This window comes from Lentzea waywayandensis, from assembly GCF_900115955.1.
Lineage (GTDB): Bacteria > Actinomycetota > Actinomycetes > Mycobacteriales > Pseudonocardiaceae > Lentzea > Lentzea waywayandensis.
On record NZ_FOYL01000015.1, the window covers coordinates 115,344 to 218,185 of the forward strand.

The 102,842-nt window shown below is 69.0% G+C and carries 99 protein-coding genes and 2 rRNA genes (1 of these 101 only partly in view); 52 read left to right on the forward strand and 49 right to left on the reverse strand.

The window, feature by feature from the left end:
- The 3 genes from BM417_RS39580 to secA2 form a co-directional block, all read left to right on the forward strand.
- Window positions 1–1,964 carry the 3' portion of a carboxyl transferase domain-containing protein gene (locus BM417_RS39580; RefSeq protein WP_093605151.1) on the forward strand. 961 nt of this gene lie to the left of the window's left edge, so only the last 1,964 of its 2,925 coding nucleotides appear in the window; its start codon lies beyond the left edge, outside the window; it ends in the stop codon at window positions 1,962–1,964.
- A 9-nt stretch (window positions 1,965–1,973) separates the two neighbouring features.
- Window positions 1,974–3,275 carry an MFS transporter gene (locus BM417_RS39585; RefSeq protein ID WP_245822591.1) on the forward strand — a complete coding sequence of 434 codons (1,302 nt, stop codon included), beginning with the start codon at window positions 1,974–1,976 and terminating at the stop codon, window positions 3,273–3,275.
- Between the two features lie 95 nt (window positions 3,276–3,370).
- Window positions 3,371–5,656: an accessory Sec system translocase SecA2 gene (secA2, locus tag BM417_RS39590; protein ID WP_177320866.1), complete on the forward strand. Its 2,286-nt coding sequence runs from the start codon at window positions 3,371–3,373 to the stop codon at window positions 5,654–5,656.
- A 3-nt stretch (window positions 5,657–5,659) separates the two neighbouring features.
- On the opposite strand, the gene BM417_RS39595 is transcribed toward secA2, so the two are convergent.
- From BM417_RS39595 to BM417_RS39620, 6 genes are all read right to left on the reverse strand, one after another.
- A complete protein-coding gene (locus BM417_RS39595) occupies window positions 5,660–5,920 on the reverse strand; it encodes a hypothetical protein (RefSeq protein WP_093605157.1) in 261 nt (86 codons plus the stop codon).
- Between the two features lie 44 nt (window positions 5,921–5,964).
- Window positions 5,965–7,077, reverse strand: coding sequence for an aromatic ring-hydroxylating oxygenase subunit alpha (locus tag BM417_RS39600; RefSeq protein WP_093605159.1), 1,113 nt, complete (start codon window positions 7,075–7,077; stop codon window positions 5,965–5,967).
- Entirely contained in the window at window positions 7,074–8,171 is a 1,098-nt protein-coding gene (solA, locus tag BM417_RS39605; RefSeq protein WP_281251401.1) for an N-methyl-L-tryptophan oxidase, read from the reverse strand. Before solA ends, BM417_RS39600 begins: the two co-directional genes overlap by 4 nt.
- Complete coding sequence (locus BM417_RS39610; RefSeq protein WP_093605161.1) at window positions 8,168–10,534, reverse strand: GcvT family protein; 2,367 nt, start codon at window positions 10,532–10,534, stop codon at window positions 8,168–8,170. The genes solA and BM417_RS39610 overlap by 4 nt, the downstream gene beginning before the upstream one ends.
- Window positions 10,534–11,343, reverse strand: a complete 810-nt coding sequence (locus BM417_RS47270) for a hypothetical protein (RefSeq protein ID WP_143139002.1) — start codon at window positions 11,341–11,343, stop codon at window positions 10,534–10,536. Before BM417_RS47270 ends, BM417_RS39610 begins: the two co-directional genes overlap by 1 nt.
- A 66-nt stretch (window positions 11,344–11,409) precedes the next feature.
- Complete coding sequence (locus BM417_RS39620) at window positions 11,410–12,180, reverse strand: IclR family transcriptional regulator (protein ID WP_093605165.1); 771 nt, start codon at window positions 12,178–12,180, stop codon at window positions 11,410–11,412.
- 119 nt (window positions 12,181–12,299) lie between these two features.
- Between BM417_RS39620 and BM417_RS39625 the strand changes: the two genes are divergently transcribed.
- The 5 genes from BM417_RS39625 (at window position 12,300) to BM417_RS39645 (ending at window position 18,180) form a co-directional block, all read left to right on the forward strand.
- Window positions 12,300–12,620, forward strand: coding sequence for a bifunctional 3-phenylpropionate/cinnamic acid dioxygenase ferredoxin subunit (locus tag BM417_RS39625; protein ID WP_093605167.1), 321 nt, complete (start codon window positions 12,300–12,302; stop codon window positions 12,618–12,620).
- Window positions 12,617–13,720 (forward strand): NAD(P)/FAD-dependent oxidoreductase, encoded by a 1,104-nt coding sequence (locus BM417_RS39630; RefSeq protein ID WP_093605169.1) that lies wholly within the window; start codon window positions 12,617–12,619, stop codon window positions 13,718–13,720. Before BM417_RS39625 ends, BM417_RS39630 begins: the two co-directional genes overlap by 4 nt.
- An 84-nt stretch (window positions 13,721–13,804) precedes the next feature.
- A complete protein-coding gene (locus BM417_RS39635) occupies window positions 13,805–15,247 on the forward strand; it encodes an aldehyde dehydrogenase family protein (protein ID WP_245822592.1) in 1,443 nt (480 codons plus the stop codon).
- Window positions 15,244–16,713: a GMC family oxidoreductase gene (locus BM417_RS39640; RefSeq protein ID WP_093605173.1), complete on the forward strand. Its 1,470-nt coding sequence runs from the start codon at window positions 15,244–15,246 to the stop codon at window positions 16,711–16,713. Before BM417_RS39635 ends, BM417_RS39640 begins: the two co-directional genes overlap by 4 nt.
- The gene (locus tag BM417_RS39645) at window positions 16,714–18,180 is read left to right on the forward strand and encodes an APC family permease (RefSeq protein ID WP_245822593.1); all 1,467 of its coding nucleotides are present in this window, start codon (window positions 16,714–16,716) and stop codon (window positions 18,178–18,180) included.
- Here BM417_RS39645 and BM417_RS39650 read toward each other — a convergent pair.
- The 11 genes from BM417_RS39650 to BM417_RS39700 all read right to left on the reverse strand — a co-directional run bounded on the left by BM417_RS39650 (window position 18,160) and on the right by BM417_RS39700 (window position 27,873).
- Window positions 18,160–19,707: a helix-turn-helix domain-containing protein gene (locus BM417_RS39650; RefSeq protein ID WP_245822594.1), complete on the reverse strand. Its 1,548-nt coding sequence runs from the start codon at window positions 19,705–19,707 to the stop codon at window positions 18,160–18,162. The two genes, BM417_RS39645 and BM417_RS39650, sit on opposite strands and share 21 nt — an antisense overlap.
- Window positions 19,704–20,996 (reverse strand): MFS transporter, encoded by a 1,293-nt coding sequence (locus BM417_RS39655; protein ID WP_093605175.1) that lies wholly within the window; start codon window positions 20,994–20,996, stop codon window positions 19,704–19,706. Before BM417_RS39655 ends, BM417_RS39650 begins: the two co-directional genes overlap by 4 nt.
- 10 nt (window positions 20,997–21,006) lie before the next feature.
- Window positions 21,007–21,738, reverse strand: coding sequence for an SDR family NAD(P)-dependent oxidoreductase (locus tag BM417_RS39660; RefSeq protein ID WP_093605177.1), 732 nt, complete (start codon window positions 21,736–21,738; stop codon window positions 21,007–21,009).
- Window positions 21,739–22,038: 300 nt separating this feature from the next.
- Window positions 22,039–23,058: an LCP family protein gene (locus tag BM417_RS39665; RefSeq protein ID WP_093605179.1), complete on the reverse strand. Its 1,020-nt coding sequence runs from the start codon at window positions 23,056–23,058 to the stop codon at window positions 22,039–22,041.
- A gap of 76 nt (window positions 23,059–23,134) precedes the next feature.
- Window positions 23,135–23,521 (reverse strand): DUF3037 domain-containing protein, encoded by a 387-nt coding sequence (locus tag BM417_RS39670; RefSeq protein WP_093605181.1) that lies wholly within the window; start codon window positions 23,519–23,521, stop codon window positions 23,135–23,137.
- A complete protein-coding gene (locus tag BM417_RS39675; protein WP_093605183.1) occupies window positions 23,505–24,272 on the reverse strand; it encodes a HipA family kinase in 768 nt (255 codons plus the stop codon). Before BM417_RS39675 ends, BM417_RS39670 begins: the two co-directional genes overlap by 17 nt.
- 10 nt (window positions 24,273–24,282) lie before the next feature.
- A complete protein-coding gene (locus BM417_RS39680) occupies window positions 24,283–24,738 on the reverse strand; it encodes an SRPBCC family protein (protein WP_093605185.1) in 456 nt (151 codons plus the stop codon).
- On the reverse strand, window positions 24,735–25,037 hold the full coding sequence (locus tag BM417_RS39685; protein WP_093605187.1) for an ArsR/SmtB family transcription factor: 303 nt from the start codon (window positions 25,035–25,037) through the stop codon (window positions 24,735–24,737). Before BM417_RS39685 ends, BM417_RS39680 begins: the two co-directional genes overlap by 4 nt.
- A gap of 17 nt (window positions 25,038–25,054) precedes the next feature.
- Window positions 25,055–25,786 (reverse strand): SGNH/GDSL hydrolase family protein, encoded by a 732-nt coding sequence (locus tag BM417_RS39690; protein WP_177320868.1) that lies wholly within the window; start codon window positions 25,784–25,786, stop codon window positions 25,055–25,057.
- 50 nt (window positions 25,787–25,836) lie between these two features.
- Complete coding sequence (locus BM417_RS39695) at window positions 25,837–26,892, reverse strand: lactonase family protein (protein WP_245822595.1); 1,056 nt, start codon at window positions 26,890–26,892, stop codon at window positions 25,837–25,839.
- A 150-nt stretch (window positions 26,893–27,042) separates the two neighbouring features.
- Window positions 27,043–27,873 carry a PPK2 family polyphosphate kinase gene (locus BM417_RS39700; RefSeq protein WP_093605344.1) on the reverse strand — a complete coding sequence of 277 codons (831 nt, stop codon included), beginning with the start codon at window positions 27,871–27,873 and terminating at the stop codon, window positions 27,043–27,045.
- Between the two features lie 140 nt (window positions 27,874–28,013).
- On the opposite strand from BM417_RS39700, the gene rocD reads away from it, so the two are divergent.
- Window positions 28,014–29,243 (forward strand): ornithine--oxo-acid transaminase, encoded by a 1,230-nt coding sequence (gene rocD, locus BM417_RS39705; protein WP_093605193.1) that lies wholly within the window; start codon window positions 28,014–28,016, stop codon window positions 29,241–29,243.
- A gap of 128 nt (window positions 29,244–29,371) precedes the next feature.
- Window positions 29,372–30,715: a DUF2252 domain-containing protein gene (locus BM417_RS39710; RefSeq protein WP_245822596.1), complete on the forward strand. Its 1,344-nt coding sequence runs from the start codon at window positions 29,372–29,374 to the stop codon at window positions 30,713–30,715.
- Here BM417_RS39710 and BM417_RS39715 read toward each other — a convergent pair.
- Window positions 30,681–31,289: a hypothetical protein gene (locus BM417_RS39715; RefSeq protein ID WP_093605195.1), complete on the reverse strand. Its 609-nt coding sequence runs from the start codon at window positions 31,287–31,289 to the stop codon at window positions 30,681–30,683. The genes BM417_RS39710 and BM417_RS39715 overlap by 35 nt on opposite strands.
- Window positions 31,290–31,343: 54 nt before the next feature.
- Between BM417_RS39715 and BM417_RS39720 the strand changes: the two genes are divergently transcribed.
- Window positions 31,344–31,751 (forward strand): GNAT family N-acetyltransferase, encoded by a 408-nt coding sequence (locus BM417_RS39720; RefSeq protein ID WP_093605197.1) that lies wholly within the window; start codon window positions 31,344–31,346, stop codon window positions 31,749–31,751.
- On the opposite strand, the gene BM417_RS39725 is transcribed toward BM417_RS39720, so the two are convergent.
- From BM417_RS39725 to zapE, 3 genes are all read right to left on the reverse strand, one after another.
- The gene (locus BM417_RS39725; protein WP_093605199.1) at window positions 31,748–33,343 is read right to left on the reverse strand and encodes an ABC-F family ATP-binding cassette domain-containing protein; all 1,596 of its coding nucleotides are present in this window, start codon (window positions 33,341–33,343) and stop codon (window positions 31,748–31,750) included. The genes BM417_RS39720 and BM417_RS39725 overlap by 4 nt on opposite strands.
- A 48-nt stretch (window positions 33,344–33,391) precedes the next feature.
- The gene (locus tag BM417_RS39730) at window positions 33,392–33,637 is read right to left on the reverse strand and encodes a DUF3040 domain-containing protein (RefSeq protein WP_177320869.1); all 246 of its coding nucleotides are present in this window, start codon (window positions 33,635–33,637) and stop codon (window positions 33,392–33,394) included.
- A gap of 453 nt (window positions 33,638–34,090) precedes the next feature.
- On the reverse strand, window positions 34,091–35,080 hold the full coding sequence (zapE, locus tag BM417_RS39735) for a cell division protein ZapE (protein WP_093605202.1): 990 nt from the start codon (window positions 35,078–35,080) through the stop codon (window positions 34,091–34,093).
- Between the two features lie 66 nt (window positions 35,081–35,146).
- On the opposite strand from zapE, the gene BM417_RS39740 reads away from it, so the two are divergent.
- Together BM417_RS39740 and BM417_RS39745 are read left to right on the forward strand one after the other, a co-directional pair.
- Window positions 35,147–35,800 carry a dihydrofolate reductase family protein gene (locus BM417_RS39740; protein WP_245822598.1) on the forward strand — a complete coding sequence of 218 codons (654 nt, stop codon included), beginning with the start codon at window positions 35,147–35,149 and terminating at the stop codon, window positions 35,798–35,800.
- 17 nt (window positions 35,801–35,817) lie between these two features.
- Window positions 35,818–36,879: an ATP-dependent DNA ligase gene (locus BM417_RS39745; RefSeq protein ID WP_093605346.1), complete on the forward strand. Its 1,062-nt coding sequence runs from the start codon at window positions 35,818–35,820 to the stop codon at window positions 36,877–36,879.
- On the opposite strand, the gene BM417_RS39750 is transcribed toward BM417_RS39745, so the two are convergent.
- Window positions 36,876–37,745, reverse strand: coding sequence for an EamA family transporter (locus BM417_RS39750; protein ID WP_093605206.1), 870 nt, complete (start codon window positions 37,743–37,745; stop codon window positions 36,876–36,878). The two genes, BM417_RS39745 and BM417_RS39750, sit on opposite strands and share 4 nt — an antisense overlap.
- A 170-nt stretch (window positions 37,746–37,915) precedes the next feature.
- On the opposite strand from BM417_RS39750, the gene BM417_RS39755 reads away from it, so the two are divergent.
- Window positions 37,916–39,418, forward strand: a complete 1,503-nt coding sequence (locus tag BM417_RS39755) for an alpha/beta fold hydrolase (protein WP_245822600.1) — start codon at window positions 37,916–37,918, stop codon at window positions 39,416–39,418.
- A gap of 6 nt (window positions 39,419–39,424) precedes the next feature.
- Here BM417_RS39755 and BM417_RS39760 read toward each other — a convergent pair whose 3' ends face one another.
- The 7 genes from BM417_RS39760 to BM417_RS39790 all read right to left on the reverse strand — a co-directional run bounded on the left by BM417_RS39760 (window position 39,425) and on the right by BM417_RS39790 (window position 44,440).
- The gene (locus BM417_RS39760) at window positions 39,425–39,628 is read right to left on the reverse strand and encodes a hypothetical protein (RefSeq protein ID WP_093605210.1); all 204 of its coding nucleotides are present in this window, start codon (window positions 39,626–39,628) and stop codon (window positions 39,425–39,427) included.
- Between the two features lie 308 nt (window positions 39,629–39,936).
- A complete protein-coding gene (locus tag BM417_RS39765) occupies window positions 39,937–40,626 on the reverse strand; it encodes a DUF6319 family protein (RefSeq protein WP_093605212.1) in 690 nt (229 codons plus the stop codon).
- 89 nt (window positions 40,627–40,715) lie between these two features.
- Entirely contained in the window at window positions 40,716–41,627 is a 912-nt protein-coding gene (locus BM417_RS39770; protein ID WP_093605214.1) for a DUF1996 domain-containing protein, read from the reverse strand.
- 89 nt (window positions 41,628–41,716) lie between these two features.
- Entirely contained in the window at window positions 41,717–41,926 is a 210-nt protein-coding gene (locus tag BM417_RS39775; RefSeq protein ID WP_093605216.1) for a hypothetical protein, read from the reverse strand.
- 77 nt (window positions 41,927–42,003) lie between these two features.
- A complete protein-coding gene (locus tag BM417_RS39780) occupies window positions 42,004–42,819 on the reverse strand; it encodes an aminoglycoside phosphotransferase family protein (RefSeq protein WP_093605218.1) in 816 nt (271 codons plus the stop codon).
- A gap of 10 nt (window positions 42,820–42,829) precedes the next feature.
- Window positions 42,830–43,831 (reverse strand): non-homologous end-joining DNA ligase, encoded by a 1,002-nt coding sequence (ligD, locus tag BM417_RS39785; protein WP_093605220.1) that lies wholly within the window; start codon window positions 43,829–43,831, stop codon window positions 42,830–42,832.
- Between the two features lie 9 nt (window positions 43,832–43,840).
- Window positions 43,841–44,440, reverse strand: a complete 600-nt coding sequence (locus tag BM417_RS39790; RefSeq protein WP_093605222.1) for a TetR/AcrR family transcriptional regulator — start codon at window positions 44,438–44,440, stop codon at window positions 43,841–43,843.
- Between the two features lie 40 nt (window positions 44,441–44,480).
- Here BM417_RS39790 and BM417_RS39795 point away from each other — a divergent pair, with 40 nt between their 5' ends.
- Genes BM417_RS39795 through BM417_RS39810 form a run of 4 tightly spaced genes read left to right on the forward strand, consistent with a single transcriptional unit; the run spans window position 44,481 to window position 48,122 of the window.
- Window positions 44,481–45,626 (forward strand): acyl-CoA dehydrogenase family protein, encoded by a 1,146-nt coding sequence (locus tag BM417_RS39795; protein ID WP_093605224.1) that lies wholly within the window; start codon window positions 44,481–44,483, stop codon window positions 45,624–45,626.
- Window positions 45,627–45,650: 24 nt separating this feature from the next.
- Window positions 45,651–46,820, forward strand: coding sequence for an acyl-CoA dehydrogenase family protein (locus BM417_RS39800; protein ID WP_093605226.1), 1,170 nt, complete (start codon window positions 45,651–45,653; stop codon window positions 46,818–46,820).
- The gene (locus BM417_RS39805) at window positions 46,820–47,542 is read left to right on the forward strand and encodes a MaoC/PaaZ C-terminal domain-containing protein (protein WP_093605228.1); all 723 of its coding nucleotides are present in this window, start codon (window positions 46,820–46,822) and stop codon (window positions 47,540–47,542) included. The genes BM417_RS39800 and BM417_RS39805 overlap by 1 nt, the downstream gene beginning before the upstream one ends.
- A 19-nt stretch (window positions 47,543–47,561) precedes the next feature.
- Window positions 47,562–48,122: a helix-turn-helix transcriptional regulator gene (locus tag BM417_RS39810; RefSeq protein WP_093605230.1), complete on the forward strand. Its 561-nt coding sequence runs from the start codon at window positions 47,562–47,564 to the stop codon at window positions 48,120–48,122.
- Here the strand turns inward: BM417_RS39810 and BM417_RS49555 are convergent.
- Window positions 48,119–49,924: a helix-turn-helix domain-containing protein gene (locus BM417_RS49555; RefSeq protein ID WP_245822602.1), complete on the reverse strand. Its 1,806-nt coding sequence runs from the start codon at window positions 49,922–49,924 to the stop codon at window positions 48,119–48,121. The two genes, BM417_RS39810 and BM417_RS49555, sit on opposite strands and share 4 nt — an antisense overlap.
- Before the next feature lie 369 nt (window positions 49,925–50,293).
- On the opposite strand from BM417_RS49555, the gene BM417_RS39820 reads away from it, so the two are divergent.
- Window positions 50,294–50,677 (forward strand): SsgA family sporulation/cell division regulator, encoded by a 384-nt coding sequence (locus BM417_RS39820; RefSeq protein ID WP_093605232.1) that lies wholly within the window; start codon window positions 50,294–50,296, stop codon window positions 50,675–50,677.
- On the opposite strand, the gene BM417_RS39825 is transcribed toward BM417_RS39820, so the two are convergent.
- From BM417_RS39825 to BM417_RS39835, 3 genes are read right to left on the reverse strand one after another with little or no spacing between them, the layout of a single operon-like run.
- Window positions 50,669–52,978, reverse strand: a complete 2,310-nt coding sequence (locus BM417_RS39825) for an ATP-binding protein (protein ID WP_093605234.1) — start codon at window positions 52,976–52,978, stop codon at window positions 50,669–50,671. The two genes, BM417_RS39820 and BM417_RS39825, sit on opposite strands and share 9 nt — an antisense overlap.
- A gap of 4 nt (window positions 52,979–52,982) precedes the next feature.
- Window positions 52,983–55,238, reverse strand: coding sequence for an XRE family transcriptional regulator (locus BM417_RS39830; protein WP_093605236.1), 2,256 nt, complete (start codon window positions 55,236–55,238; stop codon window positions 52,983–52,985).
- Between the two features lie 10 nt (window positions 55,239–55,248).
- Window positions 55,249–55,902: a GntR family transcriptional regulator gene (locus BM417_RS39835; protein WP_093605238.1), complete on the reverse strand. Its 654-nt coding sequence runs from the start codon at window positions 55,900–55,902 to the stop codon at window positions 55,249–55,251.
- 108 nt (window positions 55,903–56,010) lie between these two features.
- On the opposite strand from BM417_RS39835, the gene BM417_RS39840 reads away from it, so the two are divergent.
- From BM417_RS39840 to BM417_RS39885, 10 genes are all read left to right on the forward strand, one after another.
- The gene (locus tag BM417_RS39840; protein WP_093605240.1) at window positions 56,011–56,964 is read left to right on the forward strand and encodes an asparaginase; all 954 of its coding nucleotides are present in this window, start codon (window positions 56,011–56,013) and stop codon (window positions 56,962–56,964) included.
- A gap of 66 nt (window positions 56,965–57,030) precedes the next feature.
- A complete protein-coding gene (locus tag BM417_RS39845) occupies window positions 57,031–57,321 on the forward strand; it encodes a hypothetical protein (RefSeq protein ID WP_093605242.1) in 291 nt (96 codons plus the stop codon).
- Window positions 57,322–57,433: 112 nt separating this feature from the next.
- Window positions 57,434–57,856, forward strand: a complete 423-nt coding sequence (gene msrB, locus BM417_RS39850; protein WP_093605244.1) for a peptide-methionine (R)-S-oxide reductase MsrB — start codon at window positions 57,434–57,436, stop codon at window positions 57,854–57,856.
- A gap of 257 nt (window positions 57,857–58,113) precedes the next feature.
- The gene (locus BM417_RS39855; protein WP_093605245.1) at window positions 58,114–59,004 is read left to right on the forward strand and encodes a TIGR04222 domain-containing membrane protein; all 891 of its coding nucleotides are present in this window, start codon (window positions 58,114–58,116) and stop codon (window positions 59,002–59,004) included.
- Between the two features lie 89 nt (window positions 59,005–59,093).
- The gene (locus tag BM417_RS50410) at window positions 59,094–59,900 is read left to right on the forward strand and encodes a TIGR04222 domain-containing membrane protein (RefSeq protein WP_143139003.1); all 807 of its coding nucleotides are present in this window, start codon (window positions 59,094–59,096) and stop codon (window positions 59,898–59,900) included.
- A gap of 10 nt (window positions 59,901–59,910) precedes the next feature.
- A complete protein-coding gene (locus tag BM417_RS39865) occupies window positions 59,911–60,663 on the forward strand; it encodes a TIGR04222 domain-containing membrane protein (protein ID WP_177320870.1) in 753 nt (250 codons plus the stop codon).
- A complete protein-coding gene (locus tag BM417_RS39870; RefSeq protein WP_177320871.1) occupies window positions 60,663–61,436 on the forward strand; it encodes a TIGR04222 domain-containing membrane protein in 774 nt (257 codons plus the stop codon). The genes BM417_RS39865 and BM417_RS39870 overlap by 1 nt, the downstream gene beginning before the upstream one ends.
- Window positions 61,436–62,254, forward strand: coding sequence for a DUF692 domain-containing protein (locus BM417_RS39875; protein ID WP_093605251.1), 819 nt, complete (start codon window positions 61,436–61,438; stop codon window positions 62,252–62,254). Before BM417_RS39870 ends, BM417_RS39875 begins: the two co-directional genes overlap by 1 nt.
- A 4-nt stretch (window positions 62,255–62,258) precedes the next feature.
- A complete protein-coding gene (locus BM417_RS39880) occupies window positions 62,259–62,618 on the forward strand; it encodes a hypothetical protein (RefSeq protein WP_093605348.1) in 360 nt (119 codons plus the stop codon).
- Between the two features lie 176 nt (window positions 62,619–62,794).
- On the forward strand, window positions 62,795–65,884 hold the full coding sequence (locus BM417_RS39885; protein WP_177320872.1) for a S8 family peptidase: 3,090 nt from the start codon (window positions 62,795–62,797) through the stop codon (window positions 65,882–65,884).
- Between the two features lie 3 nt (window positions 65,885–65,887).
- On the opposite strand, the gene hemQ is transcribed toward BM417_RS39885, so the two are convergent.
- Genes hemQ through hemE form a run of 3 tightly spaced genes read right to left on the reverse strand, consistent with a single transcriptional unit; the run spans window position 65,888 to window position 69,065 of the window.
- On the reverse strand, window positions 65,888–66,580 hold the full coding sequence (gene hemQ, locus BM417_RS39890) for a hydrogen peroxide-dependent heme synthase (RefSeq protein ID WP_093605255.1): 693 nt from the start codon (window positions 66,578–66,580) through the stop codon (window positions 65,888–65,890).
- 23 nt (window positions 66,581–66,603) lie between these two features.
- Complete coding sequence (gene hemG, locus BM417_RS39895; RefSeq protein ID WP_093605257.1) at window positions 66,604–68,031, reverse strand: protoporphyrinogen oxidase; 1,428 nt, start codon at window positions 68,029–68,031, stop codon at window positions 66,604–66,606.
- On the reverse strand, window positions 68,031–69,065 hold the full coding sequence (gene hemE / locus BM417_RS39900; RefSeq protein WP_093605259.1) for a uroporphyrinogen decarboxylase: 1,035 nt from the start codon (window positions 69,063–69,065) through the stop codon (window positions 68,031–68,033). Before hemE ends, hemG begins: the two co-directional genes overlap by 1 nt.
- Window positions 69,066–69,137: 72 nt before the next feature.
- On the opposite strand from hemE, the gene BM417_RS39905 reads away from it, so the two are divergent.
- The gene (locus tag BM417_RS39905; protein WP_229905701.1) at window positions 69,138–69,686 is read left to right on the forward strand and encodes a DUF3000 domain-containing protein; all 549 of its coding nucleotides are present in this window, start codon (window positions 69,138–69,140) and stop codon (window positions 69,684–69,686) included.
- Here BM417_RS39905 and BM417_RS39910 read toward each other — a convergent pair.
- Window positions 69,683–70,828, reverse strand: coding sequence for a dipeptidase (locus BM417_RS39910; protein WP_093605263.1), 1,146 nt, complete (start codon window positions 70,826–70,828; stop codon window positions 69,683–69,685). The genes BM417_RS39905 and BM417_RS39910 overlap by 4 nt on opposite strands.
- A 255-nt stretch (window positions 70,829–71,083) precedes the next feature.
- On the opposite strand from BM417_RS39910, the gene BM417_RS39915 reads away from it, so the two are divergent.
- Both BM417_RS39915 and BM417_RS39920 read left to right on the forward strand, forming a co-directional pair.
- Complete coding sequence (locus BM417_RS39915) at window positions 71,084–71,800, forward strand: response regulator (RefSeq protein ID WP_015099292.1); 717 nt, start codon at window positions 71,084–71,086, stop codon at window positions 71,798–71,800.
- Between the two features lie 70 nt (window positions 71,801–71,870).
- Window positions 71,871–73,163, forward strand: coding sequence for a ribonuclease D (locus BM417_RS39920; RefSeq protein WP_093605265.1), 1,293 nt, complete (start codon window positions 71,871–71,873; stop codon window positions 73,161–73,163).
- A 33-nt stretch (window positions 73,164–73,196) separates the two neighbouring features.
- On the opposite strand, the gene BM417_RS39925 is transcribed toward BM417_RS39920, so the two are convergent.
- On the reverse strand, window positions 73,197–73,844 hold the full coding sequence (locus tag BM417_RS39925; RefSeq protein WP_093605267.1) for an O-methyltransferase: 648 nt from the start codon (window positions 73,842–73,844) through the stop codon (window positions 73,197–73,199).
- Between the two features lie 70 nt (window positions 73,845–73,914).
- Here BM417_RS39925 and BM417_RS39930 point away from each other — a divergent pair, with 70 nt between their 5' ends.
- The 3 genes from BM417_RS39930 (at window position 73,915) to BM417_RS39940 (ending at window position 78,467) form a co-directional block, all read left to right on the forward strand.
- Complete coding sequence (locus BM417_RS39930; RefSeq protein ID WP_093605269.1) at window positions 73,915–74,517, forward strand: TetR/AcrR family transcriptional regulator; 603 nt, start codon at window positions 73,915–73,917, stop codon at window positions 74,515–74,517.
- Window positions 74,518–74,610: 93 nt separating this feature from the next.
- A complete protein-coding gene (locus BM417_RS39935; protein WP_093605271.1) occupies window positions 74,611–75,105 on the forward strand; it encodes a GNAT family N-acetyltransferase in 495 nt (164 codons plus the stop codon).
- 161 nt (window positions 75,106–75,266) lie between these two features.
- A complete protein-coding gene (locus BM417_RS39940; protein ID WP_143139005.1) occupies window positions 75,267–78,467 on the forward strand; it encodes a S8 family serine peptidase in 3,201 nt (1,066 codons plus the stop codon).
- Window positions 78,468–78,512: 45 nt separating this feature from the next.
- Here BM417_RS39940 and BM417_RS39945 read toward each other — a convergent pair whose 3' ends face one another.
- The 3 genes from BM417_RS39945 to BM417_RS39955 form a co-directional block, all read right to left on the reverse strand.
- The gene (locus BM417_RS39945) at window positions 78,513–79,256 is read right to left on the reverse strand and encodes a hypothetical protein (RefSeq protein ID WP_093605275.1); all 744 of its coding nucleotides are present in this window, start codon (window positions 79,254–79,256) and stop codon (window positions 78,513–78,515) included.
- On the reverse strand, window positions 79,253–79,759 hold the full coding sequence (locus BM417_RS39950; protein ID WP_218164714.1) for an RNA polymerase sigma factor: 507 nt from the start codon (window positions 79,757–79,759) through the stop codon (window positions 79,253–79,255). Before BM417_RS39950 ends, BM417_RS39945 begins: the two co-directional genes overlap by 4 nt.
- Before the next feature lie 165 nt (window positions 79,760–79,924).
- Window positions 79,925–80,572, reverse strand: a complete 648-nt coding sequence (locus BM417_RS39955) for a MerR family transcriptional regulator (protein WP_093605277.1) — start codon at window positions 80,570–80,572, stop codon at window positions 79,925–79,927.
- A 59-nt stretch (window positions 80,573–80,631) separates the two neighbouring features.
- Between BM417_RS39955 and BM417_RS39960 the strand changes: the two genes are divergently transcribed.
- The 4 genes from BM417_RS39960 to BM417_RS39975 are packed head-to-tail and all read left to right on the forward strand — an operon-like array spanning window position 80,632 to window position 85,370.
- Window positions 80,632–81,513 (forward strand): hypothetical protein, encoded by an 882-nt coding sequence (locus BM417_RS39960; RefSeq protein ID WP_093605279.1) that lies wholly within the window; start codon window positions 80,632–80,634, stop codon window positions 81,511–81,513.
- A complete protein-coding gene (locus BM417_RS39965) occupies window positions 81,510–81,959 on the forward strand; it encodes an ABA4-like family protein (RefSeq protein ID WP_093605281.1) in 450 nt (149 codons plus the stop codon). The genes BM417_RS39960 and BM417_RS39965 overlap by 4 nt, the downstream gene beginning before the upstream one ends.
- 34 nt (window positions 81,960–81,993) lie before the next feature.
- Window positions 81,994–83,265, forward strand: a complete 1,272-nt coding sequence (locus tag BM417_RS39970) for a thiolase family protein (RefSeq protein ID WP_407656206.1) — start codon at window positions 81,994–81,996, stop codon at window positions 83,263–83,265.
- Window positions 83,262–85,370 carry a 3-hydroxyacyl-CoA dehydrogenase NAD-binding domain-containing protein gene (locus BM417_RS39975; protein WP_093605285.1) on the forward strand — a complete coding sequence of 703 codons (2,109 nt, stop codon included), beginning with the start codon at window positions 83,262–83,264 and terminating at the stop codon, window positions 85,368–85,370. The genes BM417_RS39970 and BM417_RS39975 overlap by 4 nt, the downstream gene beginning before the upstream one ends.
- Window positions 85,371–85,416: 46 nt before the next feature.
- On the opposite strand, the gene BM417_RS39980 is transcribed toward BM417_RS39975, so the two are convergent.
- Complete coding sequence (locus BM417_RS39980; protein ID WP_093605287.1) at window positions 85,417–85,734, reverse strand: hypothetical protein; 318 nt, start codon at window positions 85,732–85,734, stop codon at window positions 85,417–85,419.
- Window positions 85,735–85,914: 180 nt separating this feature from the next.
- Here BM417_RS39980 and BM417_RS39985 point away from each other — a divergent pair, with 180 nt between their 5' ends.
- Window positions 85,915–86,286 carry an HAD domain-containing protein gene (locus BM417_RS39985; protein WP_093605289.1) on the forward strand — a complete coding sequence of 124 codons (372 nt, stop codon included), beginning with the start codon at window positions 85,915–85,917 and terminating at the stop codon, window positions 86,284–86,286.
- Between the two features lie 21 nt (window positions 86,287–86,307).
- Here the strand turns inward: BM417_RS39985 and BM417_RS39990 are convergent, their stop codons facing one another.
- Both BM417_RS39990 and BM417_RS39995 read right to left on the reverse strand, forming a co-directional pair.
- Entirely contained in the window at window positions 86,308–86,715 is a 408-nt protein-coding gene (locus BM417_RS39990; RefSeq protein WP_245822608.1) for a type II toxin-antitoxin system VapC family toxin, read from the reverse strand.
- Complete coding sequence (locus BM417_RS39995; RefSeq protein ID WP_093605291.1) at window positions 86,703–86,990, reverse strand: type II toxin-antitoxin system Phd/YefM family antitoxin; 288 nt, start codon at window positions 86,988–86,990, stop codon at window positions 86,703–86,705. The genes BM417_RS39990 and BM417_RS39995 overlap by 13 nt, the downstream gene beginning before the upstream one ends.
- Before the next feature lie 141 nt (window positions 86,991–87,131).
- On the opposite strand from BM417_RS39995, the gene BM417_RS40000 reads away from it, so the two are divergent.
- On the forward strand, window positions 87,132–88,850 hold the full coding sequence (locus BM417_RS40000) for a glycoside hydrolase family 5 protein (protein WP_177320874.1): 1,719 nt from the start codon (window positions 87,132–87,134) through the stop codon (window positions 88,848–88,850).
- Here the strand turns inward: BM417_RS40000 and BM417_RS40005 are convergent.
- Window positions 88,805–89,554 carry an arylamine N-acetyltransferase family protein gene (locus tag BM417_RS40005; protein WP_093605295.1) on the reverse strand — a complete coding sequence of 250 codons (750 nt, stop codon included), beginning with the start codon at window positions 89,552–89,554 and terminating at the stop codon, window positions 88,805–88,807. The genes BM417_RS40000 and BM417_RS40005 overlap by 46 nt on opposite strands.
- Before the next feature lie 17 nt (window positions 89,555–89,571).
- Here BM417_RS40005 and BM417_RS40010 point away from each other — a divergent pair, with 17 nt between their 5' ends.
- The 9 genes from BM417_RS40010 (at window position 89,572) to BM417_RS40050 (ending at window position 100,164) form a co-directional block, all read left to right on the forward strand.
- Window positions 89,572–90,393, forward strand: coding sequence for a DUF72 domain-containing protein (locus BM417_RS40010; RefSeq protein WP_093605297.1), 822 nt, complete (start codon window positions 89,572–89,574; stop codon window positions 90,391–90,393).
- A gap of 39 nt (window positions 90,394–90,432) precedes the next feature.
- On the forward strand, window positions 90,433–90,789 hold the full coding sequence (locus BM417_RS40015; protein ID WP_093605299.1) for a peptidase inhibitor family I36 protein: 357 nt from the start codon (window positions 90,433–90,435) through the stop codon (window positions 90,787–90,789).
- 119 nt (window positions 90,790–90,908) lie between these two features.
- The gene (locus BM417_RS40020; protein WP_093605301.1) at window positions 90,909–93,311 is read left to right on the forward strand and encodes an AAA family ATPase; all 2,403 of its coding nucleotides are present in this window, start codon (window positions 90,909–90,911) and stop codon (window positions 93,309–93,311) included.
- Window positions 93,308–93,694 carry a hypothetical protein gene (locus tag BM417_RS40025; protein WP_093605303.1) on the forward strand — a complete coding sequence of 129 codons (387 nt, stop codon included), beginning with the start codon at window positions 93,308–93,310 and terminating at the stop codon, window positions 93,692–93,694. The genes BM417_RS40020 and BM417_RS40025 overlap by 4 nt, the downstream gene beginning before the upstream one ends.
- An 8-nt stretch (window positions 93,695–93,702) precedes the next feature.
- Entirely contained in the window at window positions 93,703–94,539 is an 837-nt protein-coding gene (locus BM417_RS40030; protein WP_093605305.1) for a metallophosphoesterase family protein, read from the forward strand.
- Window positions 94,536–97,166 carry an AAA family ATPase gene (locus BM417_RS40035; RefSeq protein ID WP_093605307.1) on the forward strand — a complete coding sequence of 877 codons (2,631 nt, stop codon included), beginning with the start codon at window positions 94,536–94,538 and terminating at the stop codon, window positions 97,164–97,166. Before BM417_RS40030 ends, BM417_RS40035 begins: the two co-directional genes overlap by 4 nt.
- A 277-nt stretch (window positions 97,167–97,443) precedes the next feature.
- A complete protein-coding gene (locus tag BM417_RS40040) occupies window positions 97,444–98,076 on the forward strand; it encodes a hypothetical protein (RefSeq protein WP_093605309.1) in 633 nt (210 codons plus the stop codon).
- Between the two features lie 145 nt (window positions 98,077–98,221).
- Window positions 98,222–99,121 carry a helix-turn-helix domain-containing protein gene (locus BM417_RS40045; protein WP_177320875.1) on the forward strand — a complete coding sequence of 300 codons (900 nt, stop codon included), beginning with the start codon at window positions 98,222–98,224 and terminating at the stop codon, window positions 99,119–99,121.
- A gap of 125 nt (window positions 99,122–99,246) precedes the next feature.
- Window positions 99,247–100,164: a hypothetical protein gene (locus BM417_RS40050; RefSeq protein ID WP_093605313.1), complete on the forward strand. Its 918-nt coding sequence runs from the start codon at window positions 99,247–99,249 to the stop codon at window positions 100,162–100,164.
- Here the strand turns inward: BM417_RS40050 and BM417_RS40055 are convergent.
- Window positions 100,137–100,952: an NmrA family NAD(P)-binding protein gene (locus BM417_RS40055; RefSeq protein ID WP_093605315.1), complete on the reverse strand. Its 816-nt coding sequence runs from the start codon at window positions 100,950–100,952 to the stop codon at window positions 100,137–100,139. The genes BM417_RS40050 and BM417_RS40055 overlap by 28 nt on opposite strands.
- A gap of 88 nt (window positions 100,953–101,040) precedes the next feature.
- On the opposite strand from BM417_RS40055, the gene BM417_RS40060 reads away from it, so the two are divergent.
- Both BM417_RS40060 and BM417_RS40065 read left to right on the forward strand, forming a co-directional pair.
- On the forward strand, window positions 101,041–101,400 hold the full coding sequence (locus tag BM417_RS40060; RefSeq protein WP_093605317.1) for a nucleotide pyrophosphohydrolase: 360 nt from the start codon (window positions 101,041–101,043) through the stop codon (window positions 101,398–101,400).
- Between the two features lie 11 nt (window positions 101,401–101,411).
- Complete coding sequence (locus tag BM417_RS40065; RefSeq protein ID WP_245822610.1) at window positions 101,412–101,987, forward strand: LURP-one-related/scramblase family protein; 576 nt, start codon at window positions 101,412–101,414, stop codon at window positions 101,985–101,987.
- Here the strand turns inward: BM417_RS40065 and BM417_RS48225 are convergent.
- The 3 genes from BM417_RS48225 to BM417_RS40075 form a co-directional block, all read right to left on the reverse strand.
- A complete protein-coding gene (locus tag BM417_RS48225) occupies window positions 101,984–102,148 on the reverse strand; it encodes a hypothetical protein (protein WP_177230081.1) in 165 nt (54 codons plus the stop codon). The genes BM417_RS40065 and BM417_RS48225 overlap by 4 nt on opposite strands.
- A 175-nt stretch (window positions 102,149–102,323) precedes the next feature.
- A 5S ribosomal RNA gene (gene rrf, locus BM417_RS40070) occupies window positions 102,324–102,440 on the reverse strand.
- Window positions 102,441–102,529: 89 nt separating this feature from the next.
- Window positions 102,530–102,842: ribosomal RNA gene (locus BM417_RS40075) — 23S ribosomal RNA — on the reverse strand; the annotation flags it as partial.

A 102,842-nucleotide genomic window follows, 5' to 3' on the forward strand; every position in this document is an offset into this window, starting at 1 on the left:
CTGCCGGGCCGGGCGTCCGCGTCGACACGCACGGGTACGTCGGCTATCGGGTCGGGACGCGCTACGACGGGTTGCTCGCGAAGCTCGTGGTGCACGGCGAGGACCTGGACGTGGCGCTGAACCGGGCGCGGCGGGCGTTGGGCGAGTTCCAGGTCGAGGGCGTTTCCACGAACCTGGAGTTCCTGCGCTCGTTGCTCGCGCGCGACATCGTCGGGGCGACGACGGACTTCGTGGTCGAGGAACCGGTTTCGGGCATGCGGGCGCCGCTGGCGGGGACGGTGGTCGCTGTCGCCCCCGATTCCGTCGTGCTCGAAGCGATGAAGATGCAGCACGTCGTGCGGGTGTCCGGCGACGTGCTGGTGTCGGTGGGCGACACCGTGTCCGAGGGCCAGGTGCTGGCTTCCGGCGCAGGCGAGTCCACTGAGGACGTTGCCGACGTGGACCCTGCGCACGTCCGGCCGGATCTGGCGGAGGTGCTGGCGCGGCACGACTTCGACCGCCCCGAGGCTGCCGCGAAACGGCATGCCCGAGGTGGGCGGACCGCGCGGGAGAACATCGCGGATCTCTGTTCGGACTTCGTCGAGTACGGCGGACTGGCGATCGCGGCGCAAAGGCAACGTCGTTCTTTGGAAGACCTGATCGAGCGCACGCCCGCCGACGGCATGGTGGCCGGTATCGGTGTGGTCAACGGCTCGCGAGTCGTGGCGATGTCGTACGACTACGCCGTGCTCGCCGGTACTCAGGGCCTGCGCAACCATCAGAAGAAGGACCGGCTGTTCGCCCTGGCACAGCAGGAGAACCTGCCGGTGGTGCTGTTCGCCGAGGGTGGCGGAGGGCGTCCCGGCGACACCGACCACAGCATGGTCAGCGGCCTGGACTGCGGCTCGTTCCACGCGTTCGCGCGGCTCAGCGGCCAGGTGCCGTTGGTCGGGGTGGTGGCGGGCCGGTGCTTCGCGGGCAACGCGGTGCTGCTCGGCACGTGCGACGTGATCATCGCGGTCGAGGGCGCGAACATCGGCATGGGCGGGCCGGCGATGATCGAGGGAGGTGGGCTCGGCACGTTCCGGCCGGAGGACATCGGGCCGCTCGACGTGCAGGTGCCCAACGGCGTCGTGGACATCGCGGTGGGGTCCGAGGAAGAAGCCGTGGCCGTGGCGAGGAAGTACCTCTCGTACTTCCAGGGCACGTCGGCCGAGTGGTCCTGCGAGGATCAGCGCCTCCTCCGCCACGCCGTCCCCGAGAACCGCCTGCGCGCCTACGACATCCGCGCGCTCATCACCACCCTCGCCGACACCGGCTCGGTCCTCGAACTCCGCCAAGGCTTCGGCAAGGCCGTCGTCACCGCCCTGGTCCGCGTCGAAGGCCGTCCCATCGCCCTGATCGCCAACGACCCCGGCGTCCTGGGCGGCGCCATCGACGCCGACGCCGCCGACAAGTGCGCCCGCTTCCTCCAGCTCGCCGACGCGTTCGACCTCCCGGTCGTCTCCCTGTGCGACACCCCGGGGTTCATGGTCGGACCCGACGCCGAACGCACCGCCACCGTCCGCCACCTCACCCGCATGGTCGTGACGGGCGCCAACCTCACCGTCCCCTTTGGACTCGTGATCCTCCGCAAGGCGTACGGTCTCGGCGCCCAGGCCATGGCGGCCGGAAGCCTGAAGGTCCCGCAGTTCGCGATCTCCTGGCCCACCGGCGAGTTCGGCCCGATGGGGCTCGAAGGCGCCATCAAACTCGGCTTCAAGAAAGAACTCGACGCCATCGCGGACCCGGACGAACGCAAGCAGCGCTACGACCAGATGGTCGCGATGGCCTACGAGCACGGCAAAGCCCTCAACGTCGCCTCGGTCTTCGAGATCGACGACGTGATCGACCCGGCCGACACCCGCCGCTGGATCACCACGGCGCTGGCCCCTGCAACTTCCCGTCCCCAAGGGAAGAAACGCCCGTTCATCGACACGTGGTGAGGAGAATCCGTGGTCAGCGTCGCCCCTGCGGAACAGAAGACCTTACGCCGGCTCATGGCAGCCGGGCTCGTCGGTTCAAGTCTTGAGTGGTACGACTTCTTCATCTACGCGACCGCCGCGGCACTGGTGTTCCCCAAGCTGTTCTTCCCGGAGGCGACGCCGATCGTGGCGCTGCTCCTGTCGTTCAGCACGTTCTGGGCGGGCTTCGTCGCCCGCCCGCTCGGCGGCCTGGTCTTCGGCCACGTCGGCGACAAGGCCGGCCGCAAACCGGCCCTCGTCATCTGTCTCGGGCTGATGGCGGCGGCGACGTTCCTCATCGGTCTGCTGCCCACCACGGCGTCCATCGGCGTCGGCGCACCGCTGCTGCTGGTGCTGCTGCGGTTCCTGCAGGGCATCGCGGTCGGCGGTCAGTGGGGCGGCGTGGTCCTGCTGCTGACCGAGACGGCAGGCCCTCGCAAGCGTGGCTTCGCCGGTACGTTCGGCCAGGCCGGCGTTCCGATCGGCGTGCTGCTGGGCAACGTCGCCTTCATCAGCGCCACGACGTCCCTCTCGCCGGAGGCGTTCGCGTCGTGGGGCTGGCGCGTGCCGTTCCTGGCGTCGGCGCTGCTGTTCCCGGTGGTGCTGTTCATCCAGCTGAAGGTCGAGGACAGCCCGGTGTTCCGCGAGCTGAAGGAACGCCGCGCGACCGAGCCCGCCGTCGCCCCGGCCCCGCTGAAGGAGGTCCTGCGGACCCACCGCAAGCCGATCCTGCTCGGCGCGGGCCTGATGTTCGCCTCCAACGCGATCTTCTACGTGTCGATCGCGGGCGTCCTGTCCTACGCCACCACCACGCTCGGCCTCGCCCGCGAGTCCGTGCTGATCGTCAGCCTGCTGTCGTCCATCGTGAGCATCCCGGTCATCCTCTGGGCCGGCCACGCCTCGGACCGCCTCGGGCGCCGTCCGCTGATCATCGCGGGCACCATCGGCATGATCGTGTGGGCGTTCCCGTACTTCCTGCTCGTGGACACCGGCTCGCTGGTGTTGATGTTCGTCGCGTCCACGGTCGGAGGCATCGCGTCCTCTCTCGTGTACGGGCCCATCGCCGCCTACCTGGGTGAACTGTTCGAGCCGCACGTGCGGTACTCGGGTGCCTCTCTCGCGTACCAGCTGGCGTCGATCCTGGTCAGCGGCGGCACGCCGTTCGTGATGACCGCACTGCTGGGCGCGACCGGCACGTCGATGTCGGTGTCGGCGTTCCTGCTGGTCATGGGCCTGTGCACGCTCGTCTCGGTGATCAAGCTGCCGGAGACGCACCAGCCGGAACGGGCCTGATCAGAGGCTGTGAAGGCCCGACCCGAGGGACAAATCGGGCCTTCACAGTCAAGACCTCTGCGGAACATCCGGCCGATGCCGTACGTTGGCGCGTCGTGACCACTCTCATGGCGCGCTTCAAGCAGCGGATGCGCAGGTTCGCGCAGAAACCGGGGTCGATCGACCTCGCCCCGTTCCAGGCCCTGCTCTCGGACGTGGAGAAACACGCCGAGACGTTCAAGGCGTTCAGCGACGAGGAGCTGACGGCACACGCCAAGAAGCTGCGCGAGGAGAGCACGGACACCGAGCTCGTGGCGCTGACCCGGGAGGCCGCCGAGCGCGCCATTGGGCAGCGGCCGTTCGACGTGCAGGTGCTGGGTGCGCTGGGCCTGCTCAGCGGGCTCGTCGTCGAGATGGCCACCGGTGAGGGCAAGACGCTCGCGGGCGCCATGGCCGCAGCCGGGTTCGCGATCAAGGGCAAGCGCGTCCACGTGGTCAGCGTCAACGACTACCTCGCCCAGCGCGACGCGGAGTGGATGGGGCCGCTGTACGCGCTGCTCGGGGTCACCGTGGGCTGGATCAACGGCAGCTCGAAGGCCGAGGAGCGCCGCGAGGCCTACCAGTGCGAGATCACCTACGCGCCGGTCAGCGAGATCGGGTTCGACGTCCTGCGCGACCGGATCGTCACCCGCGAGGAAGACCTGATCGTTCCCGAGCCGGAGGTCGCGCTGATCGACGAGGCCGACTCGGTGCTCGTCGACGAGGCGCGCGTGCCGCTGGTGCTGGCCGGCTCGACCAGTGCGGAGGCGGCCGACCCCGTCATCGCGGACCTGGTGAAGCGGCTGCGGCAGAACCTGCACTACGAGATCGACGACGAGGAGCGCAACGTCTTCCTCACGGGCGCGGGGTCCGAGGCCGTCGAGCGGGCGCTCGGCGAGATCGACCTGTACTCGCAGGAGCACGTCACCTCCACGCTGTCGAAGGTGAACGTCGCGCTGCACGCGCAGGTGCTGCTGCACCGCGACGTCGACTACATCGTGCGTGACGGCAAGGTGCACCTCATCAACGACACGCGTGGCCGTGTCGCGAAGCTCCAGCGGTGGCCGGACGGCCTTCAGGCCGCGGTCGAGGCCAAGGAGAACGTGCAGACGACCGAGTCGGGCGAGATCCTCGACTCGATGACGGTGCAGGCGCTGCTGTCGCGCTACCCGACGCGCTGCGGCATGACCGGTACCGCCGTCGCCGTCGCCGAGACGCTGCGGGAGTTCTACGAGCTCGAGGTGCTCGTGATCCCGCCGAACAAGGAGAACATCCGCGAGGACGAGCACTTCCGCCTCTACGCGACGCTGGAGCAGAAGGAAGACGCGATCGTCGAGGAGATCAAGGAGGCCCACGAGAACGGGCGCCCGATCCTCGTCGGCACGCTCGACGTCGCCGAGTCGGAGCGGATCTCCTCCAAGCTGCGCGCCGCCGGCATCGAGTGCGTGGTGCTCAACGCGAAGAACGACGCCGAGGAGGCGTCGATCATCGCCGACGCCGGTTCGTACCAGCGCATCACGGTCTCCACGCAGATGGCCGGTCGCGGTACGGACATCCGTCTCGGTGGCCACGAGGGCGAGGACCACGACCGGATCGCCGAACTGGGCGGCCTGTACGTGATCGGATCGGGACGCCACTCGTCGTCGCGCCTGGACGACCAGCTGCGCGGCCGCGCCGGACGTCAGGGCGACCCCGGCGGCTCGGTGTTCTTCTCGTCCATGCAGGACGAGCTGATCACCCAGTACGCGCCGGACGCCGAGGATCCGTCCGAAGTGGACAACGACGGCCGGGTGCACGACAAGGGCCTGCTGCACACCTTCGAGCACGCGCAGCGCGTGGCCGAGGGCGTGAACCTGGAGATCCACCGCAACACCTGGCGTTACAACAAGCTGATCGAGCACCAGCGCGACCTGCTGCTCAAGCACCGCGACGTCGTGCTGCGCACGGACGCGGCGTTCGAGAAGGTCGGCGAGAAGGAAGGCGCGCCGGACGAGATCGCCGCCGACGCCGCCCGCAAGATCACGCTGTTCTTCCTCGACGACCTGTGGACGCACCACCTCACGTTCCTGTCGGACCTGCGCGAGGGCATCCACCTGCGCGCGCTGGCCCGGCAGAACCCGCTGGACGAGTTCCACCGCGAGGCCATCCCGGCGTTCAACAAGATCGTGCCGGAGTCGTGGGAGCTCACCAAGGAGAAGTACGAGGCGGCGAAGATCACCGACGACGGCTACGACCTCGCCGACGCCGGGGTCAAGCGCCCGAGCTCGACGTGGACGTACCTGGTGCACGACAACCCGTTCGGCTCCGGGCTCGAGGAGACGATGAAGGGTCTCGTGAAGATGGTGCGCGGCCAGCGCCGCTGACAGTCAGATCTTCCCCGGGACGAGATCGTCCGCGGATCTGGCGGGCCGGGGCAACGCCTCGGCCCGTCTGACTGTTCTGGGCGTGGTCATCTCGTCGGTCAGTTTTCTGATCTCCGCGAGGATGTCCAGGTGTTCCTGCGACGGCGGTGGGCCAACGAGGTTGGACCGGTTGTGCGCCGTCCGTTCCGCGCGCTCGGCCAGAAGCCGGATGCGGCGCAGGTGTTCGTGCTCCCCGTCCGGGAGCAAGAAGTCCGTCTGCTCCATCACCCGTGCCAGCTTTCGCCGTGCACGGGTGAGCAGTCGATCCCCTAGTCGGCTGATTCCAGTTTCTGGACGAGCCACTCGTGGAAACCGCCGATGTGGTGCTCTGAGGGCACCAGCACTCCGCCCTGCGCGTAGGCGCGGGAGGCCATCGCGGGCTGGCATCGCTCGCAGGCTTCGAAGTCCTGTTCGTTCACCCGGTGGAACAGCTCGACCGAGCGAGAGACGTCACGGCCGGTGTCGACCACTTCCTTGGCGTAGAGCCAATCGCACTCGACGATCGTCCGATCCGCCGCCAGCGGGTACATCCGGTGCAGGATCACGTGATCCGGCACGAGGTTGATGAACACCTGCGGTTTGACGGTGATGGCGTAATACTTCCTGTCGCGTTCCTCTTCCAGCGACGAGAGTTTCTCGAATCCCTCACTGCCGTCGACCGTGAAACCCTTGATCTCGTCACCGAACTCGGCGCCGTGCCCGACGTAGTACTGGGCCGCGTAGCCGTCGGCGAACTCGGGCAGCACCTCGGTGAGCTCGGGGTGGATCGTCGCGCAGTGGTAGCACTCCATGAAGTTCTCGATGATGAGCTTCCAGTTGGCCTTGACGTCGTAGACGATTCGTCTGCCCACGGACAACTGGTCGATCTCGTAGCCGTCGATGCCCTCCAACGAGCCCAGGCGTTCGGTCACGGCGCTCAGGACGTCGTCCTCGAAGCTGGGCGGGTCCTCGGCGAGGTTCACCCACACGTAGCCGAGCCATTCGTGCAAGTGCACCTTCGTCAGTCCGTACGCAACGCGGTCGACGTCCGGCATCGAGGTGAGGTTGGGCGCGGCGATCAGGTTGCCGTCCAGCGCGTAGGTCCAGGCGTGGTACGGGCACTGGAACGCCCGTTTGACGCTGCCGGCCTCGTCGACGCAGATGCGCGCGCCGCGGTGGCGGCAGACGTTCAGGAACGCGTTGAGGCCGCCTTTGCGGTCGCGCGCGATGAGCACGCTCTCCCGCCCGACCTGCACCGTGCGGAAGTCGCCGGCGTTGGGCAGGTCGCCCGACTTCACCGCGCAGAACCACATCTTCTCGAAGATGGCCGCCTGTTCCCGCGCGAAGATCGCGGGGTCGGTGTAGTAGCGGCCCTCGAGGGTGGAGATCAGGCTGCCGGTCATACTCTGCCTCTCAAGCGAGCCGGGTCGAAAAGGCCGATCGGGTGCCGCGTGGCCCCGTCGATCACGAGGTCGGCGAGGATCTCGCCGACCACGGGCACGAACTTGAAGCCGTGCCCCGAGAAGCCGCACGCCACCGTCACGTCGTGCTCGCGGGCGATGACGAAGTGCCGGTCGGCGGTGTTGGTGTACATGCAGGTCGCGGCGCGTTGGAACGTGCCGGCGAGGCCGGGCATCGGCGACCTGGTGGCGTTCGCCATCGCCTCGACCTCGTGGGCGTGCACCGTGCGGTCGATGGTCTCGGGCGTGCAGATCTGGCCGCCGCTGTGGAACGCGACCTTGACTGCGCCGTCGTGCGCGGGGAAGCCGTAGAAGTTCGTGCCGTCGGCACGGTCCCAGATGTAGATCGGGTGGTCGCGGAAGTCCTCGTCCGGGGTGAAGTAGAACTGGACCTGACGTTCGATCTCAAACGGGATTCCCAGGTCTCCCAGCAACTCCGGCGCCCACGGGCCGGGGCACACGACGACGTGTTCGGCTTCGTAGGTGGCACGAGCCGTGGTGACCCTGCCGGACTCCCAGTGCGTCACCGGCTCTTCGAAGCGCAGGTCGGCACCCGCCCGCTGGGCGAGCGCAAGATGGGCCCGCACGGCAGTCTCCGGGACCACGAAGCCCGCGCCGGGTTCGTACAGCCCGATCTCGTCGTCCGCCGGACGCATCCCGGGAAAGCGCTCGCGCAGCTGGGACGCGTCGAGCAGTTCGTGTTTCAGACCGAACTGCTCGACGCTCGCCCGGCTACCCGTGATGGCGCCGCGGTCCGGATCGCCGACGATGACTCCGCCGACGCGGTGGAAGACGTGCTCGCCGCTGTCCCGTTCGATCTGGTCCCACATCTCATGAGCCCGCAGCAGCAACGGAACGTACGCGGGGTCCTCGAAGTAGGCCTGCCGCGTGATGCGCGACCCGCCGTGGCTCGACCCGTGCGCGTGCACAGGCGTGAACTTCTCCAGCCCCAGCACCCGTTTCCCGCGCTGGGCGAGCCGGTAGGCGGCAGCACTGCCCATGCCGCCGAGCCCGATGACGATGACGTCGTAGATCACCCCCGGAGCCGCTTCATCTCGGGGTCGTACAACGGCTCCCGCGCCGGGCGCGCGGTGACCTTCCGACCGAAGTACTCGATCTCGACCTCGTCGTCGATCTCGCTGGGCAGCCAGGCGTACGCGATGTTGAGACCTGTCGTGTAGCCGTAGGCGGCGCTGGTGACGTACCCGACCGGTTCTCCCTGGTGGAACACGGGTTCGTTGCCCAGCACGACGCTGCGCGGGTCGTCGATCGTGAGGCAGGTGAGCTTCTTGGTCGAGGTCAGGTTGTGCAGCGAGCCCTTGCCGAGGAACTCCTTGTCCTGGCGCACCGCGAACCCGAGCCCCGCCTCGAACGGGTCGTGCTCGGTCGTCATGTCCGTGCCCCACGACCGGTAGCCCTTCTCCAGGCGCAGGCTGTTGAACGCGCCGCGCCCGGCCGCGATGACCCCGTGCCGCTGCCCCGCCTCCCACAGCGTGTCCCACAGCTTCGGACCCATGTCCGCGGTGGTGTAGAGCTCCCAGCCGAGTTCGCCCACATAGGACAGTCGCAGCGCGGTCACCGGAACGTTCTTGATGAACGCCCACTGCGCGGTGAAGTACCCCTTCCGCGTGTCCAGAGTGTGCGCGATGTCGTTGATCAGATCGCGTGCGAGCGGGCCCCACAGGCCGATGCAGCACGTTCCGGCCGTGATGTCCTTGACGTAGACGTCATCGGGCGCGTGCCGGGTGAGCCAGTCGAGGTCGAGGTTGCCGTTCGCACCGACCTGGAACGTCGTCGCGTCGAGGCGCGCGATCGTGAGGTCACTGCGCACGCCGCCCTGCTCGTCCAGCAGCAGCGTGTAGACGACCGCGCCGGGTTTGCGGTTGAGGTTGTTGGTCGTCATGTGCTGGAGGAACTCCAGCGCTCCCGGCCCGCTGACCTCCAGCCGTTTCAACGGGGTCATGTCGAACAGCGCGACCCGTTTGCGCGTCACCAGCGCCTCGGCCCCGCAGATCGGCGACCAGAACCGGCTCGCCCACTCGCCCCGCGCGGGCACCTCGGCGACCTCGGGCAGGCCGGCGTTGGCCTCGTACCAGTGCGGGCGCTCCCAGCCGGACGCCTCCAGGAAGAACGCGCCGAGCTCCTGCTGCCTGCCGTAGAACGGACTCGTCCGGATCGGCCGCGGGCTCTCCATGGGCTGCAACGGGTGCAGCAGGTCGTAGACCTCGACGAAGTTCTGGCAGCTGCGTTCCAGCACGTAGTCCGGCGCCAGCTGCACCTGCTCGAACCGGTTGAGGTCGCTCGAGTGCAGGTCCAGCTCCGGCTGCCCCTCGACGATCCACTCGGCCATCGACCGCGCCACCCCGGCGGAGTGCGTGATCCACACCGCCTCCGCGACCCAGAACCCCTTGAGGCCAGGATGCTCGCCCAGCAACGGCATCCCGTCGCTGGTGAACGAGAACAGCCCGTTGAAGCCGCTCTCGACCCCCGCCTCGGCCAGCGCGGGAATCAGCTCGACGGCCGACTCCCACGAGGCCTTGAAGTCCTCCTCGGTGAACGGCAGCTCCGAGCCGGTGATGTCCTGGGCGGCGATGGGCATGGGCCGATGCCCGTACGCGCCGATGCCCAGCGCCTGGCCGTGCGAGCGGAAGTACAGGTCGGCTTCCTGGTGCCGCAGGATCGGCTGCCGCGCAAGCGCTTCCGCGTCGGCGTTCACGTTGCCGGTGAACACGTACTGGTGCGCCATCGGCACGAGCGGGACGGTCAGCCCGACCATCTCCCCCAGCACCGGCCCCCACATCCCGGCGCACGACACCACGATGTCCGCGGCGAACACGTCCGTCTCGGTCCGCACGCCGGTGACCCTGTCGCCCGCGGTCTCGACGACGACGACCTTCTGCCCGAACTCGAACCGCGCCCCGCGCTCGATCGCCCGCCGCGCCTGGATCTCGGCGGCCTGAACGGGCCTCGCGAGACCGTCGCTCGGGATCAGGAACCCGCCGAGCAGCTGGTCCCGGTCCAGCAACGGGTGCAGGCGCGCGACCTCGTCCGCGTCGATCAGCCGGCTCTGCACGCCCCACGACGTGGCCCAGCCGTGCCTGCGCGAGAGGTCGGTGAGCCGTTCGGGGCTGGTGGCGATCTCCAGGCCGCCGATCTGGTCGAAGCAGCCCAGAGCGGTGTACTTCTCGACCGTGTAGCGGGCGAAGGCGGTCATGCTGCGGCAGGAGTTCGTCTGAAAGACCAGGCCAGGGGCGTGGCTGCTGGACCCGCCGACCGCGAGGCCGCCGGCCTGGTCGAGGACCGTGACGTTGGTGAAACCCCGATCGGTGAGCTCGTCGGCCAGCGCGCACCCGACGATCCCCGCCCCCACGAGCACCACGCGAGGCACTTCACCAGGCATCAGGACACCCCTTCGCCGCAGTTGCGAGTGACAAAACTCGTTCCGCTATCTGCAACAAGTTGCGGCCAGGGGGTCCGGCTGTCAATACCGCCGTTCGCGCGGTCAAGGAAATCGTGTGCGCGTGAACGGACATCGACCGCACAATCGGGCATGGAGTCCACCACCCTGCACACGATGGCGGGCAGGTACCTGATGAGCCGCAACGAGAAGCTGGACTCCCCTGGCGCCACGTGGCAGACGCGATGCTGAGCGAGGTCGAACGACTCGATCCTGACGCCCTGCCACCCCTCGCCCGGCTCGCCACCGCGGCCACGACCGCGCGGTCGATGTTCACGACGGACCTCGGCCCGCTCGAGGCCGATGCGGAACGCGAGCTGTTCCGCAGGGCGGTCAAGAGCTGGATGACCGCGAGGGACCTCGTGGTCGAGCCACTGCCCTACCGGCGTGTGTTCAGTGACGAGGAGGCACAGGCGTGGCGCCGCCGAATCGAACAGCGGTGGGGCTTTCAGCGGAACACGACCGTGTGGCACCCGATCATCGGCCCCGTGCCCGAGGGCCTGATCGCGGTCCGCGACGACGCGATGTGGGACGGTCCCGGCGTCAGACTGGTCCGCGAGGCGCTGCGGAGCACGGGGCTGCGCCGGGTCGTCGAGATCCGGGAGCACGGCGACCCCGGCTGCCTGCTGGACCTCGACACGTTCGAACCGACCTGCACCGGCGCGGAAGGCATCTGGACCGACGACATGCTCGACTGGATCGCGTACGCCTCGCACGAGTCGTCGGTGGCGTTCGGCGGCGTTCGGCGGCACGCTCGCCGAACGCCTCCGCACCTCCTGGCCGGACGTCGCCGGCTGGAACTGGGTCCCCTGGTGGGATCAGCCCGCGAAGTAGCCCAACTGGGCCGAGAGATCGGCCGCCGCCGACGACATCGTGGACACGATCTGGTCCACCCGTTCCCGCGACAACCGGTACGACGGACCGGAAGCACTCATCGCCGCGACGACCTCGCCACGGTGCCCACGCACCGGGACTGCCACCGCGTGCAACCCCAGTTCCAGCTCCTCGAAGCACGCCGCGTACCCCTGCGACGCGACCTCCTCCAGTTCCGAGAGCAGCCGTGAGGCTTCCACGACCGTGTTCTCGGTGTAGGCGTCGAGCGGCAACGAGGCCAGGCGGCGCCGTTCGTCCGGCGGCAGGTACGCGAGCAGGATCTTGCCGGACGAGGTGGCGTGCAGGGGTGTGCGCTGGCCGATCCAGTTCACGGCCGAGACGGCCGCGGAGCCGCGGGCCTGGGTGATGTTGATGGCGACGCCGGCGTCGTGCACGGCGATGTTGACGGTCTCGCCGAACGAGTCGGCGAGGGTCTGGCAGACGGGCTGGCCGAGCTTGGTCAGGTCCATCCGTCCGGTGGCGGCACCGGCCAGGCGGACGACCCCGAAACCGATGGCGTATTTGCCTCTTTCACCGAGCTGCTCCACAAGGCCACGCGACTCCAGCACGGAGACGAGTCTGGACACCGTGGACTTGTGCACACCGAGCTCACCAGCGATTTCGGTGATGCCGGCCTCACCTTGGGCCAGCAGTTCGAGCACGCTGATGGCTCTGTCCACGGACTGCACCTGAGCTGCCGAGTCGGAGTTGCTCATCGCGCAACAGTAACCGGCAGGCAAAACAACCGGCTGGACTCTTGACTGCGGGTCTCACGAGGCTCACATTGTGTTGCGTCATTCGGAACATGTGCCGCGTCACGCAACGGAGGCCGACGATGATCCGCGCCTGCGCTCTCATGGACCTGCCCCCAGGGGAGGCGGTTCGCATCGTCGGCCCTCATGCGCCGATCGCGGTCTTCAACGCCGACGGCGTCGTCTACGCCATCGACGACACCTGCACCCACCAGGACGCCTCGCTGAGCGAGGGGTGGCTGGACGGGTGCTTCGTGGAGTGCCCTCTGCACGCCGCGAGCTTCGACCTTCGCACCGGCGAGGCGACTTGTCTGCCCGCCAAAAGACCGGTGAAGACCTATTCCGTCTACGTGAAAGATGGAGAGGTCTATGTCGATGTCGAAGTGAACAAGGACGTGGCGTGAAGACGATCGCGATCATCGGCGCCTCACTCGCCGGTTTGAGGTCGGCGCAGGCACTGCGCCAGCAGGGGTTCGACGGGCGGCTCGTCGTCATCGGCGACGAGATCCATCTGCCCTATGACCGGCCTCCTCTCTCGAAGGACTTCCTCCTCGGCAAGGTCGAGGCGGTGCCGCTCGCGGACCAGGAGGACCTCGACGCGCTCAACGCGGAGTGGCGCCTCGGCGTGCGGGCGACGGGGCTGCTCTCCACCCGGGAGATCGCGCTCAGCGACGACACCACCGTCGAGGCCGACGGCATCGTCATCGCGACGGGCGGGCTGCCGCGCACGATCCCCGGCACGCACGTCCTGCGCACGCTGGACGACGCGATCAAGCTCCGCGAGGCGTTCGGCAGCGCGCAGCACATCGGGGTCATCGGCGCCGGGTTCATCGGGGCTGAGATCGCCTCCAGCGCGCGTGCGCTCGGCAAGGACGTCACCGTCGTCGAGGCACTCCCCACGCCGCTCACGCGCGTCCTGGGCGCCGAGATGGGCACCGCGTGCGGACACCTGCACGGTGACCACGGATCAACATTGATCACGGGAGTCAATGTTGACTCGGTCAACGTTGACGGCGGAATCAACCTCGCGGACGGGCGCGTCGTCAACGCCGACGTCGTCGTCGCGGGCATCGGCACGCGGCCGGCGACGGACTGGCTCGCCGGCGGACCGGTCAATCTCGGCAACGGCGTCGTGTGCGACGCGGGCGGCGTGACGAACGTGAAGAACATCGTCGCGGTCGGCGACGTCGCGAACTGCGCCGGGCATCGCGCCGAGCACTGGACGTCGGCGACCGAGCAGGCGCAGATCGCCACCCGGAACCTGCTCGCGGGCGAGACCGTCGCGACGCACACCAACGGCGGTTACGTCTGGTCCGACCAGTACGGCGTGCGGATCCAGTTCATCGGACGGGCGACGGACGACGTTCGAGTAGAAGATGGATCCATCGAGGACAGGAAGTTCGTCGCGACCTATCGAGACGGTGAGCGCCCGGACGACATCGTTGGCATCGTGGCCATGAGCAACGCACGACTTTTCACCCGACTCCGCAGGAATCTCAAGTAGGAGACGGTCGTCACGGTTTACGCCCACCGGCGACCGGCTATACCCCGGTGTCCTTCGTGGACACACGAATCAGGGAGGCAGTCCGTGTCGCCGGTGCGGCAGATCATCAACCCCTTCGACCAGAGCGTCATCACCGAGGTCGAGGAACAGACCCGCGACCAGGCGATCGCAGCGATCGCCAAGGCACGCCACGCCTTCGACGACGGCGACTGGCAGCACTCCAGCCCCGAGCACCGCGCCGCCGTGCTGAACCGCGTCGCGGACCTCCTGGAACGCGACAAGGAGGACATCGCCCGCACCGAGACGCTCGACACCGGCAAGACGCTGGTCGAGAGCCGCATCGACGTGGACGACGTCGCCGCCGTGTTCCGCTACTACGGCAACCTCGCCGGACTGCTGCACCCGAAGATCGTCCAGGGTGCCCCGGCGGACGTCATCAGCCGCATCGACTACGAACCCGTCGGCGTGTGCGGCCTGATCGCGCCGTGGAACTACCCGCTGCTCCAGGTCTCCTGGAAGATCGCGCCCGCCCTGCTGGCGGGCAACACCCTGGTGGCCAAGCCCAGCGAGATCACTCCTCTCACGACGATCAAGTTGTTCGAGCTGCTGGCCGAGGCCGGACTGCCGGACGGGGTCGCGAACCTCGTGCTCGGCACCGGTCCCGAGGTCGGCGCGCCGCTGTCCGAGCACCCCGACGTCGACCTGGTCTCGTTCACCGGCAGCCTCGCGACCGGCCAGCGGATCATGGCGTCGGCCGCGAAGACCGTGAAGAAGGTCGCCCTCGAACTCGGCGGCAAGAACCCGAACATCGTCTTCGCGGACGCCGACATCGACGTCGCCGTCGACTACGCGCTCACGGCGGCGTTCTTCCACGCCGGCCAGGTCTGCTCGTCCGGCACGAGGCTCATCGTGCACAGCAGCGTCTACGACGACTTCGTCGACGAGGTGGCTCGCCGGGCGGACCTCATCAAGCTGGGCAACGGTTTCGACGAGGACACCGAGTCCGGACCGCTCGTGTCGGCCGAGCACCGCGCCAAGGTCGAGAGCTACGTCGAGGTCGCCAGGCAGGAGGGCGCGACCCTCAAGGCGGGTGGCAGGAGGCCGGAGGAAGCCGAGCTGCAGAACGGTTTCTTCTTCCGTCCCACCGTCTACGCGGACTGCACCAGGGACATGAAGCTCGTCCAGGACGAGACGTTCGGCCCGATCATCACCGCGGAACGCTTCGAGACCGAGGAGGACGCGATCCGGCTCGGCAACGACACCGAGTACGGCCTCGCGGGCGGTGTCTGGAGCCAGGACCTCGACAAGGCGCAGCGCGTCGCGAAGAAGCTCCGGCACGGCACGGTCTGGATCAACGAGTTCGGCCCGTACCTGCCGCAGGCCGAGTGGGGCGGCTTCAAGCGCTCCGGCGTCGGCCGCGAGCTCGGCACCGCGGGGCTGCACGAGTACACCGAGCCCAAGCACGTGTATCAGAACCTCAAGCCTGAAGCCCAGAACTGGTTCGCGCGAAAGGACTCTGCCCAGTGACCGCATATGACTACGTGATCGTCGGTGGCGGAACAGCGGGCTGCGTGCTCGCGGCCAGGCTCACCGAGGACGAGAACGTCACGGTCGCGGTCATCGAGGGCGGTCCCTCCGACGTCGGCGACGAGAAGATCCTGAACCTGCGCAACTGGATCAACCTGCTGGAGACCGAGTACGACTACGACTACCCGACGGTCGAGCAACCGCGCGGCAACTCGCACATCCGGCACAGCCGCGCGAAGGTGCTCGGCGGGTGTTCCAGTCACAACACGCTGATCTGCTTCAACCCGCTGCCGCAGGACCTCGACGACTGGGGTCACGGCTGGACGTGGGACGCGGTCGGGCCGTACTACGACAAGGTCCAGCTCAACATCATCCCGGTGGTGGAGAAGGACCGGAACCCGATCGCCAAGGACTTCGTGGCGGCCGCCCAGAAGGCCGTGAACGTCCCGGAGATCGACGACTTCAACGCCGCGCCGTTCGAGGACGGCGTCGGCTTCTTCTCCATCGCCTACCACCCGGAGAAGAACAACCAGCGTTCGTCGGCGTCGACCGCCTACGTGCACCCGATCCTGGACCGCAGGAACCTGACCCTGCTGCTCAACACCTGGGCCGGCCGGATCGAGTTCGACGGCAACCGGGCGATCGGTGTGCACACCGACAAGGGCTACATCGAGGCGAACAAAGAGGTTCTGCTCTGCGCGGGCGCGATCGACACGCCCCGGCTGATGATGCTCTCGGGCATCGGCGACGCGGAGCACCTGAGCAGCATCGGCATCGAGCCGAAGCACGACCTGCCCGGTGTCGGCGAGAACCTGCTCGACCACCCGGAGTCGGTCATCGTCTGGGAGACCACGAAGCCGTTGCCGGAGAACTCGGTGATGGACTCCGACGCCGGGCTGTTCATCCGGCGCGACGAGTCCGATCCACGGCCCGACCTGATGTTCCACTTCTACCAGATCCCGTTCACCACCAACACGGAACGCCTCGGCTACCCGGCGGTGGAGCACGGGGTCTGCATGACGCCGAACATCCCGCGGCCGCACAGCAAGGGCAGGCTGTGGCTGAAGTCCAGTGACCCAATGGAGAAGCCGGCACTCGACTTCGGCTATTTCATGAACCCCGACGGCTACGACGAGCAGACCCTAGTCGACGGCTTCCGGATCGCCCGCAGGATCGCCGAGCAGGAGCCGCTCAAGTCGTGGCTCAAGCGGGAGATCGCACCGGGCCCGGACGTCACGAGCGACGAGGCGCTGTCGGAGTACGGCCGGCGCGCAGCCCACACCGTCTACCACCCGGCGGGGACCTGTGCCATCGGGTCCGTTGTGGACGGTGACCTGAAGGTCATCGGACTCGAAGGACTCCGGGTCGTCGACGCGTCCGTGTTCCCGACCATGCCCACCGTGAACCCCATGGTCACGGTGCTCATGATTGGAGAACGCGCCGCGGACCTGATCAAGGAGGCGTGAGTGACGGCAACAGCGGAAGACAGGCTCAGGGATCTCGGTTACACATCGGAGTTCAAGCGGGACATGAGTCCCTGGGCGAACTTCTCGCTGGGCTTCACCTACCTCTCCCCCGTGGTCAGCACCTACACGTTGTTCGGCGTCGCCCTCGCCCTGGGCGGCCCGCCGATGATCTGGAGCTTCGTCGTCGCGGGCGTCGGCCAGTTCCTGGTCGCGCTCATCTTCGGCGAGCTCGTGGCGCAGTACCCGGTCGCGGGCGGCGTGTACCCCTGGGCACGCCGCCTGTGGGGCAAGCGCTGGGCGTGGATGACCGGCTGGGTCTACATGATCGCCCTGCTGGTCACCATCGCGTCCGTCAGTTACGGCGCCGGCCCATATCTGGCAACGCTTCTCGGCTACACGGCCAACGTCGGCAACACGGTGCTGTGCGCGATCGCGATCATCGTGGTCTCGACGCTCATCAACTACGCCGGCACGAAGGTCTTGAGCTGGGCTGCCATCTTCGGGTTCGCCGCGGAGATCGTCGGCGCGCTCGTGGTCGGCATCTGGCTGCTCGTCGACAACCGCGTCCACGGCCTGGGCGTGCTGTTCGACAGCTTCGGTGCCGGTGGATCAGGTAGCTACCTGCCCGCGTTCTTCGCGGCGGGCATCATCGGCCTCTACCAGTACTACGGCTTCGAGGCGTGCGGTGACACGGCGGAAGAGGTCAAGGACCCCGGCCGCGTCATCCCGAAGGCCATGCGCCGCACCATCTACATCGGCGGCGCGGCGGCCACGTTCGCGTGCCTGTCGCTGCTGCTGGCGGTGCCGGACTTCGGCAAGGTCATCAGCGGCGAGGACGCCGACCCGGTCACGAACATCCTGACCAACGCCTTCGGCCCGGTCGGCTACAAGATCGTGATCGGTGTCGTGCTGATCTCGTTCCTGTCCTGCACGATGTCGTTGCAGGCGGCCGCGTCCCGGCTGACCTACTCCTACGCCCGCGACAAGATGATCTTCGGGCACAAGGCGCTCGCCAAGTTCAACCCGAAGCGCCACATCCCGCCCTACGCCCTCGCGCTGGCCGGGATCATCCCAGTGATCATCGTGTTCGCGTCGATGCTGTCCACGAACGCGCTGGACAAGATCGTGTCGTTCGCGACGCTCGGCATCTACCTGGGCTTCCAGATGGTCGTGTTCGCGGCGCTGCGGGCGAGGCTCAAGGGCTGGACGCCGTCCGGCGAGTTCACGCTCGGCCGGTGGGGCCTGATCGTCAACGTCCTGGCGCTCGCGTACGGCGTCGCGGCGATGGTGAACATGGTCTGGCCGCGCACCCCGGACGGGCCCTGGTACGACAACTACGTCGTGATCCTGAGCGGGGCGCTCGTGGTCGGCATCGGCCTGGTCTACATGCTGATCGCCAAGCCGTTCGGCAACTCCGACGCCGCTGCGGGCGACGCCGTGCCAGCCCTAACCGGTCAGCCGAAGTAGCCGCAGGGCGAGCTGCACCTCCAGCACGCGGTCCGGCGACTGCCAGTCGCCGAGCAGCGACGTGACCCGGTCGAGCCGTTGCGTGACCGTGTTGACGTGGAGGTGCAGCTCGGCCTTGGCACGACTCAGGTTCGCGCCGCAGCGGAAGTAGATCTCCAGCGTGTGCACCAGTTCCGTGCCGCGCTCGGTGTCGTAGTCCAGCACCGGGCCGAGCACCGACCGCACGTAGCCGGACACGTCCGCGCGATCGCCCAGCAGTACGCCGACGAACCCGAGGTCGTCCATCGTCGCGGCGTCCTTCTCACGGCCCAGCTGCCGCAACGCCTTCAGGCACCGCCGCGCCTCCTCGTAGGCCGCCGCGATGGCCACCGGACCCGCGACCGGCCCGCAGGCACCCACCGTCGCGTCCAGCGCCTTCGCCACCTCCCGGGCGACGTCCGTGGACCTCGACGGCAACGCCAGCACGACGTCCCGGTCCCGCGACCCGGCGAGTCCTCTGTGGACCGAGGCGTAATGCGTTGCGCCGGAAAGGTTTCCATCGGCGACCAGCACGACGTGCGGGTCGGACAGCTCGACCCCCACCCGGCGTGCCCGCGCCAGCAGCCCGGCGGCGTCCCTGCCGTCCAGGATGTCGGTGATCAGCTCGCCGCGGACCTTGTTCTCCGCCTCGGCCACGGTTCGGCGCAGCAACAACAACAGCGCCGTCACCACCGCCGACCGCTCGAACAACCGCCGGTCGACGTTCGGCAGGTCCGGGCACCCGGTCAGCGCGATGCCGCCCAGCAGTTCCGAACCCGCCAGCACCGCGCACACCCAGACGTCGTCGAGCAGCACGGCCCGCCCGTTGGCCCGCACCGCCGGCGTCGGCACGGTGTCCAGCACCTCGACCTGCCCGCCGAGCAACTCCCCCACCGCGGCGGCGACCTCGGCGGAGGAACCGCCGCGCAGCACCAGGTCCGTGAGCCGGTCGTGCGCCTCCTCGGCCCGTTTCATGGCCTCGTTGTGCGACTGGATCGTCGCGAACAACGACGCCGTGTCGATCGCGATCGCCGCGTGGTCGGCCAGCGACTGCAACAACGCGACTTCCTCGGCCGGGAACTCCCGCGAGGTCCGGTCGGCCGCGTACAGCACGCCGATGACCTTCGAGTCGAGCTTCAGCGGCACGCCCAGGATCGCCGTCAGGCCCTCGTCACGCACCGCCGAGTCGATCGGCCGGGTGTGGTTGAACCGGGCGTCGGCGAAGTAGTCGGAGGTCGCGTACGGCCGTGCGGTCTGCGCGACCAGCCCGCCCAGGCCCTCTCCGAGCCCGAGCCGGACCTTCTGGAACAACGGGGAGAACGACCCGTCCGTCACCCTCATGTAGGTGCCGGCCGGGTCGTTCATCGACAGGTACGAGACGTCCGTCCCGAGCAGCGTCCGGGCCCTGCGCACGATCGAGCGGAGAACCGCGTCCGGGTCGCGCATGCCCGCGAGCTCGGACGCGGTCTCGAACAACGCCGCCAGTTCGGCCTCACGCCGTCGTGTCACACCCCAACCCTGTCACGATCCTCCAGATCCGCACCACGGGTCTCCCGGGACAACAGGATCGCGACCACCGTGATCACGCACGTGATCACCACGTAGATCGAGATGGGGAACGAGCTTCCGTACGCCTTCAGCAGCGCCGTCGCGATCAACGGTGCGAGCGCGCCCGCCGCGATCGACGCCAGCTGGTAGCCGATCGACGCGCCGGAGTACCGCACCCGCGTCCCGAACAGCTCCGAGAAGAACGCCGCCTGCGGTCCGTACATCGCACCGTGCAGCACGAGTCCGACCGTCGCCGCCACCGTGATCAGCACCGGGTCCTTGGTGTCGAGCATCGGGAAGAACACGAAGATCCACACGCCGATGCCGACCGCGCCGATGAGGTAGATCGACCGCCGCCCGAACTTGTCCGACAGATGGCCCCAGATCGGGATCGCGACCAGGTGCGCCGCCGACGCGATCAGCACGGCGTTGAGCCCCACCGACTTCGACAGCCCGAGCCCGGTCGTCAGGTACACCAGGATGAACGCGGTGATCACGTAGTACGACACGTTCTCGGCGAACCTGGCGCCCATCGCGATCAGCACCTCGCGCCAGTTGTGCTTGAGCAGCACGAGCACCGGCGCCTTCTCCTGCACGGGCTCCTTCGCGCGCTTCTCCTGCGCCGCCAGGAAGATCGGCGACTCGGACACCGTCAGCCGGATCCACAGCCCGATCACCACGAGCACGCCGGAGAGCAGGAACGGGATCCGCCAGCCCCACGCGAGGAAGTCCTCGTCCGACTGCACCGCCGCGAGGATCGCCAGCACGGCCGTCGCCAGCAGGTTTCCGCACGGCACACCGGCCTGCGGCCACGACGCCCAGAACCCGCGCCGTTTCGTGTCACCGTGCTCGGAGACGATCAGCACGGCCCCGCCCCACTCGCCACCGAGCGCGAAGCCCTGCACCAGCCGCAGCAGTGTGAGCAGGATCGGCGCCAGGATGCCCACCGACGCGTAGGTCGGCAGCACACCCATCAGCATCGTCGCGCCGCCCATCAGCAGCAACGACAGCACCAGCAACTTCTTGCGCCCCAACCGGTCCCCGAAGTGGCCGAAGACCACGCCGCCCAACGGCCGCGCGAGGAAACCGATCGCGTACGTCGTGAACGCGAGCAGCGTGCCGTTCAACGGATCCGCGGTCGGGAAGAAGAGCTTGTTGAACACCAGGGCGGCTGCCGAGCCGTAGAGGAAGAAGTCGTACCACTCGACAGTTGTTCCGATGAGCGATGCGCCTACCACTTTTTTGATCATCGACAACTCCTCATTGAGCTGACCAGCCGCCATCGACGGCCAACGACGTACCGGTGACAAAACTGTTGTCGCACAACCACAGCACCGCCGACGCGACCTCGGAAGGCTCCATCATCCGTTTGACTGCGCTGCGCTGGAGGAAAATCTTCTCGGGCACTTCCGACTCGGGAATCCCGTGTGCTCTCGCCTGGTCCGCGATCTGCTTCTCCACCAACGGGGTCCGCACATATCCGGGGGCCACGCAGTTGGACGTCACGCCGTGCGGCGCGCCTTCCAGCGCGGCGACCTTGGAGAACCCCTCCAGGCCGTGTTTCGCCGCGGTGTAGGCGGATTTGAAGGCGGAAGCGCGAATGCCGTGCACGCTGGTGATGTGGACCAACCGGCCCCAGCCGCGCGCGTACATGTGCGGCAGCACGTGCTTGGTGAGCCGGAACGCCGCCCCCAGCATCAGCTCGACCATCGCCGAGAAGCGCTCGGCGGGGAACTCGTGGATGGGCGCGACGTGCTGCACGCCGGCGTTGTTGACGAGGATGTCGATCTCGGCGGGCAAGGCGTCGACCGGGTCCATCAGGTCGAGCACGTGACCGGCACCGCCGAGTTCCTCGGCGAGTACCAGGACCTTCGGATCTCGATCCACCAGATGGACTTCGGCGCCGGCGGTGGCCAGTGCGCGAGCGCAGGCCAGGCCGATGCCGCTCGCGGCTCCGGTGACCAGCGCGCTGTGACCCGTGACACTCGACATGCCTGGAAACGGTAGGCGTCACACGGCGTGATCAACATGTGGCGAGCCCACATAACGCCTGGTCACGAGGTGGCTTTAGCCAACATTTAGCGTCTCGGACGCATATCTGGCCAGAAGATCGGGTATAGAGGCGTAAGCTCCCGTCACCTGAACGGGGGAAGATCCGCAAGAGGGGGCTACACCATGTCAACAACGCCTATTTACGACGACCTCCTGCGCGAGCTCGACGAGATCGCACAGGAGGCCGGTTTGACCAGCTCGGAGCCCACTCCCGAGCCCGTCAAGTCGTAGGGGGAACCACTACTTCGGAGGGGCGATCAGCTCGGCGGGCACCGGCTGGTCCTTGCTGATCAGGTCGAACAGCTCGGACGCCTTCTCCTTGTTCCACTGCACGACCGAACCCGCACCGGGCACCGTCGGCGTGCCGCCGACCGGCACCGTCCCGCTCGTCGCCTCGCTCATGTTGAGCGCGACGCTGGCGAGGTGCCACACGTGGTCGTTCTCGTTGACCGACACCGCTCCGGACGCCGCGTTCATCAGCGGGATGACGCGGAACGGGTTCGCGAGCGTCGCCGGGCTCTTCACCTTCTCGAAGAGCGCCGACAGGAACTTGCGCTGGTTCTGCACGCGCTGCAGGTCGGCGGTCGCGAAGGCACGGGTCCGCACGAACCCGAGCGCCTGCGGTCCGTCGAGCTCCTGGCAGCCCGCGGGCAGGTCGATGCCGGCCAGCGGGTCCTTGATCGGCTCGTCGAGGCAGATGTCGACGCCACCGACCGCGTCGACCATGTCGGAGAACCCGCCGAAGCCGATCTCCATGTAGTGGTCGATCCGCACGCCGGTCGCACCCTCGACGGTCTGCACGAGCATCTGCGGCCCGCCGAACGCGTACGCCGCGTTGACCTTGTTGCGGCCGTTCTCCGGGATCGCGACGTAGGAGTCACGCGGAATCGACAGCAACACCGGCTTGGCGGCGCTGTTGTCCGGCAGGTGCAGCATCATGATGGTGTCGGTCCGCCGTCCGGCGGCGTCACCGGTGGCGAGCGCGTCCTTCTGCTCCTGCGTCAGGCCTTCCCGGGCGTCCGATCCGACGAGCAGCCAGGTGGTGCCCGGCGTCTCGGCAGGACGGCCCTCGTAGTCCGGCAGCGCGTTGATCCGCGTCAGCGTCGAGTCGACGTAGAACCCGAACCCGACGGCACCCAGAACCAGGACGAGCAGCAGCACCAGAATGACGCGTCCTGGACGCCTCTTCTTCTTCATCGGCCGCTGCGGCGGCATGGGACGCCGCGGCTGCTGGTAGCCGTGGTGATACCCAGCGCTCATGTGTCGCCAACCCCGATCGCATCAGTTTCGCTTTGCAACTAGGGACGCCGTTCGTCCCCTTAGGTTGCGAGGAAACCTACCTGGGTGGCAGCACCAACGCCTCGAAAAGGCGGTTCACCTCGGCGGACGGGTCGTCGGTCCAGCCCGTATGCGCTGGTGACGTCTGCACGATCGTGCTGCGGGGCGCGGTGAGCCAGCGGAAGCGCTGCCCGACGGTCGTCTTGCTGACCGGACCGGCCTCGGCGGTGCCGTCGCACGAGTTCGTGAGGTGCTTCAGCGACGACTCGAGCATCTCGACGTCGAGGTGCGGGTCCAGCACCCGCAGCCGCTCACCGTCCACATAGGTCTTCGCACACAGGAATCCCAGCGGCGCGCAGTAGACGATGACGCCGACGTTCATGAACTCGCCCCGCTCCTGCCGCGGCACCGCCCGCAGCAGCGCGTACTCAAACACGTGCGGCACGCGCGGCCTCCAGCGAGTCGACCCAGCCGCGGTTGGCCAAGCGGTAGGTGAAGAAGTCCTTGTAGCGCTGCCGGAGTTCGACCGGATCGCCCTCCATCCACTCGTCGGGAACGAGCGCGAGCACCTCGTCGAGCAGCTCCGGCGTGACCTTCGCGGCCAGCTCGCCGTCCACTTCGGACAGTGAACCGGCGTTCGGCAGCATCGCGTGGTCCGACGAGTCGTACCGGTAGTCCTTGGTGGCCGGTCGTTCCTCGCTCCACGAGTAGTGGAAGTACAACGCGGCGCCGTGGTCGATCAACCACGGTTCGCGGTGCCACAACAGCATGTTCGGGTTGCGCCAGCTGCGGTCCACGTTGAGCACCAGCGCGTCGAACCACAGCAGCCTCGTCGCGAGCTCGGCACCGGGGTCGCGCACGATCGGGTTGAAGTCGAACGAGCCGGGCAGGTAGTCGAGCCCGAGGTTGAGGCCGCCACTGGCCCGCAGCAGTTCCTGGACCTCCTGGTCTGGTTCCGCGCGCGCCAGCTCAGGGTCGAGGTCCACCAGGACGATCTCGGGTATCCGGAAGCCCAGCCGCCGTGCGAGCTCGCCGACGACGATCTCGGCGACCAGGACCTTCACGCCCTGTCCCGCACCTCGGAACTTCACCACGTACATACCCAGGTCGTCGGCCTCGACCAGCCCCGGCATCGATCCGCCCTCGCGGAACGGCGTCACATAGCGGGTGGCCGTGACCTCCCTCAGAAGACTCACCCGCGCATGATCACACGAACGCCTGTCCGAAGCCGAGCAGAATAGCGCCCCAGCCACCTTCCCCGGAGACGCCTTCGCGGACGCGGTCCGGCTTGGTGAAGTGCCGTTCGAACGCGCTGTGCACCAGCTCAACACGGGTACCGGAGCCCTCGGGGGTGAAGGTGATCTCCACCGTGGAGGCCCGCGCCGGGTCCGGGTCGTAATCCCAGTCACCGTCGAGGTGCCAGGCGAGCAGCAGCCGTGACGGCGGCTCCCAGGCCTGGACCGAACCCCACTCGCACTCGGCGCCGTCCATGCCGATCTCGTACCAGCGCCCGCCCTCACGCGGCTCCACGACGACGTCCTTCAAGGCCGCCTCGCCGATGTGGTGCGCGGACGGCCACCACGTCACGAACTTCTCCGTGAACACCTTGAAGGCGTGGTCCGCCGAAGCGTTGACCAGCACGGATCTCCTGACCTCTGTCATGTCTCCTCCACCACCGCAGCGAAGTTCGCGAGTGCCTGACCCCAGACGTCGTCGAGGTAGTCGCGCATCGCGGCCACCCCCACGTGGTCGACGGAGTACCTCCGCCGGGTGCCCTGGGCCTCGACGCGGACCAGCCGTGCCTGCTTGAGCACCTTGAGGTGCTGCGACACGGCCGGCCGCGACACGGGCAGCTCGGCGGCGATCTCCCCCACCGCCCGCGGCCCGGCCACGAGCAGCGTGAAGATCTCGCGGCGGGTCGGGTCGCCGAGCGCCGCGAACGCCGTTTGGTAAGTCTCCACGAACGGTAAGTCTGAACTTACCTACTGCGGGAAGTCAACGCCTTGAAGTAGGCGACCTGACCGGCCCTGTTCGGGTGGTAGGAGTCGGCGGTCGGGTTGACCAGCGCGTTGATCCACGGTTCGCGCGCGCAGACGCCGTGGTCCGCAAACGCTTCCCTCACGTCCACGTACCGCGCTCCCGCCCGCCCGGCGGCCTCGGCGATCACCCCGGACAGTTCGTCGGCGGCGTCGTTGAGATCCCCCCGCTTCGTCGTGGACAACGTGCGGCACCCGTCGACCTGCGTGAACAGCCGCGGATAGCCGAGCACCACGAGCTCGGCGTTCGGTGCGGCGGCCTTGATCGCGGAGTAGGTGGCGTCGAGCCGCGCGGGCAGTTGGTCTCGGGCGAACTGCCGGGCCTTCTCCACCCGCCGGTGACACGAGGCGTCGCCCTGGAGGGTGCAGGTCGTCAGCACGTCGACGAACCCGAGGTCGTTGCCGCCGATGGTGATCGTGACCAGCGTCGTGGCCGGGGTCGGCGCCCGCAGCTGCGACTTGAGCGACTTCGTGGTCGCGCCGCTGCACGCCACGAACTTGAACGACGGGAACTCCTTGCCCTGCAACGCCGGGTAGGCGTTCGAGCTGCGCCGGCACGAGCCGTCCACATAGGAACCGGCGCCCGCCCCGGACGCGTAGGAGTCGCCGAGTGCGACGTACTCCGGCGCGAACGGCGCGGGCGCCAGCAGAGCGACAGCGAGGACTCCAGCCATAAGACCCATGAGAGCCGGAGTACCACTGTGGACGATCGACTAGAAGGGCATTAACCCAGTCGTGTGGGCAGCGCGCAGACCGGGATCGCGGTCTGCAGCGCCGTGCCGGACGAGGTGATCTTGCCGGTTGCCTTGTCCACCGTGAACGACGTGACGTTGTTCGAGTTCTGGTTGGCCGCGAACAGCAGCGACCCGGTCGGGTCGAACGTGATGTGCCGCGGGTACTTGCCGCCGACCGCGGTGGTGCCGAGCATCGTCAGCCCGGAACCGCCGACCGAGAAGTGCGCGATGCTGTCATGCCCGCGGTTCGACAGGTAGACGTTCTTGCCGTCCGCGGAGACCAGCACCTCGGCCGGGTAGTTCGTCGGGCTTCCGGACGGCACGGTCTTGAGCACCTGGCCCGGCGTGAGCACCCCGTTCGCGTAGGCGCAGGTCACGATCGTCGAGTCCAGCTCGTTCGCCACGTAGGCCGTCTTGCCGTCCGGGTGGAACGCGATGTGGCGCGGTCCGGCTCCCGGCTTGACCTTCGCCTGCGAGACCTGGGTCAGCTTCCCGCCGGTGAACGAGTAGACGAACACCGAGTCCGCGCCGAGGTCGACCGCCGCCGCGTACTTGCCGGCGGTGTCGAACACGATGTGGTGCGCGTGCGGGCCTTCCTGGCGTTCCTTGTTCGGCCCGGACCCCTTGTGCTGCACCTTCTGCGTGCGCGCACCGAGGCTGCCGTCCGCGTTGACCGGGAAGACGCTCAAGGACCCCGACGAGTAGTCGGCCGTGATCAGGAACTTCCCGGACGGGTCGAGCGTCAGGTGGCACGGGTCGGCGCCACCGGTCGCCTGCTTGTTGATCACCTTGAGCGTGGCCGCGTTGATCGCGGTGACCTCGCCCTTGGTGTTCTCGTTGACGGCGTAGAGGAACCTGCCGTCCCGCGACTCGATCACGAAGGACGGGTTGACCACGCCCGTGATCACGCCGGTCGTCTTCAACTGCCCGGTCACGGTGTCGTAGGTGCCGATGCCGATGCCCTTGGCGCCACCGCTCCACGTCGTGTAGGCGCCGAAGAACACTCTCCGGGTGGCGGGGGCCGCCTGCGCGGTTCCTCCGGTCATCAGCAGTCCAGCTCCTACACCCATGGCTCCGAGAAAACGTCGCCGATCAACACCCACGTCCGCACCTCCGGGATGAACTTTGCGGCGGCGGCGCAGCCCACACTGGCCTAGACCACTACGGCCAGGCAATAGGTGCAATCAAGATTGCGTCTAGCGCAACGGGTCGACGGAGATCAGCCGGGCCTTCTCGGCCTCGATGTCGTAGGCGGGCGGCGGGAACTTCGGGTCCATCTCGCGCATGGTCTCCAGCAGCAACTGGCTGATCGCCCAGTTCCGGTACCACTTCCGGTCCGAGGGAACGGCGTGCCAGGGCGTGGCCGAGCAGTTCTTCAACGCCTGGGCGTAGGCGTCCTGGTACCTGGACCACTTCGACCGCGAGTCGATGTCCGCCGGGTTGTACTTCCAGTGCTTCTGCGGGTCGTCCAGGCGCGCGAGCAACCGTTCCTTCTGCACCTCGGGCGAGATGTTCAGGAAGCACTTGACGACCGTGACGCCGCCGTCCGCGAGTTCCTTCTCGAACGCGTTGATCTCCTTGTAACGCCCGCGAATCTCCGCGGCCGTCAGCAGGCGTTCTACTTTGGGCACCAGGACGTCCTCGTAGTGGGAGCGGTCGAACGCCCCGATGCGGCCCTTCTCGGGCAGGACCTTCCTGATGCGCGTCAGGAAGTGCTGGCGCCGTTCGGCGGGAGTCGGTTTCTTGAACGACGCGATGCGCACGCCCTGCGGGTTCACCAGACCGACGACGTGGCGGACGACGCCACCCTTGCCGGCGGTGTCCATGCCCTGCAGGACGAGGAGGACCGCGCGAGAATTCTCCGCGTAGAGCGCCTCCTGCAGACCGTCCAGTTCGGCCCCCGTGGCGACCAGGTCCTCGGCCGCCTCCTTCTTGTTCCTGGGACCGACCGGGCGCCCCGCCGGGTCGAGGGTGGAGAGATCCACCTGATCGAGCCGCAGGGCTTCACGAACCGACTTCTTCGCCATCACCAGACCGTAGCGATTCACCGCTGATTCCGCCCGCTGTGCAAAGTTCCGCCACTGATTGATGAATCTACGCAACGAACTGAGGCAGTGCGCAACGCTTCACGGTCGAATTCGCTTGTCCAGGACCCTAGCCTTGGAGGATGACCGCCATCGCTGAGCACAACACCACCACCAGCGCTGATTACGTCGCCCTCGACGAGGAGTGGAGCACGCACAACTACCACCCGCTGCCGGTGGTCATCTCGCACGGCGAGGGTTCGTGGGTCACCGACGTCGAGGGCCGCCGTTACCTGGACTTCCTGTCCGGCTACTCGTCGCTGAACTTCGGGCACCGCCACCCCGCCCTGGTGGCCGCCGCCGTCGAGCAGCTCGGCCGCGTCACGCTGACCAGCCGCGCGTTCCACCACGACCAGTTCGGCCCGTTCTGCCGCGAGCTCGCGGCACTGACCGGTACCGAGATGGTGCTCGCGATGAACTCCGGCGCGGAGGCCGTCGAGTCCGCGATCAAGGTCGCGCGCAAGTGGGCCTACCAGGTCAAGCACGTGCCGGAGGGCACGGCCGAGATCATCGTCGCCGGGTCCAACTTCCACGGCCGCACCACGACGATCGTGTCGTTCTCGACCGACGAGACCGCGCGCAACGACTTCGGGCCGTTCACGCCCGGCTTCAAGGTCGTGAAGTACGGCAACCTGGACGAGATCGAGTCCGCGATCTCCCCGCGCACGGCCGCCGTGCTGCTGGAGCCGATCCAGGGCGAGGCCGGCGTCGTCGTGCCTCCCGCCGGCTACCTGGCCGGGATCCGCCGGCTGTGCGACGAGAACAACGTCCTGATGATCGCCGACGAGATCCAGTCCGGGCTCGGCCGCACCGGTGAGCTGTTCGCGCTGGACCACGAGGGTGTGCGCGCCGACCTCTACACGCTCGGCAAGGCGCTGGGCGGCGGCATCCTGCCCGTGTCCGCCGTGGTCGGTTCACGGGCCGTGCTGGGCGTGCTGAAGCCCGGTGAGCACGGGTCGACGTTCGGTGGCAACCCGCTCGCCTGCGCCGTGGGCCGCGCGGTCGTGGGACTGCTCGCGACCGGCGAGTTCCAGCAGCGCTCGCGGGAGATGGGCGCGTACCTGCACGCGGAACTGAACAAGCTGGTCGGGCACGGCGTGGCCGAGGTGCGCGGGCGCGGGCTGTGGGCCGGTGTCGAGATCGCGCCGGGCGGTCCGGTCGGCCGGGCCGCGTCCGAGGCGCTCGCCACGCGTGGGGTGCTGTGCAAGGAGACGCACGCGTCGACGTTGCGCGTCGCGCCGCCGTTGGTGATCACGCGTGCCGAGGTCGACCTGGGCGTGCAAGCGATCGCCGAGGTCGTTCGTCCCGTTTAGGGTGATTTTCGCTCGTAGCTAGGTCACAAATGCGGCGGACGGGCCACCTGGTTCGTCCGCCGCAGGCATGATGACTCGTATGGGTGAACCCATTGACTAAGCAGAGTCGTGCTGAGGCCGCTGCCGCTTTGGGCAGATGGGTTGAGCCGGAAGAGGTCTACGCCGAGGGACGCGCGTTGCGGTCCTCAGTGGACTTCAAGGCGCACCGCTCGATGTCGTTGGCCTCTTCACGCCCGTCCGTGCTGGAGTTCATGCGCGCCAGCAACAAGGGCCGATTGGAAAACCTGATCCCACTGAGGGTCGGCCGGATGCTGGAGAACCCGTTCGCGTTCTTCCGCGGTTCGGCCGGGTTGCAGGCAGGCGATCTCGCCGCCGGCTGCTCGACGGGCCTTCACGCTCAGCTGTGCGGTGATGCACACGCAGCGAACTTCGGCCTCTACGGCACGCCCGAGGGCCAGATCGTCATGGACATCAACGACTTCGACGAGACGCTGCCCGGGCCGTGGGAATGGGACCTCAAGCGGCTCGTCGCCTCGCTGGTGCTGGCGGGCCGCGTCGGCGGCGTGTCGGACAAGGGCTGCCGCGATGCCGCCGAGGACGCCGTGAGCGCGTACCGGGGCACGATCCGGCACCTCGCGGAGATCCCGTTCCTGGACTCCTGGACCGCGCTGGGCGACGAGTCGACGCTGTCGAAGGTCAAGGCGGACGACCTGCTCAACGACTTCTCCAAGGCCGCCGAGAAGTCCCGTAAGAACACCAGCGCCCGGTTCGCCGCGAAGTGGACCGCGCACGACGGCGAGAAGTGGCGGTTCATCACGAACCCGCCGACGTTCACCGAGGCCACTCCCCCGACCGCCGAGGCCGTGATCGCCTCGCTGCCGTCCTACGTGGACACCCTGCGCGAGTCGCGGACCAACCTGATCATGCGGTACGGCGTGTCGGACGTGGCGTTCCGCGTCGTCGGCACCGGCAGCGTCGGCCTGCGCAACTACCTGATCCTGTTGCACGGCAACGGCTCCGAGGCTCTGGTGTTGCAGGCCAAGGAAGCGCGCCCGTCCGCTTTGCAGCCGTTCCTGGACGTCGAGCCCGCCAAGCACGAGGGCAAGCGGATCGTGCACGGCGCGCGGCTCGTCCAGGCGGAGTCGGACATCCTGCTGGGCTGGACGACGATCGAGGGCCGGCACTTCATCGTGCGGCAGTTCCGCAACCGCAAGGGCGAGATCGACGCGACCACGTTGAAGCGCGACGACCTCGACGACTACGGCCGCTTCGCCGGCGCCCTGCTGGCCCGCGCGCACACGCGGTCACTCGACCCGCGGCTGCTGGCCGGGTACTTCCAGAACGGCGGCGGCGACGACCTCGACCAGGCGTTCGCGAAGTACGCGTTCGACTACGCCGACCAGACCGAGGCGGACCACGCCGAGCTGGCCAAGCTCGTCAGGAGCGGGAAGCTGTCCGCGCACGTCGAATGACCGCCTCGGACACGAGCCACAGCGTCACGGCGTTGAGGACGTGCCAGAGGAAGTGCGTGCCGCTCGGGACGCTTCCGCACAACGGTTCATCGAGCGTGCGCAGCGTCAGTGACACCGCGAACACCGCGGCCGCTCCCCCGAACCACTTCCAGTCGCGGCCGGACAGCGGGGCGAGGACCAGCAGGGCGAGCAGCGCGGGCAGGTAGATGCCGGGACCGACGCGCACGAGCAGGCCGATGACGACGGCGGACGCGATGAACACCGGCGCCGCGAGCCAGGCCCGTGACCAGCGGATCTGCCGGTAGTGGTGGGCGAACACGACCACGTGGTACAGGACGAACACAGCGATGAACGCGCTGTCCAGGGCACCGGTCAGCCGGGTCGCGAGGGTGTGGAAGCCCAGGCTCGCGAGGCCGACGAGAGCGAGCAGGACCGGGAGCGCTCTCAGGCTCGGCGGGGCCTGTTTCCGCAGCAGCAGAAGCGCCGCGATCAGGAACGCGAGGTTCGTCAGCGCGTTGAGCGGCTCGGCCCAGATTCCCGGACCGAGGCGTTCGCAGTAGGCGTCGACCGACACGCCAGCGGTTCTATCGCACGGAGACGAACGGAAAGGTTGACCTAGCCTGGCGGTATGAAGATCCGCCGCGCCGCCTCCCCCGACGACGTGTTCGCCGCCGCGCACCTGTTCGACGCGCCGCCGCGGCCGGACGCGACCGCTCGGTTCCTGGCGCAGGATCACAGTCATCTGCTGATCGCCTACGTCGGCGACCAGCCCGCCGGGTTCGTGTCCGGGGTGGAGACGACGCACCCGGACAAGGGCACCGAGATGTTCCTCTACGAGCTGGGCGTGGACGACGCGTTCCTGCGCCGCGGCATCGGCACAGCGCTCGTCGAGGCGTTGAAAGCCCTTGCGCAGGAACGGGGTTGCTACGCGATGTGGACCGGCACCGCCGCGGGTGACACGGCGGCGCAGGCCACGTACAAGAAGGCGGGCGGGTCGATCGACGACGGCGCCTTCGTCAGCTGGGACCTGAACTAGGTCCAGACCGGTTCGTCCACTTCGGACACCCTGCCGTCCGCCCGGAAGTGCAGGAACCGGTCGAACGACTTGGCGAACCACCTGTCGTGCGTGACGGCGACGACCGTGCCCTCGAAGTCGTTCAGCGCGTTCTGCAACGCCTCCGCCGACGCGAGGTCGAGGTTGTCCGTCGGCTCGTCGAGCAGCAGCAGCGTCGCCCCGGACAGTTCCAGCAGCAGGATCTGGAACCGCGCCTGCTGCCCGCCCGACAGGTTCTCGAACCGCTGGTCGCCCGCCTGGTGCAGGCCGTAGCGCTGCAACACCGACATCGCGGCACCCCGGTCCTTGCCAGTGCGCTGGCCCTCGCCGTGCCAGAGGATGTCCACGAGCGTGCGGCCCAGCCACTCCGGGTGCTCGTGCGTCTGCGCGAACAGGCCCGCGACGACCCGTGCGCCGAGCTTCCACTTGCCGGTCGTGTTGACCTGGTCACCGCCGAGCAGCCGCAGGAAGTGGCTCTTGCCGGAGCCGTTCGAGCCCAGCACCGCCACCCGGTCGCCGAAGAAGATCTCCTGCGAGAACGGCTTCATGAGCCCGGTCAGCTCCAACGCCTCGCACGTGATCGCGCGCACGCCCGTGCGACCGCCCTTGAGCCTCGGGGTGACCTTCTCGTCCTGAGGGATCTCCGGCGGCGGGCCCGCCTGCTCGTACCGTTCGAGGCGCGCGGCCATGACCCGGTACTTCTGAGCCATCACCTCGGAGGACTTGGCCAGCTGCTGGAGCGTGCGGACGAGGTCCTTGAGCCGCTCGTGCTCCTCGTTCCAGCGCCGGTGATCTTCCAGCAGCCTGTCGATGCGTTTTGCACGGGCGCCGTGCCACGTCGCGAACGAGCCTGCGTGCGTCCACGCGGAATGCGCCTCGACCGTGACGACGTGCGTCGCGGCGGTGGACAGCAGCTCGCGGTCGTGACTGACGACGAGAACGGCCTTGTCGGTGGCCTTGAGCCGGTCTTCGAGCCAGCGCTTGCCGGGGACGTCGAGGTAGTTGTCGGGCTCGTCGAGCAGCAGGACCTGCTCGTGGCCGCGCAACAGCGTTTCGAGGACCAGCCGCTTCTGCTCGCCGCCGGACAGCGTGCGCACCTCGCGGAAGCGGGCCCGGTCGTAGGGCAGGCCGAGCGCGGCGACGGTGACGGTGTCCCAGAGGACCTCGATGTCGTACCCGCCGGCCTCGCCGTAGTTGGTGAGGGCGTTCGCGTACCTCATCTGGGCGGCTTCGTCGTCGGTGTCCATCAACGCGAGCTCGGCGTCGTCGAGCTCCTTCGCCGCACGTTGCAGTGCCACGGGTGCGACGGAGAGCAGCAGGTCACGCACCAGGCTGTCGTCGCGGACCGAGCCGATGAACTGCGGCATCACCGCGAGCCCGCCCTGCACGTGCACGCTGCCCTGCTTCGGGGTGAGCTCCCCCGACAGGATGCGTTGCAGCGTCGTCTTGCCGGCACCGTTGGCGCCGACGAGCGCGACCACGGTCCCGCCGCTCACCTTGAACGAGACGTCGCGGAACAGCTCCCTGCCGTCAGGCAAGGCGTACGCGAGGCCGTTCGCTTCCAGATAACCCACGTGGAGATGGTCCGGGTTGTGCTGTTCCCGGCGCCAGCGAGTTTTCCGCTACCGGAGGCGAAGCGGGTACTTGCGAAGCACCAGGACACCGGCTGTGACCAGCAGGCACTGGAACGCGGGGCCGAACGCGCTGATCACCGTCAGCAACACCGTGAGGCCGCCGAAGACGAACAGGAGGGAGTAGAACAGCCAGGGCCGGACCTGGCGGTTCATGGTGCGGGCGAGTCTGGGCTCGTCCGCGAGCAACCGCTGCTCGATCTCCTCGAGCGAGCGGCGTTCGGCTTCACTCAGCATGGGTGCCTCCGGAAGACGTCGGGACGTCATCATTCCCGCTCGCCTCCCAGTGGATACTCGAACTTCTCCGGAGTCAAACTCGCTGTTCGCGTTCAGTCATGCTCGCGCGCACACCTGGGGGACATCCGAAGAAGCTCGCGCGTGGCAGGAACTGCGCCGCGACGACGCGCCCGCCTTGGTTCGCGCTGCTCGACCGCGTCGCGTCGGCCGCGGGAACGCGACTTCCGGACCGAATCGCGGTGGACGCCGACTTCAACGCCTCGGCGGGAACTCACGGCCTGGTGCGGCCGTCCGAGTCGTTCGTCAGCGACAACCTGTGGGCCGGCTCGCCGAGCGGGTATGAGGTCGTGGCCGCACACCGATCCTCCGGTCGTGCTCAGCGAGGCCGACTCGGCGCGGATCGACGCCGAACCGCACCGCCTCTACGCCCGCGCGGGCCGCGACATGGCCTGATCAGCGGCTCAGCGCGACCAACCGGCTGACCGCCCGCAGGTACTTCTTGCGGTAGCCGCCGCGCAGCATCTCGTCGGTGAACAGCTCCGACAGCGGCTGCCCCGACACCGCGACCGGGATGTCGCGGTCGTAGAGCCTGTCGCCGAACGCCACGAGCCGCAGCCCGACGTTCTGGTCGGGCGCCGGCTTGACGTCCCTGAGGTGCACGGCGGAGACGCCGTCGAGAAGCCTGCCGTACTTCGACGGGTGGATGCGGGCGAGCGCCTTGCACAGGTCGTCGAAGTCGTCGATGGTCGAGCCCTGCCTGGCCGCGGCCTTGGCCTCCAGTTCGGAGGCCGCCATCGGCGGCGGGGCGTCGGGCAGGCCGCGGTGGCGGTAGTCCGGGCCGTCGACGCGGACGACGTCGAACTTCGAGGACATCGACTGGATCTCGCGCAGGAAGTCCGCGGCGGCGAAGCGGCCCTCGCCGAGCTTGTCCGGCAGGGTGTTCGAGGTGGCGGCGACGTGCACGCCGGCCGCGATCAGTTCCTTGATCAGGCGCGTGACCAGCATGGTGTCGCCGGGGTCGTCGAGCTCGAACTCGTCGATCGCGAGCAGCTTGTGGCCGCTCAGGCGCCTGACCGCCTCGGGGAAGGTCAGGACGCCGACCATGTTGGTCAGCTCGACGAACGTGCCGTACGCCTTCGGGCCCGGCACGGCGTGCCAGAGCGAGGCGAGCAGGTGGGTCTTGCCGACGCCGAAGCCGCCGTCGAGGTAGAGGCCGAGCTTGCCCGCCTCGTCCTCGCGGGAACCGAACAGCGACCACTTCTTGCGGCGGACGCTGACCCGCGCGGCGAACACGCGGCCGGCCTCGACCGCGGCGGCCTGCGAGGGCTCGTCCGGGTTGGGGATGTACGTGTCGAAGCTGACCGAGTTGAACCTCGGTGGCGGCACCAGGTTCTCGATCAGTTCGTCGGGACTGATCCGGGGATCCCGGTCGGACAAGCGCATGCCCGCAGCTTATCGGCGTGATGGGATGGCCCGGTGGAGATGTTGTGGCCCTCACCGGGCGTTGAGATGACCGACACAGCCCTCGAGTCGTTGTACGCCTATCCGGCCGATCGGACGTGGGTCACCGCGAACTTCGTGTCCAGCGTGGACGGTGCGGTGTCGGTCGACGGGCGCTCCGCGGGGCTCGGGTCGCCCGCGGACCGGAAGATCTACCTGCTCGGGCGCGAGCTCGCCGACGTCGTGATGGTGGGTGCGGCGACCGTGCTGATCGAGGGGTACCGGGGTGCGAAGCGCGCCAGGCCGTTGCCGATCGCCGTGGTGACGACGCGCGGCTCGCTCACCCCGGACCTGCCGCTGTTCACCGACACGGCCGTGCCGCCGATCGTGATCACCTGCGAGGCCGCGCGGATGCCGGCGTTGCCCGCCGAGGTGATCATCGCCGGGGACACCGAGGTCGACCTGAAGGTCGCGGTCGCCGAGCTCGCGGCGCGGAGGCTGCACCGGATCAACCTCGAAGGCGGGCCGCGGCTGTTCGGGTCGATGGTGGCCGAGGGGCTGGTGGACGCGCTGAACCTCACGGTGGCGCCGGTGCTCGCGGTGGGTGACTCGTCGCGGATCGCGCACGGTTCGGTGATCCCGCCCGTGGATCTCGCGCTGGCGTCGGTGCTGCGCGCGGACGACGTCCTGTTGCTGCGGTATCAGCGGCGAGATTCCAGCTGAAGAGGCAGGATGTGCGCGTGGACCTACCGCTGACGCCACCTCTGCAGCCGATGCTCGCCACCGCCGTGGACGGGATCCCGGACGACGCGAACCTGTTCTTCGAACCGAAGTGGGACGGGTTCCGCTGCGTGGTGTTCCGCTCCGGCGACGAGGTGCTGTTGCAGTCGCGCAGCGGAAAGCCGCTCAACCGCTACTTCCCCGAGGTCGTCGCCTCGATGCTCGACGTGCTGCCCGACAAGGTGGTCGTCGACGGCGAACTGGTGGTGGCGAAGAACGACGAGCTGGACTTCGACGCGTTGTCCGAGCGCATCCACCCGGCGGCCTCGCGGGTGGCGATGCTGTCGGAGGCGACGCCGGCCACGTTCGTCGCGTTCGACCTGCTGGCGCTGGGGTCCGAGGTGCTGCTGGAGTCGCCGACGATCGCGCGGCGCGAGGCGTTGCTGAAGCTGCCGGGGCTGAACGTGACGCCCGCGACCACGTCCGTAGAGACGGCCCGGCAGTGGTTCACGCTGTTCGAGGGCGCGGGGCTGGACGGCGTGATGGGCAAGCCGTCGGACGGCCCGTACACGCCGGGCAAGCGTTCGATGATCAAGGTGAAGCACGCGCGCACCGCCGACGTCGTGCTCGCGGGCCTGCGCTGGCACAAGGACACCGAGCCCGGCACGGCGGTCGGCTCGTTGCTGCTCGGCGTCTACGACTCGAACGACCTGCTGCACCACATCGGCGTCTGCGGTTCGTTCAAGGCGGCCGAACGCCGTGAGCTGGCCGTCGAGCTGGCGCCGTTGATCACCTCGGGTGACCACCCGTGGGCGAATCCCGTTCCGGGCCAGCGGATTCCCGGCGAGATCAACCGGTGGCGCGGCAAGCAGGCCGAGTACGTGGCGTTGCGGCCCGAGCGGGTGCTGGAGATCCACTACACCCAGACCGAGGGCGAGCAGCCCGTGCGGCTGCGGCACAACGGCCAGTTCGCGCGGTGGCGCCCGGACCGCGAACCGCTGTCGTGCCGCTACGACCAGCTGGAGATCCCGGCCCGCTACGACGTGGCGTCGGTGCTGAAAGGCGAGCTTCGGGCCCGTTAGACGTCGGGCTTGGCCGATCTCGTCGCCCCGACCGACGCGATCACGACGCAGCAGACGGCGACCCACTGCGCCGGCGCGAGGTGTTCCCCGAGCAGCACCAGGCCCGCGACCGCGGCCACCGCCGGTTCCATCGACATCAGGATCCCGAACACGCGCGGCGGCATGCGGCGCAACGCCTCCAGCTCCAGCGAGTACGGGATGACCGACGACATCAGCGCGACCGCGAACCCCGCCGCGAGCACCACCGGGTCGAGCATCGCGGTGCCGGCCGAGCCGATGCCGAACGGCAGCGCGATCGCCGAACCGACCACCATCGCGAGCGCGAGGCCCTTGCCGTCGGTCGTCTGGCTGCCGAGCTTGGCCGTCACCAGGATGTACGCCGCCCAGCACGCACCCGCGGCCAGCGCGAACAGCACGCCCGTCCACAACAGACCGCCCTGCACGCGCGTGAGCAGCACGACGCCCGTGCCCGCCAGCAACACCCACACGCCGTCGAGCCAGCGCCGCGAGCCCGCGACGGCCACCGCGAGCGGCCCGAGGAACTCGATCGTGACGGCCGCGCCGAGCGGGATGCGGGCCAGCGCCGCGTAGAAGCAGAGGTTCATCGCGGCGAGCACCGCGCCGTAGGTGGCGACCGTGACGAGCGTCCTGCGGTCGAGCCGCAGGGACGGACGCCAGATCACGACCAGCACCAGTGCGGCCATGAGCAGGCGCAACGTCACCGTGCCCGCCGCGCCCGCGACCGTGAACAGCTGCTTCGCGAACGCCGCGCCGACCTGCACGCTCACGATGCCCGCCAGCACGAGCGCCGTGGGCGGGATGCCGCCTGCGAGGCGAGCGACGGGGAGCCGGTCGGCGTGATCCATGTCCCCATCCTGACTCACAGCGTGCGTCCACGAACGGGACTTGCCTCGAAGGTGAGTCAGGACGCGCCCTGACTCACCTTGCATTTACCTTGCCCGTGCGACGCTCAGCTTCCGGAGTGTGAACGAGAGTGAGGAAATCTGTGCGTCGCGCTGCCTTGGCCCTACTGGCAGTGAGCGTGCTGACGGCGTGCAGCGCGGGTCCCTCGAACCGGCCGGTGATCGCGGTCAAGGGCGAGGAGAACCAGCCCGTCGACCAGAGCGCGCTCGCTGGGCCGCAGCCTGTGCCCCCGCTGGGCGAGTACAAGAAGGACTCGCTGCCGTGGGCGCCGTGCAACGAGCAGATGAAGGACCGCTTCGGCGCGGACGCTCCCCAAGGCGAGCAGACGTACGAGTGCGCACGCATGACCGTCGTGCTCGACCCGCCGGGACGTCCCGGCCGCGGCACGCTCGGCATCGCACTGACGCGTGTCGGCACGGGCAAGAGCGCGCTGGTCGTGGTCAACGACCCCGGCGGCGAGCCCGGCACGCTGAAGGCCGCGCGGCTCGCGGCGGCGTTGCCCAAGGACATCCTCAGCACGTACACGATCATCGGCGTGGACCGGCGGGGCACGGGCCGTTCGGACGGCATGTCGTGCGTACCGCAGGCGACGCGCGCCCAGCTCGTCGAATACGACCCGGCCGAGGCCGAGCAGTCGAACCTCGTGGTCGCCGCGGGCGAGGCCTCGCAGGAGTGCGTCCTGGACCTGGAGGGCAGGCTGACCGCGTTCGACTCGTGGCGCGCGGCCGCCGACCTGGAACGCCTCCGCGACTACCTGGGCGTCGACCGCCTCAACGCCATCGGCCTCGGCGAGGGCTCCCGCGTCATCACGACCTACGCCCAGCGCTACCCGAACCGCATCGGCCGCACCGTCCTCGACGGAGCCCCGGACCCGACACTCGACCAGGTGGGCGTCCTCGAGTCCCGTGCCGTCGCGGCCGAGGCGACGTTCGACGCGTTCGCCCGCGACTGCAAGACCCGCGGCTGCGCTCTCGCGAACCCGCGCGAGGACGTGCAGGCGCTCCTGACCCAGTTGCGTTCCGGACGCGTGCGCGGCGAGTACGTCGACCTGACCCCCGGCTCGGCGCTGAACGCGATCGTGGCGGGCCTCGCGAACCGCTCCCGCTGGCCCGCGCTGACCGACGCGCTGGTGAAGGCCCGCGCCGGTGACAACACGGGCCTGTTCGCCCTGATCGACCCGCTGGTGAACGACCTGGACGAGAACCCGCCGCGCTTCGACGCGGGCCTGATCATCGGCTGCAACGACACGGCCACCCGCATCCCGCCGGACCGCGTGAAGGCCCTCACGGCCGACTGGCAGTCGAAGCACGCGATGTTCGGTGCCCTGTACGCCCGCCAGCTGCTGCACTGCAACCCGTTCCCGCCGCCCAAGGCCGAGAAGGTCGACGCCCTGAAGAGCGCGCCGCCGATCGTGGTCCTGAGCACGGCCAACGACCTCTCCACGCCCGCGCCGGGTACCGAGCACGCGGCGCAGCGGTTGCCGGGGTCGTCGTTGATCGGGTGGCAGGGCAGCGGACATGGCGCTCTGACCCTGTCGGGGTGCGCGACCACGGCCGTCCGGGACTACCTGATCGATGCGAAGGTGCCGTCGAACGGCACCGTCTGCCCGCCCTGATCGGGTTCAGTCGTCGTCCACGACGAGCGTGATGAGCACTCCGGGGCCCCAGTACTGGATGGCGTGAGATGTCACCCTGCCTCGCCCGATCGCCCGCGCGATGGCCGGGTGGGTTCTCGCGAGTGACGCTGGATCGAGGTCGATGACACCCGGAGCTTCGGGCGTTCCCCTGAAGTCGTGGCTGTTCCAGTGAACGATCTTCTGAGCCATGCGGTCCACGTCGCCGGAAGCCTGCCGGCAGTTACTCCGGACATGGCGCGGGGAGCCTTTCGCGTGACCACGACGCGATGAAGGCTCCCCGCCCGAATCTTGTGTCAGCAGCTCGAACAGCAGCCGCAGCCGGGACCCGTGCACCCGGAACAGCACCCACACGTACCCATCAGGGCCTCCCCGTCCTCCAAGCCGGACCTGCGCGGGACCTCCGCGCATCCCACGGTCCGCCCCGGTACAAGCCCTGGGAACCCCCCTCACCCGAACGCGTGGGGACAACCACCGGGGAGTCGCAGCCCGTGATGGCGCTATGCGCCCAGGTCGTCCAGGGCCTTCTGGGCTGCCTCCAGTTCGGCGCGCAGTTGCTCCACGCGGGCGAGCTGCTGGGCACGCGCCGCGTTCAGGACGCCCTCGACGATCTCGGCGACCTCGGGGGTGAGCAGCTTGGCGGCCTGGGCCACGGAGCCGGGCGGCACCGGCGTCGGCCGGACCGTCTTGCGGGTGCCCTGCAGCACCTCCACGGTCCACTCGCCCTCGCCCACCGACACCAGCGTGACGGTGACCTCGGGGACGGCGTTCTTCGCGGACGGCTTGCGCGCGGCAGGCTTCGCGGGCGCCTGCTCGACGGGAGCGGGTGCGGGTTTCGGCTTGGGGGCCGCGGGTTTCACCGGCGCCTCCGGGACGTAGGGATGAATGATCTCAGTCTGGCGCGGCGGCTCCGGAGGCGCAGGAGGCGGGGTCGCCGGCTTCTTGCGCGGCGGGGGCTTCTCCAGGGTCAGCTCGGCCGGGGAGAACGACATCTCGTCCTTCGAACCCGTGGGCCGGACCTGGATGAAGTCGCCTTCGGGAGGATCGGTGACGGCCAGCAGCTTGGCCGACCTGCCCTCCTCCATGCCCACCGCGGCCGCCGTGAACCACACCATCGGTGTGGTGCCTTCGTTCAACTGCGAGCGCAGGCTGTCGACGTCCTCCGCCGACAGCCCGCTCTTCTTCGCCATCGCGCTGCCTCCCCAACCGTTCGAACACCTGTGCCCAAAGCATGCCCTACAGCCCTGACATTTCTGAGAACGGGTCGGCAGCAAGATCGTTACGGGTTTCCGCCGACTCCGCAGATGTAACCGGCGTTGATGCAGTTGGAGACGCGCCGTTGCAGCTCAACGGGATCCCACGCGTTCATGAAGTCGCCGTGGAACGTGTAACCCGGTGCGCTCGTGACGTTCGCACCGTTGAGCGTGCCTCCCAACGACAACCCGGCGCCGTTCACCGGATAGGTGAGCAGGAACTCCAGCCGCGGCACCACCACCGGGTGCGACGACGGGCAGACCAGCCCGACCGCGAACGCCATGTGGTCGCGATGGTTCGCCGAGTCGAGGTCGCGGCCGTTCCAGCACGTCGGGAAGTCCAGGTAGGTCTCCACCTTCGTGCCGGGCGGGCAGTTCAGGAAGTCGCGGTTCGACGGCGACTGCGTGGTGCAGGACCACCGCGCCGCCGGGTTCTCGGCGGGCGAGGCGGCCTTCGCGTTGCCCACCACGTACCGCAGCCCCTGCGGAGGCGCGACTGCCCGCGTGTGGTCGTGAATGCCCTGGTAGTAGATGGTCACGCTCTCCGGCGCGACCGGCTGACCGTTCTTGTAGAGCGTCGGCACCCAATACGCCGACTTGTCCGAGATCGGGTTGCAGTTCGTCGTCCCCGCACGCAACGACGTCAGCGTCGAGAACGCGTCCGTCGTCCGGTTGCCGAAGAACTCGTGCATGTGTGAGACACCGGACTGGTTCTGGAACACGATCGGGTCATCTTGACGACGATGGCTCGACGCACAGGTCACCCGGAACTCGGACCCCGCGACCGCCTGCTGCTCCACCATCGCCCGCGCCTGTTCGGCGCTGTACAGGTAGCCGTGCCCCGCGTGGGAGACCGGTTGTCCCACCACGAAGCCCGCCGCCACGACCGCCATCGCCACCGCCGCGACGCCGATCGCTCCTCGAATCCGCACGTGCATGGAATCTCCTCTCGCACCACAGTGTGTGAGAGCGCTCTCATGACAAGACGGTAAACCCAGTTGCCTCCACGTGTCCACGTGAGGCTTGCTCAGGCTTCGTCGCCTTCACCGGCACGCAGCCGGTACTCGCACCCGTACTCGACCGCGTACTCGAGGTCGTAGACGTGCACGATCTTGGGCCCGCCGTGCAGGTGCACGTACGTCACGGTCTGCTTCGGGTCCTCGGGCGTGGACGGCAGCGAGTCGACCCTGCCGTCGAGGGGACCGCCGACGTACCGCACGACATAAGGCTGGGACATCACGACCTCCTCTCGCGTTCAGACCATTCTACGAGGTCGCGGACTAGATCCGTTCCCGATACAGCCGGTTGGCGCACTCACGCCCCGAACCACCGCGCAGCGAGTTCGTCGAACGAATCGCCCTCAGGCATCTCACGCAGGTACCAGGGCATGTTGGAGTAGACGTGCAACAGCGCGTAAGCCATCACGCGCCGAGGCTCCGGCACACGCCCGTACGCGTCCACCAACGCCTTCCAACACTCGCGGTCGCCCCTTGTCACGAAGATGCCAACGCTGGCGAACTCGTACTCGAACGCGCCGCGCATCGCCGGCTCGAAGTCGAACAGCCCGGACAGCTTCCCGTTCCGCCGCAACAGGTGCGCGCTCATCACCTCGGTGTGCAGCAACACTGCGGCATCGGAGCCGAGATCGACCCCGTCGAGAAACGCCGGGATCCGCTCCAGCCAACGCTCACTGAGCCCATGCTTCCGTTGCTGCTCAACACAACCCTTGCGCTGGCCGGCCACGAACGCCGCCCAGTCCGCCGGTCCCAGCGCTGCGGGCAGCTCGATGGCGTGCAACGCCTTGAGCATCTCCCCGACCTGCGTGCTGACTTCGACGTCCGGTACTTCGGGTTCGTCGCCGTGCAGCCGCGACATCAACACGTACGCCCAGTTGTCGAGCAACCCCGTGGCGTGCAGTCGCGGCGTCGGCACGGGCAGCTTGCCGTGCAACGCCTCCATCACCGCGACCTCGGCCGGCACCTCGCCGTGGTACTCCGGCGGGAACAGCTTCAGCACCAGCTCGTCGCCGATGGCGAAGACGGGCAGCGAGCCCTCCTCGAACCGCACCACGTCGCCGCGCAGGCCGAGGCGGTCGCGATACGACTCGGCGTCCTGACCGGAAGGATCCATACCGAGATCGTCACTCCTGCTTGCGGGCGCGGGAGGGCTGCACGCGCATCGGCTCGCCCGGCATCTTCGGGTAGTCCGGCGGATACGGCATCTCACCGCGCGGATCAGCCGCGTACCACTCCAGCAGCGTCTCGATCCCGAACGCCTCGGAGTCCAGCGAAGCGTGCGGATCGCCCCGCTCCTCCAGGTACTTCGGCACGGTCAGCACGTCGAAGTCGTCGGGGTCCACAGTGGACAGTTCGTCCCACAGCACGGGCGTGGAAACGGTCGCGCGAGAAGTGCCGCGCACCGACCAGGCCGAGGCGATCGTGCGGTCCCGGGCGGCCTGGTTGAAGTCGATGAAGACGCGCTCGCCGCGTTCTTCCTTCCACCAGGCCGAAGTCGCCAGCGTTGGGGCACGCTTCTCCACCTCGCGCGCCAGGGCGATCACGGCGTGCCGGACGTCGATGAAGTCCCACTCCGGCCGGATCCGCACGGCCACGTGGATGCCGCGGCCGCCGGAGGTCTTCGGGTAGCCGGTCAGGCCGGCGTCGGCGAGCACCTCGCGCAGCACCAGGGCGACGCGGGCGGCGTCGGAGAAGTCGGTGCCCGGTTGCGGGTCCAGGTCGATGCGCAGTTCGTCCGGGTGGTCGACGTCGGAACGGCGGACCGGCCACGGGTGGAAGTCGAACGTGCCGAGGTTCGCGGCCCAGACGATCACGGCTTCCGAGGTCGGGCAGATCTCGTCGGCCGGGCGGCCGGACGGGAACTTCACCTGCACGGTCTCCACGTACGAAGGTGCGCCCTTGGGCACGCGCTTCTGGTAGAACGCCTCGCCTTCGACGCCGTCCACGTAGCGCTTCAGGACCACCGGGCGGTCGCGCAGCACCGAGAGCAGCACGGGCGCGACGGTGCGGTAGTACTCGACCACCTGCCGCTTGGTGATGCCCCGCGCGGGGAAGTACGGCTTGTCCGGGTTGGACACCCGCACCAGCTGGTCACCGACCTCGAGCTCGATCGCCTTGGAAGCCACGCCAGAACACTAAAGGCCGCGCACGAACGCCGCGAGCGCCAGCTCGAAGCTGTCGCGGTCCAGTTCCCGCGCCACGCCCGGCAGCAGGTGGGCGCGGTCGAGGTGGGGGTAGCGGTCGGTGTAGTCGGCGGGGTCGGCGGAGAAGCCGCTGGAGAACGAGCTCAGCGCGGAGCCGAACACGATGTACATCAGGCCCGCGGCGATCATCGTGGCCTCGCGGCGGGACCAGCCGGCGTCGACCAGGGCGCCGTGCAGCAGGTCGAGGCGTTGGAGCGACTCCTCGCGGCCCGCCGGGCCGTACGCCAAGAACGGCACGATGTTCGGGTGCGACGACAAAGCCGCACGGTACGAGCGCGCGCATCGGATCAGGCCCTCGCGCCAGTCGACCTCGAAACCGGAGACGTCGACCGTCGACAGGATCGACGACGCGATGTCGTTCAGCAGCTGGTCCTTCGTGCGGACGTGGCCATAGAGCGACGCGGCCTGCACGCCCAGCTCGGCGGCGAGCTTGCGCATGGACAGGCCGTCGAGGCCGTCGCGGTCGATGATGGCCAGAGCCACCGACCTGATGCGGTCTGGGCTCAGCAGAGGGGTGCTCGGCCGGGGCATGTGGGTTAACCTAACACTGTTCGGTTAGTCGGGAGGGCCCGTGGATCTAACGCTTTCGGACGAACACCGGCAGCTCAGGGAGCTGGCCCGGCGGTTCACCGACGAACGCATCGTCCCGCACGCCATGCGCTGGGACCGGGACGAGGCGATCGACAGGGACCTGGTCCCCGCGCTGGGCGAGGTCGGGTTCCTCGGGCTGGGGATCGACGAGCGCTACGGCGGAAGTGGCGGCGACAACCTCGCCTATTGCCTGGTGCTCGAAGAGATCGCGCGCGGCGACAGCGCGGTCAGGGGCATCATCTCCGTCTCGCTCGGACTGGTCGCGAAGTCGATCGCGAAACACGGCACCGAAGAGCAGAAACAACGCTGGTTGCCAGGCCTCACCGCGGGTACGCAGCTGGGTTGCTTCGCCCTCACCGAACCCGGCACCGGCAGCGACGCGGGCAACCTGACGACCAAGGCCACGAAGACGGGCAACGGCTACCGGATCAGCGGCCGCAAGGTCTTCATCACCAACGGCACGTGGGCCGACGTCGCGCTCGTGTTCGCCCGCACCGGTGGACCAGGCCCGAAGGGCATCTCGGCGTTCCTCGTGCCCACGGACACCGAAGGCTTCGAAGCCACCGAGATCAAGGGCAAGCTCGGCATGCGCGGCCAGGCCACCGCCGAGATCACCCTCGACGACGTCGAGGTGCCGGAGGACGCCCTGCTCAGCGACGAGGGCTTCAAACTCGCGATGGGCTCGCTCGACAAGGGCCGCATGTCCGTCGCGGCGGGATGTGTCGGCGCCGCGAGGGGCGCTGTCGAAGCCGCGTTGAAGTACGCGAAGGAACGCGAGCAGTTCGGCAAGCCCATCGCGGGCTTCCAGCTCGTCCAGGAACTGCTCGCGGACATGGCCGTGGAGACCGACGCCGCCAGGCTCCTGACGTGGCGCGTCGCCGACCTGGCCGACCGAGGGCAACCGTTTCGCACCGAGGCGAGCATGGCGAAGCTCTTCGCCAGCGAGGCCGCGGTCAGGGTCGCCAACAACGCCATCCAGGTCTTCGGGGGTTACGGCTACATCGACGAGTACCCGGTGGGCAAGTACCTGCGGGACACCCGTGTCACCACCCTCTACGAGGGCACCAGCCAGATCCAGAAACTGCTCATCGGCCGGGCGCTGACCGGCATCAATGCCTTTGTCTAGGGCGTTCGTTCAAAGGGAGAAGAAATGGACTTCACGCTCGACGAGGAGCAGAAGGAGATCCGCGACTGGGTGCGGACCTTCGTGCGCAAGGAGATCATCCCGCTGGAGCCCGAGGTGCTGCGCCGCGAACGCGCGGGCCAGCCGGGTCTGCCGAAGGAGGAGCTGAAGGCGCTGCAGGACAAGGCCAAGCAGGCCGGGTTCTTCGGCGTCCTCACGCCGCAGGAGTACGGCGGCATGGGCCTCGGCGCCGTGATGACCGCGCTCCTCGAAGCCGAGCTCGGCAGGTCGTTCGTGCCGTTCCGCTTCGGTGGCTACGCGGACAACATCCTGTTCCACGGCAACGAGGAGCAGAAGCAGCGCTACCTGCTGCCGACGATCTCCGGCGAACGCGTCTCGTGCTTCGCGATCACCGAGCCCGGCGCCGGCAGTGACGCCAAGGCCATCCGCACGACCGCCGTCAGGGACGGCGACGAGTGGGTCATCAACGGCGAGAAGACCTTCATCACGCAGGGCAACGAGGCCGACTTCGTGATGGTGTTCGCGGTGACGGACAAGGAGAAGGGCGCCGACGGCGGCGTCACGTGCTTCCTGGTCGACCGCGACATGGGCTGGAAGTCCGAGCCCATCCCGACCATGGGCCAGTGGGGCCCGGCGGCGCTGGTGTTCGACAACGTCCGCGTGCCGCACGAGAACATCCTCGGCGAGGAGGGCAAGGGCTTCCACCTCGCGATGCAGTGGATCGGCCAGGGCCGCTACCTGCTGCCCGCCCGCGCGCTCGGCAGCGTCGAGCGGCTGGTCGAGATGTCGATCGAGCAGGCCAAGAACCGCGTCACGTTCGGCCAGCCCATCGCCGAGTACCAGGCCATCCAGTGGATGATCGCCGACTCCGCGGTCGAGATCGAGGCGCTGCGCTGGCTCGTGCTGCACGCCGCGTGGCTCGTCGACCAGAAGCAGGACTCGCGGCAGGCGCAGTCGATCGCGAAGCTCTACGGCGGCATCAAGGCCAACGAGATCGTCGACCGCGTGCTCCAGATCCACGGCGGCATGGGCTACACCCGCGAACTGCCGATCGAGCGCTGGTACCGCGAACTGCGGCTGCTGCGCATCTACGAGGGCACCGACGAGATCCAGCGCCGCACGATCGCCCGCAACCTGCTCAAGGGCCACGCGAACATCCGGGGCACACTGGGATAGTGCTTCACCACGACATCCTCGGCGTCGTCGAACGACAGGTCCGCACCTGGTCGGCCGGCGACGCCGAGGTGTACGCGGCGGCGACCGGCGGCTACTCCCCCGCGTTCGCCATCCCGTTGCTGCAACACGGCGGCCCGCAGCTCGGGCTGACCGGCGCCGACATGACCCAGGTTCTGCACGCCGAACAGTCGTTGTGGCTGCACGGCAAGCTGCCGGAGCACGGCTCGACGGTCGTCACCAAGACCGTCACGGACATCTACGACAAGGGATCCGGCGCACTGGTCGTCAGCACGTGGGAGTCGGAGTACGCGACCACGCGCTCGTCGTGCTTCATCAAGGGCGAAGGCGGTTTCGGCGGCGAACGTGGTGAGACGCGAGAGTTCACCGTCCCCGGAAAGCGCCACGAGATCAGCTTCTTCCAGACCACGGAAGACCAGGCGCTGCGCTACCGCGAGACCGGCGACACGAATCCGATGCACCACGACCCCGAGTTCGCGCGGCGGGCCGGGTTCGCGAAGCCCATCCTGCACGGCCTGTGCACGCTCGGGATCACCGTGGGCGGCCTGGACTTCACCGAGCTGCACGCCCGGTTCACCGCGCCCGTGACGCCCGGCGACGAGCTCCGGATCGAGCGCTGGCCGACCGGCGAGTTCCGCACGTTCGCCGGCGATCAGCAGGTTCTCGTCGGATCGGTTCGGTTTTCCGAAGTGGACGGCCGCTGAAAGTTCGCACGATCGTGGCATGAGTAGTGCCCTGGCAACCGTGGACTCCGGAATCGAACCTGTGCGCGTGGCGGTGGAGTCCCGTGACCTGATCAGCGCGGCCGGCGTGACACACCTGTTGAAGAACTCGCCGCGGGTGCGGGTGGTGCAGGACCGCTCGGACGCGCAGGTGCTGCTGGCCCTGGTGAACGAGCTGTGCGCGCAGCAGGCCGCACGGCTGCGGGCCTGCGGTTCCGCCAGGATCGTGGTGATCGCGGCCCGCGTGCACGACCTAACACCGTCGATCGCGGCCCAGGCCGGACTGGCGCTTCCGTTGCGGCGAGCCGATGTCAACGCCGAACGCTTGATCAAACTGCTCGTCGGCGGCCAGGCCGTGCGGGACCGCTCCCCGGTGCTGAACGACCGCGACCTGCAGCTGCTGAAGCTGCTGGCGGACGGCGCGACGATCGCGGAGGTCGCCGCGCGGCTGTTCTGCTCGGAGCGGACCGTGAAGTACGCGCTGCACCAGCTGCTCGAACGGTTCGGGCTGCGCAACCGGGTGCACGCGGTGGCGTGGGCGCTGCGCTCCGGCCTCCTCTAGGCCGGGAAGACGGCGGAGAGCTGCACTCGCCTGCTGATCCCGACCTTGCGGTAGACGCGGGTCAGGTGCAGCTCGACTGCCCGTTGCGTGACGCCGAACCGCGCGGCGATCGCCCGATTCGTCTCCCCTTCCAACGCCAGCAGGACGATTCGGGACTCGTGTGGTGTCAGTTTGTCCCACGCCGCCCCGCGCACCGGCCGGTGCCGTGGTTCCGCCAGCGCCGCCCGCGCCCGGTCCGCCAGCTCGGCGGCTCCCGCCCGTTCGGCATCGGCCAGCGCGGACCGAGCGGCACCGAGAGCGAGATGCATGCGGGCGCGCTCGCGCAGCAGCAAGACGCATGCCCAGGCCGGTGGCAACGCTCCCGTGTAACCGAGCCGTACCAAAATCTCCCGCGCCTCGCACGGACGCCCAACGTCCACACAGGACGCCACGAACGCCGCCGCGCCCAACGCCACACAACCGCGCAACGGTGACGCCTGGGCGAGTTCGCGCATCAGCCGGGAGACTTCGGCGTGATCGCCGTTGGCTCGGTGCGCCCACATCTCCAGCGCCGTCAGCCAGTCCCGCTCCGCGCCGACGAGCCGGACCCGCAGCTGGGGCGCGAGATCCAGCACCACCTGTTCGGAACCCCGTCGCAGCAAACCGAGTCCGGCGAGTGCGAGCGACGGGACCACGAACGGCCCGCTCTCCGGAAGATCACGCAGCACCCGTTCGGGATCTTCCGGAACGACTGGGTCGCCAGCAGAGCCGAGCAGATCCTCGTCGCACTGCCAGTCGAGCACCACCGCGTCGAACCAGTCCCCGGCGGCGGCGCGCTGACGGACGAGCTCGCCGGCCCGCGGCGCGATCCCGCAACGCAGGTGGAGATCCGCCATCGCCACGGCCACCTCCGCCGCGATCTGATCGGTCAACGGTTCGCGCAGAGCCGCGCGCAGACACCTGGCCGCCTGCTCGGGCCGTCCCGCCGCCCGATGCAGTCGCGCGGCTCCGTGCAGCACCGGCGCCGTCCACCCCGCCCCGACGGGTTCCGCGCACGCCACGACGTGGTCGGCGACGGTGGCCGGTGAATCGCACCTCCGATGCAGGACCTCAGCGGCCAGGCCGTGCAGGCGTTCGCGCTCCTGAGGCGCCATCTCGTGCCGGAACGCGTGGCTCAGAGCCGGCGTCTGGACGCGCATCGGTCCGTCGACGGCGAGGCGCGCGTCGACGAGCCGTTCGAACGCGGCGAGCGCGCGGAACGATCCCATGCCGGCGACCTCGCACAGCACGTCCAGCGACGCGCTCCCCAGCACCGCAAGCGTTCGCGCGACCGCCACCGCGTCGGCGTCCAGCACCTGCCGGCTCCGGCGCACGGCTCGCAACAGCCGAGGCAGTCGCAAAACAGGGAACATGACGCGCAACGCAGAGACTGAAACGTCCGTTACAACCTCTAACACATCGCTCAGCACCCCCGGCGCGCCGCCGCTGTACTCCAGGCAGAGCGCGGCCAGTTCCGGCGAGACCTCGACGTCGCACCGCCGCCGGATCAGCTCCGCCACCGCCTCGGCGCCGATCGGCCGCAACGGCACCCGCACGGCGTCGAAAACCGCCAGATCGTCCGGATCGCAGTCGCCCGCGAGCAGCACCGCGCCCCGGAAACGCGCCAGCCGATCGGCCTCTTCCGCATTGAGCCGCTCGACGTCGTCCACCACCAGCACCGTGTGGCTGTCGACCCCGCTCAACGCACGCAAACCGCGAACCGGCCGCAACCCGCTGCGCACCGCGATTGAAGACGCAACGGACAACAATGCACTTTTGCCCATACCAGTTGCACCATGCACAACGCACGACCGAGCGCCACCGCTCAGCGCGTCCGTCAACAGGGCGATCTCCCGCTCACGGCCCATGAGCAGGCCACCTGCCTGGCGCACGGCGGTGCCGACGAGGCCGGGGCGAAGTGGGGCAACCATGTCAGCCAGCAAATCGTGGGCGTTCCCGCAGGACCATGCAGAAGCACCGGCAGAAGTGCCGCAGGTCTGCCCCTTCGCACAGCATCCCGGCCGGCGCGACGGCGGAGAACGCGAAAACCATTCGACCAATCAATTGGTAATGGCAACAGGACGCGATGAACCAATTCGATGCCCATTACGTGATGTCTTAGGTACCCATGGCGAACACTTCAAGGAGTCCCGATGCGGGTCGCGTCACGCACCGTCTTCGACTTCGTCCGGCCGAACGGTTCCACCGCGCCGGTCGAGACCGAGCTGCTGTACCAGTCGGAAGACCCGTTCGCGGTCACGATGAAGTTCCGCTCCGGCGGCTCGGTCGCCATCTGGGTCATGGGCAGGGACCTGCTCGCCGAGGGCATGAGCAGGAGAGCGGGCGACGGCGACGTGCGGTTGCGTCCGCACTCGAGCCGGGTGCTCGTGCTGGAGCTGGTCTCGGATCGGCACATGACGGTGTTCCGCGTGCCCGCGGGCACGCTGCGGAAGTTCCTCGACGCCACCTGGCGGCTCGTGCCGGCGGGCTCCGAGCGGTTCGACGCCGACGCGTTCCTGAGCACCGTCCTACGCTGACCGGATCCCGAGCGCTTCCGCCACGTCGTGCTGGAGCCTGGTCATGCCGGGCGACTCGTAGCCCTCGCACTCGACCAGGGCGCGCACCCGATGCCTGATCGCCGCGTCGCGGTCGCCCATGCGGTCGCAGAGCCCGCCGAGCTCCATCAGCACCGACACCCTGAGCTCCGGGTCGGACAGCGACTCCACGGCCCCGGCCAGCTGTTCTCGCGCCTCGGCGAGCCGTCCGGTGGCGGCCAGCGCACGGCCGCGGGTGTGCCGGGTCATCGAGAGCAGGTTCGCCGCTCCCCTCCCGGTCAGTTCCTCGGCCCGCGCCACCACCCGCAGCGCCTCCGCGTGATCGCCCGCCGCGACCAGCGCGTCCGCCAGGCGCAGGACCAGCTGGGCGGCGTTCTCCAGGGCCACGCCGCGCTGGTCGCCCCGCAGCGCGCGCTCTTCCTCGACGCACGAACGGTGCGTCTCGACCGCCTCGGCGAAGCGGCCGAGCCGTTGCAGCAGAACACCGGAGTACGACAACGCGAGCACCACGTTCATCGGCTGACCGGTCTCCCGGAACAGCTCCGCGGCACGCCTGGCATGCGCCACCCCGGCCTCGTGGTCGCCGAGGCGGGTCTCGATGGCCGACCGGTAGTAGTGCGCCCAGGCCGTCTCCTGGACCGAGCCGCACTCCTCCGCCACCCGCAACGCCTCCTCGTGCCACCGCAGGGCCAGCGGGATGTGCGTGTGGCGCGCGACGTAGACCCAGCAGACGAAGTTGAGCTGCTGGGCCTGCCGTTCCCGCTCGCCCAGTTCACCGGCCGCGGCGACGCCCGCCGTGTAGACCTCCAGCCACAGCTCGCCCGTGCCGCGGTGGTCGGAGTACCAGTGCATCGACTTCGCCAGCGCCAGCACCTGCTCGTGGGCGCCGTCGGCGACGGCCTCCCGGAACGCGCCACGCCAGTTCGGCAGCTCGTCGGACAGCCAACGGCCCGCACTGACCAGGTCCGCCGCGCCCTGGTCGTCAGGCACGAACGCCGACGCGGACCGGGTCGCGGTGGCCAGCAGCCAGTCGCGCGTGCGCAGGCGGTGCGTCTCCACGTCGGATTCGTCGCTGTGCAAGCGTTCGCGCGCGTAGTCGCGGATCAGGTCGTGGAACGAGTAACGGCCGGGAACGTCCGGCCGGAGCAGGCTCGCGTCGACGAGTTCCTCCAGCACCGTCTCGGCGTCGTCGATCCCGGCGGCCACCGCGGCGAGCCCGACGGACGTGTCCGGGCCGTGGATCAGCGCGAGCCTGCGGAACAGCGTCGCGGTCTCGGGTGCGAGCAGCCGGTAGGACAGCTCGAACGCGGTGCGGACCTGGACGTCACCGGTCGCGAGCACGTCGAGACGTGCGCGTTCGTCGGAGAGCTGCTCGGCGACGTGCCGCAACGACGACGTGGTGCGGCCCGCGATCGCAAGAGCCAGCGGAACGCCACCGCACAGCGTCGCGACCCGGTCCGCCGACTCCGGATCGGCGGAGATCCGGTCGGCACCGGCGGTCGCGGCGAGCAACGCGACGGCGCCGTCGTGCCGCAACGGGCCGAGGTCGACACGAGAGCGACTGTTCAGGCCCGCCAGGACGTTGCGGCTGGTCACGACCACGAGCGATCCGGGACTGGCGGCGAGCAACGGCCGGACCTGGGCCTCGTTCGCGGCGTTGTCGAGCACGAGCAGCACGGTCCGTTCGCGCAGCATCGACCGGTAGAGGCGGAGACCGTCGCCGGGATCGGACGGCATCTTGGCGTCGGGCACGCCGAACGCCCGCAGCAGCCGCGCGATCGCCCGTTCCGCCGACAGCGGGGACGTGTCCATGCCGCGCAGGTCGAGGTGCAGGCAGCCGTCGGTGAACCGGCCGGCGAACCGGTGCGCCGCGTCGACCGCGAGAGAGGTCTTCCCCACGCCCGGAGGTCCGTGCACGACAACGACATCCAGCACGGACGACGCGGCCGCACGACGGATGCACTCCGCCAGCTGCTGCTGCTCTGCTTCACGGCCGATGAGCGGTTCGGCCGGAGGTGGCGCGCAGTCCGTGCGTTCAGGACGTGGTCGCACGGCTTCCGACGACCGTGCGAGGGCCACGAACTCCTGAGCCTCGGCGCCGTCCAGGCCGAGCCCGGTCACGAGCAGGTCGACGGTCTGGGCCTGCGGGGTGTGAACGCGGCCGCGTTCGAGATCGCTCAGCGTGCGGACGCCCAGACCGGCGCGCGCGGCGAGGTTCTCCTGGGTGAGTGCGGCCCGGCGCCGGTAGAACCGCAGGAACTCGCTGAAGGTGGTCGCCCGCACGCCTTCACCCCCTGGCCAAGCACTCCCGCACCTCGGCGGCGATCTCTCGCGTCGCGTCGGTGTCCCACCGTTCGCACGCCGCGAGCGAGTCTCGCAGATGATGCCGGTACGCGCTGTGGTCGCCCCGTGACTCGGCGTTGCCGGCGAGCGCGCGCAGGATCTCGATCTCCCCGAGGCCGTCGCCGATCGCGCGGAACCCCGCGAGCGCCTGGCCGAGGTCCTCGTCGGACTCGGCGAGCCGGCCCGCCGCGCGGTGGGCGAGCGCGCGGTGCCACAACGTTGTGGCAAGCCAGGACGCCATCCGTGCGCGCCGGTAGACGTCCTCGGCCTCGGTCAGTGCCGCGACGGCATCGTCGGGCCTGTCGACATCTATCAGAGCGAGGCCGAGCCATCCGAGCGTGCGGCCCAGTGCGGAGAGTTCGTAGATGGTGCCGGCGTAGGCGCGTTGTTCCTTCGCTACTTCTTCGTGCGCGGTCACGGCGGCGATGGGGCGGTTCATCAATCGCCACAGCACGCCGAGCACGGACCGTGCGTAGTGCTCGTCCATGGGCTCGTGCATCGAGTCGATCGCTTTGAGGCACACGCGTTCGGCCTCGTCGAACTGACCGAGCCCGCTGTGCGCGGCCGACGCGATCAGCCACACCCAGCCGAGGTGCCCGGTCTCCCCCGACTCCTCGGCGACGCGGGCCGCGCGGGTCAGCACCTCCAGCGCCGGTCCTGACCGGCCGGCGACGTCGAACAGCGCCCAGCCGAGCTGGCCGCGCACGACGATCTCCTGCCACGGCTCGCGCGCGGAGGCGAGGGCGAGGCGGTAGACGCGTTCCCAGACGAGGCCCGGTTCGATGGACGCGTAGTGCGAGAGTGCGATCACCGCGCGGGCCACGTCGTCGTGCAGATCCCTGGCCTGTGCCCGTTCGACGATCTCGGGCAGCAGGTCGCGATGCTCGTCCAGCCAGCGCCTTCCCGTTGCCACGTCGGGGAAAGTCCTGTCACGCGGACTCACGCGGCGCGCGTCGCCCGTCTGTCCGAAGAGGACTCCGGCGGCCACGGTGGTCTCCAGCAGCCACGCGAGCATCCTGCGGTCGGCGTCGTCGTCGGTGGCGTCGACCAACCCCGTGGCGAACGTCCGGACGAGGCCGTGGATCACGTAGCCGTGGTCGTCGGTGTCGAGCAGGCTGACGTCCGTGAGCTCTTCCAGCGCCTGTTCGGCCTCGGCGACGGACAGGCCCGCCAGTTCGGCGGCGAGCGCCGGGGTGACGTGGGTGCCGACGAGCAGCCCGAGCCGCCGGAACACCAGCCGCGCGGTCTCGGGCAGGTGCGCCAGCGACACCTCGAACGCGCCGCGCACGTCGAGGTCGCCCGCGGTGAGCGCGGCCAGGCGGCGTTCCTCGATCTGCTCCACGAGATGGCCGAGGGGCCAGCGCGGACGGCTGGCGAGCCGGTTGCCGGCGATCCGGAGCGCGAGCGGCGACGTTCCGCACAGCCGGACGAGCTCCCGTGCGGTCTCGTGGTCGGCCTCGACGCGGTGCGCCCCGATGATCGACGCGAGCAACTCGACGGCGCACGGTTCGGTGAGCCCGCCGAGCCGGATCCAGGTGGCGCCCGCCAGTCTGGCGAGCCTGCGCCGGGACGTGACGATCGTGAGGCAGCCCGGATCGGCTCGGAGCGTGCGGATCTCCTCCTCCGTGCGCGCACCGTCGAGCACGAGCAGAAGGCGCTTGCCCGCGAGCAACGACCGGTAGAGCCGCGTCTGGCCGTTCACGTCCTCGGGCACGTGTTCGGCAGGCACACCGAGGTCTTTGAGCAACCGTTGGAGCGGCTGCGCGGAGCCCTCCAGGTCGATGAGCAGCTGACCGTCTGGAAAGCGGTCCTCCAGCAGATGGGCGGCCCTCACGGCGAGGCTGGTCTTACCGGTACCCGCGGCGCCGTGGACGACCACGAGCCCGTTGGGCTTCTGCGCGATGGCGTCGAGTTCGGCGTCCCGGCCGACGAGGTCCGCGACGTACATCGGCAGCGACCAGACCGGGCTGCTCAGCACGACCCGGCCGGTCCTGGCGAGGCGGCGCAGTTCGGCGCGGTCGGCTTCGTCGAGGCCCAGCGCGTCGAGCAGGGCCTCGGTCGTGCGGCGCTGCGGGGAACGGGCGTGGCCGCGTTCCATGTCGCTGATGGCGCGGACGCTGACACCGGACCGTTCGCTGAGCTCTTCCTGACTGAGCCCGGCGTTCTTGCGGTGCTGCACGAGCTGGGCGCCGAACGTCATGTAACTGAAGTTAGTGGGTCAAACTCGTCAGCATCTGCGCACACACCCGAGAGAGGTGCCTGCGCATCACCTCCGACGCCTTGGCCGCGTCGCCGTCCGCGATCGCCCGCACGAGTTCGTCGTGGTCGTCCATCGACGCGTGCTGGTGCGGCGGGTCGTCCGCCAGCGCACTGCGCAGCAGCACCACGCGCTGCTGCACGAGCTGGACCTGCTCGGAGATGTACGGGCTGCGGGCGGCGTCGAGCAACGTCCGGTGGAACGCGAGGTCCAGCCGGTACGGGAACGGCTGCCCGGCCTTGTAGTTGCGCCGGCTCTCCGCGCAGACCTCCTGCAGCCGCACGAGATCCACATCGGTCCGGCGCGACGCCGCGAGCTCCGCCGCCGCGCACTCCAGCGCGGTGCGCAGCTCGAACAACGCCCGGACGTCCTCGGGACTGGCGTCCGGCACGAACGCGCCTCGGTGCGGGACCAGCGTCAGGAGGCCCTCGGAGGCCAGGTGCCGGATCGCCTCGCGCAACGGCCCGCGGCTGATGCCGAGCTTCTGCGCCACCTCGACCTCGTTGACCCGCGAGCCCGGCGGGATCTCCCCGGTGAGCACCTGCTCTCGCAGCACGTCCACGGCCTGCCCGGCCAGACTGAGGTGCAAGGGCGTCGGGGGTGTCACCTTCGTCTCCTGATCTGGACGGCACCGGCCGTCCTGCCGCTAAACTAGCGAACGTGTCAACTGTCGACAGTTGGCAGTTTCTCGGGATCTGAGTGCGGGAGGGACGACATGGGACACGAAGTGGTGGCTGAGGTCTGGCGGGGCGACTTCCTGGAGTCCGTGCACCACGGCACCGTCGTCGCCACCGATCCGTCCGGTTCCCCGGTGCTGTCGATCGGCCGCCCCGGCGACGTGGCGTTCCCGCGTTCGTCGAACAAGCCGCTCCAGGCCCTCGCGATGCTCCGCAGCGGCCTCGACCTCGACGGCGAACTGCTCGCCCTGGCCTGCGCCTCCCACTCGGGCGAGGACTTCCACGTCGACGGCGCCCTGCGCATCCTGGCCTCGGCGGGTCTGACCGAGGACGCGCTGCGGTGCACCCCGGACCTGCCGCTCGGCGAGCAGGCGCGCGCCCATCACCTCGCGCAGGGCCTCGCCGCCGCCCCGAAGTACATGAACTGCTCCGGCAAGCACGCCGCCATGCTCGCCACCTGCGTGGCCAACGGCTGGCCGACCGGCAGCTACCTCGACCCGACGCACCCGTTGCAGGTCGCGACCCGCGAGACCATCGAGGACGTGGCCGGCGAGCCCGTCGCCCAGGTCGGCGTGGACGGCTGCGGCGCCCCGATCTTCGCCATCAGCCTCACCGGCCTCGCCCGCGCGTTCGGCCGTCTCGCCGCCGCGGCCCCCGGCACCCTCGAACACCGCGTCGCCACGGCCATGAACACCTACCCGCAGTGGGTCGGTGGCACCGGCCGCGACGTCACCGTCCTCATGGACGCCCTGCCCGGCCTCATCGCCAAGGACGGCGCCGAGGGCGTCTACGCGGTCGGCCTGCCCACCGGCGAGGGGGTGGCGCTGAAGATCGCCGACGGTTCGTCGCGCGCCCGTGCGGTCGTCATCGTCGCGGTGCTCAAGCGGCTCGGCGTGGACGTGAGCAAGGTCGAGGACCTCGCCACCGTGCCGGTTCTCGGACACGGCCGAACGGTCGGCGCCGTCAGGCCGTCGCTCGCACTCGCGAGTTGACCGTCACTCCAGCGGTGAACACCCAGCACACGGGAATCCCGTCCCCCAGCCACTAAGCTGGGGGTTATGGGCGATTCGAAGGACGAGAACGAGAAGTTCCAGGAGGAACTGATCGGCCTCGACCCACACGATCCCGAGACGAAGGCGTTCGCCGACCATCTCGACAAGATGAAGCGGCAACGCCCCGGCTTCACCGTCGAGGGCTACCTCGACGGCGTGCAGGACTTCGCCGACTCGGCGAACCGCACGACCGGGCACCAGCGGCTCGTCGCGGTCATCATCGTGGGGCTCATCCTGCTGGGCGTGCTCCTCACCATCTGGTTCGCACTGGGCGACATCCTCGCCATCATCTTCTGAGTCGCACACCTTCTGGCCACAAACGAGAACAAGTCCTTAACGGGGCCTTACGGCGCCACAGCCCACAGCCTCGCCGGGAAGCCCCGAGGGCACTCCGGAGTTATAAAGAGTCATGGAACCTGTTGTCGGCGCCACCCCCAAAGTCGTGCGTTCCGAAGAGGAATGGCGCGCCCAGCTCAACCCCGCCGAGTTCGCGGTGCTGCGCCAGGCCGGCACCGAGCGTCCGTGGACCGGCGAGTACACCGAGACCAAGACCGAGGGCCTCTACGAGTGCCGTGCCTGCGGAGCCGAACTCTTCCGCAGCGACACCAAGTTCGACTCGCACTGCGGCTGGCCGTCGTTCTTCTCGCCGCTGGCCGGTGACTCGGTCATCCTGCGCGAGGACCGCGCGCTCGGAATGAAGCGCGTCGAGGTGCTCTGCGCCACGTGCCACAGCCACCTCGGGCATGTTTTCGAAGGTGAGGGGTATCCCACCCCTACGGACCAGCGCTACTGCATCAACTCCGTCTCCTTGAAACTCGTTCCGTCCGAATAGGAGACTGAGCCTCAGTCCGGTCACCAAGGATCCGGACAGACCTGGGAGGCACCATGATCTTCCGCATCGTCCTGCGCGGCACCGACGGCGAAGGCTCCAGCGGAGTCGATGGCGGCTCGTCGAGCTAGCCGCAAGCGCGAAACAGGGACAGAAGGCCGGCAACCCTAAGGCTTCGTCAACAAGCCTTGTGAGGCTGTGGCGCGGACCACACCATTGACCCACCGAAGCACTTTCGGGGCAGTCAGGGGGTGGGTCGCATGCAGAGGCCTTGGGGATTGTCCGGACCGGAGTTCCTTCAGCTCTACTGGATCGGGCTGGCACTCGCGGTGCTGGTCGCGATCGTCGTTCGGGTACGCGTGCGGGCGGGTCACAGCACTCAGCCCGTGCGCTCCCTCGACATGGACGAGCTCGCATATCTTGCGGGCGGTCCAAGACGCGTGGTCGAGACGGCCATCGCGCGACTGCTCACCTCGGGTGAGCTCAGGACTTCACGGCGTGGCACCGTTCAGGTCACGTCCACCACGAAGTCGCTGAACCAGGTGGACCGCGCCGTCATCACCGACAGCCAGCGCTACACCAACCGCACCGTCAACCTGATGATCCCCGCCGTCGCCGGCGACGGCGTGGTCACGGCGATCGGGCAGCGTCTCCAGGACATGGGCCTGGTCGTCGACCCGGGCGTCGCGAAAAGCGCTCTGCGCAAGGGATCCATCGCGTTGTGGGTACTGCTCGCGATCGGGATCGCGCGCTGGGTCAACGGCCTCGCGATCGGCGCGAACATCGGCTGGCTCACGCTGCAGCTCGTCATCACGGGCCTGCTGATCCTTCTCCTCACGCGGCGCGGCAAGCACGTCCGCACCAGCAAGGGCAACCGCGTGCTCGACGGCGCTCGCACCACGAGCACCAGGGCGGCGGGAAGCGTGGACGAGGTCATGTACGCGGGCGCGGCCGGCGCGGTGCTCTTCGGCGGCCTCATCGTCTACCCGGACCTTGCGGTGCGCACCTCGCTGCTCGCCTCCTCCGGCTCCGGCAGCAGCTACAGCAGCAGTAGCTACAGCTCGTGTTCATCCAGTTCTTCTTCGTGTTCAAGCGGAAGCAGCTGTGGTGGAGGCGGCGGGGGCGGTGGCTGCGGCGGAGGCGGCGGCTGATCGGTTGTTCGGACCTGTTCAGGTAACAACAGGAACCCAGGGGTAGATCTCACGTCGAAGATGCACTGACACCAGTGAGGGGAGTGCTGATGTCCAAGTCTTCGGCACCGCACCAGACCACGTGGTCCGCGGAGGAGATCGGGTTCCTGGCAGGGGGACCGGGCAGGGCGGCCGAGGCCGTTCTCGCCCGGCTGCTGGACGGCGGTCTTGTGCGAATCTCCCGCGAGGGACTCGTGACCGCCGTCCACCAGAACGGTTACGGCGCCAGGACCGCGCTGGAGGCGTACGTCCTCGCGGGACTCCAGGGCACCGCTCGCCCGATCCAGCAGGTCGTGCAGGTCGCGAGGGCGAGTCACGAGATGGGCGCGCTGCACCAGAGTCTCGTCGCCCGCGGCATGGTGCACCGCCAGTTCGGCAGGCCCCGCGGCGGCAAGATCGCGTTGCGGGTCGTGTTGTTCCTGCTGGCGTTCGTCTCGGTGTTCGTCGCCTTCGCGATCGACACGAGACTGTTCCTGCTGACGGCACTGCTGGTGTTCCTCGCGATCCTGCTGCGCAACCCGGGCAGGCTCACGAGGAACGGCAAGACCGTGTGGATGTACGCGCTTCGCAACCCTCGCAGCAGCGCGGACGCGGTGGCGTTGTTCGGGCTGCGACGGGGCAAGCAGCGCACGACGTCCTCCACTCCGTACGTCGGCACCAGCGGTTGTAGTTCGTACGACTGGAACCACCACAGCTGCGGCGGCACGTCCAGTTGTTCTGGAAACAGCTGCAACAGTTCGAGCAGTTGCGGTAGTTCCAGTAGCAGTTGTTCGAGCAGCAGTAGCAGCAGCTGTAGCAGCAGCAGCTCGAGTTGCAGCAGCAGTAGTAGCAGTAGCTGCAGCAGTTCCAGCAGTTGAGGGGGAATCAATGACGAAACAGACAGACACGCAGGGAGCGTGGCTGTCCGCGGAGGAGGCCGGTTTCCTGACGGCCGGTCCCGGCCGGGCCGCGGAAGCCGTGCTGGCCCGGCTGATCGACCAAGGCCTGCTGCGGGTCTCACGTGACGGGCTGGTCTCCGCGGTGCACCAGGACGGCGAGGGCGCCACCACATCGGTCGAAGCGCGGATGCTGAGCTTCGCACGGAACCCCGTCCAGTTCGACGCGATCGTCCTGGCGACCAGGAACTGCACGGAGGTGGCGCAGCTGTACCGGCAGCTGCTCAGCCGCGAGCTCATGCGGGTGCCCCACCGCCGCCACGACGGCCGGTGGTTCTCCCTCGCGGTCGCGGGTGTGGCGGTGGTGCTCGGGTTCGTCTCACCCGTGTTCCTCGTCGCCGCGGCGATCGCACTGGGTTTCTTCGTCTGGCAGAACGGCAGCGGCCCGATCACCCAGGCGGGCAGAGAAGCCCTGAGTCAGGTGCAGGCGAGCGACCGGGTGCACGTGGTGGCGCTGTACGGGTTCGACGGCAGGTTTCGCGGGAAGGACGTCGGCGAGCTGTTCGACTTCCCGCGTCGTGTGGTGAGGACGGTCCCGCGCAGGCCTGCCAGGGCGAGGCGGAGGTCCATCTGGAACGGTGGCGGCTGCGGTTCGTCGTCGAGCTGTGGCAGTTCCGGTTGCGCCGGTTCCAGTTCCAGCTGCGGCGGCGGAAGCGGCTGCGGTGGCGGCGGAGGGGGAGACTAGTGGCGGCACCTACAGCGGCAACGGGCACGCGAGTACCCCCGGAACAGATCGGTTATCTGGTGGCGGGGCCCGGCCGGGCGGCGGAGACCGCGCTGGCCAGGCTGCTCGACGCCGGCCTCGTGCGGGTGTCCCGCGACGGGCTCGTGTCGGCTGTACACCAGACCGAGCTGGGCGTCTCGACCGCGGTCGAGACTCTCATCCTCATCAACCTGCGCAGGCCGGCCCGGTTCGACGCGGTCGTGCGCAACGCCGCGAAGAGCACGGAGATGCGGACGTTGCACCAACAGCTGCGCGCACGGAGGCTGACCCGCGACCCCCGTCCCCGGCTCGCGGCGTGGTGGGTCTTCCTCGCGATCGGCGTCGTCCTGAGTCTGACCGCCTTTCTGAAGCCGTGGACCCTCTTGGGCGCGGTGGGGTTCCTGGGGGCCGCGTACTGGACGTTCGGCGCGAAACCGCTCACCAGGTCAGGCCGAACGGCGTTGAAGGGCGTGACCGCGAGCGACAGGGTTCTCGCGGTGGCGCTGGAGGGTTTCCGAGGCAAGGTCGACCGCCAGCAGAACGTCGGCGATCTCTTCGGGTTGTCGCAGAGCGTGGTCAAGATGCTGCCTCGCAAGCGGAAGAAGCCCGTTCGGCGCGGCGGCGGCGGCGCCAGCGATGCGAGCTGCGGCGGCGGGTGTGGCAGCAGCAGTTGTGGTAGCAGTGGCAGCAGTTGTTCGTCGGGCAGCAGCAGTTGCGGTGGCGGCAGCAGCTGCGGCGGCGGAGGAGGCGACTGATGGCGGGGATCAAGGACCTGGGTGTCGGCATCGGCTGGCGCTCGGAGATCGACCTGACCGTGGAACGGTTGCCCGGCGTGGACTTCGTCGAGGTCGTCGCCGAGAACCTCCACATCGGACACCTGCCGGAGTCGGTGACGCTGCTGCTGGAGCGCGGCGTCCCGGTGCTCCCCCACGCCGTGTCGCTGTCGTTGGGCGGCGCGGACGAGGTCGACCTGCACCGGGTCGAGCACCTGGGCGCGGTCGCCGAGGCGGTCGGCGCGCCGATGGTCAGCGACCACGTGTGCTTCGTGCGGGCGGGCGGGCTCGACTCCGGGCACCTGATGCCGGTGCCGCGCACCAAGGACGCGCTCGACGTGCTCGTCGCGAACGTCAAGCTCGCCCAGCGGAACCTGCCGGTGCCGCTCGCGCTGGAGAACGTCGCCGCACTGCTGGAGTGGCCGGACGGTGAGCTGTCCGAGGGCCAGTTCCTCGCCGAGCTCGTGGAGCGCACGGACTGCTGGCTGCTCGTGGACGTCGCGAACCTCTATGCGAACGCCCGCAACATCGGCACGGACCCGGAGCGGTTCCTGGACGAGATCCCGCTGGAGCGGCTGGCCTACGTGCACGTGGCCGGCGGCGAACAGCACGGCGACATCTACCACGACACGCACGCCCACGCGGTTCTGCCGGAAGTCCTGGATGTGCTGGACGAACTGTGCTCGCGCGTCGCCCCGCCCGGCGTTCTGCTGGAACGCGACGACAACTATCCGTCCGACACCGAAATCGCGAGCGAACTGGCCGCGATCCGCGCCGTCGTGGACAAACACCGTGGCTGAAATCGTGAACGAGAATGAAGTTTCGGCAGCACGCGAAAGGCTTGCCACCCGGCAGGCGGAGCTGCTAAACGCATTGCTCGGGAACGGACCGGCACCGGCGGGATTCGACGAACAACGCCTGGCTGTCGAACGCCGCGCGTTGTTGTCGAAACGGCGCGGCATCGTGCGGATGCTGGGACCCGCCGTCGCCGACGAGCTCGGCGACCGGTTTCGGCCGCTCTTCGACGCCTACGCCGTCGAACACCCACGTCGTGCGGGTTCACGCGCACGCGAGGACGCCGCCGCGTTCGCGGAATGGTGCCGTGCCTCCGGAGAACTGTCAGCAAAACGCAAGGCTCGCTGGAAGTTCTGGCAGTCGAACTGACGGGCGAACGGTTCGACGACCAGAATCCCCCATTCGGCCCTGTGTTACCGGGTTGTGACCTCGATACGTTCAAAAGGTCGGGGGACCTTTTTCGCATTGCCTTCGCTTTGCCGCGGAAGGCCTTCCGGCCTGCGCGGACCACAGCGCGCAGAAATTCGAACCATGAGGGGATTCGAATGCGCGGAAAAACCAAAGTGCTGAGCGCCGTCACAGCGCTCGCCCTGACAGCGGCATCGGCCGCGGCGGCCACGGCCGCTCCACCGGCGGGAACAACCCCGCAGAAGGCCGCCGACGAGGTCACCCTCGTCACGGGTGACAAGGTCCTGCTGGGGCAGGACGGGCAGGTCGTCGCGATCCAGCCGGGCGAAGGCCGCAAGAACATGATCTTCAAGACCGCCCGCAGGGCGGACGGCCACACGATGGTGGTGCCGAAGGACGCCTTCGAGCCCCTGGCGGCGGGCCGGCTCGACAGCAGGCTCTTCGACGTCACCACGTTGCTGGAGTTCGGCTACCGCGACCGCATGCCGTTGATCGTGGACGGCCGGGCCAGAGTCGGGGCCAGGTCGTCGGGCGACTGGGCGGCGCTCAGGACGGAGGCCGCGACCGGTGACAAGATCTGGCTCGACGGCATCCGCAAGCCGAGCCTCGACCGCAGCGTCGCCCAGATCGGCGCGCCGGCCGCCCACCAGAAGGGCATCACCGGCAAGGGGATCAAGGTCGCGATCGTCGACACGGGTGTCGACGAGAAGCACCCCGACCTCGCGGGACAGCAGATCGCGGAGAAGAACTTCACGACCGACCCCGACAACACCGACAACGTCGGTCACGGCACGCACGTCGGCTCGACCGTCGCGAGCCACGACTCGAAGTACGGCGGTGTCGCACCGGGCGCGCAGCTCATCGACGCGAAGGTCTGCGTCGAGTTCGGCTGCCAGGAGTCCTGGATCCTCGACGGCATGCGCTGGGCGGCGGAGCAGGGCGCCCAGGTCGTCAACATGAGCCTCGGCGGTGGCGACACCCCCGAGGTCGACCCGCTGGAGCAGGCCGTCAACGACCTGACGGCCCAGTACGGCACGTTGTTCGTCATCGCGGCGGGCAACTCGGGTTCGACCGGTTCGGTGAGCTCCCCCAGCACGGCAGAGGCCGCGCTGTCGGTCGGTGCCGTCGACCGCGACGACAAGCTCGCCCCGTTCTCCAGCAAAGGCCCTCGCGTGGGAGACAGCGGGCTCAAGCCCGAGGTGACCGCACCGGGCGTCGACATCGTCGCCGCCAAGGCCGGCACCAGCGACCACTTGGCCGGCAGCGGCACGTCGATGGCGACTCCGCACGTCGCCGGCGCCGCAGCACTGCTGCGCCAGCAACACCCGGAGTGGACGCCCGCGCAGCTCAAGTCGGTGCTCGCGACCACGGCCAAGCCCACCGAGGGCGTCAGCGCGTTCGACCAGGGCGCCGGACGCATCGACGTGGCCAAGGCGATCGGCCAGGTGCTGACCGCCGACGTCGTGGCCGTCAACCTCGGCCTGCACGAGTGGCCGCACGCCGACGACAAGCCGGTGACCAAGCCGATCACCTACTCCAACCCGACGGACGCGGCGATCACGCTCGACCTCGCGTTCAAGGGCAGCGCTCCGGCGGGCATGTTCACGCTGGGCGCCTCGAAGCTGACCGTGCCGGCCAAGGGCACCGCGTCGGTCACCGTCACCGGTGACAGCCGCGTCGGCACCAAGGACGCCGCGTACTCGGGCGAGATCGTTGCCACGTCCGGTCCGCACACCGTCCGCACGCTCGTCGGCATCGACCGCGAGGTCGAGAGCTACACCCTCTCGATCGACATGATCGGCCGTGACGGAGGGGACCCGGCGGACTCGTTCACGTTCATCGCCGGCCTGGACAACGACACGTTCAAGGCGGTGTTCGGCGCGGGCGACCAGAAGATCCGCCTGCCCAAGGGCACGTACTTCCTCGACACGACCCTGGGGAACGGCCCACAGGGCATGGACATGCTCTACCAGCCCACCGTGAAGCTGACCAGCGATCAGACGATCAAGCAGGACGCCCGCCTGGCGCAGCCGGTGTCGGTGAAGGCGCCGGAACCGGTCGGCGACTTCGCGATCGGGCTGATCGCCGTCAAACGCTCGGTGGGCGGCGAACCGCGCCTCCGGTCCACCTCGGTCATGTTCGGCGGCTTCGACGGCGTCGCGATCGCCCAGGGCGGCGCCCAGCTCCCGCCGGACGAGTTGTCGTCGCTCGCGATGCTGCAGACGAACGCCGCGGCCGACCCGCACACGTTCTACCGGCTCGCCTACCCCTTCGCCGGCGGACTTCCCGTCGGCCTGACCAAGGCGCCCGCCAAGAAGGAACTGGCCAGGGTCGAGTCCACGATCGGTGGCCAGAAGCCGGACAGCCAGGCGTCGAAGGGCGAGCTTCCGTTGTCACCGCAGGGTTTGAGCGGCGGCACCGCGCTCTACCCGGTGGCCGTCGGCGCGACCGCGGTCGACTACGTGACGCCCGAGGGTCTGCGCTGGCAGTCCGCGATCATGACGCGGCACGCCAACGGCGCGCAGGAACGCATCACCTCCGGGCTCCGCAAGTACCAGGCGGGCAAGACCTACCGGGAACGAGAAGTCCGGCCGGTGTTCTCACCGGGTCTGCCCGAGTCGGAGTACGGGTTCGTCGAGCGGTACGGCACGCAGCTCTACGTCAGCGTCCCGCTGGTGAGCGACGCCAACCACGGCGACGGAAGGTCCACTGTGGACAGCGCCAGGACCGCGTTGTACCGCAACGGTGTGCTGATCGGCGAGACCACCACGCCGGGCGGGTCGTTCTCGAACGTGCCGCTGCCGCAGGCCGACTTCCGCGCCGAGATGAGCCTCGACCGGAGCTCGCAGTTCGAGTTCAGCACCAGGGTGTCCGCCGTGTGGACCTTCAAGTCGAAGGGCACCGAGGGCAAGATCGACGCTCCGCCGTTGTCGGTGGTGCGCTTCGAACCGAAGCTCGACGACAACGGCGCGGTGCCCGCGGGCACGTTGCAGCGCATCGGACTGCTCACCCAGACACAGGGCGACGCGGGCAAGGTGCGCATCACCGGAGTCGAGTACTCGCACGACGACGGCAAGTCGTGGCGCCGTGCGGGCGTGGTCGGCAACAGCGCGTTGGTCTACAACCCGGCGAACGCGCAGTGGACTTCGCTGAAGGCCACTGCGACGGACGCCAAGGGTGGAACCGTCGAACTGACGGTGATCCGCGCCTACAAGGTCGGCGCCTGATTTCTAGGGCAGGTTGAGGACGAGCTCGGCCGCCGGGACGCGGGTGCCCGTGTAGAAGGGGATTTCCTCTCGCACGTGCAGCCGCGCCTCGGTGCCGCGCAGGTGCCGCATGAGGTCGACGATGCGGTGCAGCTCGTCGGCCTCGAACGCGAGCAGCCACTCGTAGTCGCCCAGGGCGAACGACGCGACGGTGTTCGCGCGCACGTCCGGGTAGTCGCGGGCTTCCTTGCCGTGGTCCGCCAGCATCTTGCGGCGGTCCTCCTCCGGCAGCAGGTACCACTCGTAGGACCGCACGAACGGGTAGACGCAGATGTACTTGCGCGCCTCTTCACCCGCGAGGAACGCGGGGATGTGGCTGCGGTTGAACTCGGCCGGGCGGTGCAGGGCGACCTGCGACCAGACCGGCGTGGAGACCTTGCCGAGCGGGGTGCGGCGGAAGCCGGTGTAGGCGGCCTGCACCTGCTCGATCTCCTCAGCGTGCCACCAGATCATGAAGTCCGCGTCGGCGCGCAGACCGGCCACGTCGTAGACGCCGCGCACGACGACGCCCTTGCCCTCCAACGCGTCCAGGTAGTTCTGGGTCTCGGCGGCAGCAGCCGAACGGTCGTCCGGAAGCTTGCCGGGTTCGACCCGGAACACCGACCACATCGTGTAGCGGATGGTGTCGTTGAGCTCGTTGTAGTTCAGGCGCGCCATAGGTCCATCTTGGCACGGGCCACTCAGCGCCGAACGCGGCCCAGCAGGTGTGCTGCGACACGGGCGGCGGCCGCGTCGGCGGTCGCGATGCAGGCCGGCACACCCACCCCGTGCAGGGTGGCGCCCGCGACGGCGAGGCCCGGCACGTCGGCGATGCCGCGTTCGATGGTGTCCACCAGGTCGACGTGACCGACGCCGTACTGCGGCAGCCCCCCACCCCAGCGCTGGACCACGTAGTCGATCGGAGCGGCCTTGATGCCCGTCAGCTCGTACAGGTCGTTGCGCACGGCCTTGACGAGGTCGGCGTCGCTGCGCTGAAGGAGCGCCGTCTCGCCGTGCCGCCCGACCGAGCCGCGCAGGATGACCGGTTCGCCGTAGTGCGCCCACTTGCGGCTGGAGAACGTGAACGCCTTGGCGGTGAACGGGGTGATGCGGTCGGAGTACCGCTCCCCCTCCGCGATCAGCACGCCGGAGCGGTCCGGCAGTGCGGTGCCCGGTGGCAGCGCCAGCGCGACCACGGCCATCGAGGCGACCTCGACCTTGCCGTACGCGGCGGACACCTGCGGCGCGATCTCGTGCAGCAGTCTGCGCGCGGACGGGGCCGGGACCGCGAGCACGACGCCGTCGCACTCCAGGTACTCCGGGGTCGCGGCCGAACCGATCTCCAGCCGCCAGCCGGCGCCGAGCCACGACAGCACCCGGACCGGCAGTCCGAGCCTGATCTCGGGCCTCGCGACCTCGGCGAGCCGGTCGACGAGCGACGAGACGCCGTTGCTCAGCGACGCGAACACCGGCGGCCGTGCGGAGCGGGCCTGCGGTGGCGCGGGCATCATCATCGCGGCGGCCGCGAGCAGCGAACCGACGCCCTTGTCCAGCAGCGTCGCGATCTGCGGCATCGTGGCGCGCAGGCCGAGCTCGTCCGCGCGGCCCGCGTAGACGCCGCCCAGCAGCGGGCTGACCAGGCGGTCGGCGACCTCGGGGCCGAACCGTTCCTTCATCAGCGTGCCGACGGCGACGTCGCCGCCCCTGAGCTCGATCGGCGGCAGCGTCGGTTCCATCTCGACCCGCAGCGCGCCCTCGGACGACAGCATGTGCCGCACGGTCTCGACGCTGGCCGGAACGCCCATGAACGTGTGCGCCGGCAGCTGGTGCGTGCGCCCGGCCGCGTGGACGCTCGCCTTCGCGGCCGTCGGATGCACGACGTGATCGGCCAGCCCGACCTCGTTGATCAGCTCCTGCGCCTCGGGTTTGCGGTGCAGGAACGCCTCCGCGCCCACGTCGAACCGCACACCGGCGAGCTCGGTCGTGCGCAGCTTGCCGCCGAGCCGGTCGGACTGCTCGATCACCGTGATCCTGGCCTGCGGGCCGAGCAGCATCCGCAACCGGTGCGCGGCGGCCAGGCCGGAGATGCCTCCCCCGACGACGGCGACGTGCGGCGCTCTACCGTGCATTACAAGCTGTGGATCAGTTCGACGGTCCGGGTGATGATCTCCGGATCGGTGTCGGGCAGCACGCCGTGGCCGAGGTTGAAGATGTGGCCCGCCGCGGCCTTGCCCTCGGCGTGGATGCGGCGCACCTCGCCTTCGACGGCCTCGAAGCCCGCGAAGAACAGCGCCGGGTCGAGGTTGCCCTGCACGACGGGCTTCGGGAGCTCGGGGTTCGCCTGCTGGAGTCGCTGCACGGCGACGTCCAGGGGAATCCGCCAGTCGACGCCGACGACGTCCGCGCCGGCCTCGCGCATCGCGGGCAGCAGCTCACCGGTGCCGACGCCGAAGTGGATGCGCGGCACCGTCGTGATCGTCTCCAGGACGCGCTTCGAGTGCGGCAGAACGAACTCGCGGTAGTCGCGCTCGGACAGCGCGCCCGCCCAGGAGTCGAACAGCTGGACCGCCTGGACACCGGCGTCGAGCTGCGCGTGCAGGAACGCCGTCGTGACGTCCGCGATCTTGGCCAGCAGCGCGTGCCACAACTCGGGGTTGCCGTGCATGAGCGCCTTGGTGCGCTCGTGGTTCTTGCTCGGCCCGCCCTCGACGAGGTAGGAGGCCAGCGTGAACGGCGCCCCCGCGAACCCGATCAGCGCGACGTCCTGCGGGAGTTCCTTGAGCAGCAACCCGATCGCGTCCGCGACCGGCTGGACCTGCTCGGCGTGCAGCTCAGGAAGAGCCTTCACGTCCTCGAGCGTCCGGACCGGGTTCGCGACCACGGGACCGGTGCCCGCGACGATGTCGAGGTCGACACCGGCGGCCTTGAGCGGCACCACGATGTCGGAGAAGAGGATCGCGCCGTCGACGCCGTGCCGCCGGACGGGCTGCATGGTGATCTCGCAGACCATCTCCGGGTCCATGCAGGCGTCGAGCATCGCGGTGCCCTGGCGGAGTGCCCGGTACTCGGGCAGCGACCGTCCCGCCTGCCTCATGAACCAGACAGGGGTGTGCGACGGGGTGCCGCCATGAGCGGCCACGAGGAGGGGTGCCGTGGAAGTCATATCTCTTTCATGGTCCCACGTCCCGGCGTGCCGCCGTCACTCGGCCGGATTGCGAGGCATACAGTCAGTTGTGTGACCGAGCCGGAAATCTTCCGCCGGGCGGTGGGGACGCTCAAGTCGGTTCGCCACAGGCCCGAGATCGAACTCACCGAAGTTCGCCCACCGCAGCGGCTCGCTCCGTGGGCGTACGCGCTGACGGCTGAGGTCACCGGCCCGTCGGACGAACTGTCGACCGGAAGGCTCGTGCTGCTGCACGATCCGGACGGCGACGAGGCGTGGGGCGGTGTCCTGCGCGTCGTGGCGTACGTGCGCGTCGAGCTGGACCACGAGCTCGCGTCCGATCCCCTGCTGCCCGAGGTCGGCTGGTCGTGGCTGACCGAGGCGCTGGAGCAGTCCGGGGCCGGGTTCACCGCTCTGGGCGGGACCGTGACGCAGACGTCGTCGGCCCGGTTCGGCGACATCGCCGGCCCCGCGCGCACCGATGATCTGGAGCTGCGCGCGTCGTGGACCGCGCTCGACGGAGAACTCGCCGAGCACGGCACCGCGTTCTACGAGCTGATGGCGACAGCCGTGGGGCTGCCGCCGGTCGGCGTCACTCTCTTCGGCCAGCGCCAGCCCTAGGCGTCCGCGTCCCGCAGGACTCGAAGCACGTTCGCGCCGGCGAGCTTGGCGCAGTCGTCCTCGGACCAGCCCTTGTCGAGCAGCGCGCCGAAGAGGTTCGGGTAGGTGGAGACGTCCTCGAGGCCCTGCGGCAGTGCCTGGACGCCGTCGTAGTCGCCGCCCAGTCCGAGGTGGTCGACGCCGACGACCTCACGGGCGTGCTCGAGGTGCAGGACGACGTCGTCGAGCGTGGCGACCGGCTTCGGGTGCTCGACGACCCACTTCTCGCCGAACGCCTTGCGTTCCCCCATGTCGGCGTGGTTCGCGCCGGCGGCCGTCATGGCCGCACGAAGGGCTGCGTCCCATTCAGCGACACGAGGTGAGACGAAGTCCGGCACGAATGTGATCATGGCCACACCGCCGTTCGCCTTCAGTTTGATCAACACGTCGTCCGGAATGTTGCGCGGGTGGTCCGCGACCCGGCGGCACGACGAGTGGCTGAAGATGACGGGCTTGACGCTCGTCTCGAGCGCGGCGTGCATCGTGCTGGGCGCGACGTGGCTCAGGTCGACGAGCATGCCGATCCGGTTCATCTCGCGCACGACGTCGCGGCCGAACTCCGTCAGCCCGCCGTGTTCTGGCTGGTCAGTGGCACTGTCGGCCCACGGGGTGTTGTCGTTGTGCGTCAGTGTCATGTACCGGACGCCCAGGCGGCGCAGCGCGCGCAGAACCCCGAGTGAAGAGTTGATGGAATGTCCGCCCTCGGCCCCGATGAGGGAGGCGACACGCCCGGAGGCGAAAACTTTTTCAGCTTCGGCGGCGGTGGTCGCGAGGCCCAGGTGATCGGAGTACCGCCCGGCCAGCTCGTAGACCAGTTCGACCTGCTCCAGCACGGCGGTCACCGCTCCGTCACCCGCCAGTCTTCCGGGAATCCAGACGGACCAGAACTGCATCCCCAAGCCGCCCTCGCGCATTTTCACGATGTCCGTGTGCAGGCTGGGATGACGTTCCGTGAGATCGATCTTCGCGGCGGTCGTGTAGACGTCTTCGCCCGTTCCGTCGCCGAACTCGCGCAGAGCCCACGGCAGGTCGTTGTGGCCGTCGACGAGGGGCGCACGCTGCAGCAACGCCCGCGCTCGTTCGAGTCCAGAACTGCTAGGCACAACCAACTCCAAGATGTCGTTCTGAGAGGGGCTCGCGTTACACCCCCTATCTAGTTGTCATCCAATCGTGTGACACATGGGGCCATCTGTCACAACTCAATAGGGATAGATACCCGATTGATCGTCCCGTAGACCCGCATGGGCGGCTACGCTGCCCCAGACGACACCACTTTCGGTCGATCAGTGGCGCGGCTGATTGGACGAAAGTCTCCGGTGCCGGTCGGGGGGCACGACCGACTCCAGGGAGGTAGTGACGTGGCTGCCGTCGGCTTAGGTCAGGCCGTTCGTACCACGCCAGCCGGCTCGTTGCCGGCGAACATGGTCCCGCACCCGCGGGAAGAGCTTTTTTCAGTGCTGGTGGTCGACGACCACCCACTGCTGAGGGAGGCGATATCAGCTCGGCTCACCCAAATGGGAGCCGGGACAGTGCATGAGGCCGCATCGGTGGCAGAGGCTCGGGCGCGGGCACTTGCAACCGGTCCTTGCGACCTCGCGATCCTCGATCTGGGCCTGCCGGATGGCACCGGCATCGACCTGGTCACGGAACTCCGTGCTCAGGGCTGGCCCCGCATCGTGGTCCTCGCATCCTCCGACGACCCCTACGCGGTCAGGTCGGCCTTCCAGGCGGGCGCCCAGGCGTACCTCCTGAAGTCCGCCTCTCCGATGGTGGTCACCGACGGGGTGCGCAGGGTTCTCGATGGTGGCGTTTACGCAGATCCGAGCGTGGCACCAGTACTCGCAGCGGGTACTCGGGTGCCGGGCACGGACAACACGCCGCGGGAACTCTCCGCGCGTGAGGTCGAGGTGCTCCAGCTGGTCGCCGATGGCCAGAGCAACAAGGAAATCGGCGAGGCTCTGAGCTTGTCCGCGTTGACGGTGAAGTCTCACCTGTCGCGGATCGGCCGGAAGCTGGGCACAGGAGATCGCGCTCAGATGGTCGCGCTGGCCATGCGTGCCGGCGTGATCCGTTAGATACCGGTTTGAAGCACTGAACCGGCCGAGAACACCTGTGAGTGGTGCGATCGTCGTAGGGTCATCCGCTGTGGATGTACCCGCCGACGAGCCAACCGCACCAACCGGACCAGATCCGGTACCGCTGACGGAACCTGCTGATGGGGTCCCGCCCGTGGTCGCCGATCAAGCTGCGCTCCGGCGAGCCGCTGACGCGCTCGCCGGGGCGAAGGGCCCGGTCGCGGTGGACACCGAGCGAGCCTCGGGCTACCGCTACTCACAGCGTGCCTATCTGGTGCAACTGCGCCGGGAAGGCGCCGGCACATGGTTGGTCGATCCGATCGCCCTAGGCGGACGGCTCGATCCACTGGTGCAGGCGCTGGATGGCACTGAGTGGGTGTTGCACGCGGCGTCTCAGGACCTGCCGTGCCTCGCCGAACTCGGGCTGCGACCCGGCGTGCTGTTCGACACCGAGCTGGCGGGCAGGCTGGCTGGGTTCGATCGTGTCGCACTGGGCACGCTGGTGGAACGGCTACTCGGTTTTAGGCTCGAGAAGGGGCACGGCGCGGCCGACTGGTCGCGCCGGCCCCTTCCTGCCGACTGGCTGACGTACGCCGCTCTCGACGTGGAGCTGCTCGTGCAGCTGCGCGACGTTCTCGAAACCGAGCTGGAGCGCCAGGGCAAACTCGCCTGGGCGCTCGAGGAGTTCGAGGCGGTGCGGACGGCGCCATTGCCGCGTCCCCGTACCGACCCCTGGCGGCGCACGTCCGGTATCCACCGCGTGCGCAACCAGAGGCAACTGGCCCTCGTGCGTGCGCTGTGGGAAGCCCGCGACGCCGTGGCCCGCGATCGCGACATCGCCCCGGGCCGAGTCCTCCCGGACTCCGCCCTCATGGAGGCGGCCGCCCGCAACCCCGCCAACGAGGCCGAGCTGCTCGCTCTGCCGGTCTTCCGCGGCCGGTCCCAGCGCCGCATGTCCGGTGTCTGGATGAACGCCCTGCGCAAGGCGGGCGCGTTGGCCAAGTCGGAGCTCCCGGAACCCGCGGGCCAGCACGACGGCCCACCCCCGCCCAACCGCTGGGCGGACAAGGACCCGGACGCCGCGGCCCGCCTGGCCGCGACCCGTGCGGCACTGGCGACCATCGCCGAGGCCAACACCCTCCCGGTCGAGAACCTGCTGCTGCCCGATCTGGTGCGCCGCACCTGCTGGCAACCGCCGGCCGACCTCTCCCCCGAATCCGTGGCCACCGTGCTGCGCGACGGAGGGGCGCGGTCGTGGCAGATCGACCTCACGCTGGAAGCCCTCACCAAGGCCCTGGCGGCGACGGCACCTCCGCCCGCGCCCCCTTCTGGGCCTGCTTCTCCTTCCGGACCCGCCAACTGATATCCGATATATCAGCTGTCGTGCGTGATCCGCTCACGCACGACAGCTGATCTCCATGCCGTCCTCGACCGGGAACGCGACGCTGACGTACCCGTTGGCGGGTTCCCGCACGTAGGCGAGGTAGTCGGCCATCAACTCCTGGTCGATGTCGTCGGCGACGACGAGCGCTCCCGGCGCGAGCCGGGGTTCCAGGTCACGCAACACCGGCAGGCACAGCTCCTTCCAGCCGTCGAGCAGCACCAGCCCGATCGGCCCCTTGAGGTCGGCCAGCGTGCGGCGGGCATCGCCCGGCAGGATCGTCGCGACACTCCCGAGACCGGCCTCGTCGAGGTTCTTCCGCGCGGTGGCGACCTTCGCCTCCGACATCTCGGTCCCGTACACGTGCCCCTTGCCGTTGTCGGCGACCGCGGCCGCCAGGTAGAGCGTCGAGATGCCGAACGACGTGCCGAACTCGACGACGGTGTCCGGCCGGCTGGCCCGCACCAGCCCGTAGAGGAGATCTCCCCCACGGGCGGAGATCGGCATGTACACACCGGCCAGTGCGTCAGCGCGTTCCTGCGCGCTCGCCGACCGCAGGTCACCCCACGACGGCGCGTCGAAGTGGTCGTCGTCGGACGCGGCAGCGCCGAAGAGCCGGTCGAGGACCGAACGAACCCGAGGCTCGTGCAATGTGATGGTCATGCCAGCGAGAGTAGACGCAACGTTGCGTCTAGGCTAGCCCTGACTAAGGTACGGCTCCTGGAGGTGGCCGATGGGGAGCAGCAGCACCGCGCATCGCGGAAACCGGCACGGACGCAGCGAGGAAGCACGGCAGGCAGTGCTGGAGGCGGCCGACGACCTGCTGGCCGAACGCGGTTTCGCCGGCGTGACCATCGAGGGCATAGCCGCCCGCGCCGGCGTCGCGAAACAGACGATCTACCGCTGGTGGCCGTCCAAGGTCGACGTGCTGCTGGAAGCCTTCACCGAGGACATGGCCGAACACCTCACCCCGCAGGACCACGGCGACCTGGGAACCGACCTGCGCACCCACCTGGCGAACCTGGCCGAGTTCCTCACCGACTCCGACCCCGGCGCCGTGTTCCGCGCCCTGACGGGCCAGGCCCAGCACGACCCGCACCTGGCGACCAGGCTCCGCGACGACCACCTGAGCCACCAGCGCGACCGCGACCGCCTCCCTCTGCACCGCGCGATCGAACGCGGCGACCTCCCCGCCGACCTCGACGTCGACGCGGCCCTGGACCACCTGGTAGGCCCCATCTACTACCGCGTCCTGGTCACCGGCTCACCCGTCCCCCGCACGTTCACCGACGACCTCGTCGCCGCCTTCCTGCACCGCCACCACCGCCCAAACTGATATATCGGCTCAGCCGCAGCCTCCTGACCTGCCGCTTAGCAATGACTCTTTGGACTTCGACCGCAAATGACCCATTGCAAGGGGCAGTCAGCGATGATCAGCACCACCCGCCTCGACCTGCTCCCGCTGCGACCCGAGCACGCCGCGGAGATGGCCGAGGTGCTCTCGGACCCGGCCTTGCACACGTTCATCGGCGGCACCCCGCTCTCCCCGGAAGCACTCCTCGCCCGCTACGAACGCCTGGCCGCAGGCTCCCCCGACCCGGCCGTGCGATGGCTGAACTGGGTGATCCGGCTACGCGACGAAGACCGCTTGGCGGGCACCGTCCAGGCGACGATCACCGACGCCGACCACACCGCCGAGATCGCGTGGGTCGTCGGCACCTCGTGGCAGGGCCGCGGCATCGCCCGCGAGGCGACCCAGGGCCTCGTCACCTGGCTCCGCACCCAGCCCGTCCACACCGTGATCGCGCACGTTCATCCCGACCACCACGCCTCCGCCGCCGTCGCCGCCTCCGCCGGTCTCACCGCCACCGGCGAGGTCCACGACGGCGAGGTCCGCTGGCTCCTTCGACTGCCCTCGCGCTGACTCGTCCGCGGACGAGCCGACTGCCGGACAACGTGAAGTAGAGCCGCGCGACGGACAGCGATGAGCTCAGGTCGGCGTTGACAGTTGCCGTTGCGAAATATCGGGGCCGAGTGACGGACATATGCCGCCGAGGAGTTGTCCGTCCCTAGGAGAGGCCTCCGTTGAAACCTCATCTCCCCCTCGCCGTGGCCGGCCTCGTGCTGACCACGGTTCTGAGCGGCGCCACCCCCGCCTCCGCGACCACGGCCGACATCACGGCTGTCCTGGCCAAGGCAGGTACGAGCAAGCCGGCGTCGGAGCGGCAGCAGTGGATCACCCTCATCACGGGTGACCAGGTGCTGACCGACGACAAGGGCAAGCCGCAGCAGTTCAAGGCCGCGCCTGGTCGTGAGCACATCATGGTGTCCACGAGAGAGGACGGCACGCACCTCTACGCCGTGCCCGCCGACGTGGAGCCGATGATCACCGAGGGCCGGCTGGACCGGCGCCTGTTCGACCTCGCGCTGCTGAGCAGGCCCGAGTACACCAAGCGCAAGGGTCTGGGCGTGCTCGTGTCGGCGGGGTCTGGGCTGCAGAGCGCCCGCTCGTTCAGCCGCATCGGCGTGGACGCCGTCACGGTGACCGCCGAGACCGCGCCGGACGTGTGGAAGTCGCTCGCCAACGCTCGTCAAGCACAGAAGCCCACGATCTGGCTGGACGCGGTGCGCACGGCCGCGCTCGACCGCAGCACCGCCCAGATCGGGGCTCCGCAGGCGTGGCAGGCCGGGTTCGACGGCAAGGGCGTGAAGATCGCCGTGCTGGACACCGGCGTCGACAACACGCATCCGGACCTCGCCACGCAGGAGGTCGCGGAGAAGAACTTCACCGACTCCCCCGACAACCAGGACCGCGTCGGCCACGGCACGCACGTCGCGTCGATCGCGGCCGGTACCGGGGCGAAGTCGGGCGGGAAGTTCAAGGGTGTGGCGCCCGGCGCGCGCATCCTCGACGGCAAGGTGCTCGGCGACGACGGGTCCGGCTACGAGTCCGGGATCCTCGCCGGCATCGAATGGGCCGTCGAGCAGCAGGCGGACGTCGTCAACATGAGCCTCGGCGGCGAGGACGGCCCGTTGCTGGACCCGATGGAGATCCTGATCAACAGGCTCTCGCAGGAGACCGGCACGCTGTTCGTCATCGCGTCGGGCAACTACGGGCCGAACTCCGTCGGGTCCCCCGGCAGCGCGGACGCCGCGCTCACCGTCGGTGCCGTGGACCGCGACGACAAGCTCGCGAGCTTCTCCAGCACCGGTCCGCGCGAGGGTGACGGCGCGATCAAGCCGGACATCACCGCGCCCGGTGTGGGCATCGGTGCCGCGGCCGCGGGCAGGCTCGGCGAGACCATGCCGAAGCCCGCCGAGGGGTACATCTCGCTGAGCGGCACGTCGATGGCCACCCCGCACGTCGCGGGCGCGGCGGCGATCCTGGCCCAGGTGCACCCCGACTGGCGCGGCGACCAGATCAAGGCGGCGCTGATGGCGTCGGCGAAGCCGGGCGCGCACAACCCGTTCGAGCAGGGCGCCGGTCGCACGGACGTCGCCAAGGCGATCAAGCAGACCGTCTCGTCCGGGTTGGTCTCCTTCGGCACGGCGTTGTGGCCGCACCACGACGACGTCCCGATGACGCGAGATGTCGCCTACCGCAACGAAGGCGACCAGCCGGTCACCCTCACTCTCAAGGTCGACACGGCCGCGCCGCAGGGCTTCTTCACGCTCAAGGACACCACCGTGACCGTGCCCGCACACGGCACGGCCACCACCACGCTGACCGCTGACACCAAGATCGGTGGAGATGCGTCCGGCACGTTCAGCGCGTACATCAACGCGAGCGGCGGCGGCCAGTCCGTGGTGACTCCTGCGGCCGTGACGCGCGAACCCGAGCGCTACACCGTCACGGTCAAGGCGATCGGCAGCGACGGCAAGCCCGCTGCGGACTGGCGCGCGGAGTTGCAGGGCGTCACCGGGGACGCGCAGGGCGACTACGTCGGTCTCGGCACCGGACTCGAGTCCCTGCGCGTGCCGAAGGGCCGTTACCTGCTGACAGGTCGCCAGTGGGTCTCGCCGGAGCAGCCGAACGCCGAGTACAACTGGTTCAACGGCACGAACATCGAGGTCGGGGCGGACACGACCGTCACGCTCGACGCCCGCCAGGCCAAGCCCGTCGACATCGCGTGGCCGGGCACCGCGGCGGAGCGCCACTCGTACATCAGGGTCGGCCACAAGATGCCGTCGATGGAGTACGGCTTCGGCCTGCTGGGCCTGCCGCTCAGCGTCCTCAACACGGCGCACGTCGGTCCGGAGGGCAAGCCCGGCGAGATGAACGAGCTGGTCGTCGCCTCCTACACCGGCGCCGACCGCGAGGAGTTCCACCTCGCCGACCAGTCCACGACGCTCACGAAGTTCTGGACCGGCTACGACAAGCGGCTGAAGTCCAAGGACCTCGTGACCGTCGAGGCCTCGGCGGGCGCCACCGCCGAGGGCCGCACGGGTTACCTGTTCGCCAGCGCCGCCCTCGGTGACAGCCCGCTGTTCGGCGTCTCGTTCGGGTACGCCCTGCCGCACACCAGGAAGATGTACCTCTACTCCCCCGCGCACACCTGGGGTTTCCGGTTCGAGCAGGACAACGCCGACGGCACCGAGGCGTACTGGAACGCCGAGGACGAGCAGTTCAAGCCGGGCCGCACCTACAAGAAGACGTTCAACACCGGCGTCTTCGGACCGGCGCTGACGAACGAACGCCGCGTCGGCCTCTACCGCGACGGGGACATCCTCTTCGGCAGCCTGCCGTTCTTCACCGACGGACAGGGCCGCTCCGGCGGGTCGGTCGTCGAGTCGGGGTCGACGGCGCTGAAGCTCGGCGGCAAGGTGATCGACTCGACCGACCGGCCGCTCGACCTGGAGACGTTCTTCTCGCTGCCGCCGGCTCGCGGCCGCTTCGAGCTGACCACCACGGCGAACCGTTCGGGCGTCGCGGCGATCAGCACCTCGGTCACGACGACGTGGGGCTTCGACTCGGCCACGACCCCGGCCGTCTCGCAGGTGCCGTTGTCGATGGTCCGCTTCACGCCGGAGCTCGGCCTCGACGGAACCCTGCCCGCGCACCGGTTCCAGCGGATCCCGCTGACGGTGCAGGGCAAGACGAAGTCGCTGACCGCGCAGGTGTCCTACGACAAGGGCGCCACCTGGCAGCGGACGCTGGTCGTCGGCGGCTCGCTGTTCGTGCTCAACCCGGCCAAGGGCGGCAGCGTCTCGCTGCGGGCCACGGCCGTGGGCAAGGGCGGTGACTCGGTCACCCAGACCGTGATCAACGCCTACCTGACGAGGTAACGCGGAACGGCGATGCGCCCACGCCGGGCGCATCGCCGTCTTCGTTCAGCGCTTCGGGAACGCATCGTCGTAGACCGCGCGCAGGTCGGGCTCGTCGAGTCCGCTGTAGCCGCAGCCCATCACCTGAAGGTCGCTCGCCGCGACGAGGTACCTCCGGCCGATCTCGGGCTCGAACCCGGCCAGCACCGGCGAGTTGGTCGTGTTCCGCACCTCGACGAGGTCGGCCTCACCGGTCCAGGCCCGATGAACCTGCAACGTCACGACGTTGCCCTCGATCCGCAGGACGGTGGCCTCGAACGCCATCTGCGCGCGTTCCTGGAGGACCGCCGCCTCCGGCTTGCGGCACCGGACCTCCGGATCCACCGGCGCTTCCGTGAGCACGGCGACCGTGGTCTTGCGGCCCTCCGACGACGTGGGGGCCGGCGGCGGCACCTGCGACGTGCTGGTGCCGGGCCGCGGCTGACCGCTGGTCGTCGGCCGTCCGCCGCTGTTGTCGGGCAGTCCCGAACCGTTCTCCAGACCCGGCTCGGTCGAGGTCGGCAACGCGACGTCCGGGCCCGGTGCCTGTCCTGACCCACCGCCGCTCGCCACGAGCACGCCGGCGACCACCGCGATCACGGCCGCGGCTCCGACGAGCACCGGCAGCCTTCGCGAGGAGAACCGCGGTGCGACGGGAACCTCGAGCGCGGCCCCGGCCACCAGCCGCCGCGCCTCGTCCTCGGGCATCGGGCGCAGCGAGGCCGCCGGGTCGGCGCGGCGCATCCGGTCGCGCAGGTCGTCGTCCGTCATGGCCGCTCTCCTTCCGCCTGCTCGTCCAGCAGGGACTTCAACTTCCGGCGTGCCCGGTGCAGGCGGATGCTGACCGCGTTGGCGCTCATCCCGACGACCTGCGCGATCTCGGCGGGCCCGAGCTCCTCCCACGCCCAGAGCCGCATCAGCTCGGCGTCCGCGGCCGACAACCGCGCAAGCGCCCTGGCCAGTCCCGGATCCGGGTCGTCCCTGGCCGGCGCGTGCTCCGGCGGTCTGGCGAGCTGCCAGATCCGCACGAGCAGCCGGTCCTGTCTGCGCCGCGTGCGGTCCGCGTTGGCGAGACAGTTGCGCGCGACGGCGTACGCCCACGCCAGCGGTTCGGCCGGCATCTCGTCCCGGCGCCGCCAGGCCACCAGCAACGTCTCCGACAGCACGTCGTCCGCGGTCGCGGCATCGGTCCGCCGCGCCAGGTACCGGCGCAGCGGCTCGATCAGCTCCTGCGCGACGGCCTCGAAGCCCGTCTGGCGCGGTTCCACGTCCACCTGCTCCACCCCGGGTCATGTCCGGCAGGACGCCCGCTCTTTCACCCCGCGACCACTTTCCCTCCAGCCCTTTGCAACGAGTCTTTTGCGGACGAAGTCCAAAGAGTCATTGCTAAGGCGCAGGTGGAGGCGGCGCGGAACTGATATATCGGTCGATATATCAGTTCAGGACGCTGGACCGACGGGTCCGTCGCCGATCACGTCGCGCGACACCTGGGCATGCGCGAGCCTCCGGACCGCCTTGAGAACCGTGTCGCCGATGAGGGTGCCGACGACCATCGCCTCGATGATGTCGTCGCGCGTGCTCTGCCGTGCGATGTAGTCGAGGTCGGCCTGCGCGATGATCTTCAACCCCTCCAGGTAGGGGTCGAGCAGGTCGCGGAACTGGTCGTGCCCGACCGAGCGGGCGACGGACAGGGCGGCCGCAAGCATGTGGGTCACGTTGGACTCGGTGACGTCGGCGCACTCCGTCTCGCCCTGCCGCGCGAAGAAGCCCTGGACGTCCTCGATCGCGAGCGGGTCGAGCTCCACCGCGCTCGGCTGACTGATGGCCTCCTGCACGGCGCCGAGCTTGTTGTGCAGCGACTCGTCGCGGGTGTCGATGGCGGCGAGGACCTCGCGCACCGACGCGATGGAGAGGCCGCCGACGTCCGCGAGGGCACGCACCAGCCGGAGTCTGCGCAGGTGCTCGTCGTCGTAGTGGGCCTGGTTCGGGCTGGTCAGCACACCGGCGGGCAGCAGTCCCTCGCGCAGGTAGTACTTGATCGTCGGCACCGGAACGCCGCTTCTCTTCGAAAGCTCGCCAACACGCATATGGATAGTGTAGCTTCCGGATAGCAGAGAGTGCCGCTATCCATTCAGGGGGTATAGAGATGCTTCGCACATGGCACCGGCCGTTAGTGGTCTTCGGCGGGTTGATGGCCGTCCTGATCCCGGTCGCGCTCCTCGGGCTCCTGATCGACGACCGGACGCTGGTCAACTCGCCGATCTGGCTCAAGCCGCTCAAGTTCGCCGTGTCGCTGGCGATCTACGCGTTCACGCTGGCGTGGCTGCTCACGTTCCTGAAGAGGTTCCAGCGCGTCGGCTGGTGGGCAGGCACGATCCTGGCGACGGCCGGCGCGCTGGAGATGGTCGTGATCGTTGGCCAGGTCGTGCGCGGCAAGCGCAGCCACTTCAACTTCGAGACGCCACTCGACACGACGTTGTTCTCGATCATGGGCTCCACGATCGTCGTGCTGTGGGTGACGCACGCGATCGTCGCGGTGCTGCTGTGGCGGACGAAGATCGAGAACGAGGCCCTGGCGTGGTCCATCCGGCTCGGGCTCCTCATCTCGTTCCTGGGCCTCGGCGTCGGGTTCCTCATGACGCAGCCGAAGCCCGGTCAGGCCCTCGACGGGGGCACGCTCGGCGCGCACACGGTCGGCGCGCCCGACGGCGGCGCCTACATGGCGATCACCGGGTGGAGCACCGAGCACGGCGACCTGCGGGTCGGGCACTTCGTGGGCATGCACGCGCTACAGGTGCTGCCGGTGCTCATCGCGCTGCTGGGCAGCCGCGCCACCACGAAGCTCGCCTGGGTCGCGAGCGGATCGTTCCTGGGGATCTTCCTGCTCGTGACCTGGCAGGCGCTGCGCGGCCAGTCCCTGGTCCAGCCCGACAGCACGACCCTGCTCACGCTCGCAGGCATCGTCATCGCGACCGCACTGGGTGTGGTGTGGGCGCGCGAACCGAAGAAGGAGCTCGTGGACGCATGACCGCCACCCTGTTCGACCTGACGTTCCTGCTGATCGCGCCGTTCTGGCTGCTCATGATCTTCGCGCCGAAGTGGTCGTGGACGCGGAGGATCGCCGAGTCGCACCTGATCGTGCTGCCGCCGGTCGTGATCTACGTCGTGCTGATGATCCCCGTGCTGCCGGAGCTGCTGCCGCTGGTCACGAGGCCCGAGATCGGCCCGCTGGCCGAGTTCATGAGCACGCCGACCGGCGCGGCGCTGGTGTGGGCGCACATGATCGCGTGGGACCTGTTCGTCGGGCGCTGGATGTACCTCGAAGGGCGCCGGCTGGACGTGCACCCGCTGGTCATGGCACCCGTTCTGGTGATCACCATCCTGCTGGCCCCGGTCGGGTTGCCGCTGTTCCTGATCGTGCGCAAGGTGTGTGACACAACGAACAGGGGCACCGCAGTGGTTACTCACCAGTAACTAGGGTTAGAGTTGGCGTTACCGACCGGTAGGGATGTCGCGCAGCCCGCCGGTAGTGGACAGAGTTGTCACCACAAGTGGAGGAGACGCCGTGGCCGCACCAGCAGCGCCGGCACGCGTTCGGAACGTGGTCTTCGTCGACGGCGTCCGCACGCCGTTCGGCAAGGCCGGCCCGAAGGGGATTTTCGCCGAGACCCGTGCAGACGACCTCATCGTGAAGGTCATCCGTGAGCTGCTGCGCAGGCACCCCGAGCTGCCGCCGGAGCGGGTCGACGAGGTCGCCATCGCCGCGACCACGCAGATCGGCGACCAGGGCCTCACGCTCGGCCGCACCGCCGCACTGCTCGCGGGCCTGCCGAAGTCGGTCCCCGGCTACTCGATCGACCGCATGTGCGCGGGCGCGATGACCGCCGTGACCACGGCCGCGAGCGGCATCGCGTTCGGCGCCTACGACGTCGCCATCGCGGGCGGTGTCGAGCACATGGGCCGCCACCCGATGGGCGAGGGCGTCGACCCGAACCCGCGCTTCCTGTCGGACAAGATCGTCGACACCAGCGCGCTGGTCATGGGGCAGACCGCGGAGAACCTGCACGACCGGTTCCCGCACATCACCAAGGACCGCACCGACGCCTACGCGGCCGCCTCGCAGGCCAAGTACGCCGACGCGATCAAGAACGGCAAGATCGGGCCGGAGCTCGTGCCCGTCGCGACCCGCTCCGCGGAGAACGGCTGGGGCCTCGCGACGGCCGACGAGCCGCCGCGTCCGGGCACCACGGTCGAGGACCTGGCGAAGCTCAAGACGCCGTTCCGTCCGCACGGCCGGATCACCGCGGGCAACGCGGCCGGTCTGAACGACGGCGCGACCGGCTGCATCCTCGCCGAGGAGGAGACCGCGCGCGAGCTCGGCCTGCCGATCGGCATGCGGATGGTCGGCTACTCGTTCCTGGGTGTCGAGCCCGAGGTCATGGGCATCGGCCCGGTCCCCGCCACCGAGAAGGCACTCCAGCGCGCCGGTCTGTCCATTGAGGACATCGGCCTGTTCGAGGTCAACGAGGCGTTCGCCATCCAGGTGCTCGCGTTCCTCGACCACTTCGGCATCGCCGACGACGACGCCCGCGTCAACCAGTGGGGCGGCGCTATCGCGACCGGCCACCCGCTGGCCTCCAGCGGCGTGCGTCTGATGACGCAGCTGTCGCGTCAGTTCGCCGAGCGTCCGGACGTGCGCTACGGCCTCACCACCATGTGCATCGGCATCGGCATGGGCGGGACCGTCATCTGGGAGAACCCGAACTGGAGTGGCAAGTGACCATCACCGCTGAGGAAGCAAAGGCGATCTTCCCCGACGAGGTCGTCACCGTTGCCAAGACTCGTCTGATCTCGGTACCGGGCTTGGACAAGCCGGTCGCGTTCATCACGATCGACAACGGCCTGGACCACACCCGCCCGTCGACGTTCGGCCCGCAGTCGCTCGTGTCGCTCGGCGCGGCGTTCGACGAGGCCTACGCGGCCTCCCCCGCCGCCATCGCGGTGACGGGCAAGCCGTTCATCTTCGCGGTCGGCGCGGACCTGACGGCGGTCGAGCAGGCGACGGACCGCTCGCAGGGCGTCACGATCGGCAAGCTCGGCCACGACGTCTTCAAGAAGTTCACCGACTCGGACGTCCCGACCTTCGCCTTCGTCAACGGCGCGGTCATGGGCGGTGGCCTGGAGCTCGCGCTGTCGTGCCACTACCGCACGCTGGCGTCGAACGCGGCCGCGATCGCGCTGCCCGAGGTGTTCCTGGGCCTGTTCCCGGGCTGGGGCGGCACGCAGCTGCTGCCGAACCTGATCGGCGCCAACGACGCCGTGACGGTGATCTTCGAGAACGCGTTGAACCAGAACAAGATGCTCAAGCCGAAGGAAGCTCTGGCACTGGGCATCGCGGACGTGCTGTTCGACTCCGCCGACTACCTGGAGCAGTCGCTGCTGTGGCTGTCCGGTGTCGTGCGCGGCGAGATCACGGTGCCGCGCAAGGAGATCGACCGCGGCGAGGCGTGGGACGCCGCCGTCGCGCGGGCCAAGGGCATCGTGCACGGCAAGACCAAGGGCGCGGCGCCCGGCGCGTTGAAGGCGCTGGAGCTGCTGGAGCTGGCGCGCGAGAACGACCTGGACAAGGGCTACGCCGCCGAGACCGAGGGCCTCGCGGACCTCGTCATGAGCGACGAGCTGCGTGCGGGCCTGTACTCGTTCAACCTGGTGCAGAAGCGTGCGAAGCGGCCGGCCGGCGCACCGGACAAGTCGTTGGCGCGCAAGGTCACCAAGGTCGGTGTCGTCGGCGCGGGCCTGATGGCCTCGCAGATGGCGCTGCTGTTCATCCGCCGCCTGCACGTGCCGGTCGTGCTGACCGACATCGACCAGGCGCGCGTGGACAAAGGCGTCGGCTACGTCCACAGCGAGATCGACAAGCTGGCGGGCAAGAAGCGGATCTCGCCGGACGAGGCGAACCGCCTGAAGGCGCTGGTGTCCGGCTCGCTCGACAAGGCCGCGTTCTCCGACGCCGACTTCGTGATCGAGGCCGTGTTCGAGGACCTCGCCGTGAAGCAGCAGGTGTTCGCCGAGGTCGAGGAGCACGTCTCCGCGGAGGCGATCCTGGCCACGAACACGTCGTCGCTGTCGATCACGGACATGGCGTCGAAGCTCAAGCACCCCGAGCGGGTCGTGGGCTTCCACTTCTTCAACCCGGTCGCGGTCATGCCGCTGCTGGAGATCGTGCGCGCCGAGCAGACCGACGACGCCACGCTGGCGACGGCGTTCTCAATCGGCAAGCAGCTCAAGAAGTCGTCGGTGCTCGTGAAGGACGCGCCCGCGTTCGTCGTGAACCGCCTGCTGACCCGCTTCATGGGCGAGGTCATCAAGTCGGTCGACGAGGGCACGTCGTTCGAGGTCGCCGACAGGGCCACCGAGCCGCTGGGCCTGCCGATGTCGCCGATGATCCTGCTTCAGCTGGTCGGTTCCGCCGTCGCGCTGCACGTGTCGGAGACGATGCACGGCGCGTTCCCGGACCGCTTCTCGGTGTCGGAGAACATGAAGAAGTTCGTCGCCGCCGGCAAGGGCGCAGTCTGGCAGTGGGACTCGACGGGCAAGCAGACCGTCGACCCCGAGGTCCAGGCCCTGTGGCAGTTCGGTGACGCACCGCTGACCGGCGACGAGGTGAAGAACCGCGCGCTGGAAGCGTTGGCCGAGGAGATCCGGATCATGCTCGACGAGGGCGTGGTCGCGGAGGCACAGGACATCGACCTGTGCATGCTCCTGGGCGCCGGGTGGCCGTTCTGGCTAGGCGGCATCACGCCGTACCTGGACCGCACCGGCATCTCGGAGAAGGTCACGGGCAAGCGTTTCCTGGCACCAGGCGTGGCTTCCGTGCCTGCCTAGTGTGTGGTGTCGCTGAAGCCCCGGCTCTCTCGACGGAGCCGGGGCTTCACTCCGTTTCGGGCAGGTACTGCTCCGCGCTGCCGTCCTCGCGGATGAAGTAGGCGTCGATGTTCGTCGCGCGCAACGTCACCTCGGAGCCCGCCACCAGGTCCCGGTAACGCAGCAGGTCCGGCAGGCCGATGGCGACGACCTCGAACGGGTTCTTCTGGCGCAGCATCAACGACCTGCGCAACGCCTCGCTGAACGCCCAGCGGGGTGAATCGTCGTCCTGCGGTACCTCTACCAGCGCGCCTTCGAGCTGACGTTCGAGCGCGGCCCGCACGTGGTCCGCCGTGCCCCACGTCGCGATGTCCGTGACAGTCATGTGTCACGTATCGGGATAAACCGCGGGATCATTAGCCGTTCGGATGTTTCGATCAGGTCATGTTCCCGTGTCGCGCGATCCTGTTGGACGCCGACGGCCGCTGACCCCGTTCCCCCTGCGCCCAGCCGGCTTCACCCACGCATCAAATCCGTCCGTACGGTTTTTTTCCGGCCCCTGCGTGTGTGGCTGGACCCGTCGCACGGTCCGTGGCTGCTCTCTCTCGCGGCGGCCACCGGCGCGGATCTGGTGTGGGCGACGACGTGGGAGCACGAGGCGAACGAGTTCATAGGACCGCGCATCGGACTGCCCGAACTGGAGTGGATCGACTTCGGCGGGCGCGGCGCGGATCACCGGGACGGCCACCACGGCAAGGTTCCCGCGATCACCGAGTGGGTGGGGACGCGTCCGATCGCGTGGCTGGACGACGACTTCCAGCCACGTGACCAGGAATGGGCGTCCAGCAGGCCGGACACGCTGCTGGTGCCGGTCGACCCGCGCAAGGGGATCGGCGCGGATCACCTGGAACGGGTCCGGGCGTTCCTCACCGGTTGACCGCGAACTCCCGCCGGGGGCTCAGACCTGACGGATCGGCACGACCTCCACGAGCCGTTCGACGTCCTTGAAGTCCTTGACGTTCATCGTCAGCACCGGCAGGCCCGCGACCGCCGCCGTGGCCGCGATCTGGAGATCCATCCGCCGCGGCCGAGGCGACCGGCCCGCCCGCCTCACCAGCGAAGCCATCTGCCCGTAGACCTTGGCCTCCTCGACGCCGAACGGCAGCACCTCGAACGTCTGCAGCGCCGCGTAGTACCGCTCCGTGCGCGCGAACCGCTCGACCGGGTCCTCGGTGTCGAGCCCGAACGCCAGCTCCGCGATCGTGACGGCGCTCAGGAACGGCCGGGCGTTCAGGTACTCGCCCAGGTTCGCCCGCTCCAGCCTGATCAGGACGCAGGTGTCGAGCAGACAGCTCAGCTCTGCCACGGGTCTACCAGCGGGTCGTCCGTGCCGAACACCTCGTCGGCGGCTCGCCGGTCGGCCTCCCAGCGGTCCGCGTCGACGGACGGCAGGGTGCCGAACAGCACCTGCGCCTCACCGAGCGACGGCCTCGAGACGACCTCCGCGCGATAGGGCGAGAGCTGGGCGACAGGCTTGTTGTTGCGGGTGACGACGAAGCTCTCACCCGCCTCGACGCGCCGCATGATCTCCGCGTTGTCGTTGCGGAGCTCACGCTGGCCGATGGCTTTGAGCTGCTGCATGCCACCACTGTAGCTCAACCCACCAATAAGTGCTACAGAGTAGCTACAGCCCCGCCCGGCCATCCGGCAGGCGTGAGCCGGCACGCCCTGCAACGCACAGGCTCTAGCGCAACGCCTCGGAACGCCGATACCGTCACATATGTGAAACCCATTCGCGTCTTGGCTCCCCTGCTCCTGGCCGCGAGTCTCGTGGCTCCCGTGCAAGCGCATGCGGAGGAGGCGGCCTGGACCGGCCCCCTCAGCACCCGAGGCCGGTGGATCGTCGACGCACACGGCGACCGCTTCAAGCTCAAGTCCGGCAACTGGCACGGTGCGAGCGGCACCTACAACGGTTCCGGCGACATCAACGACCCCGCCAACCACCACTCCGGCGAGAAGGCCGACCAGGTCCCGCTCGGGCTCGACCGCGCGACCATGGCCACGATCGTCAGCGGTTTCAAGGAGATCGGCGTCAACAGCGTCCGGCTGCCGTTCTCCAACCAGATGATCAAGGACACGAACCCCGTCAACGGCCTGAAGGACGCGCAGCTCAACGGAAAGCGGCCGCTCGAGGTCTACGACGCGGTCGTGGCCGAGCTGACCCGCAACAACGTCGCCGTCATCCTCAACAACCACACGACGACGTCCCGCTGGTGTTGCGGCGTCGACGGCAACGAGCGGTGGAACACCAGCCAGAGCACCGACCAGTGGATCAACGACTGGGCGTTCATGGCGGACCGCTACAAGGCGAACAAGCGAGTGGTGGGCGCCGACCTCTACAACGAGGTGCGCCGCAACGTCTGGGACGACCCGAACTGGGGCTGGGGCAACGACCACGACTGGCACAAGGCCTCGCAGCAGGCCGCGGACCGCATCCAGCAGACCGCACCGGACCTGCTGGTCATCGTCGAGGGCATCAACTGGACCGGCATCCCCGTCGACGGCTTCGCGCACGGCCGCCCGACGCTGGAGCCGGCCCGCTTCCTCAGTCACACGCTCGCCAACCCCGACAAGCTCGTCTACTCCGCCCACTTCTACGGCTACACGGGCCCGAACCACAGCGGCGCGACAGGAATCGGCGAGACGAGCGACCCGCGCTACCAGGACCTCTCGCCGCAGGACCACATCAACGTCCTGCAACGCCAGGCCTTCTTCATCACCGAGGCGCAGAAGCACTTCACCGCGCCGCTGTGGATCAGCGAGTTCGGCGTCGGCGGCCGCGACGAGAACAACCCCAAGGCACGCGACTGGTTCGAGCGGTTCGTGAACCAGCTGGTCGCGAACGACACCGACTTCGCGTACTGGCCGCTGGTCGGTTTCCACACCAACCGGGGTGGCAACGGATGGGCGTTGCTGCACTGGGACGCGGCCGGAAACCGCATGGGCGTCAACGACGGCGACGACTGGCGGGCGGGCGCGTGGAACCGTCTCGTCAACGCCCCGAGCCGTACCGGGCAGATCCCGCGTGAGACCCGCTGGAACCAGCTCGTCAAGGAATCCTGCCCGCAGAGCGAAAAACTCGTCGGCATCAGCCACACCGGCAACCGCGGCCTGTGCGTCAGCGGTCCACAGTGGAGCAACACGACCAGGGTCACCAACGAGCAGCACGTGACCAGCGACTGGGCCTCCGGCTACACGAAACTCCAGTGCCCGAACGGAAACGCGGCCGTCGGCTACGCGAACTTCACGCTGGTCTGCGCGCCCGTCGCACAGGGATCGCAGACACGAGTGCTGTGGTTCGACCGGAGCGACAACCGGCCGGACCAGGGCGGCGACTGGGCCAACGGGCACTACAAGGGCCAGTGCGCGCAGGACGAGCACATCGCCGGTGTCGCCTACAACTGGCGCAGGACCCCGGACGCGTTGCTCTGCCGGAAGTGACTCTGTTCGAACCTGATGGCGAAGTAGTCCTGGAAAGCGGCCACGGGATCCTCGATGTCGGTCGAGGTCCTGTGGCCGTTCTCCGTCACCACGATCTTCTTGTCCGTCACGGTGATCCGCCCGACCGGCAACGCGCGGGTCGCCATCGGTCCCTTGCGGAAGTGCGACTCCGGCGAGGTCTGCTGCCACCAGCAGGTCGGCACGAACTCCGCGAGCTCACGCGGTCTGCGCTCCAGCCGATAAGCCGGCGCACCGTCGTGGAACACGTCCACGTCGTCGCCGTTGTCCGCCAGCCGGAACACGCCGCCGGGGTCCTTCTGGTCCTCTCGCGACGTCCACGACAGCGGGTGCAGCGAGAACGACCCGAACCCGACGTCCACCAGCCAGGCACCGTCCACGAGCAGCGCCATGTGGTCGAACGGCGGCCCGAGCCGCTGCCCCTCGCCGTACACCCGCGCCGCGAGCAGGTCGACCGCGTACCCCAAGTCGCGCAACAACTCCGCGAACATCCCGTTGAGCTCGTAGCAGAACCCGCCGCGCCGCCGCACCACGATCTTGTCGTGCAGCCACGGGATCTCCAGCACGATCCGGGTGTCCATGTGGGTGTCGAGGTTCTCGAACGGGACGCTGAACAGGTGCCGTTCGTGCAGCTCCGCCAACGACGACGTGCGTGAGGCACCGATGCGCTGTAGGTAGTCGTCCACCGTGCCACGATAACCACATGGGCGAGGTCAGGATCGGCACTTCGGGATGGGTCTACCCGCCCTGGCGCGGCGTGTTCTACCCCAAGGGCGTCACGCAGAAGCGCGAGCTGGCCTACCTGAGCGAGCAGCTCGGCTCGGTCGAGATCAACGGCTCCTTCTACTCGCTGCAACGCCCGTCGAGCTACCGGAAGTGGGCCGCCGAGACACCGGACGACTTCGTGTTCGCGGTGAAGGGCAGCCGTTTCATCACGCACATGAAGCGCCTCAAGGACGGCCACGAGCTCCTCGCGAACTACCTGGCGTCCGGTGTCCTCGCGCTGGGCCCGAAACTCGGCCCCATCCTCTGGCAGCTCCCGCCCACGCTCCAGTTCGACGCGGACCTGCTCACCGCGTTCTTCGAGGCTCTCCCCCGCACCACCACCGAGGCCGCCGAGATCGCGAAACGGCACGACCACCGCGTCGACCCCGCCCACACCACCACGGACGCCGAACGGCCGATGCGCCACGCCCTCGAAGTCCGTCACGACAGCTACCACACGCCGGAGTTCGTGGACCTGCTCCGGCGCCACGACATCGCGCTGGTGGTCGCGGACGCCGCCGGCAAGTACCCGTTCATCGAAGAGGTGACGAGCGACTTCGTCTACGTCCGGCTGCACGGCCACGACGAGCTCTACGTCAGCGGCTACACCGACGAGGGCCTGGACCTGTGGGCCGGGAAGGTCAGGGCGTGGCGCGAGCAGGGCGACGTGTTCGTCTACTTCGACAACGACGCGAAGGCCTACGCCCCGCGCGACGCGATGGCGTTGCAGAAGCTGGTTCAAGATCGTCTAGCCGATTGATCCGAACGGACGCACACTCGTCGCAACGGAGGTGCGTCCATGTCGTCCAAGAGCCTCATCGCCGCCCTGGTGATCACTGCGGGCGCGGTTGCCTCCAGTGGGATCGCTGTTGCGCAGAGTGACAAGACCTGCGACAAGGGCGAGTTCTGCGTGTGGGCGGGGCCGGACTACACGGGGGCCGTGCAACGCCTCGACCTGGAGACCGCGAACCCCGGCGAGTGCATCACGCTGACCGTGGTGGGCCGGTCGTTCGCGAACCGTCTGAGCAGGGACGCGAGCGTGTACCAGCGGGAGAACTGCTCGACCGAGGCCGAGTTCACCACCTACCCGAGACACGGCACCTACGTGCCGGACGCGTACTTCGTGATCAGGGGCCTTCAGGTGTGGGGGCCATAACGACGCCGAGCTACTTTAGTCACCCTATGTAACACCACTCGATCGTGTGAGTACTCATCAGTAGCTCCACTTTCGTGCCTAAGTTGCCGCCCTATCGAGTGGTGGCAGCTGGAGGAAATGTGACCGTGGCGGGTGAAGCCGGGTTACTCGAACTGATGGCCGGGCGACTGGCCAAGGACGATCTCACCCCGAGAGCGGCAGAACTGGTGCTGGCGGCGTGCCGGGGCGATGGTGCGCTGGACCGCGCCCTCGCCGGCGTGCCCGGCCAGGAGGGCGCCCCGCGGGAGCAGACGGACGGCCCCGGTCACGGGATCTACCTGTCGGAGATCCGGGTGCGCGGCTTCCGGGGCATCGGTCCCCAGGCACGTCTGCCGCTCGCACCGGGTCCTGGCCTGACCGTCGTCACCGGACGCAACGGCTCGGGCAAGTCGAGCTTCGCCGAGGCCGCGGAACTGGCGCTGACCGGGTACAACGCCCGCTGGACCCGTGCGCGGCACGACGTGTGGCGGCAGGGCTGGCGCAACCTGCACCGGCCCGACACCGCCGTCGAACTGGATCTCGTCCAGGCCGCACGGCCGGGCAGGACGACGATCCGAAGACGCTGGGCTCCGGGGGAAGATCCGACACAGGGCGAGTGGACGCAGGACAACGAGCCGTTCGACGACCGCAGGTGGCACGACGCACTGGAGACCTACCGCCCGTTTCTGCCGTACAGCGAACTGGGGACCGTTCTCGACGCACAGCCAGAGGATCTCTACGAGGCGATGCACCGCCTTCTGGGTCTGGAGGCGATCACCGAGGCACAGCAGTCGCTCGCCGAGCACCGCAAGCGCCTCGCGGAGATCGTCGCCCGCCCCTACGACCGGCGGGAACGGGTGCGCGCCGAACTGGCGGCCTCCGCGGACGAACGCGCCCGCCGTGCCGCCGAACTGCTCGGCAGCGACTCCCCCGACCTCGACGCGATCGCGGATCTCGCGCTCAGGGCCGACGTCGGCAGCGGGATCAGCCTGCTGCACCAGATCGTGGACATCACGCTGCCGCCCGACGACGAGATCGACAGGGTCCGCGAGACGCTCGACCTGGCGCTCGGCACGGTGACCGCGGTGGCGACCGCCAACGCGCAGGACTCGTTGCGGTGCAGCGAGATACTGCGGCTCGCGATCCAGCTCCAGGAGTCCGGCGGCACCGAGTCGTGCCCGGTGTGCGACCTCGGCCGGCTCGACAAGCTGTGGCTCGGCAAGGCCAAGGAACGCGCCGCGCACCTCGCCAAGGCCGCCGCGGACCTGCACGAGGCCGCGGACCGGCTGGACCTCGCGGTGGCGGCCACGCGCGCGTTGTGCCAGCCGGCGCCGGACGTGCTGGTCGAGGCGCAGGACATGCTCGACACGACGGCCGTGCTGCACGCGTGGCAGGCGTGGGAGGCGTGCGCCTCGCTCGACGACCCGATGCGGCTGCGCCAGGAGATGTTCGACCGCTACGCGGAGCTCGCGCAGGCCGTGGAACAGCTGAAGTCCGTGGCGCGCGAGCAGATCGACCGGCGCGACCTGGTGTGGCGGCCGATGGCGATCGCGCTGTTCGAGTGGCATTCCCAGGCCCAGCAGGCACTGGCGGACTCCGAAGGGCTCGCCGACGTCACCGAGGCGGAGAACTGGATCCGCAAGACCGCGGCCACTCTGCGGTCGGAGCGCATCGCGCCGTTCGCCAAGGAGTCGCAGCGGATCTGGCAGCGGTTGCGCCAGCAGAGCAACGTCGACCTGGGCGCGGTGCGCATGGGCGGCACCCGCAACGTCGAGCTGGACGTGTCGGTCGACGGCGCCTCCAACTCGGCGCTGGCGGTGATGAGCCAGGGAGAGCTGCACTCCCTGGGGCTGGCGTTGTTCCTGCCGCGCGCGATGGTGGACGAGAGCCCGTTCCGGTTCGTGATGATCGACGACCCCGTGCAGGCGATGGACGCGTCCAAAGTGGACGGTCTGGCGCAGGTGCTCGCGGACGTCGGGCTCACCCGCCAGGTCGTGGTCTTCACGCACGACGAACGACTGGTGGAGGCGCTGCGGCGGTTGCGGCTGAGCGGCACCGTCTGGGAGGTCTGCCGCGGCGAGGCGTCCGTCGTGCAGGTGCGGATGTCCGACGACGCAGTCGGCCGGTGCCTCAACGACGCCCGTGCGATGCGCACCGACGAAGATCTGCCGGAGACGCTGCGGGCGGAACTGGTGGCGTCGTGCTGCCGGACGGCCCTGGAAGCGGCGTCGCACGCGAGGTTCCGGCGCGAACGGCTCGGGCGCGGGATGCCGCACGCCGAGGTCGAACGCGTGCTGGAGTGCGCGTTGACGACCAGGCAGAAGCTCGCACTGGCCGTGCTCGACGACTTCGCGGAACCGGCGAAGCTGTTACCGCACCTGGAGGACGTCGTCGGGTCGTGGGCGGTCGATCTGCTGCACGCCTGCCGAGTCGGTGGTGAGAGCGGAGACCTGGACGTGCTGATCCGCGACACGGAACTGCTCGCGGGGTGGTTGCAGCGATGAACCTCCCCTCGGACGTGCAGGACCGGCTGACCTGCGTCGCGAACCTGCTGGCACGCCCGGAGCAGCTCGACGGCGTGCGAATCCGTTGCTGCGCCGAACTGTTGCGCACGGCCGTGGAACGGTCGGTGGCCCGCGCCTGCGGCGCCGAGAACTCCGACCAGCCGGTGCACGCACTGCTGGTCAGTCTTCCGTTCCACACAGACCCTGATGTGGCCCATGACGCCTCACAGCTGTGGCACGCGCTGAGCCGCGCGATCCGGCACCACGGCTACGAGCTCACCCCGACCGTCGCGGAGCTGATCGGCTGGCACGCCGACACCGCGGACGTGAGCGAGGCGCTCGGGATGCCACTGACCCTGTCCGGCACCATCGAACTCACCTGAGGGCACCGGTGAAACTGCTGCTGTTCGCGGACCTGCACCTGGACACGCGCTTTTCCAGCGCGGGCCCGGAGCGGCGTCAAGCCTTGCGCGACACCCTGGGCCACATCGTCGACCTCGCCCGGGAGACCGGCGCCGACGCGATGCTCTGCGCCGGCGACCTGTACGAGCACGATCGCTGTTCCCCTTCCACCGCCGCGTTCCTCCAGTCGGCGTTCGACTGCTCGCTGCCGGTCTTCCTGGCACCGGGCAACGACGACTGGTACGGACCTCAGTCGGTCTACCAGCAGGTGGACTGGACGCCGAACGTGCACGTGTTCTCGTCGGAGTCGCTGACGCCGGTCGAACTCACCGACGGCGTCACGCTGTGGGGTTCCGCCCACGTCGGACCCGGACCCGCGCGGGACGTCCTCGACGGCTTCGCGGTGAACCGCGGTGGCGTGAACCTGGCCCTGTGTCACGGTTCCACGCCCGGCGACGTCGCGATCACCGGCCTCGACCACGCGTTCCTCGGGCACGTCCACACGCCGGAGCACGCCGCCGACTACACGTTCCCGGGCAACCCGGATCCGCTGACGCCGGGGGAGACCGGCGAGCGAGGGGCCGTTCTGTGCACGGTGCGCGAGGACGGTTCGGTGTCGCGGGAGGTGTTCGACGTGTCGGCGTCGCGGTCGCTCGGCTGGCAGGACGCCGAGCGGACGTTCCCGTTGCTGGACTTCGACACCGTCGCCGCGGAACGGACTGTGCGCGGCCAGTTCGTGCGCGACGTGCTCGCTGATCCTTCTTTGGACGTGGCTCTGCGTGGCCGCGTGCTCTCGACCGGCCTGCGGGCCTTGGAGGAACGTTGAGGATCGAGTCCGTCACCGCGCACGCGTTCGGGCCCCTGCACGACCGCACGCTGCCGTTGGCGCCCGGTCTGACCGTGGTGTCGGGCGTGAACGAGTCCGCGAAGTCGTCCTGGCACGCCGCCATCCGCGCGGCTCTGTGCGGTGCACCGTCGGCGCGGCACCGGCCGTGGACCGGCGAGTCCTGGCGCGTGGCGGCCATGGTGTCGCTGGAGTCCGGTGAAGTCGTCGCGGTGGACCGTGATCTGAACGACGACGCGGCCCCGGACGTCTCGCTGCGGCTCGGTCTGGACCGCACGTCGTTCGCCGCCACCGCGTGCGTGGACCAGGCACAGCTGCTGACCGTGCTGGACGCGGCGAACGGCCTGCAGGACCACCTGCGGCGCGCGGCGGCCACCGCGGGCACGGACGGCACGGTGGAGCAGGCGCTGCAACGGCTGACCGCGCCCGTGGACGCGTTGCGGGACGCGCGAAACCGCTTGCGCGAGGCCGAAACCGACCTGACCGCGGCACGCCGGGAGCACACCCGTTATCTGGAACTGAGCACCCGGGCCCGTTCGGCCGCCGCCGCTCGTGCCCGCCTGGCCGTTCAGGAGCACACGGCGTCGCTCGACGCGCTTTCTGCTCGGGTGGCACGGCTCAGTGAGCTGCAGGAGCGCTTCGGCGACTGCCCGCCGTCCGGACTGGCCGCGCAGGAAGAACTGACCCACGCGGTGAACCGTGCGCTGGCCGCGTGGCGTGCCGCACCGACGCCGCGCGCGCTGACAGGTCCGACCGCGGCGGCCCTGGAGGCCGAACTCCGGGCCCTGCCGGACTTCCCGGTCGGCGAGACCGCGCTGGACGACGAACTCCGCGTCGTGGCCTCGGCGTACGCGACCGCGTCCGCCGTCGCCGCCGCGCACAACGAGCGCCGGCCGTCACCGCGGACCACCGCCGAACCGTCCGTGCTGCGCGGCCTCGCGACGCGTCTGGACCCGGCCGCCGGTGCCCGCCTGACCACCGCGTCGATCGACGTCGACACCGCCCGCCAGTACCAGGACGAGGCCGCCGCCGACGCGGCCCGCACCCAGGTCGAAGCGGACGTGGCGGCAACGCGCGTGCAGGAGATCGCGGTGCCGAACCCGTTCCTGCGCAACGCTTTGCTGGCCCTGAGCTGCCTGACGAGCCTGGTGGGCGTACTGCTCTTCCTGACCGGCCAGCAACTCGCCGCCATCGGCGTCCTCATCGCCGCGCTGGTGGCCGGCGTCGGCGGCGCGATGTCCCGCGGCAACGCGGCCCAGCGCGAGACCGCCATGGCCTTCGCCGCCGAACGCGCGACCATCGCAGCCCAGGCGCGCAGCGTGCTGTTCAACGCCGACCGCACCCTGGCCGAGGCCGAGGGGCAGCGAGCGGTGGCCGTGGAAGCAGCACGCGTCCACGACTCGGCCGTCGCCGAGTGCGCGTCGCTGGGCGTGCCCGCGGACCGCGAAACGTTGTGGCGCCTGGCGAACCGCCCCGCCTGGGAGGCCGAACACGCCGACCTGATGTCCGAGGTGGCACGCACCGAGAAGGCGATCCGCGTGGAACTCGCCGCACGCGGCAAGGTGGACGCCTCGATGCCCGTGCCGGACCTGCTGGTGGACTACGAGACCGACTGCAAGGTGCGCGCCCGCCAGGCGGCGATGGCGGCCCATCGCCCCCAGCTGTCCCAAACCCTGGCAGACCGCCGTCAGGCCGAGGCCACCGTCGCCGAGGCCACCGCCGCCCACACCCGAGCCCTGGTGCTGCTGCGCCAGGCCGTGACCGCGATCGGCCGCACCGGCGAACGCCCCGAGGACCTCCTGCGCGCGATCGCCGAGTGGCAACGCGGCTGGGACGACCTCCTGCGCGAGGCCGAGGACGAACGCAAGGCGTGGGCCGAACTCCAGTCGTTGCTGGCCGCGGGAACCCTGGACGACCTGGAAGCCACCCTCTCCGCGGCCCAGACCCACCACACCGCTCTCCTCGAGACCGCCCTCCGCTACGCGGCCTGCGACCCGGTGGACCCGTCCCTGGCCGCGGCGGCGGATTCCTTGGCGGCCACCGTCACGGAGATGGCCCGCTCGCTGTCGAGCGTCCCGGAAGCCGAGGAAGCAGTGCAGGTGGCCGCGGCGGCACTGGCCGAGGTGACCGCCGAGGTGGAGGCCATCGACCTGGCCTCCCGCTACCTGACCGCGGCCCGCGAAAAGGTGCACAGCACCATCGCCCCGGCCCTGGAGAACACCCTCAGAACCTGGCTGCCCAGGGTGACCGACGGCCGCTACGTCGACGCCGCCGTGGAGGCGTCGACCCTGACCGTGCGCGTGTGCGCGGCCTCCGAGTCGTGGCACCAGGCCGCACACCTGTCCCTCGGCACAGCCGAACAGATCTACCTGCTGCTGCGCGTAGCCCTCGCCCAGCACCTCGCCTCCGAGCCGTGCCCGCTACTGCTGGACGACGTCACCGTGCAGGCCGACGACGCCCGCACACGCGCCATGCTCGACCTGCTGCTCCAGCTGTCCGCGGACCGGCAGATCGTGCTGTTCGCGCAGGAGACCGCAGTGGTCGAGTGGGCGCACGAGCGGCTGGGTGAGCGGGACGCGCTGCACGAGCTCACGCCGGTGGCGGCCTGACCAGGAGAAAGGCCGCGAGTACGGTGCCCTGGGCGACATCGCCCAGGGCACCGCTTCGTCATGTCTGGCGGGACTCGTCTCGCTGTTCCCCGCTCCGAGGCACGACTGTCGGAAGGCCTGTCAGCGACCGACACGATGGCGATGCCGCAAAGGTCACCTGTGTCGCGCCCGGCGCATCCCGCCGACACCGCGTCCAGGGGCGCCGCGCACTTCCGCAAGCACACCACCTGAACTGCGGTTTCCCGGAAATGTCAGACCCCGTCGCTACCGTCGGCCCATGACCAACGCCGCCTTCCGCAAGCTCACCCCCACCACCGGCGAGAAGCTCGCCGACCTGGGCCTGCGCCTCGCGATCCTGGACCGCGCGATCGCCGCCGGTATCGACGCGCGTGCCGCCTCGCCGCCGTTCGGGCCGACCAACGCGCCAGGCCTGCTCGACTGGATCCACCGGGTGGGCACGTTGCGCCGGCTCCTCGCGGCCGAGGGGTGGCAGCGGCTCGACCACTGGAACGCCGGCCTCATCCAGCACCCGTCGCGGCCGATCCTGCTGGGCACGTTGCAGGGCAACCGCGGCACTGGGTCTCCGGACGCGCCGTTGCGCAGCGACTACGCGAAAGGGCCCGCCATCGCGGCGATGATGCGGGACAACGACCACGACCAGTTCGCGCTGTTCGAGAACGTGCGCAGCGAGGGGCTGAAGCTGTGGTTCCTGGTGACGTACCCGCTGCAACTGGAAGATCGGCTCGTGGTGTTGCGCGAGGTGTCGCAGCCGGAGCCGACGCCGCAGAACCAGGTCATCGAGCGGTGGGCTCATCGGATCCCGTTGCCGCCGATGGAGTTCCCGCAGCGCAGGACACCCAATGTGGACGGTCCGGAGGAGGTCGACTTCCCCATCGCGCTCCGGCGCTGAGCAACGGCAGGAGCTTCACCGAGCGGTGTCGACCTCGAGCAGCACGAGCCCCATGCCAGGCCGAACTGGCGCAACGCGCCTGCCTGACCGGTACATCTGGACCCGCCTGGCGGCCTGTCACGGCGCCAGCGACAATGGCCGGATCATGCTCACGCCCTCGCGACTCACGCTCGCCCGCACCCGGCGCGGACTCACCGCTGCCGAGCTGGCGCGGAAGTCGGGTGTGCCCGCACGGGCCATCGGCGAGTACGAGCGCGGGCTGCGCAGGCCCAAGGCCGCCGCGGTCGAATCGCTGGCGGGAGCGCTCGGTTTCCCGGCCGAGTTTCTGACCGCGCCGGAGCCACCAAGGCCCCAGAACGCGCCGCACGACGCTCAAGCGACGGCGGCCGCGCAGCTCGCGATCGAGTTCAACGGCTGGCTGGACCGGCTGTTCGTGCTCCCCCAGCCCTCCCTGCCGCCGCCGCGCACCTCGCCGCAGGGCACGCGGGACGCGTGGCGGCTCGCCACCGGGCCGGCACCGAACATGGTGCAGCTGCTCGAGTCCCACGGTGTGCGGGTGTTCTCGCTGCCGGTCGACTGCGCCGAACAGGAAGCCTTCTCCTGCTGGCACAACGGAACTCCGTTCCTGTTCCTCACCCCGACCGCGACGCCGGAGCAGGCGCGGTTCGACGCTGCCGTCCAGCTCGCCGTACTTCTCGGGCACGACGAGCCGCACGAGTTCGCCGCCGAGTTCCTGATGCCCCAGCGGCAGCTGCCCGGCACCGACCACCGGCACTGGCACGTGGGCAGAGAACAGTTCACGAAGTGGGCGAACGTCCACAGCCTCGTGCCGGGCGGCATGACGCGCCGGGAGACCTCGAAACTGCTCACCAAGGTGTTCAAGGTCCTCCGCGAGAACGGCACTCCGCCGCTGCACGTGGCCAAGGAACTGAACCTGGGCCTCGAAGAGCTCAACGGGCTGGTGTTCGGGCTCGTGCTGACCGCGTTGCCGGGTGGCGGCGAACCGGGGCCGAGAGGACGCGCGCGTCTCACCCTGGTCCACTGATCGATTCTGGTCACAGGCTGAAGTGCGCAGGCTGTCGTACTAGGCCAAATGAGCGAACTGTGAAACGCATCGCCCGGCATACCCGACACTGAGAGTGACGGGAAGCCGAGTCGTGAGGATGCCCCATGACGATGCAGCAACGCACAGAACCTTCGCCTGCCGCCGTTTTGATCGCCGTTGCCGTGCTCGCGCTGGTTCTGACCGTTGCTTTCGGCCCACTGGGCTTCGTCATCGGACTCGCGCTGTTCGCGTTGATGTTCGTCGGCACCAAGAAGAACTCGGCCGAGCAGATCGCCCCGACGCGCACCCGTTCGCGGCTCCGCCGGCTGTCCACGGCCGGGCGGGTGGCGATCGTCGGCGAAGCGCATCACCAGGACGCCATCGCCGAGGTGGCCGGTCTCGCCACGCTCGGCCTCCACGACGACACCTCCGTCCCAGCGACCGCGGTGCTGGTGCCGGAGCCCGCCGGCCGGCACGATCGCGCGGCGGTGCGGGTCGACCTGCTGCGGGGCGACGGCACCGCGATCACCGCCGGCTATCTGCGCAGCGAGCAGGCCGCCGACTACCAGCCGCTCCTGGACGAACTGGCCGAGCGCGGCGAGGTCGGCTCGTGCCCGGCCCGCATCGTCGGCAGCGGCCAGCCCTATGGCGTGCACCTGTATCTCGGCGTGCCGCGGCTGCTGCTGCTCGATCACGAGGCACTCGGCACGGCACCGACACTGCCCGCCGAACATCAGGTCGCCGTCATGGGCGAGAGGGCCCATCAGCACGTGCTGCACCGCGTCGTGAACGGCCGCACTCCCGTCCACGTGATCGCCGAACTCCGCGCCTGCCGAATCGCTAGAGGCTCTCACACCGGTGAACACACTCTTGAGGTGCTGCTCGAAGGCGAGTGCATCGGCCAGCTCACGTATGCGATGGGTCTTCGCTACTGCGACATGGCGCAGGAGTGGCGCGCCCGCACGGGGCGCGCGCTCTGCGAAGCCGTCATCACCAACGAGGGCACGCGCGGACTTCAGGCGAACTTGCTGCTGCCCAGGTAGTCGGCGAACGTCCGCGGCTCACGGCCGAGGACCCGTCGCACGTCGTCGGACAGGTGCGCCTCTTCTCCCGCGCGGACGCGCACGAGCAGCATCGTGACGAGGTCCGCGATCTCGTCCGGGTAGCCGAGCCCGCGCAACGAGGCGGCGTACTCGTCCGGCTCGACGTCGTTGTACCGAACGGGCTTGCCCGTCACCGCGCCGATCCGCGCCAGCATCTCGGCGAACGACAACGCCTCGGGCCCGCTCAGGTCGTAGGTCTGCCCGTGGTGACCGGGCTGGGTCAGCGCGACGACGGCGACCTCGGCGATGTCCACGACATCGATGAACGGGTGGATGCCCTGACCGGCGGGAACGGCCAGCTCACCGTGCCGCACGGCCTCCGCGAACAGGTCCTCGTCGAAGTTCTGCATGAACCAGGTGGGCCGCAGGATCGTCCACTCGGCACCCGAGTCCTTGATCGCCGCCTCGAACGGGTCGTCCTCGGGAGCGCCGCGCATCGACAGCAGCACGAGCCGGGTGACGCCCGCCTTCACCGCGACCGTCACGAACTCCGCGAGTTGCAAGGGGCTGTCCGGCGCCACGACGTAGACGGCGGTGGTGCCGGCGACCGCGGGTTCCCAGGTGTCCGGGCTGGACCAGTCGAACCTGGTGCCGCCGAAGACCGACGCTGCGGAACGCGACGCCGGACGGGCGGCGGGGCCGAGAAGAGCGGTGACGCGGCGGCCGGTCTTGCCGGTGGCGCCGAGCACGAGGATGGACGAGGTGTTGATTGCGCTTGATGTTGACATGACTAGAGCTAATCAACGTTGACGCGGACGATCCATGCTTGAACAGCCGCCATCCTTGCTCGTTCGTCCACGTGGTACTTAGTGGAGCATGAGTCAGCGTGATCTCGTGGACCTGAGGGACGCCCTGCGCGCGTTCGCCGCCGCCCGCGACTGGGACAGCTACCACACGCCCAAGAACCTGGTGATGGCCTTGTCCGGGGAGGTCGGCGAGCTCACCGACCTCTTCCAGTGGCTGACGCCCGAAGAGGCGAAAGACGCGATGAAAGACCCTGAACTCGCCTGGAACGTCCGGGACGAGCTCGCTGACGTGATGCACTACCTCACCAGGCTCGCGGACAAGCTCGGCGTCGACCTCATCGAGGCCGCGTTCGCCAAGATCGAACGCAATGAGCGGCGGTTCCCCACCGGGAGCCTGACCCCCGTGCCTGTCGAGAAGGGGGAGTTGTGAGTCTCCAGAACGTGCACGTCTTACACATGCACCAGAAGGTCACGTTCATGATCAACCGGTACGAGGTCTTCGTCGACGACAACGGCCGCCCGGGCCAGCTGGTCGGCTTCGCCGAGCAGAAGAGGCTCAAGATCAAGGAACGGGTCACGGTCTACACCGACTCGTCGAAGAGCCAGGTGCTGTTCGAGTTCAACGCCCGCAAGGTGATCGATCTGGGCAGCGGCTACGACGTGACGGACGAGCAGGGCAGGTCGATCGGGTTGTTCCGCAAGGACTTCGCCAAGTCGCTGCTGCGGTCGACCTGGCACCTCGAACAGCCGGGTCGCGGGCCGGCGATCGGCGCCGAGCGGAACAAGTGGCTCGCGGGCTTTCGCCGGCTGTGGCAGTGGATCCCGTACATCGGAGACGCGCCGTTCCCCATGCGCTACCACTTCGACTTCGCGGCGGAGAACGGCGCTCCCGTGTTCAGCGTCGACAAGAAGACCTGGGTTCGTGACCACTACCTCGTCTCGATCCAGGATCCTGGCGTCGACCGCCGGCTCGTGATCGCTCAGGCCGTGGCGCTCGACGCGCTGCAGTCCCGCTAGAGGTACGTGAGCAGGAGGAGGATCAGGCACACCAGCAGCACGACACCGAGCACCGCGGGCAGGACCGACTGCGACGACGGCGCGGGCTCGCGGGCGTGCCTGCCCCGCCTCCTGCGCGCTCGCCACCGCAAAGGTGCCTCCCCTGCCCACTGCTCGTTCATGACGATCACGGTAGGGACCGGGAAGCCGAGCTTGACTCACGTCACCCGCTCGCCGGGGTCTCATCACCCGGACAGCCGCTCAAGAACACGGCGCCACTTGCACGAAGACATGAAAAAGGGCATGAAAAAGCCCTGCGGGGAGCGCTTGTGGCGCTCAACCCGCAGGGCAAATTAAGTTCGGCGGCGACCTACTCTCCCACACCGTAACCAGTGCAGTACCATCGGCGCAGAAGGGCTTAACTACCGGGTTCGGAATGGGACCGGGTGTTTCCCCAACGCTATAACCACCGAAACACTATGAAATTACAACCAGCAACCCCGCGGGGTCGCGATCGGTTCTGGTTGTTCTTCCAGAACCGCACAGTGGATGCGTAGCGTCTTTGTAACAAGTCCTCGGCCTATTAGTACCAGTCAGCTCCAACCGTTACCGGTCTTCCACCTCTGGCCTATCAACCCAGTGGTCTAGCTGGGGGCCTTAACCCACAAAGGGTGGGATACCTCATCTTGGAACGAGCTTCCCGCTTAGATGCCTTCAGCGGTTATCCCTTCCGAACGTAGCCAACCAGCAATGCTCTTGGCAGAACAACTGGCACACCAGCGGTCCGTCCGTCCCGGTCCTCTCGTACTAGGGACAGCCTTCCTCAAGTATCCTACGCGCGCGGCGGATAGGGACCGAACTGTCTCACGACGTTCT

What these genes read in the sequence shown, in the direction of transcription:
- BM417_RS39610 (WP_093605161.1), bottom strand. Translation starts at nt 10,534, where the DNA reads ATGCCTGGTGAAGTGCCTCGCGTGGTGCTCGTGGGGGCGGGGATCGTC.
- BM417_RS39800 (WP_093605226.1), top strand. Translation starts at nt 45,651, where the DNA reads ATGGACTTCACGCTCGACGAGGAGCAGAAGGAGATCCGCGACTGGGTG.
- BM417_RS49555 (WP_245822602.1), bottom strand. Translation starts at nt 49,924, where the DNA reads ATGGGCAAAAGTGCATTGTTGTCCGTTGCGTCTTCAATCGCGGTGCGC.
- BM417_RS39740 (WP_245822598.1), top strand. Translation starts at nt 35,147, where the DNA reads ATGACCGACACAGCCCTCGAGTCGTTGTACGCCTATCCGGCCGATCGG.
- BM417_RS40025 (WP_093605303.1), top strand. Translation starts at nt 93,308, where the DNA reads ATGAACCTCCCCTCGGACGTGCAGGACCGGCTGACCTGCGTCGCGAAC.
- BM417_RS39660 (WP_093605177.1), bottom strand. Translation starts at nt 21,738, where the DNA reads ATGTCGAGTGTCACGGGTCACAGCGCGCTGGTCACCGGAGCCGCGAGC.
- rocD (WP_093605193.1), top strand. Translation starts at nt 28,014, where the DNA reads ATGACCGCCATCGCTGAGCACAACACCACCACCAGCGCTGATTACGTC.
- BM417_RS39830 (WP_093605236.1), bottom strand. Translation starts at nt 55,238, where the DNA reads ATGACGTTCGGCGCCCAGCTCGTGCAGCACCGCAAGAACGCCGGGCTC.
- hemG (WP_093605257.1), bottom strand. Translation starts at nt 68,031, where the DNA reads ATGCACGGTAGAGCGCCGCACGTCGCCGTCGTCGGGGGAGGCATCTCC.
- BM417_RS39930 (WP_093605269.1), top strand. Translation starts at nt 73,915, where the DNA reads ATGGGGAGCAGCAGCACCGCGCATCGCGGAAACCGGCACGGACGCAGC.
- BM417_RS40040 (WP_093605309.1), top strand. Translation starts at nt 97,444, where the DNA reads ATGACCAACGCCGCCTTCCGCAAGCTCACCCCCACCACCGGCGAGAAG.
- BM417_RS40045 (WP_177320875.1), top strand. Translation starts at nt 98,222, where the DNA reads ATGCTCACGCCCTCGCGACTCACGCTCGCCCGCACCCGGCGCGGACTC.
- BM417_RS39840 (WP_093605240.1), top strand. Translation starts at nt 56,011, where the DNA reads ATGGGACACGAAGTGGTGGCTGAGGTCTGGCGGGGCGACTTCCTGGAG.
- BM417_RS39600 (WP_093605159.1), bottom strand. Translation starts at nt 7,077, where the DNA reads ATGACCGGCAGCCTGATCTCCACCCTCGAGGGCCGCTACTACACCGAC.
- BM417_RS39620 (WP_093605165.1), bottom strand. Translation starts at nt 12,180, where the DNA reads ATGAGCAACTCCGACTCGGCAGCTCAGGTGCAGTCCGTGGACAGAGCC.
- BM417_RS39720 (WP_093605197.1), top strand. Translation starts at nt 31,344, where the DNA reads ATGAAGATCCGCCGCGCCGCCTCCCCCGACGACGTGTTCGCCGCCGCG.
- BM417_RS48225 (WP_177230081.1), bottom strand. Translation starts at nt 102,148, where the DNA reads ATGAACGAGCAGTGGGCAGGGGAGGCACCTTTGCGGTGGCGAGCGCGC.
- BM417_RS39885 (WP_177320872.1), top strand. Translation starts at nt 62,795, where the DNA reads ATGCGCGGAAAAACCAAAGTGCTGAGCGCCGTCACAGCGCTCGCCCTG.
- BM417_RS50410 (WP_143139003.1), top strand. Translation starts at nt 59,094, where the DNA reads ATGTCCAAGTCTTCGGCACCGCACCAGACCACGTGGTCCGCGGAGGAG.
- BM417_RS39875 (WP_093605251.1), top strand. Translation starts at nt 61,436, where the DNA reads ATGGCGGGGATCAAGGACCTGGGTGTCGGCATCGGCTGGCGCTCGGAG.
- BM417_RS40060 (WP_093605317.1), top strand. Translation starts at nt 101,041, where the DNA reads ATGAGTCAGCGTGATCTCGTGGACCTGAGGGACGCCCTGCGCGCGTTC.
- BM417_RS39765 (WP_093605212.1), bottom strand. Translation starts at nt 40,626, where the DNA reads ATGGCGAAGAAGAGCGGGCTGTCGGCGGAGGACGTCGACAGCCTGCGC.
- BM417_RS39810 (WP_093605230.1), top strand. Translation starts at nt 47,562, where the DNA reads ATGAGTAGTGCCCTGGCAACCGTGGACTCCGGAATCGAACCTGTGCGC.
- hemE (WP_093605259.1), bottom strand. Translation starts at nt 69,065, where the DNA reads ATGACTTCCACGGCACCCCTCCTCGTGGCCGCTCATGGCGGCACCCCG.
- BM417_RS39760 (WP_093605210.1), bottom strand. Translation starts at nt 39,628, where the DNA reads ATGGCTCAGAAGATCGTTCACTGGAACAGCCACGACTTCAGGGGAACG.
- msrB (WP_093605244.1), top strand. Translation starts at nt 57,434, where the DNA reads ATGGAACCTGTTGTCGGCGCCACCCCCAAAGTCGTGCGTTCCGAAGAG.
- BM417_RS39770 (WP_093605214.1), bottom strand. Translation starts at nt 41,627, where the DNA reads ATGCACGTGCGGATTCGAGGAGCGATCGGCGTCGCGGCGGTGGCGATG.
- BM417_RS39790 (WP_093605222.1), bottom strand. Translation starts at nt 44,440, where the DNA reads ATGCCCCGGCCGAGCACCCCTCTGCTGAGCCCAGACCGCATCAGGTCG.
- zapE (WP_093605202.1), bottom strand. Translation starts at nt 35,080, where the DNA reads ATGCGCTTGTCCGACCGGGATCCCCGGATCAGTCCCGACGAACTGATC.
- BM417_RS39970 (WP_407656206.1), top strand. Translation starts at nt 81,994, where the DNA reads ATGTCGCGCAGCCCGCCGGTAGTGGACAGAGTTGTCACCACAAGTGGA.
- BM417_RS40050 (WP_093605313.1), top strand. Translation starts at nt 99,247, where the DNA reads ATGACGATGCAGCAACGCACAGAACCTTCGCCTGCCGCCGTTTTGATC.
- BM417_RS39655 (WP_093605175.1), bottom strand. Translation starts at nt 20,996, where the DNA reads ATGATCAAAAAAGTGGTAGGCGCATCGCTCATCGGAACAACTGTCGAG.
- BM417_RS39965 (WP_093605281.1), top strand. Translation starts at nt 81,510, where the DNA reads ATGACCGCCACCCTGTTCGACCTGACGTTCCTGCTGATCGCGCCGTTC.
- BM417_RS39690 (WP_177320868.1), bottom strand. Translation starts at nt 25,786, where the DNA reads ATGGCTGGAGTCCTCGCTGTCGCTCTGCTGGCGCCCGCGCCGTTCGCG.
- BM417_RS39980 (WP_093605287.1), bottom strand. Translation starts at nt 85,734, where the DNA reads ATGACTGTCACGGACATCGCGACGTGGGGCACGGCGGACCACGTGCGG.
- BM417_RS39865 (WP_177320870.1), top strand. Translation starts at nt 59,911, where the DNA reads ATGACGAAACAGACAGACACGCAGGGAGCGTGGCTGTCCGCGGAGGAG.
- BM417_RS39960 (WP_093605279.1), top strand. Translation starts at nt 80,632, where the DNA reads ATGCTTCGCACATGGCACCGGCCGTTAGTGGTCTTCGGCGGGTTGATG.
- BM417_RS39700 (WP_093605344.1), bottom strand. Translation starts at nt 27,873, where the DNA reads ATGGCGAAGAAGTCGGTTCGTGAAGCCCTGCGGCTCGATCAGGTGGAT.
- hemQ (WP_093605255.1), bottom strand. Translation starts at nt 66,580, where the DNA reads ATGGCGCGCCTGAACTACAACGAGCTCAACGACACCATCCGCTACACG.
- BM417_RS39665 (WP_093605179.1), bottom strand. Translation starts at nt 23,058, where the DNA reads ATGAGCGCTGGGTATCACCACGGCTACCAGCAGCCGCGGCGTCCCATG.
- BM417_RS39695 (WP_245822595.1), bottom strand. Translation starts at nt 26,892, where the DNA reads ATGACCGGAGGAACCGCGCAGGCGGCCCCCGCCACCCGGAGAGTGTTC.
- BM417_RS39775 (WP_093605216.1), bottom strand. Translation starts at nt 41,926, where the DNA reads ATGTCCCAGCCTTATGTCGTGCGGTACGTCGGCGGTCCCCTCGACGGC.
- BM417_RS40010 (WP_093605297.1), top strand. Translation starts at nt 89,572, where the DNA reads ATGGGCGAGGTCAGGATCGGCACTTCGGGATGGGTCTACCCGCCCTGG.
- BM417_RS39945 (WP_093605275.1), bottom strand. Translation starts at nt 79,256, where the DNA reads ATGACGGACGACGACCTGCGCGACCGGATGCGCCGCGCCGACCCGGCG.
- BM417_RS39625 (WP_093605167.1), top strand. Translation starts at nt 12,300, where the DNA reads ATGATCCGCGCCTGCGCTCTCATGGACCTGCCCCCAGGGGAGGCGGTT.
- BM417_RS39730 (WP_177320869.1), bottom strand. Translation starts at nt 33,637, where the DNA reads ATGCTGAGTGAAGCCGAACGCCGCTCGCTCGAGGAGATCGAGCAGCGG.
- BM417_RS40055 (WP_093605315.1), bottom strand. Translation starts at nt 100,952, where the DNA reads ATGTCAACATCAAGCGCAATCAACACCTCGTCCATCCTCGTGCTCGGC.
- BM417_RS39955 (WP_093605277.1), bottom strand. Translation starts at nt 80,572, where the DNA reads ATGCGTGTTGGCGAGCTTTCGAAGAGAAGCGGCGTTCCGGTGCCGACG.
- BM417_RS39680 (WP_093605185.1), bottom strand. Translation starts at nt 24,738, where the DNA reads ATGACAGAGGTCAGGAGATCCGTGCTGGTCAACGCTTCGGCGGACCAC.
- BM417_RS39845 (WP_093605242.1), top strand. Translation starts at nt 57,031, where the DNA reads ATGGGCGATTCGAAGGACGAGAACGAGAAGTTCCAGGAGGAACTGATC.
- BM417_RS39935 (WP_093605271.1), top strand. Translation starts at nt 74,611, where the DNA reads ATGATCAGCACCACCCGCCTCGACCTGCTCCCGCTGCGACCCGAGCAC.
- BM417_RS39780 (WP_093605218.1), bottom strand. Translation starts at nt 42,819, where the DNA reads ATGGATCCTTCCGGTCAGGACGCCGAGTCGTATCGCGACCGCCTCGGC.
- BM417_RS40015 (WP_093605299.1), top strand. Translation starts at nt 90,433, where the DNA reads ATGTCGTCCAAGAGCCTCATCGCCGCCCTGGTGATCACTGCGGGCGCG.
- BM417_RS39995 (WP_093605291.1), bottom strand. Translation starts at nt 86,990, where the DNA reads ATGCAGCAGCTCAAAGCCATCGGCCAGCGTGAGCTCCGCAACGACAAC.
- BM417_RS39855 (WP_093605245.1), top strand. Translation starts at nt 58,114, where the DNA reads ATGCAGAGGCCTTGGGGATTGTCCGGACCGGAGTTCCTTCAGCTCTAC.
- BM417_RS39925 (WP_093605267.1), bottom strand. Translation starts at nt 73,844, where the DNA reads ATGACCATCACATTGCACGAGCCTCGGGTTCGTTCGGTCCTCGACCGG.
- BM417_RS39595 (WP_093605157.1), bottom strand. Translation starts at nt 5,920, where the DNA reads ATGGAGCAGACGGACTTCTTGCTCCCGGACGGGGAGCACGAACACCTG.
- BM417_RS39750 (WP_093605206.1), bottom strand. Translation starts at nt 37,745, where the DNA reads ATGGATCACGCCGACCGGCTCCCCGTCGCTCGCCTCGCAGGCGGCATC.
- BM417_RS39820 (WP_093605232.1), top strand. Translation starts at nt 50,294, where the DNA reads ATGCGGGTCGCGTCACGCACCGTCTTCGACTTCGTCCGGCCGAACGGT.